Here is a 112,901-nt window from a genome sequence, read left to right as displayed (position 1 = left end):
GAACGCGGACTGTCCGAGCAGACGGGCCAGTTCATGCGGGGTGTGCCGGCCGTCGGCACGGTCGAGCAGCCGTCTTTGCCGGCCCGTGGTGGGGGCCGCGGTGCGCGGGCGGACGGGTATGACGGGGGAGGAGTCGACCGCCGCCCAGGGGTGGAGCTGGTCGAGCAGGGCCCGGCGGTGGGCCGTCGCCTGCTGGAGTGCACTGGCACTGATGGTCCGTACGACACCCAGCCAGTGCGCGGTCCCCGGGGTGAAGGAGGTGGCCTCGGGCGGCAGGGGAAGGGCGAAGAACGCCGCGTCGAGGAGGGCGGCGAGATGGCATATCTCCAGTTCGCTCTGGGTCAACCAGCCCTCGCTGACCAGGAATTGGGCGCCCCGCTGCTCCCGTCCCGCCCGCTCGGCGGCGTACTGCCAGCCCTGCGGCGGCACCTTCCCGGCCGCCATGAGGCGGATGTCGAGACCGGGCGCCGCGCTGCCCTCGACGCAGTAGACCGCGCCGTCGAGAAGGTAGAAACAGCCGTGCGGGCCGTGCAGGGCGCCGGTGACCCGCTCGGCGGCGCACCGGTCGAGCAGCCCGGCCGGGGTGGGCGGGGGAGGGGATATGGGCAGGCCCATGGCTGGTTCCTTTGGCGTTCGTGCGGTGTGGCGGAGCGCGTTCTCAGGACGCGACCAGCTCCGCCGCCAGATCGCGCAGCCGGAGCCGGGCGACGGCGAGATTGGCCTGGGTGCGGTCCAGCCAGAGGTAGAGATAGGTCTGGCTGTCGAAGGCCGTGTGCACAAAACGGATGAGGTGGTAGCTGGCCTCGGCCGTGATGATCAGGTCTTCGAGGGCCGGGCCGCCGGCGCCCGAGGTGTCGAAGGTGGCATTGCGTGCCACGGCCTGGACCACTTCGGCGGTGTCGGCGGCGGCCGCGTCATGATCGCCGTGCGGCGCCCGCCCCGCCGTGCCGAGTGTCAGACCACTGGTCCAGTCGATCAGTCCGGCGCCCAGAACGCCCGGAATCCCCATTGCCTGGGACAACACCTGATCGATACCCGGCACTTCGGATCTCCTTCGCGACGGCTCTGACAGCGCGAAAACGCCGAAGCCCTCCCGTGGCAGTGAGTGGGAGAGCCTTCACGGAAGGTTACTGAAGCTGTGCGGCTGGCACATGCCTGTGGAGCAGGTCTACGGCAATTGACGTATTCTCGCCCCTCCGTGCCCTCTTGGCGGCCATTGCGCCGTGCCGCACTCCACAGGTCGCTCGTGGTCCTGCGCTCCCCACCGAGTGGCCCGGCCTGCTGGTTTGTCGTCTGCCGGCCGTCAACTGCCTTAAGTCCGGACCAAGTTGAGGATGTCACCGATGGGGCCCGGGTGGCGAGGAAGCACGTGTCTTGGGCCGGAGTCCTTGGCCGGAATGGTGGGGTTCCCCTGCGAGGTCCGGCCGTTCGTCCGCAGTTCGGCGGCGCCGGTGCCCGCGCCGCCGACGGAGCGAACTCGTCCGTAAGGCGCCGCCGAGTGGCCGTTTCCGAGCCCCGGCGGGCAACCGGCACGGCAAGAAACCTACAGGTTGGTAAAGAAGTGCGGGTCAAACCTGTTCAAGAGGGGACGGCGCACGACAGGATCCCTCCGTAAGCCTGTGATCAACGCCGCCACCAGTGGCACACCATGCAGGGGGAATTGACCACGTGAGAAAAACAGCAGCGCTCGGCGCCGCCGGAACTCTGGTGTCCGGAGCGCTTCTCGCCGGAGCGATAACTGCCACGCCCGCCCAGGCGGGTGAGCAGCACCAGCGCGGTTCGGCCGAAGCGCGCGGTGTGGCGACCGCCGCCGCACGCGCGGCCAAGAAGGGCATCGACTGGCAGGACTGCCCCGCGGACTGGGGCCTCAAGTCGCCGGTCCAGTGCGGCTATGTCACCGTCCCGGTCGACTACGCCAAGCCGAACGGCCGCACCATCAAGATCGCCGTCGACCGTGCCCTCAGCACCGGCGGCAAGAAGCAGCGACAGGGCTCCCTCCTCTACAACCCCGGTGGTCCCGGCGGCTCGGGCATGAAGTTCCCGACCCGCATCACCACCAAGAACGCGCTCTGGGCCAAGACCGCCAAGGCTTATGACTTCGTGGGCTTCGACCCCCGGGGCGTGGGCCACTCCGCGGCGATCTCCTGCATGGACCCGCAGGAGTTCGTCAAGGCGCCCAAGGCCGACCCGGTGCCGGACAGCGAGGCCGACAAGCGCGCCCAGCGCAAGCTCGCCAAGCAGTACGCCGACGGCTGCGCCGAGCGCAGCGGCAGCCTGCTGCCGCACATGACGACCCCGAACACCGCCCGCGACATCGATGTGATCCGTGCCGCGCTCGGTGAGAAGAAGCTCAACTACCTGGGCGTCTCCTACGGCACCTACCTGGGCGCGGTCTATGCGACGCTCTTCCCCGGGCACGTCCGCAGGATGCTCGTCGACAGCGTCGTCGACCCCTCCCGTGAGAAGGTCTGGTACCAGGCCAACCTCGACCAGGACATCGCCTTCGAGACTCGTTGGGGCGACTGGAAGAAGTGGGTCGCCAAGAACGACGCCACGTACCACATCGGGGACACCCCCAAGAAGGTCCAGGCGGCGTGGGAGAAGCTGCGGGCGACCGCCAAGAAGAAGCCCATCGGGGGCGTTGTCGGCCCCGCCGAGCTGACCGGTTTCTTCCAGAACGCGCCGTACTACGACTCCATGTGGGCCTCGGTCGCCGAGGTCTGGAGCGCGTACCTCGCCGGTGACAGCAAGCCGCTGGTGCAGAACGCCGGTCCGGACCTCAAGGACACCGCGGGCAACATCGCCGCGGAGAACGGCAACGCCGTCTACACGGCCGTCGAGTGCACCGACGCCAAGTGGCCCACCAGCTGGAAGAAGTGGGACCGCGACAACACCCGCATCCACCAGCGGGCACCGTTCATGACCTGGTCCAACGCCTGGATGAACCTGCCCTGTGCCACCTGGCCCGTCAAGCAGCAGCAGCCGGTCGACGTCAAGACCGGCAAGGGTCTGCCGAACGTGCTGATCGTGCAGAGCGTCCGCGACGCGGCCACCCCGTACGGCGGCGCGGTCGAGCTGCACCGTCGCCTCAAGGGCTCCCGCCTGATCACCGAGCGGGACGCCGGATCGCACGGTGTCACCGGCCAGGTCAACCCCTGCATCAACGACCGGGTCGACGCGTACTTCCTGACCGGGAAGACCGACGCCAAGGACGTGACCTGCGCCCCGCACGCCACGCCCAAGCCGTCCACGACGAAGGCCCTCCTGGGCGCCGTGGACCTTCCTGCCGTGCGCTGATGACGGCATGAAAGGTGCCGGCACCGCATGACGGACGGCACGCAGGGGCGGCCGGGACCTCTCCCGGCCGCCCCTGTCGTCGTCTCAGCCGCTCTCGTCGTTCACACCGGAGAACACCGCGGAGAAGGCGGCCCTGGTGGGGGAGTCCTCCCGGCGGTCCAGCACGGCGAACACGATCCGGTCGAACCAGCCGGAGAACGGTCCGCCGGGCAGCAGCGCCGCCGCGAACGCCCCTGCCACCTCGGCCGGTTCATTGCGGAAGACCCCGCAGCCCCAGGCGCCGAGCACCAGCTGCCGGTGCCCGCCGGCCGCCGCGACCTCCAGCACCCGCTCCGCACGCACCGCCAGCGCCGCCGCCACCCGTCCCGTCTCGGCCGGCCGCTGCCGTGCGATCACCCCGGCGTTCGGTGCGGCGGCCGTCAAGAAGCCCGCCTCGTACGGCACTTCGAGCAGCTTGCCGCGGTCGTCGCGGAACACCGGCACACCGGGGGAGAGGAGCACCCGGTCGCTGTAGAACGGGCTGGGATCGGCGCGATGGGCGGCATAGAAGTCCGGGGCCTCGCGCACACAGGTGTAGAGCGCCGACCCACGGCACAGCGCCTCCTCCTGGGCCTGAGCGCCGTTGAGATAGCCGCCGCCGGGATTGCGCGCGGAGGCGAAATTCAGCACGGCGAGCGGCCCCGCACCCGATTCGGCCAGCCGCCGCCCGGCCGTGAGACTGCCTTCCCCCGTCACCTCGAACACCGTGCGCACACCGGGCGACGGCCCTGCCACGGCGACCGGCTCAGGGCCGTACAGCCGGGTTCCGGACCGCGCCCGTCCGACCGCCGCCGCGATCTCCACCAGCCGTCCGCTCGGGGCGCGGTACGCACCCGCCGCGACGATCCGCTCCGTCTCCTGTGCCATCCCACGCAATCGGGCGCTCATCGTCGGCACCCCCGTATCCGCTGCTTCATAGCGATCAAGGTACGGGCCGCCCGCGCACCCCGCGAACGGATATCGCCGCCCGCCGCGGTTCTCAGCGCTTCCCGCCCCGCTCCGCCAGCCACCGGTCCTCGGCCGCGTACCCGAACAGCTTCTCGTCCGGGTAGAAGCCGGCCATCCTCGGGAACAGCTCCCACCAGTCCCGCCCCTTGACCTGGTCGGCCAGCCAGGCCACCGTCGCGGGCAGCGACTCCTCGTACGTCGTCACCGCGCGATAGCCCAGCTCGCGCTCTGCCGCGGTCATGTCGTAGACCAGGGGATGCGGGACCGACCACGGGGTGTCGCCGACGTCGGACGACGGCGGGGCACCGTCCACGCGCACGACCTCGCTCTCCGGCGCGCCCATCGCCGCATCCACCGCCGCCGAGATCTCCGCCACCGTCGGCGCCTGCGGATCGGCCGCGTTGAGCACCCGCGAGCCCGGCCGGCGGGCCGCCAGCCGGACCAGCTCCGCGAGGTTGTCGACATGCACCGGATGGAAACGGCTGCTGCCGCCGTAGGCGAGCACCCGCACCCGGCGCCCGTCCAGCACCCGCTTGACGAAGTACAGCTCACGGGGCAGCGGACTGTACGGGCCGTGCACGGCGCAGGCCCGCAGCAGCGTCACCGGCAGCCGGTCGCCCTGCGCCAGCAGCGCCCGTTCCAGGGCGGCCTTGCGGGTGCCGTAGTCCTCGTCACCGGGCGGCACGGTCGGCTGGGTCTCGGGAACGGGCAGCGGATAGACGGGGGAGCCGTCCGGTTCATCCATCGTCGCGAAGCTGCGCCCGCGGTCGTCCGCGTACACCGCGCACGAGGAGATCACCACGGCCGACCCGATCCGGTCCGCCAGGGCCGTCAGCTGCTTCGCGTGCGCGGCGCCGTACGCCACGCAGTCCAGCAGTACGTCACAGCCCTCGCCGATCAGCCCGGCCAGTGCGCTGTCGTCCTCCCGGTCCACCGCCACCGAGCGGACTTCCTCGGGCCAGGAGGCGTCGCGCGCGCCGTGCCGGGACGCGGCCCGCACCTCCCAGCCGTCCCGCGCCAGGGCCCGCACCGCCGCGCGCCCGATCTGCCCACTCGCCCCGATCACCACTGCAGTGCCTGAAGTCATGGCGGGACCCTACGAGCCGCCGGACGGCAGCCGCCTGACGGTTCGCCCACGGCGCAAGACGCTCCCCCGGAAGCCGGAAGCCGGAAGCCGGAAGCCGGGCCCGGGTCGGCCGCTCAGCGCGCGGGCCCTTTCCCGCTCCCGTGCCCCCGCCGCCCCTGTGCCCGCCCCTGTGCCCGCGCCTGTGCCTGCGCCTCGGCCTTGGCCTCGCCCGCGTACGTATCGACGTACTCCTGCCCGGACAGGGTGAGGATCGCATACATGATCTCGTCGGTGACGGCACGCAGCACGGTGCGTTCGTCCTCCAGCCCCGCATAGCGCGAGAAGTCCAGTGGCGCGCCGAAGCGGATGGTGATCCGCATGGCGCGCGGCAGCCGCCGGCCCGTCGGCTGCGCCTCGAACGTGCCGATCATCGCGCACGGCACCACCGGCACTCCCGCGATGAGGGCCATCGCGGCGACGCCGGTACGACCCTTGTAGAGCCGCCCGTCGTGCGAGCGGGTGCCCTCCGGGTAGATGCCCAGCAACCGGCCCTTGTGCAGGACGGCGAGCCCCGAGGAGAGCGCCGCCTGCGAGGCCCGGCCGCCGGACCGGTCGACCGGAATCTGCCCGACGCCCCGGAAGAACGCCGCGGTCAGCCGCCCCTTCAGACCGGGTCCGGTGAAGTACTCGGCCTTGGCCAGGAACGTCACCCGGCGCGGCACGATCGCCGGCATCACGAAGTGATCGGCGAACGACAGATGGTTGCTCGCGATGATGGCCCCGCCCTCCTCCGGCACATGGCCGAGCCCCTCGATCCGCGGCCGGAACACCAGCCGCAGCAGGGGCCCGAGAAGGAGGTACTTCAGTACCTGATAGAGCACGGCGCAGCTCCCTGTTCCGTCGGCCCGCCTGGGCGGCTACCTCGCACCGGGTCATGAGCGGGCCCGGAGGCGGCCAGTGAGTTTATGGGCAAGTGCCGCCGCGGGTAACCACCTTGGGCCGGATCGATGCTTACCCTTTCCGGTACCCAGCGGCCACGCGGGATCCCCGCTGATCGCCGCACACCGGATGCGCTGGTCGGTCGGCGCGCCGGCTGCTCCGGCGGCGCGAGGCGTAGGACGCCCGGGACACCACACGCACGCACCCGGCATCATCGCGCGGCTTGTTACCTTTCGGTATCCGCTTTGGCATCCGCGGACAACTTTCAACTCGCCCTGAACAGAGGCGGATTGGCGCACCGTACTGTCCGGCAAGCGAGCCTGACCCCACGGGCCGGGCCGAGGACAGGAGCCATAGATGTCCCGAAAGAGAACAGTTGGCCGACGTCAGAAGATCATCATCTGTGTCAGTGCCGCGGCACTGGTCGGCGGCATTGCCATCGCCACCACGGGCACCAGCCAGGCGTCGGCGGCATGCGACGGGCTGGCCACCGCGCTGAGCAACAATCAGAAGTTCATCGCCGACCAGCAGGCCAAGCCGGACGCGCAGTCGGCGGCGCGGATCGCCAACCGGCAAGCCGTGATCAAGGAGATCCAGGCGAAGCAGAAGGCCGCCGGCTGCTCCGCGGACGGGGGTGCGGCCGCGGGCGCTCCGCCGGCGGACGAGCCACCCGCCGACGGCGCAGGGTCCGCGTCTCAGGCGCCGCCCGGATCGGCACAGCCACCCGCGTCGGACGACCCGCCCGCGTCCGACGACTCGTCCGCCTCCGCCGCCCCGCCGGCCGGCGACGGCGATGTGGTGTGCCCCGGCTCGACGGTGACCCTCTCCGGCGAGGGCGGCGCACCCGCGGCGTCCAGTGGCGAGTTCCCCACCGGGACCAAACTGAAGGTGACCAACCTGGACAACAACAAGTCGACGACGGTCTCCGTCACGTCCACATCGGGCAGCTGTGTGCTGCTGAACAACGCGGCCTTCGAGGAGGTACGTGAAGAGGGCAAGAACCTGATCCGGCGCGCCCGCATCGAGCGCGTGGGGTAACTCCGGTCCGGTGGCCGGCAGCGGAGCCGCCTCCTCCGCTGCCGGCCACCCTGTCTCCTGGGCGGCATCCGCAGGCCGTACGGGCGACCTCACGGCGTGGCCGCTTGTCCCGCCGGGTCGCGGCGAGATGCCCTGGGGCCGCCGGGCGCCGCGTGACCCTGTCGGGCTCCGGCATGTGATCCCACCGAGCGTTCCCAGGAGACCACGATGCCCGTGAGCCGTCGACGCCGATCCGTCCGTGCCACCCTGCCCGCCACTGTGCTTGCCACCCTGTCCGCCGCCCTGCTCTGCGCCGGTCCGGCCGGCGCCGATGAGCCGCCGTCCGGCGATCAGGGCCTGCAGCTCACCGTGTCCGGAGCGGCCAACACCTGGGTCCGGGGGGTCCGGCTCAGCTGCCCGGACATCCACCGCAGACATCCGCACGCGGGCGCCGCCTGTGACGCGCTGACCTGGGCCCGCGGGGATCTGGACGCGCTGCCCGGCGAGCCGCACAACTGCACCAGGGAGTTCGACCCGGTCACCGTCACCGCGACCGGCACCTGGCGCGGTGTCCCGGTCAACTGGCGCAAGGAGTACCCCAACGCCTGCACGATGGACTCCGCCACCGGGCCCGTCTTCCGCTTCTGAACGGCGCCCCGCGCCGACGGGATCAGACCGGCCGCGCGGCCACCACCCCGATCGTCACCAGCGCCAGCACCACCCAGGAGAACCAGACCCAGCCATTGGCGCCCAGCGCCACGGTGTAGGCGGTCGCCACCACCAGCCCGCCCACCGTGCACACGGCCATCGTCCTCGCAGATCCGGGCATACCCGCACCCTCCTCACGGCGGCCCGTACGCCGGCGAACGACGCGGGCCGCGGCCATGGGACCATCGTCCCCGGCCGCGGCCCGTACCGCCAGATGTCGACCGCCGTCACTGCCCCCGTGCGTTGAGCGAGGCGAGGTAGGCGTTGTAGTCGGCCAGATCCTTGTCGCCGTTGCGGTCGGCGGCCCGGTCCGCGCGCTGCGACTGACGCTCCTCGGACTTGTACCACTGGAAGACCAGGGCGATCAGCACCACCACGGACGGGATCTCGCTGAAGGCCCAGGCGATGCCGCCGGCGGCCGTCTGGTCGGACAGCGCGTCGATCCCGAGCGAGGCGGGCGGGTTCAGGAAGGTGTGGACCATCGGCTCCGAGGCCATCATCAGCGCGATGCCGAAGAACGCGTGGAACGGCATGCCCGCGAACAGCTCCAGCATCCGCATCACATAGCCCGGCCGGTGCGGGCCCGGGTCGACGCCCATGATCGGCCAGAAGAACACCAGGCCCACCGCGAGGAAGTGCACCATCATCCCGATGTGCCCGGCCCGGGACTCCATCAGGAAGTCGAACAGCGGCGAGAAGTAGAGCGCGTAGAGGCTCGCGATGAACAGCGGGATGGTGAACGCCGGGTGCGTGATGATCCGCATGTAGCGGCTGTGCAGCAGCGCCACCAGCAGTTCGCGCGGTCCCTTACGGCCGCGCCCGGCGGCCGGCAGGGCGCGCAGCGCCAGCGTCACCGGCGCCCCGAGCAGCAGCAGGATCGGCGAGAGCATGCTGATGACCATGTGCTGGACCATGTGCACGCTGAACATCGCCATGCCGTAGTCATTGAGCCGGGTGCACATCACCAGGGCCACCGACAGGAGGCCCAGGGCCCAGGCGACGGTCCGGCCCACCGGCCAGGCGTCTCCCCGGCGCCGCAGCCGGATCACCGCCCAGCCGTACAGCCCGAGCCCCAGCAGACAGCCGACGAGAAAGACCGGATCACCACCGAACTCCAGGCCCCTCCCCAGCGTGAACGGCGGCAGATCCATGTTCATGCCGTCCATGCCGTGCCCGCTGTGATCCATCCGCTCGCTCCTGATTCGTACCGATACTCCGGCGACAAGACTAGAACCGCCCCCGGCCACGGGAGCGGCCGGGGGCGGTTCGTGCAGCGCGGAACTATCGCGCCGGGGCCAGTGAGGTCACAGCACGCACTCGGCCTCGTCGTAGCGCTCCGCGGGCACCGTCTTGAGCGTCTCCACGGCCTCGGCCAGCGGCACCAGCGTGATGTCGGTGCCGCGCAGCGCCGTCATCATCCCGAAGTCGCCCCGGTGCGCGGCCTCGACGGCGTGCCAGCCGAAGCGGGTGGCGAGCACCCGGTCGTACGCGGTCGGGGTGCCGCCGCGCTGGACGTGCCCGAGGATGACCGGACGCGCCTCCTTGCCGAGCCGGTTCTCCAGCTCCACGGACAGCTGCCGGGCGACGCCGGCGAACCGCTCGTGGCCGTACATGTCCTTGCCGCCGATGTCGAAGGTCATGGTGCCCTCGCGCGGCTTGGCGCCCTCGGCGACCACCACGATGGCGAACTTCTTGCCGGCCTCGAAGCGCTCGGAGACCCGCGCGGTGAGCTCGTCGATGTCGAAGGGCCGCTCCGGCACCACGATCGCGTGCGCACCGGCCGCCATCCCCGAGTGCAGCGCGATCCAGCCGGTGTGCCGCCCCATCACCTCGACGATCATCACCCGCTGGTGCGACTCGGCGGTGGTCTTGAGCCGGTCCAGCGCCTCGGTGGCGACCCCCACCGCGGTGTCGAAGCCGAACGTCACATCCGTGACCGCGATGTCGTTGTCGATGGTCTTCGGGACGCCCACGATCGGCAGCCCGGCGTCCGACAGCAGCCGCGCCGCCTTCAGCGTGCCCTCGCCGCCGATCGGGATGATCGCGTCCAGGCCCAGCTCGGCGACATGGCCGCGGGCCCGCTCCACACCGTCCCGCAGATGCGCGGGCTGCACCCGCGACGACCCGAGGATGGTGCCGCCGCGCGCCAGGATGCCGCCGACGGCATCGAGGTCGAGCTTGCGGTAATCGCACTCCAGCAGGCCCTTCCAGCCATCGCGGAAGCCGATCACCTCATCGCCGTGATCAGCGGTGGCGCGGTGGACGACGGACCGGATGACGGCGTTCAGTCCGGGGCAGTCGCCGCCGGAGGTGAGGACACCAATACGCATTGCTCGAAAAACCTCTGCAGCTCAACCGGGGGCCCGGACCCCGTCGTCCGGTTGGATCCCGCTCACCCTACAAGCGCGGGGCCGCCGGGAACACGTACGCCCGCAGTGCGGACTGCGGGCGTACGGAATGCCGGCAATTCGGGCGCAGAGCGAATATCCGCAAACCGCCCGAAAGGCGAATCAACCGGTATCAAGCGGGCTGGGTCGCCGCGGCGATCCGCTCCTGGCGCAGCGCCTCGTACCAGGTGTCGTCCACCGGAGGCAGCGCATTGACATCGAGCGCCAGCTTGATCAGCAGGTCGGCGATGTGCGGATTGCGCGCCATCACCGGGCCGTGCATGTACGTACCGAAGACGGTGTCGTTCCACGCGCCCTCGTAGCCGTCGCCGACACCGTTGCCCTTGCCGAAGCGCACCTTGGCGAACGGCCGGGCGGTCTTGCCCAGGTGTGTCACGCCCTGGTGGTTCTCGAAGCCGGTCAGCGGCGGCAGCCCCAACTGCGGGTCGATATCGGCGAGTACGTCGCCGACGCAGCGCTCGGCCTCGCCGCGGGTGCTCACCACGTCCAGCAGCCCCAGGCCCTGCTGCCGCTCCCCGAGGTCATTGATGAACTCATGGCCCAGGATCTGGTAGCCGGCGCACACCGAGAACACGATCGCGCCGTTGGAGACCGCCCGGCTCAGCCCGCCGTCGCGGATCAGCCGCTCGGAGGCCAGCCGCTGCGGCCGGTCCTCACCGCCGCCGATCAGGTAGATGTCACCGGAGGTGGGGATCTGCTGGTCGGACCGTACGTCCAGACGCTGGACGTCCAGTCCGCGCTGGCGCGCCCGCCGCTCCACCACCAGGGCGTTCCCCTGGTCGCCGTACGTGCTCAGCAGGTCCGGGTAGATCCACACCAGACGCAGGCTGTTGTCACTCATGCTCGCTCGTCCTTGTCCGCGCATCACGTCAGTTGCCCACGCGCCGGCGCAGGTCCTGGAAGGCCGTGTAGTTGGCGATGACTTCGATCCGGCCGGGCGGTGCCAGCTGCACCGCCTCGTCGAGGCTCTCGCAGACCTGGAAGTCCAGACCCGCGACCTCCAGCCGCACCGCAAGGTCCAGCTTGCGGTCGCCGAGCACGAAGATCGGGTGCCCGGCCAGCCGGGTGTAGTCGACGTCCCACAGCCAGGAGGTGTCGGTGCCGTCCGCGCCGCGGGCGTTCACCGACATGATCACCGGGGTGGGCGGCGGGTCGATCAGCGAGAACGTCTCCAGCCAGCCGGCCGGGTTCTTCGCCAGCAGCAGCCGCAGCTCCCGCTCCATGAAGGTGACCACGTCATAGCGTCCGGCCACCGCCTGCACCGAGTACATCCGCTCCAGGGCCACCTGCGGCGGCACCCCGAAGGCGGCGGCGACCGCGGCGGACGTGGTGGCGTTCGCCTTGTTGGCGCGCCCCGGCAGCTGGAGCTTGATCGGCCAGGCGCTGCCGTGCGGGTCGAGGACATGATCGCCGGACAGCGCCCAGCTGGGCGTGGGGCGGCGGAAGCCGCACTCGGCGCAGAACCAGTCCTCGCCCGGCCGCTGCATCACACCACCGCACGAGGGGCAGGACCAGGCGTCGTCCTTCCACTCCTGCCCGGCCGCGACCCACACCACATTCGCGGACGACGAGGCCGCCCATACGATCAGCGGGTCGTCCGCGTTGGCGATGATCAGCGCCTTGGAGCCGGCCAGTCCCTCGCGCCAGTGCTCGGCCAGCATCCGGGTCTCCGCGGCGCGGTCGAGCTGGTCGCGCGAGAGGTTCAGCAGCGCTATGGCCTTCGGCGTCACATCGCGTGCCACACCGGCGAGGTACTTCTCGTCCACCTCGATGACGCCGTAGCGGGCGTCCGATCCACCGGCCAGCGCGGACGTGATGCCCGCCGGCATATTGGCGCCGAGCGCGTTGGAGACCACCGGACCGCTGGCCCGCAGCGCCTCAGCGATCAGCCGCGTCGTGGTCGTCTTGCCGTTGGTCGCCGACACCAGGATGACGTCCAAGTGCCTGGCCAGCCGCGCCAGCAGGTCGGGGTCGAGCTTGAGCGCCACCCGGCCACCGATCACCGATCCGCTGCCGCGGCCCGCCGCGCGCGATACCGCCGCCGCGGCCTTGCCCGCCGTCACGGCCAGCTTGGCCCGCGGCGACAGCGGCTCCGTGTTGCCTGCCATCGTCTTTGATCCTCCTTGCATCCGGCGCCCGCCTGCCGTGGGGCTGAGGGTGGAACGCCTCCTCCGCAGCCGATGACCGGCCGGGGCTTCGGTCGGGGATCAGCCTATCGAGGTCCGGCCGCAGCCCCGAACCCCGCCACCCGTGCGGCGACATCCGTGCTGTGCAGGACCGTACGCTTGTCCCCATGCGTCCCCGCACCATTCCCGGCAGTTCCGGCCATGTCCGCCCGCTGCGATTGCTCGGCGATCCGGCCCTGACCGAGCCCTGTCAGGAGGTCACCGTCTTCGACGACGAGCTGGCCCGGCTGGTCGAGGACATGTACGCGACGATGTATGCCGCGCAGGGGGTGGGCCTCGCCGCCAACCAGATCGGTGTCCCGCTGCGGGTTTTCGTCTACGACTGCCCCGACGACGAGGACCGCCGTCATCTGGGGCATCTGGTCAACCCCCGGCTCGTCGACGTCGACGGACCGGTCATCCGCGGACCGGAGGGCTGCCTCTCGCTCCCCGGCATCGAAGCCGGCACCCCGCGCCACGACCACACCGTCGTGACCGGGGTCAGCGTCACCGGCGAGCCCCGGACGGTGACCGGCACCGGCTTCTTCGCCCGCTGTCTCCAGCACGAGTGCGACCATCTCGACGGTGGTCTCTACGTCGACCGCCTCACCGGGCTGCGCCGCCGCCGGACGCTGCGCGCGGCGGCCAAGGCCCCGTGGGCCGCCCCAGCGGAGGCGTCCGGCCGCTGAGCGACCGGCGCTTCCCGCCGTTTCACGGACCGGCGCTCAGAAGCCGGGGCCGTCCGTGCGGTCCTCGACCGCGGCCAGCTGCCCCCAGAGCAGATCGGCCAGCTGCCTGACCAACTCCTCACGTGTGCAAGGGCGTTCGCGCAGCCACCAGTCACCGGCGCCATGCATCATGCCGACGATGCCATGGCCCCATACGCGCGCCGTCAGCTCGCCGCCCGGCCCCAGGTCGAGCCGGTCGGTGATCACCTTGGCCAGCTCCTCGCCGAGCCGGCGCAGCAGCGGAGCGGAGTGCCGTCCGACGTCGAAGCCGGACTCGGACGCGTTGTCCTCGTCCGACGGGTGCATCAGGAAGCGGTACACCTGCGGCCGGGCCTCGATCGCGAGGAGGTAGGCGTCGAGGGTGGCCTCGACCCGGTCCCGGCGCAGGACGGGGGCGTCCAGTGCGGTCGCCAGGTTGGCGAGTAGGGCATCCGTGTGGCGTACGGCGAGCGCGCGGTACAGCCCGCCCTTGTCGCCGAAGTGCCGGTAGAGGATCGGTTTGGTGATACCTGCCTCGGCGGCGATGGCGTTCATCGAGGCGTCCGGGCCGTCGCGCAGCACAATGCGCTCGGCGGCCTCCAGCAGCTCCCGCCGTCTGCGCTCGGTCGCCGTCTGCCGGCGGCCGCTGTGCTCTGTGCTTTCCATGGTCGTGCTCCCCACCCTTGTGAATCCGTGGCGCTGGCGCAACGTAACACCCGATCTCCACGGCGATTTCGTTCCCAGGGGAGTTGACACCGCTTACTGGCGAGTAACACACTGCGGGTTACCGCTAGTAACACCGTAATGCCTGCAGCAGCTGGAGGGGACATGGCCGAGTTCACCATGGAGCTCAACGACGAGCAGAAGGAAGTCCGTGACTGGATTCACGGCTTCGCCGCGGACGTCATGCGCCCCGCCGCCGCCGAGTGGGACGAGCGCGAGGAGACCCCCTGGCCCGTCATCCAGGAGGCCGCCAAGATCGGCCTGTACTCCCTCGACTTCTACGCCCAGCAGTTCTTCGACCCCACGGGCCTCGGCATCCCCATGGCGATGGAGGAGCTGTTCTGGGGCGACGCCGGTATCGGTCTGTCGATCGTGGGCACCGGCCTGGCTGCCGTCGGTGTGCTCGCGAACGGCACGGAGGAGCAGATCGGCACCTGGGTCCCGCAGATGTACGGCGACGTCCATGACGTCAAGGTCGCCGCCTTCTGCTCGTCGGAACCGGACGCCGGCTCCGACGTCGCCGCCATGCGCACCCGCGCGGTCTACGACGAGGCCAAGGACGAGTGGGTGCTCAACGGCACCAAGACCTGGGCCACCAACGGCGGCATCGCCAACGTCCATGTCGTCGTCGCGGTCGTCGACCCGGACGCCGGCTCCAAGGGCCATGCCTCCTTCATCGTCCCCCCGAACACCCCCGGTCTCACTCAGGGGCAGAAGTTCAAGAAGCACGGCATCCGCGCCTCGCACACCGCCGAGGTCGTCCTGGAGAACGTCCGGATCCCCGGCCACTGCCTGCTCGGCGGCAAGGAGAAGCTCGACGAGCGCCTCGCCCGCGCCCGGGAGAACGCCAAGAAGGACGCCGAGAGGGTGAAGAACGCCGCCATGGCCACCTTCGAGGCCTCCCGGCCCGCCGTCGGCGCGATGGCGGTCGGCACTGCCCGCGCGGCCTACGAGGAGGCGCTGGAGTACGCCAAAACCCGCTCCCAGTTCGGCCGCCCGATCATCGACAACCAGGGCGTGGCCTTCCAGCTCGCCGATATGCGCACCCAGATCGACGCCGCCCGCCTGCTGGTCTGGCGCGCCTCCTGGATGGCGGTGAACGGCAAGCCGTTCACCTCTGCCGAGGGCTCCATGTCGAAGCTCTTCGCCAGCGAGGTCGCCAAGAAGGTCACCGCCCAGGCCGTACAGATCCTCGGCGGTAACGGCTTCACCCGCGAGTACCCGGTCGAGCGGATGCACCGCGACGCCGCCATCTACACGATCTTCGAAGGCACCAGCGAGATCCAGCGCCTGGTCATCGCCCGGACGCTCTCCGGGATGCCGATCCGCTGAGGTCAACTACCGGCAGAGCGCGCTTAGTTCATGCAGAAGGAAGGTAGGGCCCCGCTCTCTTCGAGGTGGGGCCCTTGGATGTCTCCCAGGCGCCTCGAACGACTTGTGGGAGATTTTTTGGGGGGAGCAACGCGTGGATGGCCGCCTTCGTCCGGCCGGACCTTCGCCCTCTAGGGTGCGGGCATGACCTCACCCAGCTATCTCTCCGAACTGTTCTCGCTGGACGGCCGGAACGCCGTGGTGACGGGCGGAAGTTCCGGCATCGGCCGAGCCATCGCCAGGGCTCTCGCGCGAGCGGGGGCGAGCGTGGTGATCGTGGCGCGCAAGGAGTCGGAACTGGCCGCCACGGTCGATGAGCTGGCGGCGGACGGCTGCCGGGCGGCCTGGGTGAGCGCCGACCTGAGCACCCGCGACGGGGTGCGCGCGGCGGCGGAGCAGGCAGCCGAGGCGTTCGGCGAGCCCGACATCCTCGTCAACAGCGCCGGGATCAACCTGCGGCCGCCGATGGGCGAGCTGGGCGAGGAGACGTGGGACGCGACGATGGCGGTGAACCTGGAGGCGCCCTACTTGTTGGGCCAACGGTTCGGGCCCGGCATGGCCGAGCGGGGCTTCGGGCGGATCATCCACATCACCTCCCAGCAGGCGCACCGGGCGTTCGTCCAGAGCGGCGCCTACGGGGTCTCCAAGGGCGCGCTGGAGTCACTGGCCCGTTCTCAGGCCGAGGCGTGGTCGCCACACGGTGTCACCTGCAACACGCTGGTGCCCGGCTTCGTCATGACCCCGCTCAACGCGCGGTTGGCGTCCGACCCGGAGAAGGTGGCGGCGCTGGCCGAGCGCACGCTGGTCGGACGCAACGGCCTGGCCGAGGACTTCGCCGGAGCAGCGGTGTTCCTGGCCGGCCGGGCCTCCGGCTATGTCACCGGGCAGGCGATCTTCGTCGACGGCGGGTTCTCCGTTCACTGAGCCCGACACCGCATCCGGCCCATGTGGCCCCGCAGGCCGGTACGGGCGGACGGCGCACTCCGGCCGCCCGTACCGCCCGTGGTCAGAGCGTGTCGCTCACCCGCTGGTGACCGGTGGGCCGGCGCGGGCCGGGCTGCTCCGGGCGGCTCTCCGGCGTGAACCGGGAGACCCGGTGGCTGACCGGTACCGGGGCGCGCAGGACGGAACGCCGGGTGGGGTCCGGGCTGCCGATGTAGAGCCAGCCGATGAGTCCTTCGTGCGGGGCGAGGCCCAGCAGCGTACGGGTCTCGGCGGAGTCGACGGGCGAGCCGGTGCGCCAGATACTGCCGAAACCCCTGTCGTGCAGGAGCAGCATCAGCGAGTTGACCATCGCGCTGCTCGCGGCGAGCTGCTCCCAGTCCGGCACGCGGTGGTTGCGCCGGGGCACGAAGACCAGCGTCGCCAGGAGCGGGGCGCGCAGTGGTTTCCGCATCTCCCGGCGTACGGTCTCCGCGTCGGTGGCGCCGGACGCGAAGGACTCGCCCAGCGCCGTCCGGCTGTCCCCGCGCACGAGGATCCACCGCCAGGGGCGGAGGTGGCCGTGGTCGGGCGCGGTTGCCGCCCAGCCGAGCAGATCGACGAACTCCTCGTCGCTCGGGGCGGGTTCGATCAGACGGTGCTCACTGCGGCGGGTCCGGATGGCGGCTTCCAACTCCATCAGTGGTCGCTCCTCCTCGCTCCGTGCCCGCTCACCGGCACCGCGGCGGCAGCCAGAACGACCGCACGCCCCGTACGGCCGCCAGACGGTCCCGCGCCATGCTGATCGCGGCGCCGGCGGTGCTGATGTTCAGGTTCTTCGCCCTGGTGAAGATCTCGACGAGCCGTTCCGGGATCAGCTCCGCGTCCTTCCTGACCCGGTTCATGTCATGGCCCGCGGGATGCAGCTCGTCGACCACCTGGATCAGGCCGAGCGCGTTGATCACGAAGTCCGGTGCGTACAGGATGCCGCGTGCCGCGAGCCGGTCCGCGATCACCGGTGCGGCGAGCTGGTTGTTGGCCCCGCCCGCCACGATCCGGCAGCGGAGGTTGTCCACCAGGTCGGCGTCGATGACGTTGCCGACCGCGTTCGGACTGAGGACGTCCACATCGAGCAGGTAGAGCTTCTCCCGGCTCACGACCTCCGCCCCGCATGCCTCGGCCACCCGCTCGGCCTTCTCCTGGTCGATGTCGGCCACGGTCAGCCGTGCGCCGCCGTCCGCCAGGTGGCCCGCAAGCCGGGCTCCCACCTTGCCGACGCCGTCGATGGCGATATGGCGGCCTTCCAGGCGGTCGCTGCCGTCGAGGTATTCCAGGCAGGCCCGGATACCGAGGCTCACGCCGTAGGCGGTCATGGCGCCCGATTCACCGGAGCCACCCTCCTCGGCATCCAGACCGCGTATCCACTGGGATTCCTTGCGCATGACCCGGAGATCGGCGGTGGTGATACCCATGTCGCAGGCAGCGATGAACCGTCCGGAGAGGGACTCGACCGCCTGCCCGAACGCACGGAGAAGCGCCTCCGACTTCTCGACGCCCGCGCCACCGAAAATGACGGCCTTTCCGCCCCCGATATCGAGGCCCGCACAGGCCGCCTTGTATGTCATCGCGCGGGAAAGACGTAATGCGTCGTCGATCGCCTGGTCGTCATCGCGGTACGGAAGATAGCGGACGCCGCCGAGTGCGGGGCCCAGCAGTGTCGAATGAAGGGCGATGACGCACCGGAGCCCGCCGGGGCCGGAGCTGAAAAGAACCTGCTCGTGGCCGTCCATTTCCTTGAACACACTCATAACTCACCCCAGAATTCCGTCCAGTGACAGCCGGGCCGGCGGCCCCGCCTTGAGGCGTGAACCGCCGGCCCGTCCGGCAGAGAATTATTCGGCCGGCTGCAGTCCGGATGCGAGCAGCGCCGCGTCCAGGACGTCCCACAGTGCGCACAGTGATGAGAGGAAGTCCTCCACACCCTGCTCGATCTGCTCGCTGTTCGAAGCGTCCATGACGGACGAGACAGCCTTGATCACATTTGCTTCGTGCTGCTGCTCGGCACCGTCGTCACCCCAGTGCTCCGCCATGTAATGCATCTCCGGCTCGTCGATGTCGGCCTTGTAGTGGCCGGAGTCGACGAGCGCGCGCTTCTCACCCGGGATCAGGGACTGGTTGGAGATGATCTCCAGCGCGAGCGCCGTGCCGAGGTTGCGGACGGTGGTCTCGGCGTCGGAGGAGAACCGGCGCCGGAACACCTCGATGGCGGCCGCCGCCTGAGGCGTCAGACCGGTCTCGCGGTCGTACCCCGGCAGCCCGGCGAGCAGCCGGTCCGACGAGCTCTTGAGCCACGCCTCGACCCGCGTCGTGTCGTACACGTCGTCGAAGACCTGGGAACCGGTGCGGTTCACGATGTGGCCCGCCATCGTCGCGAGCTCGGGGCCGTGCCCGGACTCACTGTCGACGATCTCCTCGATGAGGAGAGCCTGTTCGTTCCAGCCGAGGCTGCGCAGGGCGGTGGGGAACTCGCCGCCGGGGCGGGTAGCGGCACAGAACGACTGCACCTGGTGGAAGAGCGCGCCCGAGACCTCGGCGGACGGGGGCGTTGCGGCCCAGTGCGCGTAGAGCGGGTGGTCGAAGACGCGGTGCGTCTTGATCCGGTCGATCAGCGTGTCGGTCGTCGTCATCGATTCCTACTCCGGTGAGGTGGATGGTTCCGGTGAGGTGGATCGTTTGCGAGGACGCCGGGCCGGCGCCGCTCAGGCGAACTGGAGCTGCGAGGGGTCGACCTTGGGCACGGAGAATCCGATCTTCTCGATGTGCCCCGCGATCGCGGTCTTGTAGAGCTCGCGCAGCTCTCCGTTGTCGTTCTTACGGAGGCCCCACCGGACCGCGAGACGTCCGCGGCGGGAGTCGGGCCGCCCGAACATGTCCAGCGCCATCGGGTAGAACTTGTCCAGCGCCTTCTGGGCCCGGTCACGGGACTGCGCACCGGCGTCGTACGACTCCTGCATCAGGCGCTTGCCGTAACCGAAGTGCCGGGCCTCCTCCTTGAGGATCGCGGCGGCCTCGGCACGCAGCGGCGCGTAGGTGCTCGTGGTCATCTCCTTGATCTGGAAATGGCCTTCGAGCTCGCAGAGGAAGCTGAATGCGGCGCGCTCCTCCCAGACGGTGAATTGCGTGGTCATGCTCTCGGCCGGGAAGTAACGCCGTTCGGCCACGGCCTGATTCACCATGTGCGAGGTGTCGACACCGAGCGGTGTGAGCAGCTTGGCGAAGCGCCGGAAGTGGTCCACTTCTTCCATGCCGAACTTGAGGCACATATAGCGCTCGTCGGCATTGGGCGCCAGCGGATAGAACGAGTCCACGTAGGTGTCGCCCGCGCTCAGCTCGCCTTCGCCATTGGCGAGCATCTGATGCGTCAGCACCTCACGGTATTCCTCCGGGAGTTCACCGACGCTCTCCAGGTCCACAGTCTCCGAAAAGACGGTCCCCATACGAATTCTCCTCCGGGTAGCTGATGAAATTCAGCCTATTCGGGCAGTTCGCGGCGCCGGTAGGCCACGATGGGGCCGTATCTGCCGGGAACGATGGGGGTAGCCCGGTGGCTCTTTCGGGGTACTTCGTGGGTACCTTCCGGGCCCGGAAGCCGCGCCAGAGCCCCGTCGGTGTCCGTCGGCACGCACGTGACCCCCTGCACCACACGCCGCTGTCGCGTGGTGCAGGGGGTCACGGATGACGCGTGTTGACGGATGGGCGGATGGGGCGGGCAGGTTGTCGCCGAGAAGGCCGCGGGCAAGGGGGTTTGGCTGGGAACCGACGGGTTCCTCAGGCCACTTTCCGCTCCGGTGGCCGGATATAGGTCAGGGTGTGGTGGGAGACGAGCTTGCCGGCGGTGTCGGTCGTGTCGGCGGTGCCGTAGACGATCAGGCGGCCGGGCCGGACGATCGTCGACTCGCAGACCAGATCGGTGCGCGCCGGGCCGAGGAAACTCGTCGTCATCTGCTGGGTGACGGACGGATCGTCCTCGCCGAACAGCGACATGATCGCGATCCAGCAGGTCACATCGGCGAGCGTCATCGCGCACCCGCCCTGGAGGACGCCGCCGGGGCGGAAGAGTTCAGGGCGCGAGCGTAAGGAGACCTTGGCCTGCCCCTTCCCGACAGCTTCCACCTTGAATCCCCACCAGGGTCCGAAGGGGCTGTTATCGAGGACGGCTTGAGCTGCGTCAATATCCATCATCGACGTAACATAGCAACGAATCAGGACTGTCGTGTGCCGCTCACCGCTTCGGACCGTGCTGGGAGACGAGCAGCGCCGCTTCCACCCGGTTGGAAGCCGATAACTTGATCATTGCGCGATGCACATGCTTCTTGACGGTATTCTCTGCGATATGGAGAGTGGAACCGATCTGTTTGTTCGTCATACCCGCGGCCAGCAGCAGCAGAACATCGTTCTCTCGCGAGGTGAGACTCGAAATCGCTACCGATGTCGATGACGTCGGATATTCGGTACTGATATCGGAAAGCCGGTCACGCGGGAGGAGATACACCGCACAGCCCCGGCTGACCAGGGTGATCACGCTGGCGAAGTCCTCCTGCAGGATTTCCAGGTCCATGAACCCGGCGACCTTGGCCCGTAAAGCGTCCTGGAGCGTGACGACCGAGTCGTGACAGCACAGGACGATGATCGAGGCATGCGCACCGATCAGCTGGACGAGATGGCGAAAGCTGTCACCCGTCAGTTTGCGGAGATTGAGCAGGACGATGTCGGGGTCCTCGCGGTCAACGGCGGTCAGGACACCTGCCGCGTCCTGTGCCACGCCGGCCACGTCAAGTCCGGGAGCCTCCCTGGTCATCGCCATGAGGCCGGATCGGGTCACGACCTGGTCATCGGCGATCAGCAGTTGTATCTGAGCCATCTACGGCGTCCTACTCCCCGAATGGCCGTCTGCGGACCTCTGCGGAGGGCCGGGTTCAGATACGACCACAAGATCGAATAAGGTCAGAATGCCGAACCGATAATGAGCTGCGTTTCCCCTTGGTCAACGGGAAACGCAGCAACGAGGTCAGGTCTCGGGACCGTCGGCATAGCGCAGTTCTTCAGGGAATGAAAGGGATCCAAGGTGATCCGGCGTGGGTGAGGAACGAGTGCGCAGCAGAACGAAGGCTTAAGTGCGGGTTGCCCGACTTGTCGCCCCCTTCGGGTGCCGAACCTTGTCCGGATATCCCGTTACGCAAGCCGCTCCAGCTTCCCATGGCCGATGGAGAGCGTCAGTCATGTGCGCGAGCATCTGCTTCACACTCAAGGCGTATCCCCCCTCTGTCGACGCTGGACGTACGCCGTAGCGTACATCACGGTATCCATCATGGGGAGATCTGAATGACATATGCCAGATCGGGCTATTGATAGCGACGCAACTCCGAACCGGCCAATTTTTCCGAAAACAATCGGTACCTCGTCCACCAGGAATGGTTCCCCCGTCTCTTGTGCAGAATCGGGCCATGATGCGCTCCGGCGGCCATGATTGGGCAGACGAGATCACGGCCGTACGCAGTGATCGGCGGCGGCCGGGCGTACGCGTACGGCACCCGCACTCCGCCCGTACGACGGCTCAGGGGGAGTGCGGATGGTCCCGCAGGATGCGCCGGGCCGCGCCCTTCCGTCCCCCTCTCCGCCGCTCGCTACCTCTGTCCGCAGACCGTCGCGGGCACTGTCGCCGGGGCCGGCGCCCCGCCGTTCAGCTCTGCCAGTGAGCCGTCCAACGCCTCGATGAGGTAGTCCTCCTGATGGGGCGTCAGTAGTGCGTGGCAGGGGAGGTTGAGGTGCTGTTCGAACCAGCTGCGTTCGGCGACCGGGCACTCGCCGCGCAGATGGCCGCGGTGGCGCCATTGCGGCAGCAGATGCTGGGGGAAGTAGCGCAGCTGGATCTCGACCCCCCTGCGGTCCAGGGCCAGGACGAGCCGGTCGCGCAGCTCCTGGTGATCGGCGAGGCAGGTGTAGAGGTGGTAGGCGTGGGTGCTGTGCGCGGGCGCCGACTGCGGGGTGAAGAACGGGTAGCGGGCGAGGACTTCGTCCAGCCGCCCGGCGAGCGCGCGGCGCTTCGCCGCGGCGGTCTCGACCCCGGCGAGCTGGGCCTGGCCGAGGGCCGCGACCGCCTCCGGCATCGTCGCGTCGCTGCCGGGCCGCCGTACACAGCCGCGCTGGAGAGGCGTGGTGTACGTGGCCGCCGGAAGTACGCACGGCTCCGTCGGCCGGGCCGGCCGGGGGTGCGCGGTCGGGGTGTCCGTGTCGTGGGCGCGTAGCCGGTGCAGCCGCCGCGCCCAGTCGTCCCGGTCGCAGGTGATCAGACCGCCCTCGCCGAGCACGGTGCCGGCCTTGTCGTTGCGGAGACTGAAGGTGGCGATGTCCGCCAGGGATCCGGGGCTGTGGCCGCGGTAGCGGGCGCCCAGGGCATGCACGCAGTCCTCCAGCACCAGGAAGCCGTGGCGCCGGGCCAGTGACATGACCGTGTCCATCTCGGCGGGGCAGCCGCCGTAGTGCACCAGTAGCAGGGCCCGGGTGCGCGGGGTGATCAGCGCCTGCAGTGCGGCCGGGTCGAGGTTGAGGGTGGTCGGGTCGATATCGCAGAACCGGACCCGTACGTCGTGGTCGAGCAGCGGCTGGACGGTGGCCCGGTGGGTCTGGGGGGTGGCGATCACCTCGTCGCCGGGGGCCAGGTCGAGCATCCGGATCGCCATGTGCAGGGCGACCGCCGCGCTGTTGACCGAGATCGCGTGCCGGCTGCCGACCGCTTCGGCGAAGGAGCGCTCGAACCGTTCGCGCCGGGTGCCCGCCGGCAGCGGTGTGCTCTCGTGGACGAGGTCGGCCAGTACGGCCGCCTCGGCGTCGGTCGACATGCTGCCCCGCTTCCCCCAGGGCACGACGTAACTCTTGTCCAGCATCTGTTCCCCCCAGATCGTCTCTGGTGCGCCAAAGAGGTGCGGTCCTATGACAGTCGAGGCGCGGCTGCCGGTGAAGAGTCAGCGGCGGTCAGCAAGGTCAGTTAGGTCAACTTGCGCAGCCCGGCGACGGGGCGGCCGTCCGGTGGTCGGGGCCCATCCCGTTTGCCCTGTACGAACGCCCGGCCGGTATCTGGCCGGGCGTTTGCGTTGCCGTTCCACGAGGCCACCCCGGCCCCCCTCCCGCATCCCCTTGACGGCTGCATCGCTGCGTTCTACTTTCCTTCCATAAAGCAAAACATTAGTTCCACGATACGGAATTAACCCTCTCCGGCGCTGCGCTGGAGCTTGCCCGTGACAGGTCGACGCAGGAGTACTCGATGCCTCGAATGACAGCCGCCCGCGCCGCGGTGGAGATCCTCAAGCGGGAGGGTGTGGCCCACGCCTTCGGAGTGCCGGGTGCCGCGATCAACCCCTTCTACGCGGCGCTCAAGGGCGCGGGCGGGATCGATCACACGCTGGCGCGTCATGTCGAGGGCGCCTCGCACATGGCCGAGGGCTACACCCGGACCCGTCCGGGCAACATCGGCGTCTGCGTCGGTACCTCCGGCCCGGCCGGCACGGACATGATCACCGGCCTCTACTCCGCGATCGGTGACTCGATCCCGATTCTGTGCATCACCGGCCAGGCCCCCACCGCGGTGATCCAGAAGGAGGACTTCCAGGCCGTCGACATCGCCTCGATCGCCAAGCCGGTCACCAAGGCGGCCACCACGGTGATGGAGGCCGCGCAGGTCCCCGGCGTCTTCCAGCAGGCCTTCCACCTGATGCGCTCCGGACGCCCCGGGCCGGTCCTCATCGACCTGCCGATCGACGTCCAGCTGACCGAGATCGACTTCGACCCCGAGACATACGAGCCGCTGCCGGCCTTCAAGCCGGCCGCTACCCGCGCCCAGATCGAGAAGGCCCTCACGCTCCTGAACGCGTCGGAGCGCCCACTGATCGTCGCCGGTGGCGGCATCATCAACGCCGACGCCTCCGACCTGCTGGTGGAGTTCGCCGAGCTGACCGGCACACCGGTCGTTCCCACCCTGATGGGCTGGGGCATCCTCGCCGACGACCACGAGCTGAACGCCGGCATGGTCGGCCTGCAGACCTCGCACCGCTACGGCAACGCGAACTTCCTGGAGTCCGACTTCGTCCTCGGCATCGGCAACCGCTGGGCCAACCGCCACACCGGCAAGCTGGACGTCTACACCCAGGGCCGCACGTTCGTGCATGTCGACATCGAGCCGACCCAGATCGGCAAGATCTTCGCCCCGGACTACGGCATCGCCTCGGACGCCAGGGCCGCGCTGGAGCTGTTCGTCGAGGTGGCCAAGGAGCTCAAGGCCGCCGGCAAGCTGCCCGACCGCGGCGACTGGGCGGCCGCCACCCAGGAGCGCAAGGCCCAGCTGCAGCGCCGTACGCACTTCGACAACGTCCCGATGAAGCCGCAGCGCGTCTACGAGGAGATGAACAAGGCCTTCGGCCCGGAGACCCGCTACGTCACCACCATCGGCCTCTCCCAGATCGCCGGCGCGCAGATGCTGCACGTCTACAAGCCGCGCCACTGGATCAACTGCGGCCAGGCCGGCCCGCTCGGCTGGACCATCCCGGCCGCGCTGGGCGTCGCCACCGCCGACCCGGAGACGCCGGTCGTCGCGCTCTCCGGCGACTACGACTTCCAGTTCATGCTCGAAGAGCTGGCCGTCGGCGCCCAGCACAAGATCCCGTACATCCATGTCCTGGTGAACAACGCCTACTTGGGGCTGATCCGTCAGGCGCAGCGCAACCTCGACATCAACTTCCAGGTCAACCTGGAGTTCGAGAACATCAACTCGCCGGAGCTGGGCGTCTACGGCGTGGACCACGTCAAGGTCGCCGAGGGCCTGGGCTGCAAGGCCGTCCGGGTCACCGACCCGAGTCAGCTGGGCGCCTCCTTCGAGGAGGCCAAGAAGCTGGCCGCCGAGCACCGCGTCCCGGTCGTCGTCGAGGCCATCCTTGAGCGGATCACCAATATCTCGATGAGCGGTTCCGACATCGCCAGTGTCAACGAGTGGGAGGACATCGCGACCGAGCCCGGTCACGCGCCCACCGCGATCAAGCCGCTCAAGGTCTGACGCCGGACCGGCGCCGGACTCGATCCGGACGGAGTGCCGGGCGCGGTGTGCACCCCCGCGCCCGGTGCGCCGCCCCTCCCCTCACCCCCCCGGCGGCGCAGAAGTCCGGCGTCGACCTGCCCGCCGCCCTCGACGTCCTGGGCGGCGGACTGGCCGGCTCCACCGTCCTGGCCCGCAAGAAGGACAACTTCACCACCCGCGACTTCAAGCCCGGCTTCCGCATCGACCTGCACCACAAGGACATGGGCATCGTCACCGACGCCGCCCGCGCCGCCCTGCCCGTCGGCACCGTCGTCGCCCAACTCGTCGCCGCCCTCCGCGCCCAGGGCGACGGCGGCCTCGACCACTCCGCCCTCCTGCGCGGCGTCGAACGCCTCTCCGGACACACCACCGAAAGCTGAGTCCGACATCTGCTCGGGCGAGCGGCGGGCGACGGCGAGGGTGGCCCCGGAGTGATGACCATCACGTCTTGCGTGTGGAACGCCAGCCTGTTGTTCACCGTTCAAATGGGTGTGGGTGTTGATGCACCCCTCCCAAGCCGCCCCGGCCAGCGTCCCCCCGTCTGGCCGGGGCTTCCTCTTGCCGCTGCCGCCGACCGCCCTGTCCGGCAGGCGGCCTCGTACGGCACCGGGATCGGCCCGCTACGCCCCGGGCGCATCCAGCGGATTGGCGGAGATCCGCGCGGCGATGCCCTGGCGGACCGAGGCCGCGGCGGAACTGTCCGGTTTGCGCTCGGCCTGGTTCCGGAAGCACGCCAGGAACTCCTCGCCGAGGCCGAGCCGCGGATAGCGCGCCAGCACCTCGGTGCGCAGGCCGGCCGGCAGGGCGTCGGGACGCTGCCCCGAGATGTCCAATGAGGTGGAGAACACCAGCAGATGTGCCTCCGGATCCAGTGCCACCTCCACGGCGTCCCACATATGCCGGACGATCACTTCGGACGCCCGTACCCGCCGCTCCACCGGCCACCCGGCGCCCGCCCCGAACACCCACGCCACATGGCCACCCGCCTCCTCGAAGGGCACGGTGTGGCTGTCGAACTCCTTCACCAGCCCGATGTCGTGGAACATGGCCGACGCATAGAGGAGTTCCGGATCGAAGGCGATGTCGTGGGCCGAGGCATAGCCGGCCGCCCAGAGGTACGCCCGCACGGAATGGTTCAGCAGCGCGGGCGAGCAGTAGGCACTCGCCACCTCCAGCGCGGCACGGCAGGCACGGGTATCGGGAATCACAAGATCATCCATGGTCATGGCCGCGATTGTCGCGGACGGACCGGTCTCCGGTCGAGGTAACGGGCGGGCTTGCAGGCCGCGCGTCAAGCGCAGGCGCCGCCGATGGGCGGGCGCACCGCGGCGGCGGAGGATTGACGCTCACGGCGGCTGCCGAAATGCGCGAGCGCGGAGCCCAGCGCACGCTGGAGGCATGACCGAGCATCCGCCTGTCATCGTGCACCCGCCGACGCCGTCCGGCGGCCGACGGGTGACCGTGCGTGGGCAGATCGTCGGCCTGGCCCATGGCCGCGGCGATGTTGCCGAGTTCCTCCGCCGCGCGGGCGTCGCCGCCCCGGCCGGGGACATCGAGCTGGACGACCCCCGCCTCGTCGAATGGCGCGGTGGCTCGCTGGACGACTGGCCGATGCCACCGCCTTGAACGGCATTCCCACTCGCCGGTCGTAGCCGTGGCCATGCCGTAGTCGGGCCTGGTCCGCATTCGTAGCCGCCTCTCGGTGCCGCTGAGCAGGGGGATACGCTGACGGCCGACGATGGGCAGGCCGTCGGTGAGCTGACGGCAGGAGAGCGGGAGCACGGCGTGAGTGACGACGGGGACAGCGGGACCAGCGACGACGGCGGGTACTCGCCGCTGAGGGGTGGGTCGGGGAATTCTTCGGACTTGAATGTCCTGCGGAGGGCGATGCGCTGGGAGACCTTCGCGCTGGTCGCGTTCCTGGTGATCCTTGCGATAGTGGCGTCGTAGGGCCGGTTCGACGCGGCAGAATCCCTCAATTCGGGCAAATCGCCTAGGGGTCCACGCCGGACGATTCAGTCGGATGCCCGCACGAGACTTTCTCCCCGGGGCCTGTAAGCCTGAACTCCCGTACTGCTAAAGGCTGTTGTCTGCCGGACCGTCGGTGTGACGCACGCTCGGGCCGTTGGCCACCGCTCTGCTCGGCGGCCGTCGCTCGCGCCGCGTTCCCGAGGCAGATCCGCAGCTACGAGCCGGGGCCGCGAGCCGGTACCCGAGCCCGCACGCCCGTGCCTTGCCAAGACCGGTCGGCCCGCAGGACCGCCCGGCCCCACGGCGCCCCCACACCCCGAACGCTCCGTCCGATTTCCGCCAGCGCCGCCGCCTGACCTGCTGCACAGTGGACTCTGTGATGAACGAGGACAGCAGGTACGAGGCGGTGCGCAGCAGGGACGCCAGATTCGACGGCGCCTTCTTCTTCGCCGTGTCCACGACCGGGATCTACTGCCGGCCGAGCTGTCCCGCCACCACGCCCCGACGCCGGAATGTCGCCTTCTTCCCGACCTCAGCGGCCGCCCAGGGCTCCGGGTTTCGTGCCTGCCGGCGCTGCCGACCCGATGCGGTGCCCGGCTCGGCGGAGTGGAATGCCCGTGCCGATCTCGTCGGACGGGCGATGCGGCTGATCAGCGAGGGTGTGGTCGACCGGGAAGGCGTCTCGGGTCTGGCCGCCCGGCTCGGCTACAGCGCCCGGCAGGTCCAGCGCCAGCTGAACGCCGAGCTGGGCGCCGGCCCGGTCGCCCTGGCGCGGGCACAGCGTGCCCACACCGCCCGGGTCCTGCTGCAGACCACCGGACTGCAGGCGGCCGAGATCGCCTTCGCGGCGGGCTTCGCCAGCGTGCGGCAGTTCAACGACACCATCAAGGAGATCTACGCCCTCACCCCGAGCGAGCTGCGCGCCGCCCGCCCCGGCAAGGGAACGCGATTCGGACCGGTCGCGCCGCCCACCACCCCCGGGGTGCTGCCGCTGCGGCTGGCCTTCCGCGGGCCGTATGCGGCGCGGCAGCTCTTCGACCACCTCCAGCGGCGCGCGATCACCGGTGTCGAGGAGGTCGGCGGTGAGCCCGGCGCCCGTACCTACCGGCGCACCCTGCGGCTGCCGCACGGAACCGGGATCGCCGAGGTCGACGAGGCGGCCGGCGACGGCTGGCTGGACTGCCGGCTGCGCCTGACCGAGCTGCGGGACCTCACCACCGCGAGCCAGCGGGTGCGCCGCCTCTTCGATCTGGACGCCGATCCGTACGCGGTCGCCGAGCGGCTCGGTGCGGACCCTGAACTGGCGCGGCTGGTGGACGGCTGCCCCGGACTGCGCTCGCCGGGCGCTCCCGCCCCGGACGAGCTCGCCGTCCGTGCCGTACTCGGCCAGCAGGTCTCGGTCGCGGCCGGCCGTACGCTCGGCGGCGCCCTGGTCGCCGCCCACGGAGAACCGCTGCCCGAGCCGGCCGGAGCGCTCACCCACCTCTTCCCCCGCATCGACGACCTGGCGCAGGCCACCCTCACCGAGCTCGGGCTGCCCGAGGCACGGCGGGCGACCCTGCGTACCCTGAGCTCCGCACTCGCCGACGGCACGGTCGTCCTGGACGCCGGAGCCGACCGTGACGAGGCCGAACGCGCGCTCCTCGGGCTGCGCGGCATCGGCCCCTGGACCGCCGGATACATCCGGATGCGCGCCCTCGGGGACCCCGATGTCCTGCTGACCGGCGATGTGGCCGTACTGGCCGGCATGCGCCGGGCCGGAGCAGCGACGGCAGGTCTGAAGGAGCGGGCGCCGTCCTGGCGCCCCTGGCGCTCGTACGCGATGCACCACTTCTGGAACGCGCCGGCCACGGAGCCGGCGAGCCCCCGCCCCACCACCACGGAAAGCACCGGACCATGACGCTCTACACCACCCTCGACAGCCCGCTGGGCGAACTCCTGCTGGCGGGCGAGGAATCGGCCACCGCGCCGGGCGGCCTCGCGCTCGCCTCGCTGTCCGTGCCCGGACAGAAGGGCGGGGCGACCGTCCAGGACGGCTGGACATACGCCCCCGCCGCCTTCGCCGGCATCGCTCACCAGCTCCGCGCCTACTTCGACGGGAAGCTGACCCGCTTCGGCATCGCCTATGCCCCCGCCCGGGGCACGGACTTCCAGCGGCGGGTGTGGCAGGCGCTGGAGACCATCCCGTACGGCACCACCACCACGTACGGGAAGATCGCCGCCGACATCGGTGCGGCACGGGGCGCGGTGCGCGCCATCGGAACGGCGATCGGCGCGAACCCGCTGCTCGTCGTCCGGCCCTGCCACCGTGTGATCGCCGCGGACGGTTCCCTTTCGGGTTACGCGGGCGGGCCCGTACGCAAACGGCAGCTCCTCGACATCGAGGGCGCCCTGCCGGATGTCCTCTGAGCTGCCCGGCGTCGCCCGCGATCGCCGGGCGCCGCCCCGACCCACGCCCCATGGGAGCGCTCCATGACCACCACGACCACTACAACCACCACGGCCACTACAACCACCACGGCCACCAAGCGCCACGCCCGCCCCGCCACGCTCGCCCAGCGCGTCGCCGCCGCCGACTGGACGGCGCTGGCCGAGGAACTCAACACTGTGGGCTGCGCAGTGACCCCACGTCTGCTCAGCCCGGCCGACTGCCACGCCCTCAGCGCGCTGTACGACGAGCCGGCCTCGGCCCACGGCGCAGAATCCGGCAGCCGTGCCCGCTTCCGCTCGACCATCGACATGGCACGGCACCGTTTCGGCTCGGGCCAGTACCGCTACTTCGCCGACCCGCTCCCCGAACCGGTCCAGGCCCTGCGCGAGGCGTTCTACCCGCACCTGCTGAAGACCGCCCGCGACTGGGCGGACAAGCTCGGCAGACCGGCCCCCTGGCCGGACACCCTGGAGGAGTGGCTGACCCTGTGCCACGAAGCCGGGCAGACCAAGTCCGCGCAGATTCTGCTGCGTTACGGAGAGGGCGACTGGAACGCGCTGCACCGGGACATCTTCGGGGAGATGGTCTTCCCCCTCCAGGTGGTCATCGGCCTGGACGAGCAGGGCACCGACTACACCGGTGGGGAATTCCTCCTCGTCGAGCAGCGGCCGCGCGCCCAGTCCCGCGGCACCACCACCGTCCTGCCGCAGGGCCACGGACTGATCTTCACCACCCGCGACCGCCCCGTACGCTCCGCACGGGGCTGGTCGGCCGGCCCCGTACGCCACGGTGTGAGCACCGTCCGCTCCGGCCGGCGGCACTCCCTGGGCCTGGTCTTCCACGACGCCTGACGACGCCGTGGCCCGCGCCCGCCCAGGGCGGTGCCCGGCGGCGTCAGAGCATGGAGCCGCCGGTGACGTCGAACCGCTGGCCGGTGATCCAGCGGGAGTCGTCCGAGGCGAGGAAGGCGGCGACGTCGGCGATGTCCTGGGGCTTGCCGATCCGGTTGAACACGGAGAGGGAAGCCAGCGCGGCGTGCGCCTCAGGTGTCGCCCGCATCGCCGCGTTCATATCGGTCTCGATGAAGCCGGGGGCGATGGTGTTCACCGTGATGCCCCGCGCGCCGACATCCTTCGCCAGGGTGAGGGTGAAGGTGTCCACCGCGCCCTTGGAGACCCCGTAGGCGATGGTCGACGGGAACGCCGTACTCGTCACCGCCGACGAGACGTTGATGATGCGTCCGCCGCCCCTCATCCGGCGCAGACCGTGCTGGGCGATGAAGAACGGGGCCTTGGTGTTGACCGCGAGGGTGCGGTCGAAGTCCTCGGGTGTGACCTCGTCGATGTGCCCCGGAATGCTGATCGCCGCGTTGTTGACAAGGATGTCGAGACCGGGCTCGGCGCCGTACGCCCTCAGGCCGTCGTCGAACGCCGCGTAGAGGGCCTCGGCATCGCCGGGAACCCCCAGTTCCGCACCGACTATGAAGGCCCGGCCGCCCGCACTGATGATGCTCTCGGCCGCTTCCTTGGCCGCGGTGTCATTACTGCCGTAGTGGACGGCGACCAGCGCGCCGTCGGCGGCGAGGCGCTGCGCGATGCTCCTGCCGATACCCCGGCTGGATCCCGTCACCAGCGCGGTCTTTCCCTTGAGATCACTCATGTGGTCCGGCCTTTCACGTGCCTGTGGTGGGCATACCGCCCCCGGAGGACTGTCGGTTGGTGTGTGGTGGTGCCGCTGCACCGGGTCGGCTGCCCATGCCGCAAGAGCCGCTCCCGCACGGGCAGGTGGCCGCCCGGGACGGGCGCGGAGGCTCAGAAGAGTGCGCCGGCCAGGGGAGAACTGTGTGCCGTATGAGCGGGACGTCAGTCCCGTGGGTCCAGCGCGGTCAGCGTGGAGACGAAGACCGGATCGCCGTCCTGTAGGCCGGTCACCTGCACCGTGGTGGTGCAGGGCAGTGCTGACGGGACACGGTGGGCTTCGATCACACAGGGGGTGCCGTGCTCGGCGTACCGGCGGAAAACGGTGCCGAAGGCGTACGGGACGAAGGCATCGGGCGAGGTCAGGGCGCGTGCGGCCTGCTGCGCCGCGTCGAGCAGCACCATCCCGGGAATGTGATCGTTCGCCGGGTTCACCACCGCGGGGTGGCCTGGCGCGATGCGCAACAGCCAGCGGTCGGTCCGGCCGGTGGGGGAGAGCAGGACGTCGCTGTCCTTGGCGCTGCCGGTCAGCCGGGGTGGAACGGGGGCGGGAAGCGGGTCGAAAGTGCGCCGCGCGGTCAGCCGTTCGCCGCGGATCCGGCGGTAGACCGCGGGTGAGGTGACGGTGACGTCGGAGTGACCGGTCGCGACGATCCGGCCCCCCTTGCGAATGGTCATGTCGAAGTGGCCGCTGGTCATCATGCCGGACCGCCTGCGCATCCTGCTGCAGACGACGTCGATGGTCAGCGGAGTGGGCCCGCTGCCCACCGCGAGATGCTCGGGGTGTGTGGTGTACACGAGGTCGCCGAGGATGAAGTGGTGGCCGAGTGGTACGCCGAGCTCGGCGTGACAGAGCAGCAACCCGGCCTGGCGGATGGTCTCACCCGTGAGGATGAGATGGTGTCGGCCGCGGTTGGGGGTGAAATACCCGTGATCGTGCGGCCACTGGGCGGTCAGCGAGAAATGCGCGTCATCGAGCCGGCGCCATGAGGTGACCAGAATGTCGTCGGCGAGGGGGCGGTGTACGAACTCCCGAGTGACCTGGATGCTGCGGCGGCTCCGCGGTGTGGCGGCCCGGTCCCCGTCGAGGTGCAGCGGATGTGGAGACCTGGGTTGAAGAGTGCCGCTGACCTGCATCGTGTCGCTCATGACTGCCCCCAGGCGTCGCTACGGGTTGAGGTACATCGCTGATAAGATACGTACCATCCGGTTTTATTTTCAATGCCGGGCCTACGAAAAGGGGAAAGTGGCTGATCCAGCGGCGACTTGAGCTGTAGCTAACTGTTGCGGAACGTGGATACATCGAGAGACAGGAGGCGTCCTGTGGCACAACAGGACCGCGCGATTCGGACCCGGCGAGTGATCTTGGAGGCGGCCGCGTCGGTTTTCGACGAGCAAGGCTACGACCGCGCGACGATCGCCGAAGTCCTCGAGCGCGCCGGCGTGACGAAGGGCGCCTTGTACTTCCACTTCGCCTCCAAGGAGCAGTTGGCGCTCGCGGTGCTCGAGGAGCAGGTGGTCGATATCGCCGTGGAGCCGCAGAAGATCAAGCTGCAGGAATTCGTCGACTCGGGCCAGGTGCTGGCCTTCCGGCTGCGCAGCGATCCGATCCAGCGGGGTGCGGCACGACTGGCGGTCGAGCAGGGTTCCAACCATCTCGACCGCAAGCAGTCGATGCTGTCGTGGACCCGGTTCGTCGAGGGCTTGCTGAACGAGGCCCGGGACCGCGGCGAAATCCTGGAGAGCATCGTCGTGCGGGAGACCGCCGAGCTTTTCGTCGGCGCGTTCGCCGGGCTGCAGATGATGTCGCAGGCCCTGACCAACCAGGCCGACCTCAGTCGCAGGCTGACTGTCTTCTTTGAGCACACCCTTCCCAGCATTGCGGTGCCGGCCATCCTCGCCAAACTCAACCTGGACTCGGAGCGGGGCGCGCAACTCGATGCCGCCCTGCAGGGAAGGGTGTTGGCGAAGGCCGTGGCCGGCGCCGATGCCGGAGTGGCCGCGGGCTGAGCCCCCCCCCGGGCGGTGTGCAGCTCTCGGGCCGCGGGAGGCGGTGACATCTCGGCGCATTCAGGGCGCTCAAAACATACCGCGCGCGCGGTGTTGAACGCGGAAGTGTGTGCACCTCGTGTAAGAGTCGTGCAGGTCAGAGGCGTCGCGGAAGCGCCGCGCGCCGCTCGCCGTTGAGGTGACGGCAATGCGCGGGGTGCCGTGAGAGGTGTGGGCGGGAGCGGGGGGATCGGGTTCGAGCGGGATTGTCAGTGGTGTGCTGTTCACTGGATTCGGCGGGCTCGGAGGATCCGCGTTCAGGTAGAGCAGGGGAGGTCCGGTGCACAGGGCGGGGAAGAGTGCAGGGTGGGGCTGCGTGAGGCAGATCACGGATGTCGGGGCGAGAAGTCGAGCCGTGCGGAGGAATAGGGCGCCGGGGTAGAAGCGTTCGCCATGCACGTATCAGCCGTGCGCGGAGAACGCTCCACTCGTCAGCGGCCTGATCGTGCCGATGCCCGCAGACGCCACCACACTTCGACCGCTCCTTCGACGACGCCTTCACCGCCCTCGTGCTTTGACGCCCTTTGCGGTCCGACGACGCTCACGCCCCCAGGTACCCGTCGCCGGCCGCTCTGCTTCGCCCCCTGACGACCCCCACCCACCTCTGCCGCCCTGGAGGCCGCGCGTATGAACCGGACGACGACGGACCAGCTCCCCGGAAGGGCCGGGGGCACCCCAGTCGTGCCCCCGGTGTCCGACCCGGCTGTGGGTGGGCGGCGCAGATCCTCCGGCGGTATCGTCCCGGTCCTCGCCTTCTCCGGCATTGTCGTCGCGGTGATGCAGACGCTGCTCGTGCCGGTCATCAAGGACCTGCCGGTGCTGCTCAACACGACGCCCGGCAACGCCACTTGGGTCATGACGGCCACCCTCCTCGCCGGCGCCGTCTCGACTCCCATCATGGGGCGCCTCGGTGACCTGTACGGCAAGCGGCGGATGCTGCTGACCAGCCTCGCGGTCATGGTCGTCGGCTCGCTGATCTGCGGCTTCACCAGTGACCTGGTCACCATGATCGTGGGCCGGGCGCTGCAGGGCTTCGCCATGGGCGCGATTCCGCTCGGCATAGGCATCATGCGCGACGAGCTGCCGCGCGAACGGCTCGGCTCGGCCATGGGTCTGATGAGCTCATCGATCGGCGTCGGCGGCGGGCTCGCACTGCCGGCCGCGGCACTGGTCGCCCAACACGCCGACTGGCACACCCTGTTCTTCGGTGCCGCCGGGCTCGGCGTGCTGTCGATGCTGCTCACCCTACTCGTCGTACCGGAGACCGCGGTACGGGCCCAGGGGCGGTTCGATGTGGCGGGGGCCATCGGGCTGTCGGCCGGTCTGGTGGCCCTGCTGCTGCCCCTCACCAAGGGCAGCGACTGGGGCTGGGGTTCGCCGACCACCCTCGTACTCTTCGGTGTTGCGGTGCTGATCCTGGTGCTGTGGGGCGTGATGGAGCTGCGTCTCGCCGATCCGCTGGTCGACCTGCGGACCACCGCACGCCGTGAGGTGCTGCTGACCAACCTCGCATCGATCACGGTCGGTGTGGCGTTCTATGCGATCTCCCTGGTGCTGCCGCAGCTGCTGCAACTGCCCACGTCGACCGGCTACGGGCTGGGTCAGTCGATGGTGGTGGCCGGGCTGTGCATGGCGCCGCTGGGCCTGACGATGATGTTCGTCGCGCCGCTGTACGCGCGGATCGCCGCGCGGCACGGCCCCAAGGTCTCGCTGCTGCTCGGCATGCTGGTCATCGCGATCGGCTACGGTGCGGGCATCGGCCTGATGAATGCCGCCTGGCAGACCGTCATCATCGCGGTGGTCGTGGGCGCCGGCATAGGCCTGGCCTACTCCTCGCTGCCGGCACTGATCATCGGTGCTGTCGACGCCTCGGAGACCGGCGCGGCCAACGGTCTGAACACCCTGATGCGTTCCATCGGCACCTCGGTGTCCAGTGCGGTGATCGGCATGGTGCTGGCCCATATGTCCAAGAGCGTGGGACCGGTCACGGTGCCCACGATGGCCGGCTTCCGGGTCTCCTTCCTCATCGCCACGGCCGCGGTCCTCATCGGCGTCGCCCTGGCATGCTTCCTGCCGTCACAGCGGAAGGTGTCTCGCCCGACCCCGGTCGCGCAGAGCACCGACGGAGCGGCGGCGGACGCAGCCGACACCGACGGTGCGCGGGGTACGGCGCGGCCGGCGGCGGAGCCCGCCGCGCCGATCGCCGCCACCCTGCCCGCACCTGCTGACCCGCCGGCCCTTGCTGCCCCGTCCGCAGCGGCTGCAGCAGCCGAACTGGCTGGACCGTCCCAACTGACTGAATCCGTCGGTCAGTTGGTCCCGCTGGTGAAGCCGGCGCCGTCCTGGGCGCAGCCGGTCGCCGAACGGTACACGGCCCCCTCCCGGCCCGCCCCCGACGGGATGACTGCCGGTGTCGGTGCCGGTGACAGTGCCGATGCCGACGCCGCCGGCTTCCGGGGCCGGGTGGCGGACACCTCCGGCAGCCCGGTACCCGGCGCAAGCATCACCCTGATCGACCGGCAGGGCCGCCAGGCCGGCGTCACCACGGCTGACGCCGATGGCCGCTACGCACTCGACGCCCCCTCGGCCGGCACCTACGTCCTCACGGGCGCCGCGCCCGGCCACGCCCCGTACGCGGCCTCCGCCACGTATCACGGCAAGGGCGGTTCGACCCGGGTCGACCTGATCCTCGCACCCACCGGCCGACTGGGCGGCACCTTGCTCGGCGGCGCCGAAGGCACCCCGCTGGTCGGCGGGAGCATCGTCGTCACCGATGCCGAAGGCGTCGTGGTGACCCGTACGACCTCCGGTGCCGAGGGGAATTGGCACGTCCCCCAACTACCGCCAGGCCACTACACCCTGGTCCTCAGCGCCGTAGGTCATCAGCCGCAAGCCCGGGCCATGGAGCTGTCCGGCGGCACACCGGAACGGCAGGACGCCCGCCTCCAGCCGACGGCTGCTGTCCGCGGCACCGTACGGGGCCCGGGCGGCCGACCACTCGCCGATGCCGCCGTGACCCTCGTCGAGGACGGTACGGTCGCCGGACACACCGTCACCGGACCGGACGGCGCCTTCGCCTTCTCCGACCTGGCGGGCCTGCACTACACCCTCACCGCGGCCGGCTACCCGCCGCACTCCGCCCCGATATCCCTCACCGCCGGCGCCAGTGAAACCCTCGATCTGGAGCTCGCCCAGCAATCGACAGCCGCCGGCTGAGCTGCTCCGGCCCACCAGGCACCACAGTCAGCTGCCCGCTGCCCGCTGCCCGCTGCCCGCTGCTGGTTCCGGTTCGCTGCGTGGTGCTGGAGGGGCCCCATGGCCCGGAGGGGGAAAGTCATGGAACTTCGAGGCGTCGGGCCGCCCCCCCCGGCGCTCAGTGCCCGGCCCCCGGCGCCCAGTGCCCGGTCCCCGGCGCTCGCTCCCAGGTGCCTGCCCCCCCGGCCCCCCTCAGCCCTGATACTCCGTCAGGTCGATGCTGTGCACCGTCAGTGCATGGCCGTACTCCGGATGTGTCGCCTCGCGTTCGAAGGCCATGCCGAGCTTGCGTACGACGTTCTGTGAGGACTCATGGCCGAGCCGGTTGATGGCGATGACGCGGTCCAGGCCGCGGTCCTGGAGGGCGAACTCCAGCACCGCCTGGGCGGCTTCGGAGGCGTAGCCCTGGCCCCAGTACTGCCGGCCGAGGCGCCAGCTGATCGCGATCTCGTGCCGGGCCTCCGGCAGGAACTCGGGGACGGACAGGCCGGCGCATCCGGCCAGTTCGCCCGAGGCGAGCAGTTCGACGGCGAAGAGGCCGAAGCCCTCGTCGTCCCACTCCTCCTCCCACCTTTCGATTTCCTCGGCGGTGCCGTCCAGGCCGAGGGTGGAGCCGTCGCCGATCCAGCGCATGACGAGCGGGTCCGCGTTGATGTCCGCCATGGGGGCGAGGTCGTCGTCGGTCCAGCGGCGGAGGATGAGGCGGGGGGTGCGGATCTCGGTCATGCCTCCCATCCTGTCGAATGCGGGGGCGCGGCGGAAATCGGCGGGCGTCCGTTCGCGGTCCGTGCGGTGCAGGTCAGCGGCTCAGCAGCTGTGCCAGCGTCTCCTCGAGTTCGGTCTGCAGGACGCGGCTCGCCGCCTCCCCGTCGCCGTCCGCCACGGCCTCGACCAGCTCCGCGTGCCGGGCATCGCCGTGCTGCGGTTCCTTGCCCCCGAGCCCCAGCAGTTCCACCAGGTCGATCAGCCCCTGGCGCAGTGCCGGTGCGAACTCCGTGAACAGATCGGTCAGGACGGGGTTGTGTGCGGCATCGACCACGGCCGCGTGCAGTGCGATATCCGCGTCCACGAAAGCCGCGTGGCCGGCTCCGGCGGCCGAACGCCGTCCCTCCAGGGCGGTCCGCATCGCCGCGATATCGGCCTCCGTGCGCCGGGTGGCGGCCAGCCGGGCGGCCTGTACCTCGACCATGGCGCGGACCTCGTAGACATCGGCGACGGCCGCGCGGCGCAGGCGGGTGGGCCAGTCCTCGGTGGGTTCGGTGGCGATCACGAAGACGCCGGCGCCCTGGCGTGGCTGCACCAACCCGGCGCCGGCCAGGGCTCGTACGGCCTCGCGGACCGTGGAGCGGCCGACGCCGAGGGTTTTGGCGAGCGTGGTTTCGCCGGGGAGTTTGGTGCCCACCGGCCAGTGCCCGCCGGTGATCTGGTCGCGCAGCCGCTGGGCGGCCTGTTCGACCAGGGGGCTGGGGCGGAGAGCTTCGAGTGACATCCCGTCATACCTCTCAGGTTGTCTGAGGAGTTGTTTCGTGGTTAGTGTACCGGCCATGAAGCTGCGTGGTCTCCTTCTCGGCCGCCGCGGCGGGGCCTGACGCGACCGGCACCCCGCCGCGGGGTTCGGTGCTGCCGGTCCCCGTCCGGCTTGTGAAGGACCATCATGCCCCGTACCACTTCAGCCGACCGCACCGCCGCGGGCGGCTTCCCCGCGCTCCGTACCCCCGCCGGCCCGGTACCCGCCGACGCGCCGGCGTGGAATCCCCAGCGCGGCAGCGCGATGCCCGCCCACCGTTACCGTCCCGCGCAGGACCGCGTCGAGGTACCGCTGACCGGACGGGCCTGGCCCGCCGCCCGGATCGAGCGGGCCCCGCTGTGGGTGCCGGTCGATCTGCGCGACGGCAATCAGGCGCTCGCCGAGCCGATGGACACTCCCCGGAAGCGCCGGATGTTCGACCTGCTGGTCGCGATGGGCTTCAAGGAGATCGAGGTCGCCTATCCCTCCGCGAGCCGTACCGACTTCGACTTCGTCCGCCACCTGGCGGACAGCGGTGCGGTACCGGACGACGTGACGGTGGTGGTCTTCACCCCGGCCCGCCGGGAACTGATCGATCGGACCTTCGCGGCCATCGAGGGGCTGCCGCGCGCCGTCGTGCACCTCTACACGCCGACCGCACCCACGTGGCGTGAGGTGGTCCTCGGCCGCAGCCGGGCGGAGGTACGCGACCTGGTACACGACGCCGCGACGCATATGGCCCGGCTGGCCGCGGCACGGCCCGGGGCCGACATCCGGTTCCAGTTCTCGCCGGAGGTCTTCAACCTCACCGAGCCCGATCTCGTGCTGGAGATCTGCAACGGTCTGACGGACCTCTGGGACGCCTCGCCGGACCGTCCGGTGACCCACAATCTGCCCGCCACCGTCGAGGTCGCCACACCCAATGTGTACGCCGACCAGATCGAGTACATGCACCGGCATCTGACGCGGCGGGATGGGGTGGTCCTCTCCGTACACCCGCACAACGACCGCGGTACCGGAGTGGCCTGCGCGGAACTCGCCGTGCTGGCCGGGGCGCAGCGGGTGGAGGGCTGTCTGTTCGGCAACGGGGAGCGCACCGGCAACGTCGACCTGGTCACCCTCGCGCTCAATCTGCACACCCAGGGCGTCGACCCGATGATCGACTTCTCGGATCTCTCCGCCGTCCGCCGCACGGTGGAGGACTGCATCCAGCTGCCCGTCCATCCACGCCACCCCTATGCCGGGGAGCTCGTCCACACTGCCTTCTCCGGTACCCACCAGGACGCCATCAGCAAGGGGCTGGCCCACCATGCCCGGCGCGCGGCCCGCCTGGGCGTACCGGAGTCCGAGGCGCCCTGGACGGTGCCGTATCTGCCCGTCGACCCCGCAGACCTCGGCTGCACCTACGAGGCGGTCATCCGGGTCAACAGCCAGTCCGGCAAGGGCGGGATCGCGCACCTCCTGCAGCTGCACCACGGTCTGGACCTGCCGCAGGACCTGCGGCCCGACTTCTCCCGCACGGTGCAGCGCGCCACGGACGACAGCGGGCAGGAGGCCACCCCGAAGGAGCTGTGGGAGCTCTTCCGGAGCACCTATCTGGCGCCGGGGGAGGAGGGCCCGCTGACGCTCGACTCCTGGAGCGCCACCGAGCCCGCGCCGGGTGAGCACCGTGTCGTCTGCAGCTTCGGCGGGGGCAACGCCGCGGACGGCCGGGGGCGTTACGAAGGCTCCGGCAACGGTCCGCTCGCCGCCTTCACCGACGCGCTGGCCGCCGCCGGGCACCCCGTCGGCATCCTCAGCTATGCCGAACACGCCCTCGCCCCGGGCCCGGACAGTGCCGCGGTCGCCTACGTCCAGTGCCGTATCGGCGGCGCCACGTACTGGGGTGCGGGCCGCGACACCTCCGTCCTGATGGCCTCGGTGCGGGCGGTGCTGTCGGCCGTGAACCGGGCGAAGGGGGAGGCCCTGTAGGGGCCGCGGACGGCGGGTGCTCCACGGCGCCCGCCGTCCGCGGCATTGTCCCGGTCCTTCTACGCCTGCGCACCGGTTCCCCGGCCCAGGGCGCGGGCGTACGCGTCCCGGGCGGGGGCGGCCGCGACTCCTACGGCAATCCCGTCCCCGGCCCGCCGAACAACGGTGGCGACCGGGGACACGGGGAGTAGCGGACCCGGCCCTCTGCGGGCCCACCGGTGCCGGTGGGCCCGCAGGGGCCCGTGGGGCCGATGGTCCAGGTCGGCGGAACGGCTGAACTCGGGGGTGCCGCATCCGCACCTCGGGAATTTTCTGCGAGTCTGAGCGGCGCGCCCCGAAACCCGGCTGGTCACACCGGTTGCCGGGGATATCGGCGTGCCGAGCATCCAAGCTCGTTAGTGGTGTGTTAGTGCCTCGTTAGCGGACCGGCAGTGCCCAGGGCCACGCTGGAACGAGCAACGGACGGACCGCACCCCACTACGAGAGCTCGCCCTACCAGACGAGGGGGACACTTATGTCGCTCACCATCAAGATGCTCGGCCGCGGTCGTCGTGTCGCCGCGGGATCGCTGATCGCTGTCGCGGCGCTTGCGCTCACTGCCTGTGAGGGCGGCCCCGACGCCGCATCCCGCCCCTCGTCGGCCGCCGCACCCGCCACGTCCCATGACAAGGCGAGTGGCGGGGACAAGACGTCTCATGGCAGTGCACAGCCGTCCGCTGCGAAGGAGCAGCCCTCCGCGGGCGCTCAGAAGCCGTCGGCGAAAGCGGACGCCTCTCCCGGCGGTAAGCCGACGGGCAAGGCGCCGAGCGCCGCAGAGGCCCATACCTCCACCACGGCGGCCTCGGACCGCTGCACCGCCGCCAACATGTCGCTGCGCCTGGGCGCCTCCGACGCCGGTGCGGGCAACATCCGCTACCCCCTCGTCTTCACGAACAAGGGCAAGAAGGCCTGTTCGCTGCGCGGCTTCCCGGGGGTCTCGCTGATCAACCGTGACGGCTCGGCCGTCGGCAAGCCCGCCACCCGCGAGGGCGGCGCCGGCGGTGTCGTCCGGCTGCAGCCGGGCCAGAGCGCACACGCCCTGCTGCACACCCTCAACGAGGGCGTCTCGGACACCCCGTGCTGGGCCAAGTCGCAGCTCGTCTTCGTCTACCCGCCCGGATCCAAGGAGTCGATGACCACCGGCAGCCGCGGACTGCGGGTGTGCGGAGGGCGGTTCGACGTGACCGCGGTGACGGCCGGCTCCCTGGGCTGACGGCCCGGTCCGCGGGCTCGCGGCAAGGACGGCCGCGGACGGCCTCGTCACGACAAGCACGCCCCCGGTGCACGGTGCGCCGGGGGCGTGCGGCATGCCGGGGCGGACCGACCGCACGCCTCCGCGGAGGACGGTGACCCGCTGTGGAGCTGTGGCCTTTGATTCGGACGCTCGGGTGGTATGTCACCACAACGGCCCCTGGTGACCGCCCCGTGCTTCGGTATCGGTGTTACCAAGGTGGATGGAAGTCTTGAATGAGTGCTTTCGTTGCATATCTGCCTAGGAGACATCCCCATGTCTGCAGCTTCGAGCGTGGCCGACAAGGCCGCAGCGAACGGAAAGCCGTCCGCCGAGGACGAGTCCCCGATCCACATTCTCTGGATCAACGCCGGCCTGAGCTGCGATGGCGACTCCGTGTCGCTCACCGCCGCGACGCAGCCGAGCATTGAGGAGATCGCGCTCAGTGTGCTGCCGGGGCTGCCCAAGATCGCTGTCCACTGGCCACTGATCGATTTCGAATCCGGTCCGGTCGGGGGCGCGGACACCTTCATCGAGTGGTTCTTCAAGGGCGAACGTGGCGAGATCGACCCGTTCGTGCTGGTCGTCGAGGGGTCGATCCCCAACGAGTCCATCAAGCCGGAAGGCTACTGGTGCGGCTTCGGTGACAACCCGGAGACCGGCCAGCCGATCACCACCAGTGAGTGGATCGACCGGCTCGCCCCCAAGGCGCTCGCCGTGGTGGCGATCGGCACCTGTGCCACGTACGGCGGCATCCATGCGATGGCGGGCAACCCGACGGGAGCCATGGGTGTGCCCGACTACCTGGGCTGGGACTGGACGTCCAAGGCCGGGATCCCGATCGTCTGTGTGCCGGGCTGCCCGATCCAGCCGGACAACTTCTCGGAGACGCTGACCTACCTGCTCTACCAGGCGACGGGCGCGGCTCCGATGATCCCGCTGGACGACCAGCTGCGGCCCACCTGGCTCTTCGGGGAGACCGTGCACGAGGGCTGTGACCGGGCCGGTTACTACGAGCAGGGCCAGTTCGCCACCACGTACGACTCGCCCAAGTGTCTGGTGAAGCTCGGATGCTGGGGTCCCGTGGTCAAATGCAACGTGCCCAAGCGGGGCTGGATGGACGGTATCGGCGGCTGTCCGAACGTCGGCGGTATCTGTATCGCCTGCACCATGCCCGGCTTCCCCGACAAGTTCATGCCGTTCATGGACGAGCCGCCCGGCGGCAAGCTCTCCAGCAGCGCCAGCGCCGCGTACGGCAGCGTCGTCCGCCGTCTGCGGAGCATCACGGCCAGGACGGTCGACCACGAGCCCAAGTGGCGCCACCGCGGCGACCAACTGACCACCGGCTACCGGAAACCGTGGTGAGCACACCCCGCCCGTAGCCTCCGGCACCCCGGACCGTCCGTCCGACCTCACCTCCGCGCGCAAAAGAAGGGCACGGCACTCACGATGGCACCGAGAACGAAGGCGGCCGACGGCAGCGGTCTGACGGAGATGTCCTGGGATCCGATCACCCGGATCGTGGGCAGCCTCGGCATCCACACCAAGATCGACTTCAAGCAGAAGCGGGTGGCGGAGTGCTACAGCACCTCGTCCGTCTTCCGCGGCTACAGCGTCTTCATGCGGGGCAAGGACCCGCGTGACGCACACTTCATCACCAGCCGCATCTGCGGCATCTGCGGTGACAACCACGCCACCTGCTCGGTGTACACGCAGAACATGGCCTACGGCGTGAAGCCCCCGCACCTGGGGGAGTGGATCATCAACCTCGGCGAGTCCGCCGAGTACATGTTCGACCACAACATCTTCCAGGAGAACCTGGTCGGGGTCGACTACTGCGAAAAGATGGTCCGCGAGACCAACCCCGGTGTCTGGGAGCTCGCCCAGCGCACCGAAGCCCCCCACGCGGGCGACCACGGCTACCGCACCATCGCCGACATCATGACCTCCCTCAACCCCATCGAGGGCGAGTTCTACCGCGAGGCCCTCCAGGTCAGCCGCTACACCCGGGAGATGTTCTGTCTGATGGAGGGCCGCCATGTGCACCCCTCCACGCTCTACCCGGGCGGCGTCGGCACCATCGCCAGCGTCCAGCTCTTCACCGACTACCTCAGCCGGCTGATGCGCTACGTCGAGTTCATGAAGCGGGTCGTCCCGCTCCATGACGACCTGTTCGACTTCTTCTACGAGGCGCTGCCCGGGTACGAGGAGGTCGGCCGCCGGCGCGTACTGCTGGGCTGCTGGGGCGCGCTCAACGACCCGGACCACTGCGACTTCACCTATCGCAACATGACGGACTGGGGACGGAAGATGTTCGTCACCCCGGGCATCATCGTCGACGGCAAACTGGTCACCAACGACCTCACCGAGATCAACCTGGGCATCCGGATCCTGCTGGGCAGCTCCTACTACCAGGACTGGGAAGGCCAGGAGCAGTTCGTCACCCACGACCCGCTCGGCAACCCCGTCGACCCCCGCCACCCCTGGAACCAGCACACCATCCCCGCCCCGCAGAAGCGGGACTTCGCGGACAAGTACAGCTGGGTGATGTCCCCGCGCTGGTTCGACGGCAAGGAGCATCTGGCCCTGGACACCGGCGGCGGCCCGATCGCCCGGCTGTGGTCCACCGCGCTGTCCGGACTGGTGGACACCCCGTACGTGAAGTCCACCGGCCACAGCGTCACCATCGACCTGCCCCGTTCCATGACCCGGCCCGAGGCCCGCTTCGAGTGGAAGATCCCCAAGTGGAGCAACGCCATTGAGCGCAACCGGGCCCGCACCTACTTCCAGGCGTACACCGCCGCCATGGCGCTGCACTTCGCGGAGCAGGGCCTGGAGGAGGTCCGCGCCGGACGCACCCAGACCTGGGAGAAGTTCGAGGTCCCCGACGAGTCCATCGGCTGCGGCTTCACCGAGGCGGTGCGCGGCGTCCTCTCGCACCACATGGTCATCCGGGACGGGAAGATCGCCAACTATCACCCGTACCCGCCGACCCCGTGGAACGCCAGCACCCGGGACACCTACGGCACCCCCGGCCCGTACGAGGACGCCGTCCAGAACACCCCGATCTTCGAGGAGAACTCCCCGGAGAACTTCAAGGGCATCGACATCATGCGCACGGTGCGCAGCTTCGACCCGTGTCTGCCCTGCGGCGTCCACATGTACGTCGGCAACGGGCAGTCCGTACAGAAGATGCATGTGCCCACCGGCCTGAGCGGGCTCTCCGGATGAGCGCCCGGGCCACCACGGCGCAGGCCGCCGCACCGCAGGCCGCCGCACCGCAGGCCGCCGCACCGCAGGCCGGTGCACCCCGGGGCGCCGCGTCCCGCGGTGCCGCGGCGTCCGCCGCCGTGCCGAACGCCGAGGCCACCGGCCGGCGCGTCGAAGAGGTACTGGACCGCCTCGCGCGGCGCGACGACCGAGAGGCGAGCGCCGCCGCCGAGGAACTCGTCCGCGTCCTGATGGACTTCTACGGTGCGGGACTCGCCCGGATCATGCACCTCCTGGGCGGTGGCACCGACGACGGCGGCCCGCGCTCGGCGCTGCTGGGCGACGATCTGGTGACCAGCCTGCTGGTGCTGCACGATCTGCACCCCGAGGACACCGCGGCCCGCATCGGCCGCGCCCTGGACGGCGTCCGCCGTCAACACCCCGCCGAGGTCGCGGAGTTCGACGCGGACACCGGAACGCTGCGGCTGCGCTCCGGCGACTCCGGCGGCTGCGGCTGCCCGAGCACCAGCCGGCAGGCACAACAGGCCGTCGAGGCCGCCGTGTCCTGCTTCGCGCCCGAGGTGACCTCGATGCAGTGGGAGGCGGCGGGCGAGCGGCCCGAGCCGGCGCTGCTGCAGATCTCCCGTCGCCCGCCTACCGCCGCCACCGCCTCGTGAGCGGCCGGCCAACGGCGTTGCCCCCGCGCCTCGGACCGCCGCCCGCCCACCGTGGCCTTCGCCGCTTCCGGGCACCGGTGCCGGCCGCCCCCGAACGCTGCGAACTGTGCGCCGTGGTGCTCGCCGAGCACAACCACCGCCACCTGGTCGACACCGAACGCCGCGCGCTGGCCTGTGCCTGCACCCCGTGCGCGCTGCTCTTCGACCGGCCCGGCTCCGGCGCCGGACAGTTCCGTACGGTCCCCGACCGCTATCTCGTCGACCCCGGCCACACCCTCGACGACGCGGCCTGGGACCAACTCCAGATCCCCGTCGGCGTCGCCTTCTTCCTGCGCAACGCCGACCAGGACCGGCTGGCCGCCCTCTACCCCAGCCCGGCCGGCGCCACCGAGAGCGAACTCGACCCGTCGACCTGGCAGACCGTGCTCTCCGCCAGCCGGCTGGCCACCCTCCTCCAGCCCGATGTGGAGGCGCTGCTGCTGCGCCGCTCCGAGGGCCGTATCGACTGCTATCTGGTGCCCGTCGACATCTGCTACGAACTCGTCGGCCGGATGCGGCTGTTGTGGCAGGGCTTCGACGGCGGCGCCGAGGCACGCGCCGCGCTCTCCGACTTCTTCACCAAGGTCGCCCGCCGGGCCCGCGAGCCGAAGGGGGACGACCGGCCGTGACCGAGCTGTCCTTCGTCTGCACCGGCGTACGCGCCGACCGCTACGCCGCCGCACCCACCCTCCTCTTCCGGCTGCGTATCACCGCCGCTGAAGCGGCCCGGGTGCACGCCCTCGCGCTGCGCTGCCAGCTCCGCATCGAACCGGCCCGGCGCGGCTACCGGTCCGACGAGGCCGAGGCGCTGACCGACCTCTTCGGCGAGCGGTCCCGCTGGGGCACCACCCTGCACCCCCTGCAGTTCGCCCAGGTCTCCCTCGTCGTCCCCGGCTTCACCGGCGAGACCGAGGTGGATCTCCCCGTCCCCTGCACCTACGACCTGGACGTCGCGGTCGGCCGCTACTTCCATGCGCTGCGCGAGGGCGAGGTCCCGCTGCTGCTGCTGTTCTCCGGCACGGTGTTCGCCGGCCCCGGCGGCTTCCAGGTCCAGCCGGTGCCCTGGAACAAGGAAGCGTCCGTGCGGATGCCGGTGGCCGTCTGGCAGGAGATGACCGAGACGCACTTCCCCGGCTGCGGCTGGCTGCGGCTGCCCCGCGAAACCCTCGACGCGCTCCTCGCCTACCGCTCCCGGCACGCTCTGCCCTCCTGGCAGGCGACCGTCGAGTCCCTGCTGGCCGCCGCCGACGGCACCGCACCGCCCGCACCGCGCGCCCGGCTCTTCCCGGGCGCCGCCGTCCGTTCTGTCAGTGAGAGGACCGCGCCGTGACGACCAGCGTGCTGCCCGAGGAGACGGCGGACCGCTTCGCCGCCGCCCGCCAGGTGGCGGACGCCGTGCTGTTCGAGGGCTATGTGCTCTACCCGTACCGCGCGTCCGCCGCCAAGAACCAACTCCGCTGGCAGTTCGGGGTGCTCGTCCCGCCCCACTGGGGCGCCGGCAGTGCGGAGCACTCCTTCCAGCGCACCGAATGCCTCATGGAGCCCCGCTCCGGCGCCCGGCTCTCGGCCGAGCTGCGGTTCCTGCGCCCACAGCGGCGGACGGTCCAACGCCGTTGTGCGGACGGCGGGTTCGAGACCGTGGCGGAACTCGAACTGCCCGACCGGGTGCTGGTCCCCTGGGACGAGGGCGTCGAGGAACGCGTCACGCTCGTGGCCGATATCTCCAAGCTGACCGGTGAGGGCGTCACCGTCCCCTTCACCCGGCCCGCGCGGGAGGAGACCGAGCAGGTCCACGACGCCGACGGACAGCTCGTCGGCCGGCTGGTGCGCCACAGTGCCGGGACCGACGGCCTGGTCCGGCTCACCGCGAGTGAACTCGACGGCCCCTACGCGGCGTTCCGGCTGACCGCGACCGTCGAGAACACCAGCACCTGGCAACCGGACGGTACCGAGTCCGACCGCGCCGCGGCACTGCCCCGCTCACTGGTCGGGGCTCATCTCCTCCTCGGCCTGAGCGCGGGCGCGTTCGTGTCCATGACCGACCCTCCGGAGTGGGCCAGGGGCGCCGTCGCGGCCTGCCGCAACGAGCACGTCTGGCCCGTGCTGGCCGGTGAGTCCGGCCGCGCCGATGTGGTGCTCTCCGCGCCGATCATCCTGGAGGACCACCCGGCCATCGCCCCGGAAAGCCCCGGTGCGCTCTACGACGCCCTGGAGATCGACGAGATCCTGGCCCTGCGCACCGCGGCCCTCACCGACGAGGAGAAGCGCGAGGCCCGTGGCACCGACCCCCGCGCCGCCGAGGTCATCGAGCTCGCCGACACCATGCCGCCCGAGGTGCTGGAGCGGCTGCACGGTGCCGTCCGGGCGCTGCGCGAGGTCACCGGACCCGGCCCGGCAGCCCCCGACGAGCTCGCCCCGGAGGTACCGGGCGTCCGCCCCGACACCCCCTGGTGGGACCCGGAGAGCGACCGCAGCGTCGACCCCGTACGCGACCGGATCACCGTCGACGGGCGGTCGGTCGGTGCCGGCAGCCGGGTGCTGCTGCGCCCCGGCCTGCGGCGCACCGATGCCCAGGACCTCTTCCTCCAGGGCCGCACGGCGCATGTGGAGGCGGTGCTGCACGACGTCGACGGCGGGGTGCACCTCGCGGTGACCGTGGAGGGCGATCCGGGCGTCGACATCCGGCGCGAGCAGGGCCGCTTCCTGTACTTCCAACCCGACGAAGTCGCTCCCCTGGAGGACGCGTGAGTCCCGAGGCAGCCGGCACCAAGCGGCCCGCGAAGACGCTGATCGCCGGCGTCGGCAACATCTTCCTCGGCGACGACGGCTTCGGCGTCGAGGCCGTCCGCCGGCTCGATGAGCATCAACTCCCCGACGGGGTCGAGGTCGTCGACGTCGGCGTACGGGGCGTACATCTGGCCTACCAGATGCTGGAGGGCTACCACACGGTGCTCCTCGTGGACGCCTCCGCGCGCGGCGGTGAACCCGGCACCGTCTACCTCCTCGACGCCACCACTCCCGCCGACCGCCCGCCGGCCACCACGCTGGACGGGCACCACATGACCCCCGACGCCGTGCTCGCGCTGCTCGACACCCTCAGTGCGGGCACCGGCGGCCGGCGCCCGGAGCGCGTCATGGTCGTCGGCTGCGAACCGGCCGATGTCGCCGAAGGCATCGGGCTCAGTGAACCCGTCGGCGCCGCGGTCGACGAGGCCGTACAGCTCATCCTGCGGCTGGTCGGCGCGGAGGAACCGACACCGTCCGCCGCCGGACCACACACCAGTGAGAGGAACACGACACCATGCTGAAGCTCGCCCTGAGCGGGGCCCTCGCCGCCGCGCTCGCCCTCGTCGTGAAGTCCGTGCTGCCTGACATCAAGCGCTATATGCGCATTCGCTCCATGTGACGGGCGGCGCTGCACCGAACGGCGTACGCCGCCGCGCCGCCCCGGCGAGGCACCCCGGCCGCCCTTCGGACGCGCCGTCTAATGAAACCGAGCGGCACCCGGTCGTCCCCGCACCAGAGAGGGACCGATGCACGAGATGTCCATCGCGCTTGCGGTCGTGGACCAGGTCGAAAGCGCGACCCGGCCCGCCGGGGCCACCAGCGTCAACAGCGTCCGGCTGCAGGTCGGCGAACTGGCCGGGGTGGTCTCCGACGCACTGGCCTTCTCCTTCGAACTCGCCTGTGCCGGAACGGTGCTGGAGGGCGCGGAGCTGGTGACGGAATCCGTCGCGGCCCGCGCCCGCTGCGGCCCCTGCGCGGACACCTGGCCGGTGGGCATGCCGCCGCAGCTCAGCTGTCCGGGCTGCGGCGGCGCCACGGCCGAGCTGCTGTCCGGCCGGGAACTGCAGATCGTCAGTGTGTGCTGGAACGACGCCCCGGTACACGTACCGACTCATGAGGAGCGCTGAACATGTGCCGTGTCGTCGACCTGCAACAGGCGGTCCTTGCCAAGAACGACGCCTGTGCCCACACCCTGCGCGAGGACCTCGCCGCCCGTGGCACCGCGCTGGTCAATCTGCTCTCCAGCCCCGGCAGCGGCAAGACGGCGCTCCTGGAGCGTGAGCTCACCCTCGCCCGCAGCCGGGGCGTTCCGGTCGCGGCGCTCACCGCCGACCTCGCCACCGAGAACGACGCCGTCCGGCTGGCCCGCTCCGGAGTGCCCGTCAAACAGGTGCTCACCGACGGGCTGTGCCACCTGGAGGCCGAGATGCTGGGCGGGCACCTCCACGGCTGGCTCCCGGCCGACACCCGCCTGCTGTTCATCGAGAACGTCGGCAACCTGGTCTGCCCAGCCTCGTACGACCTCGGGGAGACGCTGCGCATCGTGCTGGCGTCGGTGACCGAGGGTGAGGACAAGCCGCTGAAGTACCCCACCGCCTTCGGGCTCGCCCACCTGGTCGTGGTCACCAAGATGGACATCGCCGAGGCGGTCTCCTTCGACGAGAAGGAGTTCCGCGCCAACGTCGAACGCATCAACCCGGGCGTGGAGGTCGTCCTCACCTCGGCGCGCGGTGGTGAGGGAGACGGTCTGCTGCTGGACCGGGCGCTGGCGGCGCGGGACGGTGCGCCGGTGCACATCCCGGTCATGACCCGTAAGTCCCACCACGTCCACGACGCCGAGGACGGCCAGCCGTGCGACGAGGGACACACCCACGAAGCAGGCCACACCCACGAAGCAGGCCACACCCACGAAGCAGCGCACCCGCACAACGAAGAGCACGCCCACGCCGGGGAGCACACACACGCCCATCAGGTACCGGGCGGCCATGCGCACACCGCCGACCCCGACACCGTGGCGTCGAGCCGCTCATGACCACCGGGCAGGCCGAGGGGGCCCTCGTGACGGCCCCTCCCACAGCCGCCGCACGCCGCCGGATCACCGTGCGCGGCGTCGTCCAAGGCGTCGGCTTCCGCCCGTTCGTCCACACCCTCGCCACGGAACTGGGCCTGACGGGACATGTGACCAACACCGGCGAGGGCGTCGTCGCCGAGGTCGAGGGCGCCCCCGCGGCGCTGGCCCGCTTCGGCGAACGCATCAGCGGCGAGGCGCCCCCGCTGGCCGTCGTGGAGACCGTCGACGGCCAGGACATCGCCGTGGCGGGCGAAGCCGGCTTCCGCATCCTCCCCTCCCGCGCCCACGGCCCCTCCCGCACCCTGGTCGCCCCGGACGCCGCCACCTGCGAGGCCTGCCTCGCCGAGCTGACCGACCCGGCCGACCGCCGCTACCGGCACCCCTTCCTCAGCTGCACCCACTGCGGGCCGCGCTTCACCATCGTCACCGCGGTCCCCTACGACCGTGCGCTGACGACCATGGACCGCTTCCCGATGTGCCCCCGCTGCGCGCGGGAGTACGCGGACCCGGGCGACCGGCGGTTCCATGCCCAGCCCATCGCCTGCCATGACTGCGGCCCCCGGCTGCGGCTGCTGACCGCCGACCCCGCCGAGCGCACCCGCCCCCCGCGCCCGGCACCCGGCACCGACCCGGTCGCCGACACCCGGCGGCTGCTCGCCGACGGCGCGATCGTGGCCGTCAAGGGCCTCGGCGGCTACCACCTCGTCTGTGACGCCTCCGATGACACCGCCGTCGCCCTGCTGCGCCACCGCAAGGCCCGCGGCGACAAACCCTTCGCGCTGATGGCCCGTCATGCCGTCGATGTGGAGCACCTGGTGCGGGTAGGGGCGGAGGAACGCGCGCTGCTCACCGGGTCCGTACGCCCGATCGTCCTGCTGCGCCGCACCCCGCATCCGGCACCGGCCCCGGGCGCACCCACGCTGTCCGATGCCGTCGCCCCCGGCAGCCCCGACCTGGGTGTCATGCTGCCGTACACCCCGCTGCACCACCTGCTCCTCGGACTGCCCGGCGACCCTCCGGGGCCCCGGCTGCTCGTGATGACCAGCGGCAATGTCGCGGGCGAACCGATCGTCACCGACGACGACGAGGCCGTACGGCGCCTTGCGCACCTGGCGGACGCCTGGCTCACCCACGACCGGCCGATCCGGATCCCGTGCGACGACTCCGTGGTCCGCATCAGCGACGGGGAGCCGCTGTTCGTACGCCGCTCCCGCGGCTATGCGCCGTTCCCCATCCCTCTTCCGGTGCCGGTCCGGCCCGCGCTCGCGACCGGCGGCGACCTCAAGAACGTGCTCTGCCTCGCCGAAGGGCACCGCGCATGGCTGTCGGCGCACATCGGCGACATGGATGATCTGGCGACCCAGCTCGCCTTCGAGCGGGCCGAGGAGCATCTGGAGACCGTCACCGGCGTACGTCCCCAACTCCTCGCCGCCGACCGGCATCCCGGCTACCGCTCCGGCCGGTGGGCGCAGTCCCACACCGACGGCCGGCCGCTGGTACGCGTCCAGCACCATCACGCCCATATCGCCGCGGCCATGGCCGAACACGGCCTCCGCGACGGCCGCCCCGTCATCGGGGTCGCCTTCGACGGCACCGGCTACGGCGACGACCACACCATCTGGGGCGGCGAGATCCTCCTCGCCGACTACGACGGATACCGCCGCTTCGGACAGCTCGCCTATGTCCCGCTGCCCGGCGGCGACACCACCGTACGGCGCCCCTACCGGATGGCCCTCGCCCACCTGCGCGCCGCCGGCATCGACTGGGCCGAGGACCTGCCCCCGGTGGCGGCCTGCCCCCCGGACGAGCGGCCGCTGCTGGCCCGGCAGCTCGAACGCCACCTCAACTGCGTGCCCACCTCCAGCATGGGCCGGCTCTTCGATGCCGTCTCCTCGCTGGCCGGGGTCTGCCACCATGCCGGATACGAGGCCCAGGCCGCCATCGCCCTCGAAGCGGCGGCCCTGGCCGCGGGCGAGGACCACGGACCCGGCTATGCGTTCGCGCTGCGCGCCGGGCCGGCCGGACCGGGGGCCGCCGACCTCGTCGCCGACCCGGCGCCGGTGCTCACCGCCGTCGTCGAGGACGTCCGTGCGGGCACCGCCGTACCGCTGATCGCGGCCCGCTTCCACACCGCGGTCGCCGATCTCGTCCGGCGCGGCTGCGCGCGGGCCCGGGAGCGCGCCGGTCTGACGACCGTGGCACTGACCGGCGGGGTCTTCGCCAACACCCTGCTGGCCGAGGCCACCGCCCGCCTCCTGCGGGAGGACGGCTTCACCGTCCTGCGCCACCGCCGCGTCCCGCCCAATGACGGGGGACTGGCGCTCGGTCAGATCGTCGTGGCGGCGCGCACGGCAGGAGCCGCCGTGCGCTGAGCGGCACCGCGGCACGGCGGACGCAACGTACCCACGACGAGGAGAGGCCCCATGTGTCTGGCGGTACCCGGCAAGGTATTGGACATCGAGGAACGGGACGGCACCCGCATGGCGACCGTCGACTTCGGCGGAGTGGTCAAGGAGGTGTGCCTGGAGTACGTCCCCGACCTGAAGGTCGGTGAGTACGCCATCGTCCATGTCGGCTTCGCGCTGCAGCGCCTGGACGAGGAGTCCGCCCGGCACACCCTCGCCCTGTTCGAGGAACTGGGCCTGCTGCAGGAGGAGTTCGGTGATCCCTGGGAAGCGGCTGCCGCCTCCCAGGGGTGGGACGGGGCGGGCGGCACACCCCCGGCCGCCCTCAACGACGGAGCGCGGGAGACGAGCCGGTGAAGTACCTCGAGGAATTCCAGAACCCCGAGCTGGCCCGGCGGCTGCTCGACGAGATCCGGGCCACGGTGACCCGGCCCTGGGCCCTGATGGAGGTCTGCGGCGGACAGACCCACACCATCATCCGTCACGGTATCGACCAACTCCTGCCCGATGAGGTCGAGTTGATCCACGGTCCGGGCTGTCCGGTCTGTGTGACGCCGCTGGAGGTCATCGACAAGGCCCTGGAGATCGCCTCGCGCCCCGACGTGATCTTCTGTTCCTTCGGCGACATGCTCCGGGTGCCCGGCAGCGACCGCGATCTGTTCCAGGTGCGCAGCCGGGGCGGCGACGTCCGGGTCGTCTACTCCCCGCTCGACGCCCTGAAGATCGCCCAGCAGAACCCGCACCGCGAGGTGGTGTTCTTCGGCATCGGCTTCGAAACCACCGCACCGCCCAACGCCATGACGGTCCATCAGGCGCGCAAGCTCGGCATCCCCAACTTCAGCCTGCTGGTCTCGCACGTCCGGGTACCGCCCGCCATCGAGGCGATCATGACGTCGCCCAGCTGCCGGGTCCAGGCGTTCCTCGCCGCCGGTCACGTCTGCAGCGTGATGGGCATGGGGGAGTACCCCGAACTGGCCGACCGCTTCCAGGTGCCGATCGTGGTCACCGGCTTCGAACCCCTGGACATCCTGGAGGGCGTCCGCCGCACCGTCCGCCAGCTGGAGCGCGGCGAACACACCGTGGACAACGCCTATCCGCGCGCCGTTCGCAGCGAGGGCAACCCGGCCGCCCAGGCCATGCTCGCCGATGTCTTCGAGGTCACCGACCGTTCCTGGCGCGGCATCGGCACCATCCCCGCCAGCGGCTGGCGGCTGTCGGAGCGCTACCGCGACTACGACGCCGAGCACCGCTTCTCCGTCGAGGGCATCACCACCCGCGAACCCGCCGCCTGCCGCAGCGGGGAGGTCCTCCAAGGGCTCCTCAAGCCGCATGAGTGCGAAGCCTTCGGCACCACCTGCACCCCGCGCTCCCCGCTCGGCGCCACCATGGTCTCCAGCGAGGGCGCCTGCGCCGCCTACTACCTCTACCGCCGACTCGGCACCACGCCCACCCCGCAGGAGGCGAGCCCCGTTGCCTGACACCAAGCACCCCACCCCCGGCGGCCCCACCCCGGCCGACCGCGGTCTGCCCACCGTCGACATCTCCGGCTGGACCTGCCCCACCCCGCTCCGTGACCAGCCCCGCGTCGTCATGGGGCACGGCGGTGGCGGTGCGCTGTCCGCCGAACTCGTCCAGCAGATCTTCGCCCCCGCCTTCGGTGGCGAGATCCTCGCCCAGCTCGGTGACTCCGCGGCGGTGTCCCTCGGCGGCGTCCGGCTGGCGTTCTCCACCGACTCCTATGTCGTGCGGCCGCTCTTCTTCCCCGGTGGCTGCATCGGCGACCTCGCCGTCAACGGCACCGTCAACGACCTTGCCATGAGCGGCGCCAGAGCCGCCTACCTCTCCTGCGGCTACATCCTGGAGGAGGGGGTCGAGATGCCGGTGGTCGCCGGGGTCGCCGACGCCATGGGCGCGGCGGCGCGGGCCGCCGGGGTCGAGGTGGCGACCGGCGACACCAAGGTCGTCGAGGCGGGCCACGGTGACGGCGTCTACCTCAACACCGCCGGCATCGGTCTGATCCCGGCGGGCGTCGATCTGCGGCCGCAGCGGGTGGTCCCCGGCGATGTAGTGATCGTCAGCGGGGACATCGGCCTCCACGGCGTGGCCATCATGAGCGTCCGTGAGGGCCTGGAATTCGGCGTCGAGATCGAGAGCGACTGCGCGGCCCTCGGCGGCCTCGTCGAGTCGATGCTCGCCGTCACCCCCGATCTGCATGTGCTGCGCGATCCCACCCGCGGCGGGCTGGCCGCGGCCCTGTGCGAGATCGCCACCGCCTCCTGCACCGGCATCGTCATCCAGGAGCGCGCCATCCCCGTACCGTCGGCCGTCGCCAATGCCTGCGCCATCCTCGGCCTGGACCCGATGTACGTCGCCAACGAGGGAAAGCTGGTGGCGTTCGTCCCCCGTGAGCACGCCGACGCCGTGCTGGACGCGATGCGCGCGCACCCCCTGGGCGCCGGCGCGCAGATCATCGGGGAGACCGTCGAGACCCACCCCGGCATGGTCGTGGCCCGCACCCCGCTGGGCGGCACCCGGGTCGTCGATCTGCCGCTGGGCGAGCAGCTGCCGCGGATCTGCTGAGCCGCGTGCCCCGGAGCTCCCGCGCCGCTGACGGTCGGCAGGTCCGGGGTACGGCAGAGGGCGGCGCCGGGTTTCGGCGCCGCCCTCTGTCCATGGGCCGGACCTGCTCAGGTCTTCGTCAGCAGCCGGGAACCGAACCAGTCGTCGGCGCCCCGTACCCCGGGCAGCACGAAGAAGTAGCCGCCGCCGATGGGGGTGATGAACTCGGACAGCGGCTCGTGCCGGAGGCGTCGCTGTACGGTGGCGAACTGCCGCTCCGGGTCCTGCTGGTAGCCGCAGAAGACCAGCCCGAGGTCCATCCGCCCCTTGCTGTCGTAACCGGCGTCGTAGTTGTAACTCCGGCGCAGGAAGCGGGACTTGTCGGTCTTCTCGGTGCGGGGGTTGGCCAGTCGGATGTGTGAGGTGAGCGGGATCTTTCTGCCGTGCGGGTCCTCGCGGTACCTCGGCACATCAGACTCGTGCCGGCCGTCCAGGGGCGCACCGCTCGCCTTGCGCCGGCCGAAGATCTTCTCCTGGCGGGACACCGGCACCTTGTCCCACTTCTCGACATGGAAGCGGATCAGGCGCAGCACCTGATAGCTGCCGCCCAGTGCCCAGTCCGGCTCCCCGCAGGGCGGGGTCACCCACAGCAGCCGGTCCATCTCCCGGGCCGAGCCGACTTCCGGATTGACGATCCCGTCCTTGAAGCCGACGAAGGTGCGCGGCGACCCCGACGGCCGCGACGGGTTGAGGAAGGTGTCCGCACGCCAACGGGGCCGCAGCAGACCGTCCGTCTCCCGCGCCAGATCGCGCAGCACATGGACGACGGCGTCCGGGTGCTGGGCGCAGACCTGCAACGACAGATCACCGTGGCAGCGGGCCGGCTCAAGACGGTCGTCGGGGAAGGCCGGCATCGCCTTGAGATGCCGGGGCTTGTGCCCGGAGAGGCCGAAGCGGTCGTCGAACAGCGAGGCGCCCACACCGAGGGTGATGGTGAGGGAGTCGGAGGTCGGCTCCTCCGAGGCGACCCGCTCGTCCTGCGGTTTCACCCCGGCCGCCAGCACCCGCGACCGCGTGGTGAGCTTCTGGAACAGGGCGGTGAGGCCGTCGCGGTCCTGGGCCAGCACATCGAAGCCGACAAAGCCGGCGAAGAGCTGCTGCGGGGTCACGATGCCGGCCTGATGACGCCCGTGGAAGGGCACCTTGTCGGGCAGCAGCCCGCCGTCGCGCAACCCGCCCACCGGCCGGTCCGCCGGCGCGGCGGCCGCCTGCCCGCCGAGTCCCGCGGCGGCCACCCCCGCGACCCCCGCCGCACACTTCAAGAACCCCCGGCGTCCGTCGTGCCGCGGAAGGGCACACCCGTCGTCGGCCTGATCACGTCTCATCGTCCCGCCATCCTGACTGCGTCATCCGGCAGCCGCGTGCCTGCACATCCCTGTGCGCGATGCTCGCCGCCGACCCCGTGAGGGCCGGGAGCAACACGGCCCCGGCCCCGGATATCACGCCTGGGACCCCGGCGGGTCGTCCGAATGGCGCAGCCGGCGGGCCCACCGCGCGACAGCGCCCCGGCGCGCTTCTAGCGTCGGCCCTGTGACCTGCCCGAACACCCACCGTGGACCGCCGGGCGGCACGTCACGGACCGTGTACCACCACCGAGCCCATGGACCCCCACACATGAGCACATCCACCGACGCGAGCACCGTCCTCAGCGAGGCCGCCCCCCTCGCTGAGGACACCACCCTGGAGGAGCGCGCAGTCAACGGCGCCGCCGCACCCGTCAGCGAGGGCACATCCGTCGACGGGGCCCCCTCTGTCAATGGCGCTCCCTCCGCCAACGGGGACGCCTCCGCCGGCGTGGGTACGGCCCCCGACGAGCGCACCGCCGGCGGTGCAGGCACACCCTCCGGTGGGGACACGGCGGCCGGGGAGGGGGCCACCGTCGGCCACACCACGCCCCTCGACGGGAGCGCGCCCGTCGACGATCCGCCCGCCTCCTGGCTGCGTATCGAGAAGGGCCATGCCGAGCCGGAGGAGATCGCGGCGATCAGCGTGGTGCTGTGCGCCCAACTCGCCGGTCTGCGCGCCCTCGCCGAAGACGGCCGGCCCGAGGATCAGCCTCCGGGCCGACGGCACCCGCCGCACCGCTCCGCATGCTGGTCGGGCTGCTGGACCTGCGGCTGAGATCCTCTCGCGCCCGCCGGGAGGGCCTGGCGACGGCCTCCGGCATCCCGGTCGACCAGGTCTCCTGACCTCACCCGGCGAAGCACCCGCCGTCCGTGCCGACGGGGGCCGTGCGGGTCAAAGCCGTTGTCAGTGGTGCCACTTACCCTTCTGATCATGGGTGAGCGGCTGTGTACCGATCCGCACTCTCCAGCACCTCGACGCTGCGCTGCGTGCAGGAAGTGTCCGCTGGTGGAACGGCAAATTCCTCCTCCGTGATCGTCGAGTAGGGTCCGGCGAGCTGGAACAGTGAATCAAGGAGGCCGTTCTCGTGGCGGAGCGTCAGGTATCGGGTGAGGGCGACGGGGCCGATGTCCCGGAAGTGCAGGCGCAGGAGCGCCGATTGCGCCGTGACCTGGGCTTCTGGGGGCTGACGGGCATCGGCTTCTCCAATATTGTCGGCTCCGGCTGGCTGTTCGCCGCCATGTACGCGGCCCAGACGGCCGGCCCCGCGGCGCTGCTCTCCTGGGTCGGGGCGGGTCTGCTGTGCGGGCTGGTCGCCCTGGTCATGATCGAGCTCGGCGCGTCCCGGCCGGAGGGCGGCGGCACGGTCCGCTGGCCCCTGTTCGCCAGCGGCCGGCTCGTCGGCACCCTCATCGGCTGGTCGACGCTGCTGTCGGTGGGCGGTACCGCGGCCGAGATCAGCGCGATCATGCAGTACGCCGCGCACTACCTGCCGGGCATCTACAACGGCCACACCCTCACGCTCTCCGGGCTGGCCCTGGCCGCCGGCCTGAGCACCGTGCTGACGGCGCTGAACTGGTTCGCGGTGCGGATGTTCGCCCAACTCAACAACCTGGTCTCGGTGTTCAAGATCGTGATCCCGGTGGTCACCGTGATCGCGCTGATAGCCTCCGGCTGGCACTCCGGCCGCCTGACGGATCACGGCGGCTTCGCCCCGTACGGCTATGTCGCCTGCCTGACCGCGCTGGCCGGCGGCGGCATCGTCTACTCCGTCAACGGATTCCAGGCTCCGCTGGACTTCTCGGGCGAGACCCGCAACCCCCGCCGGACCATTCCCGCCGCGGTGCTCACCGGCATCGGCCTCGCCGTCATCATGTACCTGGCCCTGCAACTGGCGTTCCTCTTCACCGTCCCCGAGCATCTGCTCGGCAACGGCTGGCAGGGCGTCTCCTTCGAGTCACCGTTCGGCCAGCTCGCCCTGATCCTCAATCTGCACTGGCTGGCCAGCCTGCTGTACGCGGACGCGGTGCTCTCGCCCGGCGGTTCGGCGTACGTCGGCGTGGCGATCAACGCGCGGCACACCTACGCGCTCGCCAAGAACGGCACCATCCCCCGGTACTTCATGAAGGTCAACGAGCGGTTCGGCATCCCGCGCCGGGCCCTGGCGATCAACCTCGTCGTCATCATGATCTTTCTGCTGCCGTTCGGCGGCTGGCAGGACATCGTCAGCGTCATGGGCACCATGTATCTGCTGATCTACGCCGCCTCCGCGGTCGCGGTCGCCGTGTTCCGTGCCGAACCGGGCGGCCGTACCGCCGGCTGGATCCCGGGGCTGGGCTGGATCGCGCCGCTCAGCTTCGTGGTGGCCAGCGAGTTCGTCTACTGGTCGGGCTGGCACGACCTGCGCCTCGCCCTGCCCCTCGTGCTCGGCGGCCTGCTGATCTTCCTGGCCATGCGCCGCCCCGGCGCCCGTGACAAGGCCGCCCTGGAAAGCGACGGTGCCGGCCCGAGCCGCTCACTCGGCGCCGAACTCCGTACCGGCGCCTGGCTGGTGGTCTATCTGATCGCCCTGATGGTGCTCTCCTGGCTGGGCACCTTCGAGGGCTCCGGCCGGCTCCCGGCCCCGTACGACTCGGTCACCGTGGCCGCCCTCGCGCTCGCGGTCTTCTTCTGGGCCGTGCGGTCCGGTGTCCGGCATCTGGAGGTGGCCCGTCCCGCGGCCGTCTGAACGCTGCCGCGCAAGCGGCTACAGAGGGTGACGGCCCGTGGCGGGCGGAGTCGTCAAGCGGAAGTCACACCGCAGAAATAAGATGAATCGGGAGAGGCGGGCTCCCCGAGAGCCCCATGAGGCCAGGTCAGGCGGCCACTGCGGAGACGCACGCACGCGCCGCGGTGGCCCGGGCACCGACGCACCTGGGAGCGGCCCATGCTTCGGCGTCGTCCCCCGCGGTCGGCGAGCGCGGACGATCTGCTGACCACGCTCGGGCGGCTGACCGCCCAGGCGCGGGAAGGCGCCGAGAAACAGCGGGCCCGGGTCGAGCTCGCCGAGGCACTTCAGCGGGAGATGCTGCCTGCCGTGTTGCCGGGGACACCGGGGCTGCGCGCCGCCGCCACCTACGCACCCGCCCGGCACGGCCTGGACATCGGGGGCGACTGGTACGACGGCTTCCCGCTGCCCGACGGATCGCTCGCCTTCTGCGTCGGCGATGTGCAGGGCCATGACGTCGAGGCGGCCGCCTTCATGGGTCAGATCCGCTTCGGGCTGCGGGCCGTCGCCGGCCACGCCGCCGATCCGGGAGAGGTGCTGAGCCGGGCCAACGACCTGCTGCTCTCGGTCGACTGCGGGCTCTTCGCGACCTGCACCTTCGTCCGCTTCGACCCGGTCGCCTGGGAGCTGACCAGCGCCCGCGCCGGCCATGTACCCGGAATCTGGGCCACCACCGACGGCCGGTCCGGCCTCGCCGATGACCCCGGGGGCCTGCCACTCGGCATCGTGCCGGGGGAGAGGTACCCGGTCACCCGCCACCGGTTCGCCACCGCGGGAGCGTTCGTGATGCTCACCGACGGGGTCGTCGAAGGGCCGTCGTTCCCGATAGAGGCCGGGCTGACCCAGGTGACCCGGCTGGTCAGCGCCAACGCCGACGGCGATCCGGCCACCGTGGCGGATGTGGCGATGAGCGTCGCCGAGTTCACCGGGCACACCGACGACTCCGCGGTGCTCGTACTGCGCTTCGACGCGGCGCCGCCCAGAGCCGGGTGAAGCGCGGCCCGGGCGCGCGTGTCGCGGACGGCGCCCGGCGGTCCGCGTTGTCTGATGGCTGATGTGGTGCGCACCGAGGAACTCCGCCGTCTCGCACCGGCAGCCCTGACGATCCTCGTGCTCGCCGGCGTCTACTACGGGACCGCACAGATCGGGCTGCTGGAGCAGGTGGTGATCGCGGGTGCCCGGGTCACACCGTTATGGCCGCCCACCGGCATCTCCCTGAGCTGTCTGCTGCTCCTGGGCCTGTGGACCTGGCCCGGCATCGCCCTCGGCACACTTCTGGTCGTCGCCTCCCTCAGCCCGCTCGATGTCTCGGTCCTCGGCATCATGGCGGGCAACACCCTGGCCCCGGTGTGCGCCTACCTGATGCTCCGTCGGGTGGGCTTCCATACCGGGCTCGACCGGCTGCGCGACGGGGTGGCGCTGGTCGCCCTCGGCGCCTTCGCCGGGATGCTGATCAGCGCGACGGTGGGCAGCGGAACGCTTCTCCTCAGCGGTGCGCTGCCGGCCGGCGGCTTCTGGCGGACCTGGGCGGCGTGGTGGGTGGGCGACGCCATGGGCATCCTCGTCGTCACCCCGCTCGTCCTCGCCTGCCGTAAGGTCCGGTGGCCGCAGGGCGTCCCCGCCTATCGGTGGGCCGAGGCCGCAGCCCTGCTGGTCGCTTCGGTCGCGGTCTCGCTGGTGGCGGTCACCAGCGAGCTCTCGCTGCTGTTCCTGGTTTTTCCGCTGATCGTGTGGGCGGCGCTGCGCTTCCAGCTCGCGGGGGCGGCGCCCTGCGTGCTGCTGGTGTCCGTCCTGGCCATCATGGCGGCGACGCGCCGCACCGGACCGTTCGAGGGCCAGAGCCTGCTGGAGGCGATGGTCAACCTGCAGGCGCTCAACACGTCCGCGGCGCTCACCGCGCTGCTGCTGTCGGCCATCGTCACCGAGCAGAACAGCATCCGTCGCAAGATCGAGCAGGCCTGCCGCGAACTGGCCGAAGTGGTGGACCGGCTCGCCCCCGGGGAGAGCCGGCGCCGATGGCCGCCGGAGGGGGAGGACGGCTGACCCGCCGCCCGCGTCCTCCCCGCGGTCAGCCCCGCAGCAGTTCCTCCAGGTCGTAGCCCACCGGCTCCTCCAACTGCGCGTAGGTGCAGCTCTCCGGCGTACGGTCGGGACGCCAGTGGCGGAACTGGGCGGTGTGCCGGAAGCGGCTGCCCTCCATGTGGTCGTAGGCGACCTCGCACACCCACTCCGGGCGCAGCGGCACCCACGACAGATCCTTGCCGCCGCTCCAGCGGCTGGGCCCGCCCGGCATCCGCCGCGACGCATGCGCCGCCTCGTCGGTCCACTCGCCCCACGGATGGCCCGAGACATCGTCCATCCGCAGCGGCGCCAGCTCGTCGACCAGCTTGCGCCGCTTGGCCATGGGGAACGAGGCGCACACCCCGACATGCTGCAGCTGCCCGGCGCTGTCGTGCAGCCCCAGCAGCAGGGACCCGACCACCGGCCCGCTCTTGTGCAGCCGGTACCCCGCGACGACGCAGTCGGCGGTGCGGGCATGCTTGATCTTGAACATGGCCCGGTCGCCCGGCCGGTACGGCAGATCCAGCGGCTTGGCGACCACCCCGTCCAGCCCCGCCCCTTCGAACTGCGTGAACCAGCTGCGCGCCAGCTCCTGGTCCGTTGTCGCGGGCGCGGTGTACACCGGTGCACGGGCCGGCCGCAGCGCCTCGACCAGGGCTTCCCGGCGCGCCGACTGCGGCTCGTGCACCAGCGCGGCGGAGTCGAGGGCCAGCAGATCGAAGGCGACGAGCGAGGCGGGCGTCCGCTCGGCGAGCGTACGGACCCGGGAGTCCGCCGGGTGGATGCGCTCCAGCAGCTCCTCGAAGTGCAGCCGGCCGTCATGGGCGATCACGATCTCGCCGTCGACGACGCAGCGCCGGGGCAGCTCGGCCCGGACCGCCCGGACCACCTCGGGGAAGTAGCGGGTGAGCGATTTCGTGGTACGGCTGGCGATCTCGATGTCCTCGCCGTCCCGGAAGACGATGACGCGGAAGCCGTCCCACTTGGCCTCGTACTGCATGCCGGCGGGAATGTCGGCCACCAGCTTCGCGAGCATGGGGGAGACCGGGGGCATGACGGGCAGGTCCATGTCCCGATCCTGCGGGCTGCGGACGGTTCCCGCGCGCCGGGCGGCCGGGCCCGCCGCCCTTCCGGCGCGCGGCGGCGCCGCACGGTACTTAACGTGGAGTCATGGCCGGAGCCGGAGCTGTCGAACTGGACGTCGCGGGGCGAAAGGTGCGCCTGTCGCACCCCGACAAGACGTATTACCCGGAGCGCGGCTTCACCAAGATGGACGTCGCGCAGTACTACCTCGCCGTCGCCGAGGGGGTGCTGCGGGGCCTGCGCGACCGGCCCACCACCATGCAGCGCTTTCCCGACGGCGTCGAGGGCGAGTTCTTCTACCAGAAGCGGGCGCCCAAGGGGATGCCGGACTGGCTGCCCACGGCCCGTATCGCCTTCCCGAGCGGACGGTTCGCCGACGAGATGTGCCCCACCGAACCGGCGGCCGTGCTCTGGGCGGCCAACCTGGGGTGTCTGACGTTCCATCCCTGGCCGGTCCGCCGCGGGGACACCGAGCACCCCGACGAGCTGCGGATCGACCTCGACCCGCAGCCCGGCACCGACTTCGCGGACGCCGTCAAGGTGGCCTTCGTCCTGCGCGAGCTGCTGGCGGAGCACGGGCTGCGCGGCTGGCCGAAGACCTCCGGCGGCCGCGGACTGCATGTCTATGTGCCGATCCAGCCGCGCTGGACCTTCACCGAGGTCAGACGTGCCGCGATCACCGTGGCGCGGGCGCTGGAGCGCCGGATGCCGGATCTGGTGACCTCGGCGTGGTGGAAGGAGGAACGCGGCGAGAAGGTCTTCGTCGACTACAACCAGATGGCCCGGGACCGGACCATCGCCTCCGCCTACTCCCTGCGCGCCCGCCCCCGCGCGACCGTCTCCACCCCGCTGCACTGGGACGAGCTGTCCGACGCCGCCCCCGAGGACTTCGATCTGCGGACGGTACCGCCGAGGTTCGCCGAACTCGGCGATCTGCACGCGGACATGGCGGAGCACGCCTTCGGCCTGGAGTCCGTCCTGGAGCTCGCGGACCGGCAGGCGGCGGACGAGGGGCTCGGCGATCTGCCCTATCCGCCCGACCATCCGAAGATGCCGGGGGAGCCGTCCCGGGTGCAGCCGAGCCGGGCCCGTAAGCGCTGAGGGCGCGCGCAGGCCGGCGCGTGGCGGTCAGTGCCGCAGCCCCCGTGACGACGTCCTGCCCGGGGCGCTCGACCGCCGTGGCGGCCGCCTCCCGCATCGCCTCCGAGTGGTCCGGCGTCCCCCGCTGCCGGTCGCGATGGCGATGTTGCTCGCCTGGACGGCACCGTTCGTCGTCTGGTGGCTGCTCGGTGTCGGGCGCCCCGGTGCGCTGACCCAAACGGCGGTACCCGCCCCGGCCGCCGCCGGACGGGACCGGCCTCGCCGTTCGCCTGCCGACGGGGCGGGCCCGCCCCGTCCCCGGCATGCGACCGGCCCGCCGGGGCGGGAACATTCCGCACGTGGCGCACGACAGGAACGCACCGGAGGCCCGGCGGGACGCCGGGGCAGGGGCGGCGCGGCGTCCCGAGAGCACCTCCGGCATCGACTACGCGGCGGTCTTCCAGGCGCTGCCGGGCGCCGTACTGCTGATCACCCCGGAGTTGGTGATCGCCGATGCCAACGAGGCGCTGCTGCTGCGGGCCGGGCGCGAACGCCACCAGCTGATCGGCCACTTCCTCTTCGAGGTCTTCCCCGACAACCCCGACGACCCCGACGCGTCCGGTATGCGCAATCTCCGGGCGTCCCTGGAGCGGGTGGTGGCCTCCGGGGTGCCCGACACCATGGCGCTGCAACGCTATGACGTCGAGGCGCCCGGCCGGCCGGGCGTGTTCGAGGAGCGGTACTGGAGCCCGGTCAATGCGCCGGTGCTCGACGCCGCCGGGCGGGTGCAATTGATCGTGCACCGGGTCGAGGAGGTCACCGAGATCGTCCGGGCCCGTGCCGGGGAACGCGGCGGCGGCCGGGAGCGGATGGCGGCCGAGCTCTCCACTCGCGCCCAGGACCTCCAAGAGGTCAACGAGCGGCTGCGGCAGGCCAACGCCCGGGAGCGGGAGGTGGTGCTGGCCCTCCAGGAGGCGATGCTGCCCGCGCCGCAGCACGTGGGGCATCACCGTGCCGCGGTGCGCTACCGCCCCGCGGTCGGTGCGCTCAACGTCTGCGGCGACTGGTACGACCTGGCCGAGCTGTCGGGGGACCGGATGGCGGTGGCCGTCGGCGACGTCGTGGGCAACGGGCTGGCTGCCGCCTGCGTCATGGGCCAGCTCCGCAGTGCGCTGAGCGCCGCCGCCCGGGTCGTCGGCGGGCCCGCCCGGGCGCTGGAAGTGCTGGGCATCTATGCGCGCTCGGTGGACGGCGCGGAATCCACCACCGTGGTGCAGGCATTCATCGACTGGACCACGCACACCATCGCCTACAGCAGCGCCGGCCATCCACCGCCGGCCCTGCTGCACCCGGACGGCACCGTGGAACTGCTGGACCGGGCGACCGACCCGCCGTTGGGCGCGCGGCCCGAGCATGTGGAGCGCCCCGAGGCGCGCGTGACCTTCGCCGACGACGCCGTGCTGGTCCTGTACACGGACGGGCTGATCGAGCGCCGCCGCGAGGACATCGACGTCGGTCTGGGGCGGCTGGCCGATGCGCTGACCCGGCACCGGGGCGCCGATGCCGAGGCGCTCGCCGACGCGCTGCTGGTGGAGCTGCTGCCGTCCGGCGGGGCGACCGATGACACGGCCCTGGTCATCATCCGGCTCTGACCAGGCCTTTCAGTGGTTCGCTTTACTGAATCATTGCCGCGACTGGAGCAATTCTTGGGGCCGTTGGAGTGGCTCTCCGTCGTGTCTGCAGGGTTTCCGGTGAGGCGCGGTACTCATCGAATGTCAGATTTCCTGCCACACAGGAGAAACGCAATGCGCAAGTTCATAGGCCGCTCCGTGGCCACCGCGGCCCTTGCCGCCGCTACCGTCCTCCCGCTCGCCGGCATGGCTTCGGCCACCCCGCAGGCGCCGGCCGCATCGTCAAACGGCGACCACCATGGTCGTCACGACCATGGTCGTCACCATCACCACCACTGGCACCACTGCTACAACAACGGCGGCTACAACGGCTTCAACGGCTTCGGCGGCTTCGGCGGCTTCAACGGCTTCGGCGGCTACAACGGCCACAACGGCCACCACGACTGCGGCAACTACGGCTACGGCTTCGGGGGCTTCCCCTTCGGCCTGCTGGGCATCCTCTGACCGGCAGTAGCACTGACAGGCCGCCGCAGCCCTTGGCTGCGGCGGCTCGTCGCTGTCATGTCAGGGTGCCGGCCTCCTGCTCGGCCCGCCGGCGCAGCTCCTTCTTGTCCGGCTTGCCGGCGTCGGTGAGCGGCAGCGCCTCGACGAAGGTGACCCGGTGCGGTTCGTACATCGCACCGCGCTCCGCGCACACCATCTCGCGCAGCTGCTGCCCATCGACGTCGCTGCCGGGCACCCGTACCACCGCGGCGTGCACCCGCTCCATCCGGTCGGCGTCACGGACACCGAACACCGCGCTCTGCAGTACCTGCGGGTGCGAGTTCAGCAGGTCCTCCAGCTCGGTGGTGTACACATGGCCGCCGACCACGACGATCATGTCCTTGAGCCGGTCGACGATGGTCAAGTACCCCTCGTCGTCGAGGAATCCGATGTCCCCCGTGTGCAGCCAGCCGTCCCGCAGCACCTCGGCGGTCAGCTCGGGCTGCTTCCAGTACCCCTTCATGATCATGGCGGAGCGCACACAGACCTCACCGTGCTCGCCGGCCGGCAGATCGCGGCCCGCCTTGTCGCGGACCGCCACCTCGACGTCGGGCAGCACCTTCCCCGCCGAGCGCAGCCGGTCCGGGCGCTGCGGGTCGTGGTCCTCCTGGGTGAGCACGCTGATGCCGCCGGCCTCGTTCTGCCCGTAGAACTGTGTCAGCACCGGGCCGAACATCCGTACCGCGTCGGCTATCCGGGCCGGGGATGCCTGGCAGCCGCCGTACGTCAGCATCCGCAGGGTGGAGGTGTCGGTGTGCGGTGCGTCCGGGTGGTCCATCAGCTGATAGAGCAGCGGCGGCAGCAGGAGCATATCGGTGATGCGCTCCTGGGCGAGGGCGGCGAGCACCGTGCCGGGGTCGAAGTCGTCGAGCAGTACGACGGCGCCGCCCGCGCGCAGGGTCCTGTCGGCCATATGGCCCGCGCCGTGCGCGAGGGTGGTGCAGACCAGCTGCCGGCGCTCGTACCCGGGCTGCTGCGCCGATGCTCCGTGGCCCCAGCGCGTCTGCTCGAAGGTGGTGCAGATGCCCTTCGGGTGGCCGGTGGTGCCGCCGGTGTGGCGGATGGTGCACACATCGTCGGGCCGGGCCCGGCTCGCGAACGGCTCGTCGGACTGTCCGGCCGCCAGCTCCAGCAGATCCGCGTCCAGCTTCGCGGGGCCGAGTACGAGGACGTCCGGCACCGGCGCCAACTTGGTGACCTCGGCGGCCCGTTCGGCATACCGCGGGTCGACGATCAGGGCCCGGGTCTCGACATCGCGGACGATATCGGCCTGGGACTCGGCGGACAGCTTGTTGTAGAGGTGGTTGACCCGGGCGCCGATCAGATTGGCGGCGTAGCGGGCGGCGATGGTCTCCGGGAGGTTGCCGCTGAGCAGGGTGACGGTCGCTCCGCGGTCGACACCCCGGGCGCGCAGGGCGCGTGCCAGGCGGTGGACCAGTGAGCGGAACTCGCCTGCGGTGACGCGGCGGCCCTGGTGGACCAGGGCCTCGCGCGCCGGGTCGGCGCTAAGTGCATCGAGGTTCTCCTCCACGTAGGTACGGAATGTCCGGGCGGCGATGGGCATGATGTAGGGCTTCCTCCTGACGCCGGCGGGTGCGTGCGGGCACCTGCACCGGATGCTCGTTTAGTTGCTAGAGGCAACTAAAGCCAGGGTAGTCGCTGGAGATCAACATCTCCAAGCCGGAATTCCGGGTCCGGAGGGCGGGGTGGGGCATGATGGCCCGCCGGCCTTGGGGCGTATGGCCACTGCCTCGGCTACCCGCCCCGGAACCCCGGCCGGAATCATCGCCCCCAATATCGTCAACACGGTCGCCCACCTGGGAATCACGGCGGATAATGCTCCCTCGCGCACGGGACGCAGACGCCCTGCGGAACTCGCTCTCCCTGCGGGTCCGTCCCGTGTCGAGAGATGATGGGGAGCAACGGAAGCACAGCGAGAACCGGCCGATGTACGGAGAGCGCCACGGCTGTCGGTCTGCGATGACCGGCGGAAGGAGTGCCTGGATGGGTGCGACCGACGCGTTCCCCGAAGGTGCTGCCCCGGTGGGGGCCACACCGGGGCAGCCCGGCGGCCTGCTGGACGTGCTGGGCGTGGCCGCGGTGATGCTGGACGCGGACGGACGGATCACCCTGTGGAGCCCGCAGGCCGAGGCGCTGTTCGGCTGGACCGCGGAGGAGGCGCTGGGCCGGCCCGCCGCGCAGCTGCTGGTCGGACCGGAGCACTTCGATCTGGTGCTGGGACTGTTCTCCCAGGTCATGGCGGGCGGCGAGAGCTGGGCCGGGGTCTTTCCGGTCCAGCACAAGGACGGCAGCACACGGCTCGTCGAGTTCCGCAACATGCGGCTGCTGGACGAGCGCGGCGAGTCCTACGCCCTGGGCATCGCCACCGACCAGGCCGTACTGCGCCGGGTGGAGCGCGATCTGGCGCTGTCCGTCCGCCTGGTGGCCCAGTCGCCGATCGGCCTGGCGGTCCTGGACACCTCGCTGCGCTTCGTGATGGTCAACCCGGCGCTGGAGCGCATCAACGATCTGCCCGCCGACCAGCACATCGGCCGCGATGTCCGGGAGGCGCTGTCCTTCCTGGACACCGACACCATAGTGACCAGCATGCGCGAGGTCCTCGACACCGGTACGCCACTGCTCGACCAGTACACCGTGGGCCGCACCGCTGCCGACCCCAACGCCGACCGGGCCTGGTCGGTGTCGTACTACCGGCTGGAGGACCCCCACGGCCGGGTGCTGGGGCTGGCCACCTCCGTCGTCGACGTCACCGAGCAGCATCGCTCCGCCACCGAGGCCGCCCGCGCCCGCCGGCGGCTGGCCGTCATCGCCGACGCCTCCGCCACCGTCGGCACCACCCTTGACGTCGACCAGACCGCCCACGAACTGGCCGATGTGATCGTGCCCGAGCTGGCGGACATGGCCGCGGTCGACGTCCTCGACGCCGTACTGGACGGCCGGCGCCCGACCTCGCTGTCCCGCGGCGGCCCGGCCCGCTTCCGGGCGCTCGCCGTGTCCGCGGCCTACTCCACCGAAGCCGTCCGGGCCGCCGACCCCACCGGCCAGATCGCCTCCTACGAGGCCGACCGGCTGATCACCCGGTGTGTGACCGAGGCCCGTCCGGTGCTGGTCCCGCGGGTGAGCGCGGACGATCTGCCGCATATCGCCGCCGACCCGCAGGGTGCCGCGCTCCTCGGCAAGGCCGGACTGCACTCCTACCTCGCCGTGCCGCTGATCGCCCGCGGTGAGGTCCTCGGCGCGCTGTCGCTGTACCGCGTCCGCAATCCGCTGCCGTTCGACGAGGACGATGCGGTGCTCGCCGTCGAACTGGCCGCGCGGGCGGCGGTGTGCATCGACAACGCCCGGTCGTACCAGAGCGAACGCCGTACCGCGCTCACCCTCCAGCGCCATCTGATGAACCACCGGCCGCCGCAGCCCACGGCCATGGAGATCGCCTACCGTTACCAGCCCGCCCAGGCCGCCAGCGAGGTCGGCGGCGACTGGTTCGACGCCATCCCGGTGGCCGGCGACAAGACCGCGCTGGTGGTCGGCGACGTGATGGGCAGCGGTATCAACGCCGCCGCCACCATGGGCCAGCTGCGCACCACCGCCCGCGCCCTGGCCGACCTCGACCTCGACCCCGCCGAAGTGCTCCGCCACCTCGACCACATCGCCGTCGGCCTCGACCCGGCCTTCGCCACCTGCCTGTACGCCGTGTACGACCCGCACCGCATGGAGTGCCGGATAGCCGTCGCCGGGCATCTGCCGCCCATCGTCGTACGGCCGGACCGGGCGCCCGAGTTGCTCGAGCTGCCCACCGGCGCGCCGCTCGGGGTCGGTGGCGTCCCCTTCGAGCAGACCACGGTGCCGCTCCGCGAAGACGACCAACTGGTGCTCTACACCGATGGGTTGATCGAAACCCGGGACCAGCCCATCGACGCCCGCCTGGACACCCTCCTGGGACTGCTGGCCGCGCCCCAGCACGATCTGGAGGGGCTGTGCGACCGCCTCCTGGGTGCCCTGCGCGATGAGCACGACCACGATGACGTCGCGCTGCTCATCGCCCGTGTGCACGCGCACAAGGACTGACGGCACGGGCAGCGGTTCCGGCGGGATCGGCCATGGATCCGGCGGTTCCCCACGGGGAATCCGCACCACTCGCCCGGACGCGGATTCCGCTTAATTTCCACGATGGATCATGAATAAGCGTTTAGAGAGGCCTCTAAGGCTGCGGATTTCGTTGCCCGAGGGCCTTAACGAGACCTTGACGTGAGTCGTCGGCAGGGGTTTTATTCGGTCACCGAAGCGGGGCCTTTTGGATGCCGGGTCCGCACCGCTTCGCGGCGCTCTTCCCCCAAGCGCCACCCCTCCTGCCGCCCAGCACCGATGGGATACGGATACCGATATGCCCTACACGCCTGTTGCCTCCGCAGCACCTGAGCGGGACACCCGAAGCGCGACGGAGGGGGACGCCTCCACCACTCCCCAACTCACCCGGTCGATCGGTGTGGTCGGCGGCACGCTGCTCACGCTGTCCTGTCTGACCCCGGCGTCCTCGCTCTTCGTGATCGTGCCGGACTCCTTCGCCGGCCTGGGCACGGGCACCGCACTGACCATCGCCGTCGCGGCCCTGCTGTGCATCGGGGTGGCCTTCACCTACTCCGAGCTCGGCACCCTGATCCCCAGCTCCGGCGGCGAGTACGCCATGGTCGGCACGCTCATGGGCCGCCTCGCCGGGTGGCTGGTTTTCATGCTCTCGCTGATCGTCGTCATGATCGTGCCGCCCATCATCGCCCTGGGCACCGCCGAGTATCTGGCGCCGGTCGTGCAACTGGATCCGCAGTTCACCGCCGCCGGCGTGATGCTGCTGGCCACCGCGATGGGCCTGCTCGACCTGCGCGCCAACGCCTGGATCACCGGCATCTTCCTGGTGCTGGAAGTGGTGGCCTGCGCGGTCGTCGCCTTCCTGGGCTTCACCCACACCCAGCGCTCCGCGTCCGTGCTGGTGCACCCCGTGATCGACGCCGGAAACGGCACCAGCACCGCAGTCACCGCGGGGCTCATCGTGACCGGACTGGCCACCGCGCTCTTCATCCTGCAGGGCTTCTCCACCGCCGTGTACCTCGCCGAGGAGATGGACAACCCCCGCCGCAACGTCTCCCGCACCGTGCTGTGGACCCTCGCCATCGGCGTGGCCGTCGTCCTGATCCCCGTGGTCGCGATCACCCTCGGCGCCCCCGACCTGAAGACGCTCGGCGCCGGTGACGTCGCCGGCATGGTGCAGGACTGGAGCAACTCGGGCATCGGCACCTTCGTCAGCCTCTGTATCGCCCTGGCGATCATCAACGCGGCGATCGTGATGGTGATCCAGAACTCCCGCGTGGTCTTCTCCTCGGCGCGCGACGCGGCCTGGCCGACCGCCGTCAACCGCGTCTTCTCGCACGTCGGCCGGCGCTTCGGCTCCCCCTGGGCGGCCACCCTCGCGGTGGGTGTCCCCGGCGCGGCGCTGTGCTTCGTCAACCTCGACACCCTGAGCGAGGTCACCGGCGTGGCCGTCGCCGCGATGTATGTCTTCGTCGCCCTGGGGGCCCTGGTCTCGCGCCGTGGTGAGCACAAGCACCGGCCGGCCTGGCGGATGCCGCTGTGGCCGGCGGTCCCGGCGCTGCTGATCGTGGTGCTGGCGTGGGTGCTCTACCAGCAGAGCACCAAGAGCCTGGTCATCACCGGCGTCATCGTGGCCGTCGCCGCCCTGTACTGGGCGTGCTACCTGCGCCCGCGCCAGGAGACGCACTGGGTGATCTCGGTTCCCGAGGACGAGCAGGCCCCCGCCGAGAAGTCCGCCGGCTCGCTGCCCGTATAGCGCCGTAGAAGGCCGTAGAAGGCCGTAGAAGGCCGCAGAACCGCCCGCCCGGAGCTTGTGCCCGGGCGGGCCTTCTTCGTTACCGGTCGGAGAGCCGGGAGAGCGCGAGCGCGTCCAGGAGGAGGCATACGTGGTCGACGGCGTCCCGCCCGGCGGGGCCCTCGGCCACCGGTGCGTCGTCGAGCAGCCCGGCGGTTCCCCGCAGCAGGTTCAGCAGTCGCTCGGTCATCTCGGCAGCCGGTTCCGTGTGCGCAAGGACGGACCGGATCTGCTCGCCCGTGAGCGGCAGGCCGGTTTCGAGGAAGCGGAACAGCGCGACGGCGGCACGCCGGTCGGCGTCGTTCGGCTTCCACAGTCCGAGCGCGTGGTGGTCGATGAGCGCGGCCGCCTCGGCTCGGATCTCCTCGGGAACATGCATGCCCACGAACGTCTCATACCGTCCCGACGGCCCGGATGACGGCCAAGGCACCCCCAAGGGCGCCCGCGGGCCCCTTCCGGGGTCCCGCTGAACCGGGCTGACCAGGCACGTTGCGCCGGCGCTGAGCTCACCCGACCGGCAGCGCTTGATCAGGCAAGCGGCCGGGCCTGTGGGAAGAGTTACATGAACCATGCACGCCTTGGGCGATTTGTTCCCGATGGGGTGGCGGCCGGCGGCTGCCGGGTATGTCCTCTTCGTTGGAGAGGTTCCCATATGCGTAGCAGTGAAGCCTACTCGGGGGTCTTCCCGCCCTCTGGCGCCCGGCCGCGGATCACGGGATCATCCTCGGACAGCCCGTGAGGCCGCCCGGCCGGGCGGGTCATCGCGGACATGCCCTGGTGGCTGCTGCGCTCCGCATCGCGCAGGTCGCCCACCGTATGCGGGAGGTGTAGAAAGAGGACATGGCCGGACGCTACGGCCGCCCGCGTTCGGTTCTCAGGATGCGAACTGTCGCAGGCCAGGTCTTTCTCCTGCAGGTGGCGATCGTGGTGTTGCTCGTCGCCGCCGCCATTGCGGCACTTGTGCTGCAATCCCGGGCCGACGGAGACCGCGAAGCCCGCAACAGGTCCGTCGCCGTCGCTGAAGCCTTCGCGAACGCGCCGGGCATCGAGGCAGCGCTGAAGAGCGCCCACCCGACCGTCGTACTGCAGCCGCGGGCAGAGGCCGCCCGCAAGCGCTCCGAGGTCGACTTCATCGTCGTGATGAACACCCAGGGCATCCGCTACACCCACCCCATCGCCAACCGGATCGGCAAGAAGTTCGTCGGCACCCTGCAGCCGGCGCTGGCCGGCCGCGTGGTCACCGAGAAGATCACCGGCACCATCGGGCCGCTCGTCCAGGCCGTGGTGCCGGTCTTCAGCCACAGCGGCCCGGACAAGGGAAAGGTCATCGGGCTGGTCTCGGCCGGGATCACCGTCAACCGCGTGAGCGGTGTCGTCGACGACCAGTTCCCGCTGCTGTTCGGCGCCGCGGCCGGCGTCCTGCTGCTCACCACCGGGGGCACCGCACTGGTCAGCCGGCGGCTGCGGCGGCAGACCCACGGCCTCGGCCCGGCCGAGATGACCCGGATGTACGAGCACCACGACGCGGTGCTGCACGCCGTCCGCGAAGGCGTGATCATCGTGGCCGGCGACGGCTGTCTGCTGCTCGCCAACGACGAGGCACGCCGCCTGCTCGGCCTGCCGCCGGACGTCGAGGGACGCCAGATCGCCGACCTCGGGCTCGACCCCGCCACCGCCCATCTGCTGGCCTCCGGCCGGGTCGTCACCGACGAGGTCCACCCGGTCGGTGACCGTCTGCTGGCCGTCAACCAGCGCTCGACGGACCAGGCGGGCGGACCGCCCGGCAGCGTCACGACGCTACGGGACACCACCGAGCTCCGGGCGCTGACCGGCCGGGCCGATGTGGCCCGCGGCCGTCTGAAGCTCCTCTACGACGCCGGTACCGAGATCGGCACCACCCTCGACGTGGTGCACACCTGCGAGGAACTCGCGCAGTTCGGCGCCACCCGCTTCGCCGATATCGTCACGGTCGATCTGGCCGAGGACGTGCTGATCGGTGAGGAGCCGACGTCCCCCGGCGGCGCGGCCCTCGGGATGCGGCGGATCGCCTCCCGGGGCGCCCCGCCGGACAGCGGCCTCTACCCCGTCGGCAAGCTGATCCGCTTCGAGCCGGCCACCGCCCTCGGCGCGGGCCTCGCCAGCGGCAAAGCGGCGCTGGACGCGGATCTGACGGCGTTCGCCGGCTGGCATCTGCAGAGTCCCGAACGGGCCAGGAGGATCGTCCAGCACGGTATCCACTCGCGGATCGCGGTGCCGCTGCGCGCCCGCGGCGTCATCCTGGGCGTGGCCATCTTCTGGCGCTCGAACGAACCCGAGGCCTTCGAGGAGGAGGACCTCTCCGTCGCCGAGGAGCTGGTCGCCCGCGCCGCGGTGAGCATCGACAACGCCCGCCGCTACACCCGCGAACACACCATGGCGGTCACCCTGCAGCGCAGCCTGCTGCCCCGCGCCCTGCCGGAGCAGAACGCCGTCGAGGCCGCCTATCGCTATCTGCCCGCCCAGGCCGGACGTGGCGGGCTCGGCGGCGTCGGCGGCGACTGGTTCGACATCATCCCGCTGCCCGGCGCCCGGGTGGCGCTCGTCGTCGGCGACGTCGTGGGGCACGGGCTGCATGCCGCCGCCACCATGGGCCGGCTGCGCACCGCCGTCCACAACTTCGCCAATCTGGACCTGCCGCCCGACGAGATCCTCTGGCACCTCGACGAGCTGGTCACCCGCATCGACCAGGACGAGGGCGCGGAGGAGGCCGAGGGCTCGGTCACCGGAGCCACCTGCCTCTACGCCATCTACGACCCGGCCTCCGGGCACTGCACCATGGCGCGCGCCGGGCACGTCCAGCCCATGCTGCTGCGGCCGGACGGCACCGCCGAGATCGCCGATGTGCCCGGCGGCCCGCCCCTCGGGCTCGGCGGCCTGCCCTTCGAGACCTGGCAGGGGCAACTGCCCGAGGAGAGCCGTCTGGTGCTCTTCACCGACGGCCTGGTCGAGGACCGGAACCGGGACCTCGACGAGGGCATGGCGCTGCTGAGCCGCACACTGGCCGATCACCCCGGCCGGACACCGGACGAGACCTGCGAGGCGGCGCTCAGCGCGCTGCTCACGGAGCGGCCCAGCGATGACATCGCGCTGCTGGTCGCCCGCACCCGGGTGCTGGACACCGCGCATGTCGCCGACTGGGACGTGCCGCCCGATCCCTCGGCGGTGGGCCAGATAAGGGCCGCGGCGGTCCGCAAGCTGGTCGAGTGGGGCCTGGCGGAGGAGGCGTTCACCGCCGAGCTGATCCTCAGCGAGCTGGTCACCAACTCCATCCGGTACGCCGCCGGTCCCATCCGCGTACGGCTGATCCGCGACACCTCACTGATCTGCGAGGTCTCCGACCGCAGCAGCACCTCACCGCACCTGCGGCAGGCCGCCACCACCGACGAGGGCGGCCGTGGGCTCTTCCTGGTCGCCCAATTGGCCGAACGGTGGGGGACCCGGTACACGACCAGCGGCAAGGTCATCTGGACGGAACAGGCCCTCACCGACCTGGATGTGGTCGCGGGGGAGGCCGACGGCGGGGATCCTTGAGCTGACGGATGGATGAGCTCGGGGGCTCCCAGCGCCATAGGAGGCCGTGATGGACTACCCGCTGCTCAACGCATTCTGGACCATGTGCCTGATCTTTCTGTGGGTCATGTGGCTGATCCTGCTGTTCCGCATCATCGGTGACATCTTCCGCAGCCATGACCTCAAGGGGTGGGGCAAGACCGGATGGCTGGTCCTGGTGATCCTGCTGCCCTTCCTGGGCGTCTTCATCTACGTGGTCGCGCGTGGCCACGGGATGAGCGAACGGGAGATCGCCCAGGCCGAACGGCAGCAGAAACAGCTGCAGGCCTATCTGCGGGAGACCGTGGCGACCGGTGACGAGACGGGCCGGCACGCGGATTCCCTGGCGAAGCTCGCCGAGCTGAAGAACCACGGCGACATCACGGAGGAGGAGTACCAGAAGGCCAAGGCGAAGGTTCTCGCCTGACCGGGCCTCACCCTGCGGAGGCGCCCGCCGCTGCCTGCTCGACTGCTAATCTCGAATTGCGTGAAACACGCAACTTGGGAATCGTCCCTCAAGGACGGCCGGCAGACGACAGCAGGCAGAGGCGGGCAGTGAAGTGACCAGTGGGGAGCGCTCGGCCACCCGGCGCCGGCGCGAGCGGATGGTGGAGCTGCTCGGCGCCGGCGACATCAGCGTGCACGATCTCGCGGCGGAGTTCGATGTCTCGCTGTCCACCGTCCGCCGCGACCTGGCCACCCTGGCCGCCCTGGGCCGGATCACGCGCACTTACGGCGGCGCGGTCGACCACCGGGCGGTGGAGCGGTCCTGGCACGACAAGGAGCACGAGCAGCGCGGCGAGAAGGACGCCATCGCCCGTGCCGCGGCGGGGCTGGTCCGCAGCGGCGATGTCGTCCTCCTCGACGCGGGCACCACGGCCGCCCGGCTGGCACACGAGCTGCGGGACCGCGGCGATCTCACCGTCGTCACCAACGGCCTGTCCACCCTCGTCGAGCTGGCGGACGCGGAGGTGGAGGTCGTGGTGCTCGGCGGCCGGCTGCGGCGCCCCAACGAGTCGCTGCTGGGCACCCGGACCGATCAGGCGCTGCGCCGGCTGACCCCGGACATCGCCTTCCTCGGCGTCGACGGTCTCGACCCCCGACGGGGCATCAACTGCCCGGACCCGGAGCAGGCCGCGCTGAAGGAGACGATGGCCGAGTGTGCTCGGGCCGCCTGGGTGCTCGCCGACCACTCCAAACTGGGCGGGGGAGCGGGCTTCCCCTACTGGGCGGCGATGCCGGCGGGTACGGGCCTGATCTCCGGGGGAGGGGACCGGGAGCTGGCCGCGTTCGCGGACGCGGGGTGGTCGGTGCATCCGGCCGCGGAGGCCCCCGAGGACGTCGTCGAGGGCGCCCCGCCGCACACCTCTTGACAGCCCGTTCGGCGAGTGGCCACCCTGAATTGCATGAATCGCGCAATAAAAAATGCGCGGTTCGGTCACTTCGGGGTCGGAGACGGCACCGAAGCCGACGGGAGGAGACCGTGTGGCCCAGGCGCTCGTCATCGGAGACGACCTCACCGGCAGCAATGCGACCGGCGCGCTCTATGCGCGACTGGGCCTGCGGGCCGTCACCGTCGGCGACCTCGCCCAAGTGGCGCGGTACGCGGACCGGGTGGACGTCCTCGTCGTCAACACCGCCTCGCGGCACTGGAACCCCGCCCGCGCCTACGCGGCCGTCCGGGCCGCCGCCGAGACCGCGGGAGAGGTGCCCCTGGTCGTCAAGCGCGTCGACACCACCCTGCGCGGCAACCCCGGCAGTGAACTCGACGCGGTGGCGGATGTCCTCGCCGCCCGCGAGCCCGCGGCCCGGATCCGGACCCTGGCCGTCCCCGCCTTCCCCGACGCCGGCCGGAGCACGGTGGGCGGTCTGCATCTCGTCGACGGCGTACCACTGACCCGGACGGCCGTGGCCAACGATCCGTTCGACCCCGTCCGGCATTCGCGGGTCGCGGCCGTGCTGGGCGCACAGAGCGGACGCTCCACGGGCGAACTGGCCCTGGACGTGGTGGAGCGGGGCCCCGGCGCGGTGGCCGCGGCATTGCGGGAGAGCCCGGCCGACATCGTGGTCTGCGACGCCACCGAGAACGCCCATCTGGGCACGGTCGCGGCGGCCGCGGCCCGCCTCGCCGCCGAGGACCGGATCCGCTGGATCGCGCTGGACTCCGGACCGTTCGGTGCTGCCCTCGCCGCCGAACTGGGCCTGCGGCCCGAAGGCGGCGCACCCGCCACCGTCCTGGCGGTCGTCGGAAGCGTCACCGACCGCACCCGCACCCAGCTCGTCCGCACGGAAACCGCGCTCGGCGCCCGCTGGGCGGACCTCGACCCCGCCGCCCCGGAGCCCGACCGGGTACTGGCGGCACTGCGCGCGGCGGCGGGCGAGGGAGCCACGGTGCTCGGCGTCCGGGTCGCCCCCGAGCCGCCGGGCGCGGCCGCCGGAGCCGCTTCCGTCCCCGATCCCGCCACCGCGGCCCGAATCCTGCGCGCGCTCGCCGAGATCGCCCGCCGGGCGGTCGCCGAGCTGTGCCCCGGCGGGCTGTACGCCTCCGGCGGCGACGTCGCAGCGGCGGTCACCTCCGCCCTGGGCGCCGACGGCTTCGCCATCGAGACCGAGGTGCTCCCGCTCGCCATCGCCGGACACCTGGTGGGCGGCCCCCATGACGGACTGCTCTTCGCCACGAAGGGCGGCTTGATAGGCGGCCCCGACGCCGCCCGCGACTGCTTGGAACACCTGCGCGCGGCCTGTACCCGCCAGACCCTCGGCCCCACCTCGATCGCGACATGAACACCGCACCCCGAAAGGCGGTCCCCATGACCGACCCTCAGCACGCGACCGGCCCTCGGACGGACCGGCACCGGCCGGATGCCGACGCCCCGCTGCCGCTCCTGGCCGTCACCCTCGGCGATCCCGTCGGGATCGGTCCCGAGATCACCGCCCGCACCCTCGCCGACCCTGCGATCACCGCACTCGGCCGCGGACTCGCCGTCGGCGACGCCGCCGTACTGCGCCGCGCCGTCGCCATCTGCGGCCTGGACGTCGAGGTCAACGCCGTCGCCGCGCCCGGCGAGGCACGGTTCGAGCCGGGCACCATCGATGTGCTCGACCTCGGGATCGCCCCCGCCGACCTGCCCTGGGGCACGGTCGATGCGGTGGCGGGCCGCTCCGCCGTGGCCGCGATCGAGGCCGCGACCCGCGCCGCGCTGGCCGGTGAGGTGGACGGCATCGTCACCTCGCCGATCAACAAGGAGGCCATCTGGGCGGCCGGTTCGCAGCACCTCGGCCACACGGAGATGCTCGGCGAACTCACCGGCGCTGCCCACTTCGACACCATGTTCGTGGTCCGCGGCCTCAAGATCTTCTTCACCACCCGCCATCTCGCGCTGCGCAAGGCGCTCGACCAGATCACCGAGGAGCGGGTCGCTTCCAGCATCCGTCACGCCGCCACCGCACTGCGCGTCTTCGGCCATGACGAGCCCCGGCTCGCCGTCGCCGCGATCAATCCGCACGGCGGCGAGGGCGGCCACTTCGGCGACGAGGAGATCACCGTCCTGCGTCCGGCGGTCGAGAAGGCGGCCGCCGAGGGCCTCGGCGTCGTGGGGCCGATCCCCGCCGACTCGGTCTTCCACCAGGGCCTCGAAGGCCGCTTCGACGGAGTGCTGTCGCACTTCCACGACCAGGGCCATATCCCCGCCAAAACCGTCGACTTCGACGGCACCGTGTCCGTCACCGTCGGCCTGCCGATCCTGCGGACCTCCGTCGACCACGGCACCGCCTTCGACATCGCGGGCAGCGGCCGCGCCTCGCACGGCACGATGGCCGCGGCCTTCCGCGCCGCCGCCGGCTTCAGCCGCTTCACCGACCGGATCCGGGCCGCGTACGGAACGGCGGCCGGCCGGTGACGGAGACCGGACCGCAGCCGATCCCGCAGTCGCCCCCGTCCGAGATCCCCGCCAGGCGCTGGGCGTATGTCATTCCGGTCGCCGCGATCATGTACATGCTGGCGTATCTCGACCGGAACAACGTCTCCGTCATCCTCCCCTACATGCACGGCGATCTGGAGCTGTCCAACGCCGACAAGGGACTGATCGGCGGCATCTTCTTCGTCGGCTATGTCTTCCTGCAGATCCCGGCCGCGATCCTGGCCCAGCGCTGGAGCGCCCGGAAGACCGTCCTCCTCCTCATGGTGGCGTGGGGGCTGGCCGCGTCGCTGACCGGTCTCGTCCAGAACAAGTCACAGTTCTATGTGGCCCGGTTCGTGCTCGGCTTCTTCGAGGGCGGTGTCTGGCCGGCCGTCCTCATCCTGCTCGCCTCGTGGTTCCCGCTGCGCGAACGGGCCCGTGCCAACGCGCTGTGGATGGCCTGTCTGCCGCTGTCCTCGGTGCTCATGGCCCCGCTGTCGGGATGGATGCTCGACCATGCGAGCTGGCGCTGGGTGCTGGTGCTCCAGGGGGTGCCGCCCCTGGTGTGGGCGGTGGTCTGGTGGTTCGCCGTCGCCGACCGGCCCGACCGGGCCCGGTGGATCTCCCGTGCCGAGGCCGACCATGTGGAGCGCTCGATCGCCGCCGACGAGGCCGCGAAACCGTCGGCGGGCAGCGGCTCGTACCTGGATGCGGTCAAGCAGAAGTCGGTCCTCGTCCTCATCGGCGTCTACTTCTTCTGGATCACCGGCTTCTACGGCTTCAATCTGTGGCTGCCCTCGGTCATCAAGGAGCTGACCCATGACGGATCGCCGACCGAGGTCGGGCTGCTCACCGCGATCCCGTTCACGGTCGCCCTGGCCGTGATGATCGCCAACGCCGTCTGGTCCGACCGCACCGGCAGACGGCGGCAGGCGGTGGCCGTCCCGCTCGTCGTGGGCATCGCGGCACTGCTGCTGGGACAGGCCGTGGACGGCGCGCTGCCCCGGATGCTGCTGCTGTGTGTGACGGCCGCCGCGGTCTATGCGCCGTACGGCCCGTTCTGGGCGATCCCCGGTCAGTTGCTGCGCTTCGAGGTGGTGGCCGTCGCCATGGGCCTGATCAACGCCCTGGGAAATCTCGGCGGGTTCGCCGGCCCCTACCTGGTCGGCTGGCTGACCGACGTCACCGGCTCCAGCGTGACCGGTTTCGCGGTGCTCTCCGGCTTCCTCGCGGTGGCTGTGGCGCTGGTGACGCTGGGCCTGCGCCCGAGCGCCCGTCCCGTGCGCCCGTTGTCCGGGCAAGCGGCGGAAGGGGCCTGGCGAAGCGGCGTTTGATGCCCCATCAGTTCCGTACGAACCCGGGTGTGTCAGGAAAGGCACCCCCGCCGGCGCCATCCGGCGGGGGCGCAGCCGTTTTCCTCAACGAGCGGTATCCGTACGCCGAGAGGGAGGGTCTGCGGTGTGATCAGTTACGCCAACTCGCTCAATTCATGATGTGTCAGGTTTTGGGAGGTTACACAGATGTGCATCCTGAAAAGGTCGATATACCCCTTTGATCCTCTCGAGGAGCAGACATGCGCATCCGCGCCGCGATCGCAGCCAGCGCCCTGGCCACCACCATCGTCATGGGCGGTGCGAGCGCCGCCCTGGCCTGCAACATGGACCACAAGGGCCACAAGGACCGCCATCACCACCACCACTACAAGCACCACCACGGCCACGGCCACCACGCGTCCTGCTGGCTCTCCGCGGGTGTGCTCGACCACGTCGGTCCGGTCTTCAGCGAGGGCTGCGAGAAGGGTGGCTGGGGCTGGGGCGGCGACGACAACGGCCGCCGGAAGTAATCAAAGAGCTTTGCCGGCCGGTGCCGGCCGATGCGACCCACGGGTCCGTCGGCCGGCACCGGCGTCATGTGCGGGCCGCGCTCCGCGGTCTGCCCGGCGGGTCAGGCCCGGGATGATCCCCGGCCGGGCTTGCGCGCGGTGAGCTCCGGCAGTCCGGACAGGGTGTGCAGCGACCTCAGGAAGCCGGCGCGATCGGCGGCCGGAAGCCGGTCGAGCAGCCGTTCCTCGCCTTCCTGGATCGCGGCCTGTGCCGCGTCCCGAAGCCGACGGCCCTCCGTGGTGAGGGACAGCAGGCGCACCCGGCGGTCCTCGGGATCCGGCTGACGGCTAATCAGTTCCCGTGCCTCCAGGTCGTCCAGGACGGCGATGATGCGGGTCTTGTCCGCCCGGATCGCCTCGGCCAGCGCCGCCTGTGTACGTACCGGCGTTTCGTCCAGATACAGCAGGACCGTGTAGGCCCACATCGTCAGTCCGTGTGCGTCGAGGACCGGCTGCTCGGCCGCCATCAGCGCACGGCCCAAGGGCACGATCATCGCCGCCAGATCGGGACGGGCCGGCCGCCCTGCGGATGTGGTGCCCCTGTCGGCTGCGTTCTCGGCCATGGTCAAGAAAATACCCGTTGACAATTCATGTGCTTGAGCAGATCGTAAGCACATGCATACGAATACTGCGGACGCGTCGTCCGCCTCTCATCCGGACTTCGCGCACCTCCGGCGGCTCCATGCCCAGGCGGTCCGGGACAGCGTGGCCCTGATCCGCCGGGTCACCCCTGATGACCTGTCCCGGCCGACACCCTGCTCGGCCTGGACACTGGCCGAGCTGCTCGCCCATATGACGGCCCAGCACCACGGCTTCGCGGCGGCGGCGCTGGGAGAGGGACAGGATCCGGCGCACTGGTCGGTCCGGCCGCTCGGCACGGACCCCGTCGGGCTGTACACCGCTGCGGCCGAGCACGTCATCGCCGCCTTCGCGACCGTGGAGGGCCCGGATCGCGCCTTCGCCCTTCCCGAATTCAGCACCACCCGGACCTTCCGCGCGGCCCGCGCGATCGGCTTCCACCTCATCGACTACGTGGTGCACAGCTGGGACGTCGCCCGCACCTTGGGCCTCGCCTACACCCCGGATGCCGAACTCCTGTGGGCCGCCCTGCCGATAGCCCGTGCCGTCCCGGACGACGACTCCCGGCTCGCCCCGGGCAGCGCCTTCCGGCCGGGGCTGGCCACGGACGAGGACGCGGACACCCTGGAGCAGTTGCTGGCGGCGCTCGGCCGCTCGCCGCACTGGCGCAGCCCGGAGCACGGTACGGACGCCCGCGGCACCCTCTGCTGAGCGGCGCGGACGCGGCGGTCCGAGGCGCTCAGCTCTTGAGGAAGGCCAGCAGGTCGGCGTGGAAGTCGTCCTTGTACGAGCCGATCGCCGAGAGGCCGTGCGGTGCACCCGGGTAGATCTTGAGCGTGGCGTCCGGCACCAGCTTCGCCGACTTCTGGCCGGCGGCCACGAGGGGCACGATCTGGTCGTCATCACCGTGGATGATGAGGGTGGGGACATCGAACCGCTTGAGGTCCTCGGTGAAATCGGTCTCCGAGAACTCCTTGATGCAGTCGAAGGCCCCCTTCAGCCCGACCTGCATGCTCCACATCCAGAACGCGTCGCGGATGCCCTGGGAGACGGCGGCCCCGGACCGGTTGGCACCGTAGAAGGTCTCGCTGAGGTCCTTGTAGAACTGTGAGCGGTCGCCTGCGACACCGGCACGGATCCCGTCGAAGACCTCGCGCGGCAGTCCCTCGGGGTTCGCCTCCGTCTTGAGCATCAGCGGCGGGACCGCGCCGAGCAGCAGCGCCTTGGCCACCCGGCCGGTGCCGTGACGGCCGATGTAGCGGGTCACCTCACCGCCGCCGGTGGAGTGCCCGACCAGCACCGCGTCCCGCAGGTCCAGGGCCTCCATCAGCTGCGCCAGGTCGTCCGCGTAGGTGTCCATGTCGTTGCCCTGCCACGGCTGGCCGGAGCGGCCGTGTCCACGGCGGTCGTGGGCGACCGCACGGTAGCCGTGGGCGGCGACCAGGTGCATCTGGTCGTCCCAGGCGTCGGCGTTGAGCGGCCAGCCGTGGCTGAACACGACGGGGCGGCCGGTTCCCCAGTCCTTGTAGAAGATCTCCGTGCCGTCGGTCGTGGTGAGGGTGCCCATGAGGTGGTCGGTCCTTTGCTGTCGTTCACCGGTGTACGGAAGGCGGGGGTGGGGCCGGGGAGGGGATGGTGGGGACGGCGTGCCGGTCTCAGCGTTCCCGGCCGTCGCCCGAAGAGCGTGCCCGGAGAGGCAGGGGAGTGAAGGCGGCCGACCATCGGGGTGGCGCCCGGCCGTGCCGTGCATCCGAGCGGTACGGGCGCGGCCGGCGGCCGGGGCGCTCTGGACGGGCCCGAGGCCGTGCCCTAGCGTCACCAGCCGGCCGTGCACCACCGTCCGAGCCCGATCTCCGCTCAGGAAGCCGAGGACGTGTTGTGACCACCCTCCCGCAGCCGCCCGACATCCTGTCACCGGAGTTCGCGGCGGACCCCTATCCCGCGTACCGCATCCTGCGTGAGCACTACCCGCTGTTCCACGACCCGGGCACCGGCAGTTTTCTGATCTCGCGGTACGAGGACGTGGCACGGGCCTTCCGCGATCCGGTCTTCACCAGCGACAACTACGAGTGGCAGCTCGAACCGGCGCACGGCGGCCGGACCCTGCCCCAGATGAGCGGCCGCGAGCATGCCGTACGCCGGGCTCTGGTGGCCCCCGCCTTCCGGGGCCGGGAGCTGCGGGAGAAGTTCCTGCCCGTCATCGAGCGCAATGCACGGGAGCTGATCGACACCTTCCGTGACGCGGCGGAGACCGATCTCGTGGCGCGGTTCGCGACCCGCTTCCCGGTCAACGTGATCGTCGACATGCTCGGACTGGACCGGGCCGACCACGACCGCTTCCACGGCTGGTACGCATCCGTCGTCGGCTTCCTGTCCAATCTGGCCCAGGACCCCGAGATCGCGGACGCCGGTCTGCGGGCCGGCCGGGAGCTCGCCGCCTACCTGCTTCCCCTCATCAAGGAACGGCGGGCCGCCCCCGGCGACGACCTGCTCTCCACGCTCTGCACCGCCGAGGTCGAAGGCACCCGGATGAACGATCAGGACATCACGTCGTTCGTCAGCCTGCTGCTCGCTGCCGGCGGTGAAACCACGGACAAGGCCCTCGCCGCCCTCTTCCGTCATCTGCTGGCCCACCCGGACCAGTTGGCCGCCGTACGCGCCGACCGGTCGCTGATCCCCGCGGCCTTCGCCGAAACCCTGCGCTACACCCCGCCGGTCCAGATGATCATGCGTCAGCCCGCCGCCGAGGTGGCCCTCAGCGGCGGCACCGTCCCCGCGGGGGCCACGGTCACCTGCCTGATCGGCTCCGCGAACCGCGATGAGCGCCACTACGCCCGGCCCGACACCTTCGATGTCCTCCGTGGCGATCTGACGCCCGCCACGGCCTTCAGCGCCGCCGCCGATCACGTCGCCTTCGCTCTCGGCCGGCACTTCTGCGTGGGTGCGCTCCTCGCGAAGACCGAGGTGGAGGTCGCCGTCAACCAGCTGCTCGACGCGTTTCCCGCCATGGACTTCGCGGAGGGTACGGTGCCCGCCGACGCGGGGGTGTTCACCCGCGGGCCGGAGCGGCTGCGGGTGCGGCTGGTGCCGGGGAACGACGGAGTGCGGGCGCACGAGGCTTGACGTCCCGTCACGTTCTCCGCCGCTGAGGGGCGGGCCCGGCCGACGCCTTTCGCCGCCCGGACACGGCGAGCTCGACGAGATAGCCGACGAACCTGAGAGCGTCACGGTCGGGCGTCCAGCCGTCCGCGGACGAAAGAGCGGTGAGCGTTCCGGTACCCGGCACCGCATACCGCGTCCCCTCCGGGTCGCCGGGACGTGGTGCGTACCGGCAGTGCACCGCGCTGATGGCGGTGACGGTGGCGACCGTGGGGGCGGCCCCCTCCGGGGCCCCGCCGTGATGTTCCTCGGCGGCGTCCACCGTCTCGGCGGTCTCGGCGCCGAGGACGTCCGTCAGCCACTCCTTCTCCGCGTCGGTCAGTGTCCACGACACCTGTGACCCGATGCGGAACGGGTCGCCGCAGCACTGCATTTGCCAATCGTCCAGCCAGACCGTGAGGTTCATCCTGCGATTGTGCTCAAGGGCGGGGGCCGAGCGCATGCGGGGCCCGGGACCGGTCAGTCCTCGTCGGCCGGCGGGTGCAGCTGTACGTAGAGGCCGACGGCGACGGCGAGCACGATGACACAGCCCGAGAAGGCCAGGCCCGCACCGCGCAGGCCGAGCACCAGCGTGAGCGCACCGACCCCGACGACCGGCAGCGAAATGCCGAGATAGGCGACGAGGAAGAAGGCCGAGATGGTGCCGCCGCGGTGCTCGGGCGGTGCCGCGCGGCCCACGGCGGTCAGTCCGGCCCGGAACGCCAGGCCCTGGCCGACGCCGCCGCACACCGCGCCGATGACCAGTAGCGGCAGGGAGGTCACGGCCAGCGAGGTGGCCACGAGTAAGAGGCCCACCACCAGCACCAGACAGCCGCCAGGCAGCGCTCTGCGGACGCCGATCCGTTCCGTCAGGGACTGCCCGGCGGTGGAGCCCAGGAACACCGTGAAGACGATCAATCCGGCAACGGCCAGATTGTGCACCCCGAGAGTCTCGCCGACGAAGCTCGGCGCCACCGCGGTGAACAGCCCCAGGAGGGAGAAACCGGCGAACGCGGCGACGGCCGAGGGGGTGAAGACGCCGCGCACTTCGGGCGGGAGCCGAAGGCCCTGCGGCCGCAGCTTCCGGGGGCGGTGCGGATGCCCGACGGTCTCCGGCAGGAACCAGGTCACCCCGGCCGCCCCGGCGACCAGGAGGAGATGCACCAGGAACGGCAGGACCAGCGGCCATGGCGCGTACTGCGCCAGCAGCCCGGACAGCAGGGGGCCGCAGCCGAGGCCGCCCATGTTCGCTGCGGTGGCGGCGAACCCCGCATGCGCTTCCTGGCCGGGTCCGGCGAGCTCCAGCACGGCCGCCGTGGCGGCGCCGCTGAACAGCCCGGCGGCGAAACCGGACAGCACCCGGCCCAGCAGCAGCATCGGCAGCCTGCCCTCGAACACGAAGCACAGCGCGCTCGCCGCCGACAGACCCAGCGCGCACAGCAACACCGGCCGCCGGCCCACCTCGTCGGAGACATTGCCGGCGAGGAGCAGCACCGTGATCACTCCGAGCGCGTACACGGCGAAGACCACGGTCACCATCAGCTCGGAGAACCCGAGCTGTGCACGGTAGAGCCCGTACAGCGGGGTGGGGAGTGTCGTCCCGGCCATGCCGACGGCGAACACGCCTGCCGCTGCCGGATAGCCGAGCCGCCGGGTCCCGCTCGTGCGATCGATGATCATGGCCTCAAACGTAGGCTTCCGCCGCCACCCCGTCGAGGACCACTGGAGGGACCCCGGACCGGGAAAACGGACGAGCGTGGTGCCCCCCGCCGACCGAGGAGGCACCACGCTGCGCCTTCCGGGGCGGATCAGTGCTTGGCGGAGGGCGTGTTGGACGCCTTCACATTCACGGCCGCCCAGGCCTTGTTCACCGTCTTGTACTCGGTGCTCTTGGCGCCGTACAGGTCCTTGGCCGCATGCAGGGTCGCGGTCCGGGCGTCGTGGAAGTCGGTCGTGGAGACCATGTACCGGGTGAGCGCCCGGTAGAAGATCGCCGTCGCCTTGTTCCGGCCGATGCCGGTCACCTTGGAGCCGTCATGGGTGGGGGAGTTGTAGGCGACTCCGCCGATGGTCTTCTTCCCGCTGCCCTCGGCGAGCAGGTAGTAGGCGTGCGAGGAGACACCGGAGCCGGCGTGCACCTCGGTGTCATAGGACGCCTTGGACCAGTAGTCGACCGCGCCTTCGAGCTTGTCGAGGGACGGCTTGTCCAGACGGCGCAGGAACTTCTGGTCGAGGCCGAGCTTCTCGCCCAGCAGGTAGTTCGGCGGGTTCTTCGGGTTGTTGGTCGAGAACTCGACCGCGCTGCCGAAGATGTCCGCCAGCGACTCGTTGAGCGAGCCGGGCTCGCCGAACTGGTTGCCCTCGACGTCCACACGGGTGGGCTGGAGGTTGGCGGTCGCGTCGACGACACCGTGGGAGAGCTCATGGCCGGTGACGTCCAGGACGACCAGCGGCTTGGTGAACGTCCTGCCGTCACCGTCGCCGTAGAGCATGCAGCCGCAGTCGGGGGACCAGAAGGCGTTGCCGACCTTCTTGCCGAAGTGCACCAGGGCACGGGCCCCGCGGCCGTCGTTCTTGATGCCCTTGCGGCCGAAGGTCTTCTTGTAGAAGTCCAGGGTGCTGGCGATGCCGTACTGGGCGTCGACGGCGGCGCTGGCCCGGTTGCTCGTGGTGCCGTTGCCCCAGCGGTTGGTGGTGCTGGTGAACGCCTTGCCGCTGCTGAACTTCTCCAGTTCCTTGTCGCCGGCGTCCCGGGTCTCGGTGTTGCCGCGGGTGGAGTCCTTGAGGGTGAAGGACTTCTTCGCGGTCTGGGTGGTGGACAGCGGGACACTGCCGACGAAGAAGGACGCGCCGGTGCCCTTGGCCGCGGCCAGGAAGCCGGCGGCCTTCGCCGCCTTGCCCGTGGCGGGCGCGGCGGGAGCGAACAGTCCGGTCGCGGGGTTGAGCCGCTCGCCCCGCGCGCGCAGCTTGCGCTGGAGAGCGGGCGACAGGAACGAGTCGTCGGCCTGGACATTGCTGAGCACCGTGCCGGACGCCGCGTCGACGACGACCGTACGGGTGCCACCGGACTCGGCGGTGCCGCTGTCGGCCACCTGCACCTGATAGGCCAGCGTCGTGCGGCCCTTGCGGGCGTCCACGACCAGTTCGGCGTCGCCGGCCCGGCCCTTGGCGACGGCGGCGGCCTTCGTACGGGCCTCTCCGGCCGACAGCTTCGCGTCCGTGCCGTTCACGTCGACCTGATGACGGAAGGCCCGGGTCACCCCCTCGTAGGCCGACTTGGCGGTCAGGTGGACGACGAGGTCGCCGCCGAGCACCGGCATTCCGCGGTGGGTCCGAACGAAGCGGACATGCTGCCGGCCGTCCGGGTCGATGAGCGTGTCGGTGGCTTCGAGGGTGTCCTTCTTGCTGACTCCGGTGGCCGAGGCGTGCGCGTATGCGGCTTCGCGGGCCGCGTCCACGGCCTTCTGGAGGGCGGGAGTTGCGGAGGAGGCAGCGACCGGCGAGGCCGGAGGGGTCGCGGAGGCACTGCCCGCCACACCCGCCGTCAGGGTGGCGGCCGTCGTCACGGCGACCGCGATGGCCAGGCGGTGTCTGCGTATGTGGGGTCTACGCACTGATGTGGGTCCTTAGCGCTGCGGGGGCGGTCGGCTGGCCAACCGCCCGTACGCGCGGTGCTGTTGTGCACCACGGGGGCCGCGGGGCCCCGCGCAAACCCTGGTATGCCTGGCATGGGCATGTAAAGAGAAAAGATCAGTAATCGAGATTCATGGGCGAAATTTAACAATTGGTCAGCTTTAAGTAGCCAACAGGTGACCAACTGTGGTCCACCTCAGGAGACATGGGGTGGCGCGAAATGGTTGCCCGCAAAGTGAGCGGAATTGCTGACTGCTACAGGGGCCGGCCCGATCCGCCCCGAACGGTCCTCACCGCGGGCCCGTTGGCCCGCGGTGAGGGGTACTGCCGGTGAGGCGGGGCGAATTGGCGGATGTCACGCTCGTGCGCGGCGGCGCGGCGGCGCGGCAGCGCGACGGCCGTCCATGCGGCTCAGATGTGGGGGAGGGCCCTTGCGTGAGGGGAGATCATGGCGGTCCGCGCCGCCGCGGCCGGGCCTCCGGGGGTGCGGTCCGGGGCGCTCTTCAGTGGCCGGACCGGCCCCGGGTCGCGCCGGGCTGCGTTCGCCGGGCCGCGCTTGCCGGGCCGGGGGAGGCGACCGCTTGCCGGGCTGAGCCGGAGCAGGCATCGGTCGTGCCGGGCCGGGTCAGGGCGATGCCCTAGTGATGGAAGAGTTCCTCGAGGGAGGCGTCGGCTCGCTCTCCGCCGCGTACGGCTTCGACGACGGCCTGGTGGAAGGTGCGGCTGGCCTCTTCGGAATCGCACGGGACGGGGCTGCCGGCCATGGTGTACCAGTCCGATGACCCGGTGTATTGCACAGCTACATGGGCCAGGTTCTCCGACCAGGTCGTGTGAATGGTCAGGTCTCCGTTGATCACGCCGATCTCCGCGGTGCGAACCGCGCCAGGTAGGGCGTGGATCCCCACAGTGGTCCAAGATGCCCAGGTCATGATCACCCCTCGGCGGCAAGGGCCCCGGCTGGCGGCCGGGCGCGGTGTCTCAAGTTTGGCACCTGAGGTGCGGCGGCGCACCGCATGCGGTGCCGCGGATTCCGTATGAGGCGGCAGAGACTGGGCCGGGCCCCGCAGCCGGGCCGGTCCCGCGCTCAGGAACCGTGGGCCGTCGGACCACTGCGCGGCGCTCAGCCCGCCTCCGCCGGTCCGTCCCCGGTGAGGTAGGCGTGGAGGGCGGCGGACCCTTCGAGCATCGCGGTGGCGCGCCGGGTGAGCTCGGCCTGCCGTGGTCCGAGCGCGGTGCGCAGGGCGTCGCTGCTGCCCGAGTGATGGAGATCGTCGAGTACCGGCCGAATCCGCTCCAGGGGACAGTGGCTCTGCCGGAGCATGGTGATCAGCCGCGCGTCCCGGACGTCGGTGGCGCGGTAGCTGCGGTACCGGGTGCCCGGGTCACGCCGTGGTGCCAGGAGGCCGGCGGACTCCCACACCCGCAGGGCAGAGGTACGCACCCCCAGGTGGGCGGCGACCTCCCCGATCCGCAGGCCCGACCGTGGCACCGCCGGGTCATCCGGAGCCTGTCCCGCGAGCGCTTCGAGCGCCTCGCTCGCCGCCTGCAGAGAGAGCCGCTGTTCATGCAGTGCCGCATGCCTGGCGTCCACCAGCGCCAGCGCCTGGCTGATGTCCTCCGCATGCACGGCCTGCATGATCGCTTGAGCGGTACCCGGCCCGTATCCCCGCGTGAGCACCCCGTACGTGCGCAGCGCGCGACGGTGGCGGGAGCCGAACGTGCGGTAGCCGGCCGGGGTGCGCGGGGCCGGCGGCAGGATGCCGGCGTCCGCATAGTTGCGGATCAGCTGGGTGGAGACCCCGGCCATACGCGCCAGATCGACCGGGCGGAGCCCCGCTTCCGCACTGCCCATCGGCCCGCCTCCCCCCGGAAGGTCCTCCAGGAATTTGAAGGTTACCCGTTCCGGGCTGTGCGGGAGCGGCTGATTTCCCAGCTCACACCTGTATCCAGGGACCGGCATCCCTGAAGCCCCTCAAGCGAGAGCAGGGAGAAACTTGAAGGTGCGGATGCCGGCGCCGAGTGCTGTGCCGGCGCCGGGACTTGGGCGAAGCTCAGTCGATGACCGTATGGAAGAAGGTCACGGCGGCACCGAAGGCGGCGCCGCCGACGAGGGTGGAGGAAGCCGGGGTGCCGCCATTGAAGAAGGTGAGCACGCCGGCGCCGATTGCGGTGAGGGCGCCAAGGAGGAAAATAACGGCGGCGCGCTGACTCAGCAGGGTTGATCTGTTGTCGGACACATCAACTCCGATCTGCGCGGGAGCGTTGGATCGCTCGGTGCGGATGCTGATGCTCTGACTGATCATCTCATCTCCCACCCCGGATTTTCTGCAGCACACGAAGAAAATCCCAAAGGGCCGGGGAAAAGACGCAATGTGGCGGCGGGCGCGGAGCGGTGACGGACATTTATGGCAGTCGTCGCACACACCGAGGCAGGGCTTGCCGGTTGCGTCCGCGAACGGTCTCCGGCCATGCCCCAGGGCGACCGGGCGGACGAACAGCCGGTATTCGTCGACCAGTCCGGTGGTGATGAGGGCATGCGCGAGCGTGATGTTCTCGGTGACGATCGGGTCCCGCATGCTGACCTTCACCTCAGCCCTCAGTGGTCGGGGCTGCTCCCACTACGGGGGACCCGCAGTCGGCCCTCCCTCTGCCGGGTGAGGGCGAGGACCGCCATATCGTCGTCGCGCGGCCCACCGGTCCAGCGCTCGACGTCCCGCACCAAGCGGTCGATCACGTCCTGTGGCCCCCGGAACGGGCCCTGGCTCGCCAGCTGTGCCGCGGGATCGTAGAACCGTCCGGTACGGTCCCGGGCCTCCGTCACCCCGTCGGTGACGAGCAGCAGCGTGCTGCCCACCGGGAACGGCCGGTCGGCCGGGCTGGTCCGTTCCACTCCCAGAGTGCCCATCCCCAGGGGAAGCCCCGGATCGCCGGCCTCCAGGGCGCGGACCTCGTCGTCGTGGCAGAGGTAGGGCGCGGGGTGGCCGCAGTTCAGCAGCCGCAGGCCCGCGGCCCCCGGGAGGACTTCGCAGAGCAGGGCCGTGATGAAGCCCTCCAGCCGGTCTTCCTCGGAGGTGTGCTCGCTCTCCCGCAGCAGGGCCCGCTCCATCCGGTCGGCCAGCGTCGCGAGGTCCGGCTCCTCCTCGGCGGCCTCACGGAACGCACCCAGCAGCACTGATACCGCGCTCACCGCGCCCAGTCCCTTGCCGCGCACATCGGCGATCAGCAGCCGGACACCGAACGGGGTCCGCTGGACGGCATAGGCGTCGCCGCCGATCCGGGCCTCGCTCTGGGCGGCCTGGTAGCGGGCGGCGATCGAGAGCGGTCCGATGCGTTCCGGCGGTGCGGGCAGCACGGCGCGCTGGGCGGCCTCCGCCACCGAGCGCACCACGTCCAGACGGCGTCCGTGACGGGCGATCACCCGGTTGACGCCGACCCCCATGAGCGCGGCGAAGAGGGTGTTGATGAGCTCCAGGTAGCCGACGATGTCGCCGGCCGTGCCGTCCTTCACGGTCAGCGCGAAGACACCGCCGACGATGGCGGCGCCGATCACCAGGGTGTGCCGCAGGGAGAGCAGCGCACCGGCCGTCACGCTGGCCGCCGTCAGCATCGGGTCGCCCCAGTAGTCGGCCGGCGAGAACGCGTCCCAGACGAGCCCTCCGGCGACCAGGACGCTCGGAGCGAACTCGACGTATCGGGGCCATCGGGGGGAGAGGGAGGGCATAGGCATTCCTGACCAGCTGTCCATGTCGGCTAGCAGGAATATGCCTGTTTTGGGCTGTTTTATACCGCGGGAGTCGTGGGCGTCGCGGTCGTCGCCATGGCGCCCGGTCAGGGGGCCGCACGCCATGCGCCGGGGTGTGGTGCACCGGGATGCCGCCCGACGGCCCGGACGCCCCGCGGCCGTGTCACCCCTTCGTCGCGAGCCGGGCGTAGGCGCGGACATGCCGGTCGACCGCATGCGGGTACTTCTGGCACACCACCACCGTGCCCACCCCCGGCTGACGCTCCACGAGCTGTTCGGCGCGCAGCAGATCGAGGGCCTGGCGGACGGTGTTGCGGGACGCGCCGTAGTCCGCGCCGATCACTTCCTCGTGCGGCAGTACGCCGCCGGGGAAGCCGCCCCCGAGGACCTGGTGGCGCAGCAGGTCGGCGAGCTGCCGGGCGCGGTCAGCGCGGAGCCGGCGACGGCGTGCGGCCGCTACCGGGGTCGTGTGCTGGCGGGTGCGTTCGGCTGGCATGCGGTGGACCATACCGACGAGATCCGGCCAGTGGTGTTGCCGCAGTGTTGCGCCACCTACCGCCGGGTGCGACGAGGCTGTGACCTGGTGGTTCGCGGCTGAGGCGACAAGATCTGCCACCCCGGGGACAGCCGCCCGGAGCCCGGGAGACGCTCGCCCGGCACCCTGGATCAGTCACCCCGGCAGGCGGGAAGCATCCGTCCGGCCCAGCGAATGCGGCCCTCCGGCGCCCGTGTCGCCGGGCGGTCCGGGCCGGCCGCCGGATAGCGTCGAAGACCGGTACAGCGCCGCCCCGCCGCCGCCCGACACCGTGGCGCGGGCCCCGCCCGGGTGCCCGGGTGGCCGACGAGGAGGTGGGCCGTGGCCACGTGGCCGGCCGTGCTGTTCGCACTGCTCGCGGCGGCCAGCAATGCGCTGGCCACGGTCCTCCAGCGGCGCGCCGCCCGTACGGTGCCGCTGTCCGCCGGGCTGCGCCTCGGTCTGCTCATCGATCTGCTGCACCGTGCCGTCTGGCTCGGCGGGATGCTCGCCGTCGTCGCCGCGGCCTGCTTCCAGGCGCTGGCCCTGTCGCAGGGCGCGCTGTCGGTGGTGCAGCCCCTCTTCGTCCTCGAACTGCCCCTCGCCCTGCTCATCGGACGGGTCCTGCTCGGCGGCCACATCTCCCGCTCCGGCTGGATCGGTGTGGGGCTGCTCGTCGTCGGACTCGGATCCGCCCTCGCCGCCGCCGCGCCCACCATCGGCACCACCCACGCCCCCTTCGACCGCTGGGTGCCCGCCCTGGTGGTCTGCGCCGCGGTGATGGTCACGGCGGTCGGTGCCGCGCTCCGCCGCGGAGCGGGCGGCGTGCGGGCCGCCTGCTTCGCCGGGGCGACAGCGGTCGGGTACGCCCTGACCGCGGCCATGCTGAAGGACGCCACCCACGCCTGGCAGACCGGCGGCCCCGCCGCGTTCTTCAGCACCTGGCAGACCTACGGCTTCGCCGCCACCGGCGTACTGGCCATCTTCCTCCTGGAGAACGCCATGCAGTCGGGCCCGCTGACCGCCTCGCAGCCCGTTCTCACCCTCGGCGACGCGCTGGTGAGCCTGTCGCTGGGCGTCACCCTGTACGACGAACGGGTCCGTACCGGCTGGTGGCTGCTGCCCGAATGCGTGGGCATCGCGCTGGTCCTGTGGGGCGCCGTGCTGCTCTCACGCGTCACACTGGCCCAGGATCTGACAGGAGCTCAGGAAAAGGCACCGGCCGCCGCCCGCGACAGCGGCCCGGAGCCAGGCCCGGTGGACACCTGAGCGCCGCGCGAGGCCCACAGCCTTCGGGCACGGCCGCGCCCGGAAGCCGCCGCCTCACAGCATGACGTGCTTGACCTGGGTGTAGTCCAACAGGCCCGCGAGGGACAGATCGCTGCCGTAGCCGGAGTGCTTGACCCCGCCGTGCGGCATCTCCGAGACCGTGGTGCCATGGGTGTTCACCCAGACGATCCCGGTGTGCAGGGCGCGGGTGGCCCGCATCGCCCGCGCATGGTCGCCGGTCCACACGCTCGCCGCCAGCCCGAAGCGGACCCCGTTCGCCAGCCGGAGGGCCTCGGCCTCGTCGGTGAAGGGCTGCACCGTGACGACCGGGCCGAAGATCTCCTCCTGCACGATCTCGTCGCTCTGGCGCACTCCGGCAACGACCGTGGGGGAGTGGAACCAGCCCGGTCGCTCCGGTGCCGTACCTCCCGTCACCACCTCGGCATGCGCCGGCAGACGACCCAACAAGGCCTGTACGGAGCCCAGTTGGGCCGCGTTGTTCCGGAGTAGACGGTCTCCCGGACCACCCCGTTCACCAGCGCCATGCCCGGTTCGAAGTCGGAGAGCCAGATCTTCTCGGGCCGTATCGACAGGCTGACGCGGCCGCCGTCGGCGACGGATTCGGTATCCGGCTGATGCTGGGCGACCCACGGGTCGACCTCCCCGCCGCTCAAGCGGCCATCTGGCGGGCCGTCGCGGGAACGCTCGGCGTTCCCGACGCCTTCCCCGAGATCTGACCTCCTCCTCGGGCAGGCCGCCGTGGGGCCGGACGGTCGTACGGCCCCACGGCGGCCCGTGGCAGCGGTCCCGCCGGGAGACCCGGCCCCGGACGCGGGGCGGCTCAGGCGGGTGACCGCGTCCCCGGTGCCCTGGCCCGGCCGGCGTCCGCCCCGCCGTGCTCACTCGTGGATCGGAAGGACCGTGAGCGCTTCCTGGCACCGGGCGACGGCGTCGCGGTGGCCGAACAGACCGGGCAGCCCGCCGGAGTGCAGCAGGACGGTGCGTTGCCCAGGAGCCACGCTTCCGTCCCGCACCGCCGCCCGCAGTCCGGCCAGCGCACGCCCGGTGTAGACCGGGTCGAGGGCGATGCCCTCCGTACGGCCCGCCAGCGTCAGCGCGTCCATCGACTCCTCGGTCAATGTGCTGTAACCGGCGCCGACTTGCTCCCGTCGCAGACGCAGGGTCTCCGGTGCGTGGACGGTGCCGGACAGCGCGGTGACCAGACCGGTGACCGTGCCCGCCGGGTCGCGCACCGCGCCGCAGTCGACGCCGAGCACCTTCCCGGGGCCGAGGGTGTCGACCAGGCCGGCCATCGTGCCACCGGATCCCAGGGCGACGACGACGGTGTCCAGGTCAGGGGCCTGGCCGAGGAGTTCGCGCCCGCACTCGGTATAGCCGTACGCACCCAGCGGGCTGGAACCACCCAGCGGAATCAGCGCCGGGACGGCTCCCCGCTGCCGGAGCCGCTGGGCCACCTCCTCCGCCGCGGCAGCGAGTTGTGTGCCCCCTACCTCCCCGGCCCAGACGACGGTGGCCCCGAAGAGGCCGTCGAGGACGAGGTTCCCGGAGGTCGAGGAGCCGGCCGCACCGGCCAGCACCAGGACCACATCGAGCCCGAGCCGCGCGCCGGCGGCCGCGGTCAGCCGGGCGTGGTTGCTCTGTGCGGCGCCGGTCGTCACCAGGGTCGTGGCGCCCTCGGCGAGCGCCGCACCGCAGATCCACTCCAACTTCCGGACCTTGTTCCCGCCGCCACCGAGACCGGTGAGGTCCTCGCGCTTGACCCAGAGGTCCTCCGCGCCGAGCCCCAGCGCGCGGGCCAGCCGCAGCGCCGGCTCCAGCGGGGTCGGCCAGGTCGCGAGCGCTGCCCGCCGGGGGGTGCCGCTGTCCGAACTCATCGTCATGTCCTTCCGTCTGCCCTGCGGTGCCGGTCCGCCGGCCAGCGTGCCATGCCGTAGCCGGCTCCGGGCCCCGATCAGCGGGCGGCCCCCTCCCGTAGCCCCGCCGTCACCTGGAGCAAGCCCGGCGGACGGCACCACGGCACCGCCGCCGGATGCTGTGTGACCATCTTGGGATGCGAACGAGTGGCGGGGCGACAGTGCCCGGATGCAGGGCCGAAGCGGCCGGGAGGCCTGCTTTCGTGGGGGAGTTCGAGGTGCATCTCACCGTCCGGGACGACGGGGACCACGAGGCGGCGGGGCAACTGGCCGCCTACGCGGCGGCACATCACATGAAGTGCGTCCACATCCTGCTGGAACAGGGCGATGTGCCCTCGCAGCCGATGCTGACACTGCACGGGGCCGGGACGTACGAGGAGGTCCGGGCCGAGGCCGTCGCGAAGGCGGACGGGCTGCGGGCCGCGGGGTTCGACGTGGTGCGGACGAAGATCGAGGCCACACCGTGGAGCGACGGTGTACCCGGTACGGACGAGGAGGCCGCGGAGCTCGGCCCCGACTACTACTTCGAGCATCACCTCAAGCTGGTACTGGCGCCCTCCGCTCCCGTCGGCTCCCTGCTCGCCCTCGCCGTCGCGCACGGCGCGCACCTCTCGCGCAACGCACGGCGGGCGCGGTCCGACGGCCGGGTGGAGCGCTTTGTGACCCAGCGGTGCCGGAGGGTGGGCCTGGCGACCGCGGGGCAGCGGCTGGATGCCCTGTCGGGCCGGCTGCGTGCCGCGGGACACCGGATAGCCTCCGTGGAGCGGGAGTTCGTGGTCCACGACGGAAATCTGGCGCTGGACGCGGGCTGGCTGGACGAGGATTACGCAGTGGCGGGGGAGAGGAACGGCTCATGACGGGGACCGACGAGACGGGCGCGGCGGCGAAGTGGCGGGAGTTCCAGTTCGGACCGTGGGCGGACACGGCGGTCGTGCCCCGGGCCCGGCCGGACGAGGCGACACGGGCGCAGATGGATCTGCCGGCCACGCTGCTTCCCGTACCGGACGACGGTGTGGTGCAGCGCCCGGTGTTCGACCCCGCGGCGGCCCACCATGTCTTCGGGATGCGCCTGGGCGAGCCGAGCTTCGCGGACGCGTCGGTCGGCGCGCGCTGGTACGCGGCGCGGCGGCATGCGCTGCATCATGTGCTGGCCGCGATCGCGCAGTCCCCGTGGGCCGGCCACCTGGTCCTCCGCGGCAGCATGCTGCTCGCGTCGTGGTTCGGGGACGCGGCGCGCGAGCCGGGGGATCTCGACTTCGTCGTGGTGCCGGAGACCTGGCAGCTCGCGGACGACCGTACGGACCGGATGCTCGACGGCATCGCCGCCGCGGCCGAGGAACTGTCCCACCGCGGCGGTCCGGTACGTCTGGACGCGCGGGCCGCGGTCGGCGACGAGATCTGGTCGTACGACCGGGTGCCGGGCCGGCGGCTCGTCATCCCGTGGACGGCCGTGGCCGACGGTGTACCGGCGGGAAGCGTGCAGCTCGACTTCGTCTTCAACGAGCATCTGCCCGCGCCCGCGGAGCCGACCGGGATCCGCGGACCACAGGGCACGGCACCGGTGGTGGTCCGCGCGGCGACCCGTGCGCTGTCGCTCGCCTGGAAGGTGCTCTGGCTGGTGAGCGACATGCACCCCGAGGGCAAGGACCTCTACGACGCCGTGCTGCTCGCGGAGAGCACCGAGCTGCCGTTTCCCCTGCTGCGTGAGGTGTTCCGGGGCGTGGACGGCGGCGTCTTCGACCGGAATCCGGTGCTGCCGGAGACCCTTTACGGGATCGAACGCGACTGGTCCGAGCTCCGCAAGGAGTACCCGGACCGTACCGGGTTCACGGCACAGGGCCCGTCCGTGGAGCACGAGTACGTCCAGCGCCTTGTGACGGCTCTGGAGCCCACCTTCGCGACGGATGACGGCAGTGGCGCCACCGCCGCATACCAGCAACGGGCAGCCTGGTTCGAGTCGTTCACCGCGGAATGCGCGGGCGTCCTTGCCGAGCGGGGCATGGACGCGGTGCAGGACCTGCTGCTGGAGTGGGGCGCGTCGTTCGACAACGCGGTCGTCGTCACACGGGAGGTGTCCGGTCGTGACCGATGTGCCCTGCCGGCCGCGGCCGCCGTGGTGGCCGCGTTCCGCACGGACCATCCGACGGTCGCCCGGCGGCCGTGGCTGCTCGGCGACCCGGATGAGGTGGTGCGGCAGCTGAGCGGGGACGGGACCGGCGCACCGGGCTGAGCGGGGACGGGACCGGCGCACCGGGCTGAGCGGGGACGGTCCGGCGCACCGGGCTGATCGGGCATTCGTCGCCGGGGGCCCGCGGAAACCGACGCTCCACTCCGGCACCGCGGTCCCGGTCCGCCCCGGGCGACGCGTCCTACCCCGTGCCGCTGATGCTGTCCGCCTCGATGACGAAGAGCACACGGGGGGCGTGGCGGAGCATATACGGGCAGGCCCCGTGCCTCCGCACCCCCCATCCCCGCGCCCGTGAACCGGCGTTGGGCGGTGCGGAGCAGCGGATTCCGGCCGCTATGCTTGCTGGATACAAGCAATGTATGCAACGGGCCGACAACATCACCGCGAAGGATCACGACGATGAGCAAGGGCACGGTCCATGCCTGTGACGAGGCGGCCCCGCAGGTCACCGCCTCATCAGGGCTGGACGAGGCGGCCGCCGGGCTGGGGACGGAGATCGTCCGCTTCTCGCGGCTGATCGCGGCCTGGAAGCAGCGTGCCAAGAGCGACGGCGGCGCTGCCGACCGGGTGCTGCTGGCAAGGCTGGTGGTCGGCGGGGACCAGCGGGCGACCGATCTGGCCGCCGATGCGTTCCTCGATCTGTCGACCGTCAGCCGTCAGGTGCGCTCACTGGTGGAGCGGGGCCTGGTGACCCGTCGGCCCGATCCGGAGGACCGCCGCGGGTCGTTGCTGGCCGCGACCGAGGCGGGGCGCGCCGCGTTCGCGCACTACCGCGGGCAGCGTGACGCGGAACTGGCCGCGCTTCTCGAACCGTGGTCTCCCCAGGACCGGGCCGACCTGATCCGGTTGCTGGGCCGTCTCAACGAGGACATGGCAGAACGACAACACTCACGGCTGGGTCCCGGGGGAGACCAGGGTGCCGCCGTGGAGCAGGGAGAGCTACGTACATGAGCACCGCCACCTCCCCGCCCGGGGCGGGAACCGAGGAGATATCCGGACCAGGAGTCCTGAGTCACCGTCAGATCCTCACCATCCTCAGCGGTTTGATGCTGGGGATGTTTCTTGCCGCGCTCGACCAGACCATCGTCAGCACCTCCATCCGGACCATCTCCGACGATCTGCACGGCCTCAGCCAGCAGGCCTGGGCGACCACCGCGTATCTGATCACCTCGACGATCGCCACGCCGCTCTACGGCAAGCTGTCCGACCTGTACGGCCGCAAGCCGTACTACCTGGCGGCGATCACCATCTTCGTCGTGGGGTCGGTGCTGTGCACCTTCTCCACCTCGATGACCGGACTCGCCGCGTTCCGGGCGGTGCAGGGCCTGGGCGCCGGCGGTCTGATGTCGCTGGCACTGGCGATCATCGGTGACATCGTCCCGCCCCGGGAACGCGCCCGCTACCAGGGCTACATGCTGGGCACCTTCGCCACGTCCAGCGTCGCCGGGCCGCTGATCGGCGGTGCCCTCGCCGGGCAGGACCAGCTGCTGGGCATCACCGGCTGGCGCTGGGTCTTCCTGGTCAACGTACCGATCGGGATCATCGCGCTGTTCGTGGTCGCCAAGGTCCTCAACATTCCGCACACCCGGCGCGATCACCGCATCGACTGGTGGGGAGCGCTCACCCTCTCCGTCGGTGTGGTGCCGCTGCTGCTCGTCGCGGAGCAGGGCCGGGAGTGGGGCTGGGACTCCTCCCGGTCGATTGCCTGCTATGCGACCGGTGTCGTCGGCATCATCGCCTGGATCTTCGTCGAGCGGTGGATCGGCGACGACGCGCTGATCCCGATGCGGCTGTTCCGCAACGGCACCTTCAGCAAGACCAGTGTGCTGTCCGTGCTGATCGGTATGGGCATGTTCGGCGGGATGCTGATGATCCCGCAGTACCTCCAGATCGTGAAGGGCGCCAGCCCCACCAGCTCGGGTCTGCAAATGCTGCCGCTGATGGCGGGCATGTTCATCGCCTCGATCGCGTCGGGCCAGATCACCGCCAAGACCGGCCGCTACAAGATCTTCCCGATCATCGGGACCGCGCTGATGATCGCGGCGATGCTGCTCTTCCACTTCCGGGTCCAGTGGGACACCCCGCTGTGGGAGACCATGATCTACATGCTGGTCTTCGGCCTCGGCCTGGGCGGCTGTATGCAGACGCTGGTGCTCGCGGTGCAGAACGCGGTGCCGCCGAGGGACATGGGCGTGGCGACCGCCTCGTCCACGTTCTTCCGGCAGATGGGCGCCACCGCCGGTACCGCGGTCTTCCTGTCGGTGCTGTTCAGCACGGTCGGTGACAAGATCTCCGCGGCGTTCGAGGACGCGGTGTCCACCGAGCGCTTCCAGGCCGCGCTGCACGACCCCGCGGTGCTGCACGACCCCGCCAACAAGCCCGTGCTGGACATGCTCAAGCACCCCGGCAACGCGGACTCCTCGGGCGTGCTCAGCGATTCGTCGTTCATCCAGCACCTGGACCCGAGGCTGGCCGAGCCGTTCAAGCGCGGCTTCGCGGAATCGATGCACACGGTCTTCCTCATGGGCGCGATCGTCGTCGCGCTGGCCTTCGTGCTGATGTGGTTCATCAAGGAGGTCCCACTGCGGCAGATCTCCGGTCTGCAGGCCCGTGCGCAGGCCGACGCCGAGGCCGAGGCCGATGCCGCGGCGAAGTCCGCGAAGTCTGCCGGTGGTGCGACGGACGCCGTCGACGGGGTGGCGGATGGTGCGGATGCGGCGGCGGCCGGTGCCGGCGATGCGGCAGTCACACCGACGCCGAGCGAGCCGACCGGGCCATCCGGGTCATCCGGGTCATCCGGGTCGTCAGGGGCGTCCGACCCAGCCGGCGCCCCGGGCGCCGCCCCCGTCCCCGCCCTTTCCGGCGCCTCCGCGCACCCCGCGGACCGGGGAATCGGCACGACCGGGCCGGAGATCCGGGGAACCGTACGGGACGGCGACGGCCGGCCGGTGGCGCGGGCCGCGGTCACTCTGATCAGCGTCGACGGCCGGCAGCTCGGCCGTACCTCGACCGCGGCCGACGGCGGCTACGTCCTGCCCACGACGGGCGCCGGCACCTATGTGCTGATCGGCTCCGCCGGGGCCCGGCAGCCGCAGGCCGTGACCGTCGTGGTGAGCGGTGAGCCGGTGTCGTTCGACCTGGCCCTCGGCGGCGCGGCCGGCCTCTCGGGCGAGGTCCGCGCGGAGAAGGGCGACGCCCCGGTGCCCGGCGCGCTCGTCGTGGCCACCGATGTCACCGGCGAGGTCGTGGCGTCCGGCGTGGCCGGCCAGGACGGGGGCTTCGCCTTCGGTGAACTGGCCCCCGGCAGCTACACCCTGGCGGTCAGCGCCGAGCGCCACCGCCCGTCCGCCCTCCCGGTCGAGGTCACCTCCGGCAACCGCAACTGGTACGAGGTCCGGCTGACGCCCGGCGCCCAGGTCCGCGGCACCGTACGCACGGCGCACGGCAGCCCGGTGGACGACGCCCGGGTGACCCTGCTGGACCCGGCAGGCAACGTGGTGGGCACCGCCACCAGCGGTCAGGACGGTGAGTATGTCTTCACCGACCTCGACAGCGGCGAGTACACCCTGATCGCCAGCGGCTACCCGCCGGTGGCCACCCCGCTGCGCCTGGAGGCCGCCGGACACGGTGAGTTCGACATCGAGCTGGGCCACGACCCGGTGCGGTGACGGCCGGCGGTATGCGGCATGACGAGGGCCCGGCGCGCCCTGAGCGCCGGGCCCTCGTCATGACCGGGGTGGCGCCGGATGCCGCGTCGGCGCGCCGGCCGATGCCGCCGGTCCGGGCTCCGGCCGGGCTCCGGCCGGGCTCCGGCCGGGCTCCCGTGACGGCCCGCTTCCGAGATCCCGACGGGCGCTGCGGCCGCTCCGCTCCCGGGGCCGGCACGGCGCGGCACCCCGCTGGCCGGCCCGAGCGCTCCCACCGGGTTTGGCGCAGCAGCCCCCGCCTACGTACAGTTCCGCCGAAGCTTGAATAGAACACACGATCCCAGGGAAGCGGCAGCGGCGATGACGGTGACCGAAACAGGCCGGGCCGATGGCACGGGTATCGACTCGGAGCGGATGGCGGTCTGCCTGAGCGTGCTGGAGGAGCTCGACACGCTGCCCGTCGACCACCCGGACGCGATCACCATACGGCGCGCCACCGCCGGCATCTACCGCACGGTGAAGCAGCGGCGCCGGCAGGAACGCCGGGCAGCCAAGACCGCCAACGACAGGGCGGTGACCGCGGCCACGGCGACCGGCGCGCCCGACCGGATCGATGACGAGACCCAGGGTCTGGCCCTCACCAGCTCCGTGGCCACGGAGATCGCTGGCATCCTGCAGCGGCCCCGGTCCTGCTACACCTGCAAGTCCCGCTATGTCGAGGTCGACGCCTTCTACCACCAGCTCTGCCCGGTCTGCGCCAAGGAGAACCGGGCCCGCCGCGACGCCCGCACGGATCTCGCCGGCCGGCGCGCCCTGCTCACCGGCGGCCGGGCCAAGATCGGCATGTATATCGCGCTCCGCCTGCTGCGCGACGGTGCCCACACCACCATCACCACCCGCTTCCCGAGCGATGCCATCCGTCGCTTCAAGGCGATGCCGGACAGCGCGGAGTGGCTGCACCGGCTGAAGATCGTCGGCATCGATCTGCGGGACCCGGCCCAGGTCATCGCGCTCGCCGACGCGGTGAGCGCCGAAGGCCCGCTGGACATTCTGATCAACAACGCCGCCCAGACCGTGCGCCGGTCGCCCGAGGCGTACGGACAGCTGATCGCCGCCGAGTCCGCCCCGCTGCCCCCCGGAGAACTGCCCGCCTCCCTCGTCCTCGGGCACTTCGGCAGTGGCGCCCCCGCGGCCCTCTCCGCCGCGGGCACCTCCGGCGCGCTGACCGCGGCCGACCTCACCGCCCTCGCCCTGACCACCGGCTCCGCCACACCCGCCCGGATCGAGGCGGGCACCGCGATCGACGCCGGCGGGCTCGTACCGGATCTGCACGCCACCAACAGCTGGATCCAGAAGGTCGACGAGGTCGACCCGGTCGAGCTGCTGGAGGTCCAGCTGTGCAATATGACCGCGCCCTTCCTGCTGGTGAGCAAGCTGCGCCCGGCGATGGCGGCGGCCCCGGCGCGCCGCAAGTACGTGGTGAACGTCTCGGCGATGGAAGGCCAGTTCAGCCGCGGCTACAAGGGCGCCGGCCACCCGCACACCAATATGGCCAAGGCGGCGCTGAACATGCTCACCCGCACCAGCGCACGGGAGATGCTGGAGACCGACGGCATCCTCATGACCGCCGTGGACACCGGCTGGATCACCGACGAGCGTCCGCACCCCGACAAGATGCGGCTGGCCGACGAGGGCTTCCACGCCCCGCTCGACCTGGTCGACGGAGCGGCCCGGGTGTACGACCCGATCGTCCGCGGTGAGCTCGGCGAGGATCTGTTCGGCTGCTTCCTGAAGGACTACGCGCCCACGGCCTGGTGATCCGGCGCGGCGCCCGTCGCCTGGCGGGCGCCCCCGGTACGTCCGGTGACCGCCCCGTCGTCACCCGTTCCCACCACGGGGAGCGCGGTGCGCAACCGTCCCAGGAGGGCCCTGGCGGCCGGGCCGGCTGGCCCTTCCGTCCGCCAGGCCAGGGCGACCCGGCCGCGCGGCCGCGGTGCGGTGATCTCCAGCGTCCGCAGCCCGGCGGCGGCCGCCTCGTCCGCCGGCAGCGCCGGGACGACGGCCACCCCGAGGCCACGCGCCGCGAGCCGCGCCAGCACCTGCGGGGCGGCTGCCTCGAAGGCGATCCGGGGCCGGAACCCCGCCTCCGCGCAGGCGCGTTCGAGCACTCCGCGCAGACCGGTACCGCGCGGCAGGCTGATCAGGGCGCGGTCGCGGAGCGCGGCCAGCGGGATGCCCGTCCGCTCCGCGTCCGGTGTCAGGAGTGCGTCGTCCGGCGCGACGGCGGCGACGAGCGGCTCGTCCACCACGACCTGGCAGGACGTACCCGGCGGCGGTTCCTCGTCCATGAGGCCGATCACGGCGATATCGAGCGTGCCGCGCTGCAGTGCGGTGAGCATCCGATCCGAGGTGTCCTCCGTGAGGGAGATCTCGACCTGCGGATGAGCGTCGTGGAAATCGGCGAGGAGGGAGGCCATGTCGAAACGGTGGCTGCCGCTGCCCGAGAGCAGGGCGATTCTGACCCGGCCGCGGAGCAGCCCGCTGAACTGGTCCACGGTCTGCCGTATTCCCTCGACGGCGGCGAGTGCGGCCCGCGCATAGGTCAGGACGGCCCCGCCCACCTCCGTCACGGTCACCGAACGGCCGGAGCGGTCGAGCAGCGGCTGCCCCAACTCCCGTTCCAGCTGCCGGATCTGGGCGCTCACCCCCGGCTGCGCCAGATGCAGCCGGGCGGCGGCCCGGGTGAAGTTGGCCTCTTCCACCACAGTGACGAAGTACTGCAGCTGCCGAAGTTCCATAACCCGTGATTCTAGAGAGCAGAACGGCAAGCTCTTGGACTTATCAGGACGCGAGCAAGATCCTTGGAACCAGAGACAGTTTCGAGAGGAGAACCCCGATGGACATCAAGGCGGCGATCGCGGCCGAACGCCGGGAACTGGCGGCCCTGCTGGACGGTCTGCCGGCCGGGCAGTGGGACGCGCCGACGCTGTGCGAGGGCTGGCGGGTGCGGGATGTCGTGGCACATATGTCGATGGGGTTCCGCTACTCGCTCCCCAAGATGGCCGCCGAACTCCTCCGGGCCGGAGGCAACCTGCATCGGATGACCGACCGCTGTGCCCGCAGGGACGCGGCCGCCGCTTCGACGCGTGAACTCGCCGGCTTCCTCCGGGAGCATGCGCACCATCCCTGGAAGCCGCCGGTCGGCGGCATTGCGGCGGCGCTGGGGCACGACGTGGTGCACGGCCTGGACATCACGGTCGCCCTCGGCCTCGACCGGCGCGTCCCCGAGGACCGGGTGCGCCTCCTCCTGGACAAGATCACCCCCGGGACGGCCAGGTTCTTCGGCGCCGATCTCCGCGGTATCCAGCTCCGCGCCGATGACCTCGACTGGTCCTTCGGCAGCGGCACACCGCTGTCCGGCGCCGCCCAGGACCTGCTGCTGGTCGCCTACGGCCGAAAGCTCCCGCCCGGCCGCCTCCACGGGGAGCTGTACCAGCACTTCATCGCCGGCTGAGCGGCGCGCCGGCCCGGCGGCCGCACCGCCACCACGGAGCGGCCGCGGCCCCCGGAGCTGCGGCGCGCGCCCGCGGCCTCCGGTGAATCAGCCCGTCAGCCCCTCAGCCGTCAGCCCCTCAGCCCCTCAGCCGTCAGCCCGTGGCGGGCCAGCAGCGGCTCGATTTCCGCGTCGCGTCCGACCACCGCGCGAAACGCCGCGAGCGGGTCCACGCTGCCGCCCTTGCCGAGGAGTTCCCGGCGGAAGATCTCACCGCTCTCACGGATCGACCGCCCGTTCTCCCGGAACCAGCGCACGGTGTCGGCGTCCAGCACCTCGGCCCAGCGGTAGCCGTAGTACCCCGCCGCATAGCCGTGGTTGAAGATATGGGCGAAGTAGCCGGTGCGGTAGCGCGGCGGGATCGCGGCCATCGCCAGCCCGTACCGCTCCAGCGCCGCCGCCTCGAACGCCTCCACCTCGTCTTCCCCCGGTACGTCGCCGTCCGCGGAGAGGGTGTGCCAGGCCCAGTCCAGCACCGCGGCGGCCTGGTGCTCCACCATCCGGAAGCCCGCGCCGAAATTCTCCGCCTCCCGTAGCCGGGCGGGGAGTTCGGCCGGCATCGGCTCACCCGTGAGGTGGTGCCGGGCGTAATGTGCCAGCACCTCGGGCCAGTCCGCCCACACCTCGTTCACCTGCGAGGGGAACTCGACGAAGTCGCGGGGCACTTGGGTGCCGGACAGCAGCGGATAGCGGACATCGGAGAACAGCCCGTGCAGCGCATGCCCGAACTCGTGGAACAGCGTGTTGACCTCGCTCCAGGTCAGCAGCACCGGCTCGCCCGCCGGAGGCTTGGCGACATTCATGTTGTTGACCACCACCGGCCGCTGCCCGAGCAGATGCGACTGCACGACCAGCGAGTCCATCCAGGCACCGCCCCGCTTGGACTCGCGGGCGTGGAAGTCGCCGATGTACAGGCCGAGCGGACTGCCGTCGGTGTCGTGCACCTCGTAGACATGGGCGTCCGGGTGGTACGACACCAGATCGGGGCGCCGGGTGAAGGTGATGCCGTAGACCAGCCCGGCGGCGTGGAAGACCCCGTCGTGCAGCACGGTTTCCAGCTCCAGGTAGGGCCGCAGCGCCGCCGCGTCGAGGTCGTACCGCTCCTTGCGCACCCGTTCCGAGTAGTACTGCCAGTCCGCCGCGCGGATCTCCGTCACCCCGGCCGCCTCGGCCAGCGCCGCGCCCTCGCGCTCGGCGTTGGCGACGGCGGGCGCGACCAGCCGGCCGAGCAGTTCCTCGACGGCATCCGTGGTGCCCGCGGTACGGTCCGCGACCTCCCAGGCGGCGTGGCTGGGGTAGCCGAGCAGCGCGGCGCGCTCGGCGCGCAGCCCGGCCAGGGTGACGGCGATCGGGCCGTTGCTGTCGATGCCGCGCCCGAGGGAGGCGGCAAGCAGCCGCTCGCGCAGCGCGGGATCCTCCAGCGCGGCGAGTTCGGTCTGGCAGGAGAAGTTCTTCAGGCTGAGCACGAACTTGCCGGGGTGCCCGAGCGCCCGGGCGTTCTCGGCGGCGGCCGCGATCTGGTCCGCGGGCAGACCGGCGAGCTCCTCGGCACGGTCCAGCACCAGCGCGGCGTCCGCGGTGGCCACCCGCAGGTTCTGGGCGAACTCGGTGCACAGCGCGGCGATATGGGCATTGAGCTCGCGCAGCCGACGCTGCTGCTCGGGGGCGAGCCGCGCACCGGCCCGTACCCGGAGGGTGTGGTGGCGCTCCAGCAGCCGTAGTTGCTCCCCGTCCAGCCCGAGCTGCTCGCGCTGCTCATGGAGCGCGTCCAGCCGGCCGAACAGGGCGGAGTCGAGCAGCAGCATGTCGTCATGGGCGGTCAGCCGGGGGGTGATCTCGACCTCGAGCGCCTGGATCTCCTCGTCGGTGTCCGACGCCACTTTGTTGAAGAACACCCGGCACACCCGGCCCAGCACCGCACCGCTGCGCTCCAGCGCCTCCACGGTGTTCTCGAAGGTCGGCGGCTCGGCGCAGGTGCCGATCGCCGCCACCTCGGCCAGCTGGTCGGCCATACCGCGGGTGAACGCGGGCAGAAAGTGATCGTTCCGGATCCGCGCGAAAGGCGGCAGCTCGTACGGCAGATCACTCGGCTCGAAGAAGGGGTTCGACGTCGTCACGGAGCGACACTACGCCCGCAGGCGGCGCCGGGTCCGGCAGTCGTCCCAGGAGACGGTCCCGCCTCGCCACGGCAGTGCGTTCCGGGCCATCCCGGTGAGCGTCGTCGGGGCATCCGTGGTGTGATCGAAGGCGAGGCAAGCAAGCACACTCCTGAGACAGGAGGAATCATGGCCACCAAGCTGCGAGCCCGAGACATCATGTCCGGCGGAGCGCACTGTGTGGGTGCACACGAGTCGTTGTACGACGCGGCGAAGATGATGCGGGATCTGGACGTCGGCTGCCTGCCCATCTGCGGTGACAACAACCGGCTCATGGGCCTTATCACCGATCGTGACATCGTCGTCGCCTGCTGTGCCGAAGGGGTCGATCCGTCGACGGTGCAGGCCGGTTCCATGGGCGGGACACTGCACTGGATCGACGCGGACGCGGACGCCAGTGAGGTCCTGCAGACGATGGAGGAGCACCACATCAAGCGTCTGCCGGTGATCGACGTCAAGGGCGGCCACCGTCTGGTGGGAATGATCACCGAGGCCAACCTCGCCAAAAACCTCAGCGACGCGGAGATCGCGGAGTTCGCGAGCAAGGTGTACGCGACCGCATAGCGGGGGGAAGCGGAGCCGTCCGCCCGGGCCGACGCCACCGCCGGCCGGGCCCACAACCGCGCCTCCCCACGCATCCCTTCATCACCGCTCACCCTGCCGTCCTCACCCTTGCCCGCGGTGGCCCGTCCCCTCCGGCGAGCCACCGCGCGGTGCAGGTGCGGAGTTTTCAGCGGAATTCCCGGAGAGCCGTGCCACGGCGTACCCGGGAATTCCAGAAGGCGCTCAGTGGGCGCCGGAGTGCGGCACGGCCAGTCGTGTGCCGGGGAAAATGAGATGCGGATTCGCGCCGATCACGCGCCGGTTCAGCCGGTAGAATTCCTGCCAGCCAAAGCCGTGTGCGTACGCGATACTGCTCACCGTGTCCCCGGCGTTGACGACGACCGAGCCGCCGGTACTCCTATGGCGCCCCACTTTGTAGCGCTTCTCATGGGACTGCGGATGCCGGACCCGGCCCCGGGATGAGGGTGCGGTGTGCCGCTGCGGTGCGGGGCGGGCCGCGGTGCTCCGCGGAGTGCGGTGCGCGGTGGCCGAGTTGAGCCCCAGCGAGGCCGAGCAGGCCGGCCACGCGCCCCAGCCCTGACGGGCCAGCACCCGTTCCGCCACCTGGATCTGCTGGGCCCGGGTCGCCCGCGCCGCCCGTGACGCATAGGCGCCACCGCCGAACGAGTGCCAGGTGGAGTGCGCGAGCTGCAGCCCGCCGGAGAACCCGTTCCCCGTGTCGATACGCCAGTTCCCGCCGCTCTCGCAGCCGGCCAGGCGGTCCCAGGCCCCGCCTCCCCGGGCCTCGGCGGGCCGCTCGGCGGCCAGGTTCAGCGCACCGGCCGCCAGCAGGACGGCTGCTGCCGTGATGCCCCGGGCCCCATAGCCCCGGAATTCACTCCGGGCCGTCGATTCCGATACCTGAGGAAATTGCATGCCTTTACTCCCGTCGCTCGCCGCGCAGTTGCCTGGCAGTCATTCAGGAAACCTGGTGCCTACGCGGCGTATCGCGTTCGAATGGTGCTCGAACTGCGATTTCCGCGCGGCGCCATGAATTCGACGGGGAAGAGACAACCATGCCCCGAGTTGTTATCGGCAGAGCGCGCGGTAGCGCCGCCGCGGTCCGGCCTGCCCCCTTGCCGTCGGAGCGTGACCGTGCCTGCGGGCGGCGCACCTGTTCAGACGCGCAGGGGCGCACCCCTCAGGCCGCAGGCGCATGGCCTTCAGAAGCCCGGCGATCACCTGCTCGGCCGGGGGGCGTCCGCCGAGCGCAACCGGCGCACTTGGTGCACGCGCTGTGCAGGTACGCATGCACCGCGCACGGGTCCTTGGTGGTGTCAGGGCCCGTTCGTCGGCACGAGGGGCAGGAAGCCGTGAAAGCCGCCCGGCTCGCACCGGCTTCTCTGCCCTGCACGACGCACCCTCATGTGGCTCGTGTCGCAAGTGGGTCGGATGGTGCGGCAGTTCAAGAATGGCCGCTGCCCACGCCACCGCTCACACCGCAGGGGGCCGGCCCTCCCTGACCATGGACAGCATCCTGGCCCGGCGACGGGCCGCCGGGCCAGGATGCGGAAAGCAGCCTTCCTCAGCCGGACCCCGCCCCCCCCGCGAAACGGGGCTCTCCTGCCGTATGCGCGGGTCAGGCTGTCGTGAGTGGGCGGCCGGGGAAGGCCGGGCCCGGCGCCGCGCACTGCCGCACCGCCATGAGGGCGCGGACGGAGTTCCGCGTCAGCCCCGGCCGAGGACGCAGAACTCGTTGCCCGCCGGGTCGGCCAGGACGACCCAGGAGACGTCACCCTGACCCACGTCGGCCCGTATCGCGCCGAGGCCTTCGAGCCGGGCGACCTCCCTCGCCTGATCCTCGACGGGGTCGGACATCACGTCGAGATGGATGCGGTTGCATACGACCTCGTCGTCGGGCGTGCGGCGGAACTCCAGGTATGGTCCGACGCCCTTGACGGAGCGCAGCAGGGCGCGGTCGTCGGTCAGCTCGTGGACGGTCCAGTCGATCGCCTCGCCCCAGAACCGGACCATGGCCCGTGGGTCGGCGCAGTTGACGACCACGGCGGCTATCGGCCCGGTGTCCCGGTAGAGCTCCCGGGGCTCCAGGACGCTGAACACGTTGCCTTCCGGGTCGGTCATCACCGTCCACGGCGTGTCGCCCTGGCCCACATCGGCGGGCTTCGCCCCGAGCTCCTTCAGACGTGCGACCAGCTCCGCCTGATGGGCGTCGGAGGTGGTGGCGAGCTCGATGTGCACGCGGTACTTCACCGTCTCCGGGGCCGGGACGCGGACGAGATCGATGCAGACGGCGGACGGGTCCGGCCAGTCGAAGCCCACGGGTTCCAGGTTGGTGACGCCGGGCCCTTCGCTGGAAACACCCCAGCCGAGCACCTCCGCCCAGAACTGGCCGAGCGCCGAGTCGTCCCGGGCCTTGAAGTTCACCTGAACAAGTTGCAGCGTCATGCCGCACACCTTAGGTGACCCTCCGTCGGGCAAGCATGCGAATTCAGGCTCTCCTGCTGCAGGTATGGCTCGGCGATTGCGGACCCCTTCGACCACGGTGTTTCGACCATCAGGGTCCGCTTCAAAATGGACAGGCCCACCGCGCTGTGGTGCATTGGGAAGGAGCGTGATTCCGCCCGGGAGGCAGCCATGGCCGATGTGGATGTCCTGGTCGTCGGGGCGGGCCCGGTCGGGTTGACGGCGGCCTGCGAGCTGCGGCGTCGCGGTGTGCGGTGCCGCATCATCGACAGGCTGCCCGCGCCGCAGTCGTTCGCGAAGGCGGTGGGCATCCAGCCCAGGACGCTGGAGATCTGGGACCGCATGGGAGTGGCGCGGGAGGCCCTGGCAGCCGCGGCCCCGCTCCGGGGGCAACTGCTCTACGTCAATGGCGCGGAGCAGGCGCGGATCGAGCTGACCCTGCCGCCGGAGGTGCCCTACCGCTTCGCCGCCCTCCCGCAGTACGCCACCGAACGCCTCCTTGCGGAACTGCTCGCGCGAGGGGAAACCCATGTCGAACGCGGCACGGAGCTGGTGGACTTCGAGCAGGACGCCGACGGGGTCCGGGCCTGCCTTGTGCTGTCGTCCGGGGTACAGGAGTGGATCCGCACCGGGTTCCTCCTCGGCTGCGACGGCGCCCACAGCATCGTCCGCAAGACTCTCGGGCTGCGCTTCGAGGGCGGCGCCTTCCCCGAGGAGTACATGCTGGGGGATGTCGAGGTCGACTGGGAGCTGCCGTCCGGCTATGCGGTCCGGGCCATGCACCAGAGCGACGGACGCGTCGACGATCTGCTGGTGTGCATCCCGCTGCCCGGCCGCAACCGCTACCGGATGTCCATGCTCGTCCCGCCCGAACTCTCGCTTCCCCAACAGCCTTCTGAGGAAGACGTGTTGCACGGCCTGGAGGCCGGCCTCACCCCCGGCCTCCCGCACATCCAGGCCGTCCTCGACCGGCTCTCACCGCAGCCCACCCGCGCCTCGGCGCTCCGCTGGTCCTCGGTCTTCCGCATCAGCCACCGCTTGGTGGACCGCTACGGAGCGGACCGGGTGTTCGTTGCGGGAGACGCCGCCCATATCCATCCGCCCACCGGGGCCCAGGGAATGAACACCGGCATCCAGGACGCCTACAACCTGGCCTGGAAAGTGGCCCTGGCGGTGCGGTCGACCGCGAGCGAGGGACTGCTGCGCAGTTACCACGCGGAACGCCACCCCGTGGGCGAGGAAGTGGTGCAACGGACGGTCCGGCACGCCGGCAGCGGCGTCCAGGTGGACCCCGACGACCCGTCAACGGTGATGCGGCGCGAGGCCCAACTACTCGTCGGCTACCGCGGCAGCCCGATCGTCGGACCGGACCGGCAGCCGGACCAGGGCCCCGCCGCCGGCGACCGCGCACCGGACTGCGGCGGGCTCCGCCACGACCTCACCACCTTCCCGTCCCGGCTGTTCGACCTGCTGCGCGGTCAGGAACACACCCTGCTGCTCTACGCGGACGACGAGGCCCAACTGGCGCCGTACGACGAGGTGGTGGCGTCGGCGCGGCGCGGAGCGCAGGGGCAGCTGAGCGTCTGGGTGATCGCGGCCCCGCACCTCCGGACGGACGGCCTGGTGCTGCCCGTCGTCCACGACAGCCTCGACGCGTTCCGGCAGATGTACGGCGCACGCGGCGGCGAAGGATTCCTCATCCGCCCCGACGGCTACCTGGGGCTGCGCGACGCCCCGGTGAGCGGCCCGGGGCTGGTGGCGCACCTCGCGTTGACCTTCCGCGGGTGAGGGCCGGGGGCCTACTCGGCGCCCGGCCAGGCCTCGACCAGCAGCCGCCCGTCACCGTCCCGGTCCAGCGCGGCGAAGGCCTCTTCCGCCTGCGCGGCCGAGTACCCGGCGGCGCGGTGCACCACCGCGAAGTCCTCCCGGCTGACCACACCGTCCCCGTCGGCGTCGGCGAGTGCGACGGTCGCGGCGATCGACGGTCCCACGACCCTGCCGAGGGACCCCAACTCGCTCGCACGCGTGAAGGCTTCGACGAACTGCTCCCGGTTCAGCCGGCCCGTGGCGTCGATCTGCGCCAGAGCGGCGAGCTGCTCGAAGGTGTGGCGCATCCCCGCGCCCAGCGCCCGCGCCTTGGCGGAGTCCGCCGGTTCACCCACCGCGTCCGTCAGCACCCGTGCCCGGTCGGTGAAGTCCTGTGCGGTCAGGTAGCCGTCGCCGTCGGTGTCGTACGTGGAGAAGCGGTGCTCGTACTCCGCGCGCAGCGCATCGGTGATCATGCGTCATCCCTTCTGGGAGGGTGTGACTCCTGTGGGAGCCCGGGAAGGCGGCCGGTCGCGTGCGCCGCGA

Annotated in this window: 99 protein-coding genes and 3 pseudogenes (1 of these 102 only partly in view); 57 read left to right on the top strand and 45 right to left on the bottom strand. The window is 71.1% G+C overall.

Going from position 1 to position 112,901, the window contains the following annotated elements; translation table 11 throughout:
• A protein-coding gene (locus SLV14N_RS03420) for a hypothetical protein (RefSeq protein ID WP_263267960.1) crosses the window boundary here: on the bottom strand, positions 1–615 show its 5' portion. The gene continues 234 nt to the left of window position 1, outside the view; the window shows 615 of its 849 coding nt (coding positions 1–615); the start codon lies at positions 613–615; its stop codon lies beyond the left edge, outside the window.
• Positions 616–658: 43 nt separating this feature from the next.
• Positions 659–1,042, bottom strand: coding sequence for a hypothetical protein (locus SLV14N_RS03415; protein WP_208679666.1), 384 nt, complete (start codon positions 1,040–1,042; stop codon positions 659–661).
• A 626-nt stretch (positions 1,043–1,668) separates the two neighbouring features.
• Here SLV14N_RS03415 and SLV14N_RS03410 point away from each other — a divergent pair.
• Positions 1,669–3,297, top strand: coding sequence for an alpha/beta hydrolase (locus SLV14N_RS03410; RefSeq protein ID WP_263267958.1), 1,629 nt, complete (start codon positions 1,669–1,671; stop codon positions 3,295–3,297).
• An 84-nt stretch (positions 3,298–3,381) separates the two neighbouring features.
• Here the strand turns inward: SLV14N_RS03410 and SLV14N_RS03405 are convergent, their stop codons facing one another.
• The 3 genes from SLV14N_RS03405 to SLV14N_RS03395 all read right to left on the bottom strand — a co-directional run bounded on the left by SLV14N_RS03405 (position 3,382) and on the right by SLV14N_RS03395 (position 6,231).
• On the bottom strand, positions 3,382–4,224 hold the full coding sequence (locus SLV14N_RS03405) for a TIGR02452 family protein (RefSeq protein WP_263267957.1): 843 nt from the start codon (positions 4,222–4,224) through the stop codon (positions 3,382–3,384).
• Positions 4,225–4,315: 91 nt separating this feature from the next.
• Entirely contained in the window at positions 4,316–5,371 is a 1,056-nt protein-coding gene (locus SLV14N_RS03400; protein WP_263267956.1) for an NAD(P)-dependent oxidoreductase, read from the bottom strand.
• Between the two features lie 113 nt (positions 5,372–5,484).
• The gene (locus SLV14N_RS03395; protein WP_263267954.1) at positions 5,485–6,231 is read right to left on the bottom strand and encodes a 1-acyl-sn-glycerol-3-phosphate acyltransferase; all 747 of its coding nucleotides are present in this window, start codon (positions 6,229–6,231) and stop codon (positions 5,485–5,487) included.
• A 415-nt stretch (positions 6,232–6,646) separates the two neighbouring features.
• On the opposite strand from SLV14N_RS03395, the gene SLV14N_RS03390 reads away from it, so the two are divergent.
• Positions 6,647–7,327 (top strand): hypothetical protein, encoded by a 681-nt coding sequence (locus tag SLV14N_RS03390; RefSeq protein WP_208679662.1) that lies wholly within the window; start codon positions 6,647–6,649, stop codon positions 7,325–7,327.
• 207 nt (positions 7,328–7,534) lie between these two features.
• Complete coding sequence (locus SLV14N_RS03385) at positions 7,535–7,954, top strand: SSI family serine proteinase inhibitor (RefSeq protein ID WP_208679661.1); 420 nt, start codon at positions 7,535–7,537, stop codon at positions 7,952–7,954.
• A 22-nt stretch (positions 7,955–7,976) separates the two neighbouring features.
• Here SLV14N_RS03385 and SLV14N_RS03380 read toward each other — a convergent pair whose 3' ends face one another.
• From SLV14N_RS03380 to SLV14N_RS03360, 5 genes are all read right to left on the bottom strand, one after another.
• Complete coding sequence (locus tag SLV14N_RS03380; protein WP_026170157.1) at positions 7,977–8,135, bottom strand: hypothetical protein; 159 nt, start codon at positions 8,133–8,135, stop codon at positions 7,977–7,979.
• A 106-nt stretch (positions 8,136–8,241) separates the two neighbouring features.
• Positions 8,242–9,201: a cytochrome c oxidase assembly protein gene (locus SLV14N_RS03375; protein ID WP_208679660.1), complete on the bottom strand. Its 960-nt coding sequence runs from the start codon at positions 9,199–9,201 to the stop codon at positions 8,242–8,244.
• A gap of 117 nt (positions 9,202–9,318) precedes the next feature.
• Positions 9,319–10,344 (bottom strand): 6-phosphofructokinase, encoded by a 1,026-nt coding sequence (locus SLV14N_RS03370; protein WP_208679659.1) that lies wholly within the window; start codon positions 10,342–10,344, stop codon positions 9,319–9,321.
• Between the two features lie 190 nt (positions 10,345–10,534).
• Entirely contained in the window at positions 10,535–11,263 is a 729-nt protein-coding gene (locus SLV14N_RS03365; RefSeq protein ID WP_208679658.1) for a type 1 glutamine amidotransferase, read from the bottom strand.
• 28 nt (positions 11,264–11,291) lie between these two features.
• A complete protein-coding gene (locus tag SLV14N_RS03360) occupies positions 11,292–12,530 on the bottom strand; it encodes a MurT ligase domain-containing protein (protein ID WP_262042200.1) in 1,239 nt (412 codons plus the stop codon).
• A gap of 185 nt (positions 12,531–12,715) precedes the next feature.
• Here SLV14N_RS03360 and def point away from each other — a divergent pair, with 185 nt between their 5' ends.
• The gene (gene def, locus SLV14N_RS03355; RefSeq protein ID WP_208679656.1) at positions 12,716–13,276 is read left to right on the top strand and encodes a peptide deformylase; all 561 of its coding nucleotides are present in this window, start codon (positions 12,716–12,718) and stop codon (positions 13,274–13,276) included.
• 36 nt (positions 13,277–13,312) lie between these two features.
• Here the strand turns inward: def and SLV14N_RS03350 are convergent, their stop codons facing one another.
• Complete coding sequence (locus SLV14N_RS03350) at positions 13,313–13,960, bottom strand: TetR family transcriptional regulator (protein WP_208679655.1); 648 nt, start codon at positions 13,958–13,960, stop codon at positions 13,313–13,315.
• Between the two features lie 162 nt (positions 13,961–14,122).
• Between SLV14N_RS03350 and SLV14N_RS03345 the strand changes: the two genes are divergently transcribed.
• Entirely contained in the window at positions 14,123–15,349 is a 1,227-nt protein-coding gene (locus SLV14N_RS03345) for an acyl-CoA dehydrogenase family protein (RefSeq protein WP_208679654.1), read from the top strand.
• A 183-nt stretch (positions 15,350–15,532) separates the two neighbouring features.
• Positions 15,533–16,312: an SDR family NAD(P)-dependent oxidoreductase gene (locus SLV14N_RS03340; RefSeq protein ID WP_208679653.1), complete on the top strand. Its 780-nt coding sequence runs from the start codon at positions 15,533–15,535 to the stop codon at positions 16,310–16,312.
• Positions 16,313–16,394: 82 nt separating this feature from the next.
• Here SLV14N_RS03340 and SLV14N_RS03335 read toward each other — a convergent pair whose 3' ends face one another.
• The 7 genes from SLV14N_RS03335 to SLV14N_RS03305 all read right to left on the bottom strand — a co-directional run bounded on the left by SLV14N_RS03335 (position 16,395) and on the right by SLV14N_RS03305 (position 23,253).
• Positions 16,395–17,009: a nitroreductase gene (locus tag SLV14N_RS03335; protein WP_208679652.1), complete on the bottom strand. Its 615-nt coding sequence runs from the start codon at positions 17,007–17,009 to the stop codon at positions 16,395–16,397.
• A gap of 31 nt (positions 17,010–17,040) precedes the next feature.
• The gene (locus SLV14N_RS03330) at positions 17,041–18,117 is read right to left on the bottom strand and encodes a Glu/Leu/Phe/Val dehydrogenase dimerization domain-containing protein (RefSeq protein WP_208679651.1); all 1,077 of its coding nucleotides are present in this window, start codon (positions 18,115–18,117) and stop codon (positions 17,041–17,043) included.
• An 84-nt stretch (positions 18,118–18,201) separates the two neighbouring features.
• Positions 18,202–18,996 (bottom strand): hypothetical protein, encoded by a 795-nt coding sequence (locus tag SLV14N_RS03325; protein ID WP_208679650.1) that lies wholly within the window; start codon positions 18,994–18,996, stop codon positions 18,202–18,204.
• 72 nt (positions 18,997–19,068) lie between these two features.
• The gene (locus SLV14N_RS03320; protein ID WP_018092612.1) at positions 19,069–19,806 is read right to left on the bottom strand and encodes a Phenylacetic acid catabolic protein; all 738 of its coding nucleotides are present in this window, start codon (positions 19,804–19,806) and stop codon (positions 19,069–19,071) included.
• A 331-nt stretch (positions 19,807–20,137) separates the two neighbouring features.
• Positions 20,138–20,548 carry a PaaI family thioesterase gene (locus tag SLV14N_RS03315; RefSeq protein ID WP_259670718.1) on the bottom strand — a complete coding sequence of 137 codons (411 nt, stop codon included), beginning with the start codon at positions 20,546–20,548 and terminating at the stop codon, positions 20,138–20,140.
• 43 nt (positions 20,549–20,591) lie between these two features.
• Positions 20,592–21,230 (bottom strand): response regulator transcription factor, encoded by a 639-nt coding sequence (locus tag SLV14N_RS03310; protein ID WP_208679648.1) that lies wholly within the window; start codon positions 21,228–21,230, stop codon positions 20,592–20,594.
• Between the two features lie 763 nt (positions 21,231–21,993).
• Positions 21,994–23,253 carry a DegT/DnrJ/EryC1/StrS aminotransferase family protein gene (locus tag SLV14N_RS03305; RefSeq protein ID WP_263267950.1) on the bottom strand — a complete coding sequence of 420 codons (1,260 nt, stop codon included), beginning with the start codon at positions 23,251–23,253 and terminating at the stop codon, positions 21,994–21,996.
• Between the two features lie 377 nt (positions 23,254–23,630).
• On the opposite strand from SLV14N_RS03305, the gene gcl reads away from it, so the two are divergent.
• Both gcl and SLV14N_RS03295 read left to right on the top strand, forming a co-directional pair.
• Positions 23,631–25,412, top strand: a complete 1,782-nt coding sequence (gene gcl, locus SLV14N_RS03300) for a glyoxylate carboligase (protein WP_263267949.1) — start codon at positions 23,631–23,633, stop codon at positions 25,410–25,412.
• Positions 25,413–25,510: 98 nt separating this feature from the next.
• Positions 25,511–25,813 (top strand): annotated as a pseudogene (locus SLV14N_RS03295) (NAD-binding protein); the annotation flags it as partial.
• Positions 25,814–26,053: 240 nt separating this feature from the next.
• Here SLV14N_RS03295 and SLV14N_RS03290 read toward each other — a convergent pair.
• On the bottom strand, positions 26,054–26,659 hold the full coding sequence (locus SLV14N_RS03290; protein ID WP_263267947.1) for an HD domain-containing protein: 606 nt from the start codon (positions 26,657–26,659) through the stop codon (positions 26,054–26,056).
• Positions 26,660–26,831: 172 nt separating this feature from the next.
• Here SLV14N_RS03290 and SLV14N_RS03285 point away from each other — a divergent pair, with 172 nt between their 5' ends.
• From SLV14N_RS03285 to SLV14N_RS03265, 5 genes are all read left to right on the top strand, one after another.
• On the top strand, positions 26,832–27,059 hold the full coding sequence (locus SLV14N_RS03285) for a hypothetical protein (protein ID WP_208679644.1): 228 nt from the start codon (positions 26,832–26,834) through the stop codon (positions 27,057–27,059).
• 159 nt (positions 27,060–27,218) lie between these two features.
• The gene (locus tag SLV14N_RS03280) at positions 27,219–27,383 is read left to right on the top strand and encodes a hypothetical protein (protein WP_208679643.1); all 165 of its coding nucleotides are present in this window, start codon (positions 27,219–27,221) and stop codon (positions 27,381–27,383) included.
• 400 nt (positions 27,384–27,783) lie between these two features.
• The gene (locus tag SLV14N_RS03275) at positions 27,784–29,304 is read left to right on the top strand and encodes an AlkA N-terminal domain-containing protein (protein WP_208679642.1); all 1,521 of its coding nucleotides are present in this window, start codon (positions 27,784–27,786) and stop codon (positions 29,302–29,304) included.
• A complete protein-coding gene (locus SLV14N_RS03270; RefSeq protein WP_263267944.1) occupies positions 29,301–29,813 on the top strand; it encodes a methylated-DNA--[protein]-cysteine S-methyltransferase in 513 nt (170 codons plus the stop codon). Before SLV14N_RS03275 ends, SLV14N_RS03270 begins: the two co-directional genes overlap by 4 nt.
• A gap of 63 nt (positions 29,814–29,876) precedes the next feature.
• Positions 29,877–30,686, top strand: a complete 810-nt coding sequence (locus SLV14N_RS03265; protein ID WP_263267943.1) for a 2OG-Fe(II) oxygenase — start codon at positions 29,877–29,879, stop codon at positions 30,684–30,686.
• A gap of 43 nt (positions 30,687–30,729) precedes the next feature.
• Here SLV14N_RS03265 and SLV14N_RS03260 read toward each other — a convergent pair whose 3' ends face one another.
• Both SLV14N_RS03260 and SLV14N_RS03255 read right to left on the bottom strand, forming a co-directional pair.
• Positions 30,730–31,494, bottom strand: coding sequence for an SDR family oxidoreductase (locus SLV14N_RS03260; protein ID WP_208679639.1), 765 nt, complete (start codon positions 31,492–31,494; stop codon positions 30,730–30,732).
• Between the two features lie 203 nt (positions 31,495–31,697).
• The gene (locus tag SLV14N_RS03255; RefSeq protein WP_263267942.1) at positions 31,698–32,681 is read right to left on the bottom strand and encodes a ScbA/BarX family gamma-butyrolactone biosynthesis protein; all 984 of its coding nucleotides are present in this window, start codon (positions 32,679–32,681) and stop codon (positions 31,698–31,700) included.
• A 174-nt stretch (positions 32,682–32,855) separates the two neighbouring features.
• Between SLV14N_RS03255 and SLV14N_RS03250 the strand changes: the two genes are divergently transcribed.
• Both SLV14N_RS03250 and SLV14N_RS38750 read left to right on the top strand, forming a co-directional pair.
• Positions 32,856–33,542 carry a ScbR family autoregulator-binding transcription factor gene (locus tag SLV14N_RS03250; protein ID WP_208679637.1) on the top strand — a complete coding sequence of 229 codons (687 nt, stop codon included), beginning with the start codon at positions 32,856–32,858 and terminating at the stop codon, positions 33,540–33,542.
• Between the two features lie 666 nt (positions 33,543–34,208).
• Complete coding sequence (locus SLV14N_RS38750) at positions 34,209–36,797, top strand: MFS transporter (RefSeq protein WP_263267940.1); 2,589 nt, start codon at positions 34,209–34,211, stop codon at positions 36,795–36,797.
• Between the two features lie 231 nt (positions 36,798–37,028).
• On the opposite strand, the gene SLV14N_RS03240 is transcribed toward SLV14N_RS38750, so the two are convergent.
• Together SLV14N_RS03240 and SLV14N_RS03235 are read right to left on the bottom strand one after the other, a co-directional pair.
• A complete protein-coding gene (locus SLV14N_RS03240) occupies positions 37,029–37,562 on the bottom strand; it encodes a GNAT family N-acetyltransferase (protein ID WP_263267939.1) in 534 nt (177 codons plus the stop codon).
• 73 nt (positions 37,563–37,635) lie between these two features.
• Complete coding sequence (locus tag SLV14N_RS03235; RefSeq protein ID WP_263267937.1) at positions 37,636–38,325, bottom strand: FadR/GntR family transcriptional regulator; 690 nt, start codon at positions 38,323–38,325, stop codon at positions 37,636–37,638.
• Positions 38,326–38,490: 165 nt separating this feature from the next.
• On the opposite strand from SLV14N_RS03235, the gene SLV14N_RS03230 reads away from it, so the two are divergent.
• From SLV14N_RS03230 to hypE, 15 genes are all read left to right on the top strand, one after another.
• Complete coding sequence (locus SLV14N_RS03230) at positions 38,491–40,314, top strand: 2-isopropylmalate synthase (RefSeq protein WP_263267935.1); 1,824 nt, start codon at positions 38,491–38,493, stop codon at positions 40,312–40,314.
• 514 nt (positions 40,315–40,828) lie between these two features.
• Positions 40,829–41,566 carry a DUF4232 domain-containing protein gene (locus SLV14N_RS03225; protein WP_263267933.1) on the top strand — a complete coding sequence of 246 codons (738 nt, stop codon included), beginning with the start codon at positions 40,829–40,831 and terminating at the stop codon, positions 41,564–41,566.
• A gap of 294 nt (positions 41,567–41,860) precedes the next feature.
• Positions 41,861–42,949 (top strand): hydrogenase expression protein HypE, encoded by a 1,089-nt coding sequence (locus SLV14N_RS03220; protein WP_208679631.1) that lies wholly within the window; start codon positions 41,861–41,863, stop codon positions 42,947–42,949.
• Between the two features lie 84 nt (positions 42,950–43,033).
• Entirely contained in the window at positions 43,034–44,815 is a 1,782-nt protein-coding gene (locus tag SLV14N_RS03215) for a nickel-dependent hydrogenase large subunit (RefSeq protein WP_208679630.1), read from the top strand.
• Positions 44,812–45,471 (top strand): hypothetical protein, encoded by a 660-nt coding sequence (locus SLV14N_RS03210; RefSeq protein WP_263267931.1) that lies wholly within the window; start codon positions 44,812–44,814, stop codon positions 45,469–45,471. Before SLV14N_RS03215 ends, SLV14N_RS03210 begins: the two co-directional genes overlap by 4 nt.
• Positions 45,472–45,548: 77 nt before the next feature.
• Complete coding sequence (locus tag SLV14N_RS03205) at positions 45,549–46,139, top strand: DUF5947 family protein (RefSeq protein WP_263267929.1); 591 nt, start codon at positions 45,549–45,551, stop codon at positions 46,137–46,139.
• Positions 46,136–46,840 carry a DUF6084 family protein gene (locus SLV14N_RS03200; RefSeq protein WP_263267928.1) on the top strand — a complete coding sequence of 235 codons (705 nt, stop codon included), beginning with the start codon at positions 46,136–46,138 and terminating at the stop codon, positions 46,838–46,840. The genes SLV14N_RS03205 and SLV14N_RS03200 overlap by 4 nt, the downstream gene beginning before the upstream one ends.
• On the top strand, positions 46,837–48,258 hold the full coding sequence (locus tag SLV14N_RS03195) for a hypothetical protein (RefSeq protein ID WP_263267927.1): 1,422 nt from the start codon (positions 46,837–46,839) through the stop codon (positions 48,256–48,258). Before SLV14N_RS03200 ends, SLV14N_RS03195 begins: the two co-directional genes overlap by 4 nt.
• The gene (locus tag SLV14N_RS03190) at positions 48,255–48,818 is read left to right on the top strand and encodes a hydrogenase maturation protease (RefSeq protein ID WP_208679626.1); all 564 of its coding nucleotides are present in this window, start codon (positions 48,255–48,257) and stop codon (positions 48,816–48,818) included. The genes SLV14N_RS03195 and SLV14N_RS03190 overlap by 4 nt, the downstream gene beginning before the upstream one ends.
• 225 nt (positions 48,819–49,043) lie before the next feature.
• Positions 49,044–49,424, top strand: a complete 381-nt coding sequence (locus SLV14N_RS03185; RefSeq protein WP_263267925.1) for a hydrogenase maturation nickel metallochaperone HypA — start codon at positions 49,044–49,046, stop codon at positions 49,422–49,424.
• Positions 49,425–49,426: 2 nt separating this feature from the next.
• A complete protein-coding gene (hypB, locus tag SLV14N_RS03180) occupies positions 49,427–50,329 on the top strand; it encodes a hydrogenase nickel incorporation protein HypB (protein ID WP_263267924.1) in 903 nt (300 codons plus the stop codon).
• Positions 50,326–52,740, top strand: a complete 2,415-nt coding sequence (hypF, locus tag SLV14N_RS03175) for a carbamoyltransferase HypF (RefSeq protein WP_263267922.1) — start codon at positions 50,326–50,328, stop codon at positions 52,738–52,740. Before hypB ends, hypF begins: the two co-directional genes overlap by 4 nt.
• A 51-nt stretch (positions 52,741–52,791) precedes the next feature.
• Positions 52,792–53,130, top strand: coding sequence for a HypC/HybG/HupF family hydrogenase formation chaperone (locus tag SLV14N_RS03170; protein ID WP_127154539.1), 339 nt, complete (start codon positions 52,792–52,794; stop codon positions 53,128–53,130).
• Positions 53,127–54,251: a hydrogenase formation protein HypD gene (gene hypD, locus SLV14N_RS03165; protein ID WP_263267920.1), complete on the top strand. Its 1,125-nt coding sequence runs from the start codon at positions 53,127–53,129 to the stop codon at positions 54,249–54,251. Before SLV14N_RS03170 ends, hypD begins: the two co-directional genes overlap by 4 nt.
• A gap of 46 nt (positions 54,252–54,297) precedes the next feature.
• Positions 54,298–55,353: a hydrogenase expression/formation protein HypE gene (gene hypE / locus SLV14N_RS03160; RefSeq protein WP_208687671.1), complete on the top strand. Its 1,056-nt coding sequence runs from the start codon at positions 54,298–54,300 to the stop codon at positions 55,351–55,353.
• Positions 55,354–55,460: 107 nt separating this feature from the next.
• Here hypE and SLV14N_RS03155 read toward each other — a convergent pair whose 3' ends face one another.
• Positions 55,461–56,717, bottom strand: coding sequence for a Dyp-type peroxidase (locus tag SLV14N_RS03155; RefSeq protein ID WP_263267919.1), 1,257 nt, complete (start codon positions 56,715–56,717; stop codon positions 55,461–55,463).
• 289 nt (positions 56,718–57,006) lie between these two features.
• Between SLV14N_RS03155 and SLV14N_RS03150 the strand changes: the two genes are divergently transcribed.
• The 4 genes from SLV14N_RS03150 (at position 57,007) to SLV14N_RS03135 (ending at position 61,546) form a co-directional block, all read left to right on the top strand.
• Entirely contained in the window at positions 57,007–57,513 is a 507-nt protein-coding gene (locus SLV14N_RS03150; protein ID WP_208679621.1) for an acyl-CoA carboxylase epsilon subunit, read from the top strand.
• A gap of 310 nt (positions 57,514–57,823) precedes the next feature.
• A complete protein-coding gene (locus SLV14N_RS03145; protein ID WP_263267918.1) occupies positions 57,824–59,464 on the top strand; it encodes an APC family permease in 1,641 nt (546 codons plus the stop codon).
• A gap of 198 nt (positions 59,465–59,662) precedes the next feature.
• The gene (locus SLV14N_RS03140; protein WP_208679620.1) at positions 59,663–60,496 is read left to right on the top strand and encodes a PP2C family protein-serine/threonine phosphatase; all 834 of its coding nucleotides are present in this window, start codon (positions 59,663–59,665) and stop codon (positions 60,494–60,496) included.
• A 63-nt stretch (positions 60,497–60,559) separates the two neighbouring features.
• Positions 60,560–61,546 carry an MASE1 domain-containing protein gene (locus SLV14N_RS03135; protein ID WP_208687668.1) on the top strand — a complete coding sequence of 329 codons (987 nt, stop codon included), beginning with the start codon at positions 60,560–60,562 and terminating at the stop codon, positions 61,544–61,546.
• A gap of 25 nt (positions 61,547–61,571) precedes the next feature.
• Here SLV14N_RS03135 and SLV14N_RS03130 read toward each other — a convergent pair whose 3' ends face one another.
• Entirely contained in the window at positions 61,572–62,633 is a 1,062-nt protein-coding gene (locus tag SLV14N_RS03130) for an ATP-dependent DNA ligase (RefSeq protein ID WP_208679619.1), read from the bottom strand.
• A gap of 101 nt (positions 62,634–62,734) precedes the next feature.
• Here SLV14N_RS03130 and ligD point away from each other — a divergent pair, with 101 nt between their 5' ends.
• The 3 genes from ligD (at position 62,735) to SLV14N_RS03115 (ending at position 65,862) form a co-directional block, all read left to right on the top strand.
• A complete protein-coding gene (ligD, locus tag SLV14N_RS03125) occupies positions 62,735–63,748 on the top strand; it encodes a non-homologous end-joining DNA ligase (protein WP_093635384.1) in 1,014 nt (337 codons plus the stop codon).
• 419 nt (positions 63,749–64,167) lie between these two features.
• Positions 64,168–65,379, top strand: coding sequence for a PP2C family protein-serine/threonine phosphatase (locus SLV14N_RS03120; RefSeq protein ID WP_263273009.1), 1,212 nt, complete (start codon positions 64,168–64,170; stop codon positions 65,377–65,379).
• Between the two features lie 153 nt (positions 65,380–65,532).
• Positions 65,533–65,862, top strand: a complete 330-nt coding sequence (locus SLV14N_RS03115; RefSeq protein ID WP_263267917.1) for a hypothetical protein — start codon at positions 65,533–65,535, stop codon at positions 65,860–65,862.
• Positions 65,863–65,917: 55 nt separating this feature from the next.
• On the opposite strand, the gene SLV14N_RS03110 is transcribed toward SLV14N_RS03115, so the two are convergent.
• Complete coding sequence (locus SLV14N_RS03110) at positions 65,918–67,465, bottom strand: AMP-binding protein (protein WP_263267916.1); 1,548 nt, start codon at positions 67,463–67,465, stop codon at positions 65,918–65,920.
• A 440-nt stretch (positions 67,466–67,905) separates the two neighbouring features.
• Here SLV14N_RS03110 and SLV14N_RS03105 point away from each other — a divergent pair, with 440 nt between their 5' ends.
• Together SLV14N_RS03105 and SLV14N_RS03100 are read left to right on the top strand one after the other, a co-directional pair.
• Positions 67,906–69,990: a SpoIIE family protein phosphatase gene (locus SLV14N_RS03105; protein WP_208679615.1), complete on the top strand. Its 2,085-nt coding sequence runs from the start codon at positions 67,906–67,908 to the stop codon at positions 69,988–69,990.
• Positions 69,991–70,306: 316 nt separating this feature from the next.
• Positions 70,307–71,761: an APC family permease gene (locus SLV14N_RS03100; RefSeq protein WP_259670087.1), complete on the top strand. Its 1,455-nt coding sequence runs from the start codon at positions 70,307–70,309 to the stop codon at positions 71,759–71,761.
• A 79-nt stretch (positions 71,762–71,840) separates the two neighbouring features.
• On the opposite strand, the gene SLV14N_RS03095 is transcribed toward SLV14N_RS03100, so the two are convergent.
• On the bottom strand, positions 71,841–72,179 hold the full coding sequence (locus SLV14N_RS03095) for a hypothetical protein (RefSeq protein WP_208679614.1): 339 nt from the start codon (positions 72,177–72,179) through the stop codon (positions 71,841–71,843).
• A gap of 461 nt (positions 72,180–72,640) precedes the next feature.
• Here SLV14N_RS03095 and SLV14N_RS03090 point away from each other — a divergent pair, with 461 nt between their 5' ends.
• The 7 genes from SLV14N_RS03090 to SLV14N_RS03060 all read left to right on the top strand — a co-directional run bounded on the left by SLV14N_RS03090 (position 72,641) and on the right by SLV14N_RS03060 (position 81,130).
• A complete protein-coding gene (locus tag SLV14N_RS03090) occupies positions 72,641–75,370 on the top strand; it encodes a SpoIIE family protein phosphatase (RefSeq protein WP_263267914.1) in 2,730 nt (909 codons plus the stop codon).
• Between the two features lie 49 nt (positions 75,371–75,419).
• Positions 75,420–75,815 (top strand): SHOCT domain-containing protein, encoded by a 396-nt coding sequence (locus SLV14N_RS03085; RefSeq protein WP_208679612.1) that lies wholly within the window; start codon positions 75,420–75,422, stop codon positions 75,813–75,815.
• Between the two features lie 133 nt (positions 75,816–75,948).
• A complete protein-coding gene (locus SLV14N_RS03080; protein WP_263267913.1) occupies positions 75,949–76,761 on the top strand; it encodes a DeoR/GlpR family DNA-binding transcription regulator in 813 nt (270 codons plus the stop codon).
• 112 nt (positions 76,762–76,873) lie between these two features.
• Positions 76,874–78,172, top strand: a complete 1,299-nt coding sequence (locus tag SLV14N_RS03075) for a four-carbon acid sugar kinase family protein (protein WP_263267912.1) — start codon at positions 76,874–76,876, stop codon at positions 78,170–78,172.
• Between the two features lie 26 nt (positions 78,173–78,198).
• A complete protein-coding gene (gene pdxA / locus SLV14N_RS03070) occupies positions 78,199–79,287 on the top strand; it encodes a 4-hydroxythreonine-4-phosphate dehydrogenase PdxA (protein WP_263267911.1) in 1,089 nt (362 codons plus the stop codon).
• Positions 79,284–80,621 (top strand): MFS transporter, encoded by a 1,338-nt coding sequence (locus SLV14N_RS03065; RefSeq protein WP_263267909.1) that lies wholly within the window; start codon positions 79,284–79,286, stop codon positions 80,619–80,621. The genes pdxA and SLV14N_RS03065 overlap by 4 nt, the downstream gene beginning before the upstream one ends.
• Positions 80,622–80,860: 239 nt before the next feature.
• The gene (locus tag SLV14N_RS03060) at positions 80,861–81,130 is read left to right on the top strand and encodes a hypothetical protein (RefSeq protein ID WP_208679607.1); all 270 of its coding nucleotides are present in this window, start codon (positions 80,861–80,863) and stop codon (positions 81,128–81,130) included.
• Positions 81,131–81,231: 101 nt separating this feature from the next.
• On the opposite strand, the gene SLV14N_RS03055 is transcribed toward SLV14N_RS03060, so the two are convergent.
• Entirely contained in the window at positions 81,232–81,732 is a 501-nt protein-coding gene (locus SLV14N_RS03055) for a MarR family winged helix-turn-helix transcriptional regulator (RefSeq protein ID WP_263267908.1), read from the bottom strand.
• A 52-nt stretch (positions 81,733–81,784) separates the two neighbouring features.
• On the opposite strand from SLV14N_RS03055, the gene SLV14N_RS03050 reads away from it, so the two are divergent.
• Complete coding sequence (locus tag SLV14N_RS03050; RefSeq protein ID WP_263267906.1) at positions 81,785–82,459, top strand: TIGR03086 family metal-binding protein; 675 nt, start codon at positions 81,785–81,787, stop codon at positions 82,457–82,459.
• A 28-nt stretch (positions 82,460–82,487) separates the two neighbouring features.
• On the opposite strand, the gene SLV14N_RS03045 is transcribed toward SLV14N_RS03050, so the two are convergent.
• Complete coding sequence (locus SLV14N_RS03045) at positions 82,488–83,315, bottom strand: alpha/beta fold hydrolase (protein ID WP_263267905.1); 828 nt, start codon at positions 83,313–83,315, stop codon at positions 82,488–82,490.
• Between the two features lie 311 nt (positions 83,316–83,626).
• Between SLV14N_RS03045 and SLV14N_RS03040 the strand changes: the two genes are divergently transcribed.
• Positions 83,627–84,871, top strand: coding sequence for a cytochrome P450 (locus SLV14N_RS03040; RefSeq protein ID WP_263267904.1), 1,245 nt, complete (start codon positions 83,627–83,629; stop codon positions 84,869–84,871).
• A 7-nt stretch (positions 84,872–84,878) separates the two neighbouring features.
• Here SLV14N_RS03040 and SLV14N_RS03035 read toward each other — a convergent pair whose 3' ends face one another.
• From SLV14N_RS03035 to SLV14N_RS03000, 8 genes and pseudogenes are all read right to left on the bottom strand, one after another.
• The gene (locus tag SLV14N_RS03035) at positions 84,879–85,313 is read right to left on the bottom strand and encodes a DUF6578 domain-containing protein (protein ID WP_208679602.1); all 435 of its coding nucleotides are present in this window, start codon (positions 85,311–85,313) and stop codon (positions 84,879–84,881) included.
• A 53-nt stretch (positions 85,314–85,366) separates the two neighbouring features.
• Positions 85,367–86,566: an MFS transporter gene (locus tag SLV14N_RS03030; RefSeq protein ID WP_263267903.1), complete on the bottom strand. Its 1,200-nt coding sequence runs from the start codon at positions 86,564–86,566 to the stop codon at positions 85,367–85,369.
• Between the two features lie 128 nt (positions 86,567–86,694).
• The gene (locus SLV14N_RS03025) at positions 86,695–88,500 is read right to left on the bottom strand and encodes a M4 family metallopeptidase (protein WP_263267902.1); all 1,806 of its coding nucleotides are present in this window, start codon (positions 88,498–88,500) and stop codon (positions 86,695–86,697) included.
• A gap of 657 nt (positions 88,501–89,157) precedes the next feature.
• Positions 89,158–89,448: a hypothetical protein gene (locus tag SLV14N_RS03020; protein WP_026170038.1), complete on the bottom strand. Its 291-nt coding sequence runs from the start codon at positions 89,446–89,448 to the stop codon at positions 89,158–89,160.
• Positions 89,449–89,639: 191 nt separating this feature from the next.
• Complete coding sequence (locus SLV14N_RS03015) at positions 89,640–90,371, bottom strand: MerR family transcriptional regulator (RefSeq protein ID WP_263267900.1); 732 nt, start codon at positions 90,369–90,371, stop codon at positions 89,640–89,642.
• Between the two features lie 199 nt (positions 90,372–90,570).
• Positions 90,571–91,095 (bottom strand): dihydrofolate reductase family protein, encoded by a 525-nt coding sequence (locus SLV14N_RS03010; RefSeq protein ID WP_263267898.1) that lies wholly within the window; start codon positions 91,093–91,095, stop codon positions 90,571–90,573.
• A 20-nt stretch (positions 91,096–91,115) separates the two neighbouring features.
• On the bottom strand, positions 91,116–92,240 hold the full coding sequence (locus SLV14N_RS03005) for a PP2C family protein-serine/threonine phosphatase (RefSeq protein WP_208679598.1): 1,125 nt from the start codon (positions 92,238–92,240) through the stop codon (positions 91,116–91,118).
• 223 nt (positions 92,241–92,463) lie between these two features.
• A pseudogene (locus SLV14N_RS03000) lies at positions 92,464–92,769 on the bottom strand (GntR family transcriptional regulator); the annotation flags it as partial.
• Between the two features lie 348 nt (positions 92,770–93,117).
• On the opposite strand from SLV14N_RS03000, the gene SLV14N_RS02995 reads away from it, so the two are divergent.
• Positions 93,118–94,044: a DMT family transporter gene (locus SLV14N_RS02995; RefSeq protein ID WP_263267897.1), complete on the top strand. Its 927-nt coding sequence runs from the start codon at positions 93,118–93,120 to the stop codon at positions 94,042–94,044.
• Between the two features lie 54 nt (positions 94,045–94,098).
• Here SLV14N_RS02995 and SLV14N_RS02990 read toward each other — a convergent pair.
• From SLV14N_RS02990 to SLV14N_RS02980, 3 genes and pseudogenes are all read right to left on the bottom strand, one after another.
• A pseudogene (locus tag SLV14N_RS02990) lies at positions 94,099–94,545 on the bottom strand (aldehyde dehydrogenase family protein); the annotation flags it as partial.
• Positions 94,476–94,718 (bottom strand): hypothetical protein, encoded by a 243-nt coding sequence (locus SLV14N_RS02985; protein ID WP_263273426.1) that lies wholly within the window; start codon positions 94,716–94,718, stop codon positions 94,476–94,478. The pseudogene SLV14N_RS02990 and the gene SLV14N_RS02985, both read right to left, overlap by 70 nt.
• Positions 94,719–94,943: 225 nt before the next feature.
• Positions 94,944–95,939, bottom strand: coding sequence for a D-cysteine desulfhydrase family protein (locus SLV14N_RS02980; RefSeq protein WP_263267896.1), 996 nt, complete (start codon positions 95,937–95,939; stop codon positions 94,944–94,946).
• A gap of 242 nt (positions 95,940–96,181) precedes the next feature.
• Between SLV14N_RS02980 and SLV14N_RS02975 the strand changes: the two genes are divergently transcribed.
• The 5 genes from SLV14N_RS02975 (at position 96,182) to SLV14N_RS02955 (ending at position 103,631) form a co-directional block, all read left to right on the top strand.
• Positions 96,182–96,835, top strand: coding sequence for a hypothetical protein (locus SLV14N_RS02975; protein ID WP_263267895.1), 654 nt, complete (start codon positions 96,182–96,184; stop codon positions 96,833–96,835).
• Positions 96,832–98,208 (top strand): nucleotidyl transferase AbiEii/AbiGii toxin family protein, encoded by a 1,377-nt coding sequence (locus tag SLV14N_RS02970; protein ID WP_263267894.1) that lies wholly within the window; start codon positions 96,832–96,834, stop codon positions 98,206–98,208. The genes SLV14N_RS02975 and SLV14N_RS02970 overlap by 4 nt, the downstream gene beginning before the upstream one ends.
• A gap of 357 nt (positions 98,209–98,565) precedes the next feature.
• Positions 98,566–99,117, top strand: a complete 552-nt coding sequence (locus tag SLV14N_RS02965; RefSeq protein WP_263267892.1) for a MarR family winged helix-turn-helix transcriptional regulator — start codon at positions 98,566–98,568, stop codon at positions 99,115–99,117.
• Positions 99,114–101,834, top strand: coding sequence for an MFS transporter (locus tag SLV14N_RS02960; protein ID WP_263267891.1), 2,721 nt, complete (start codon positions 99,114–99,116; stop codon positions 101,832–101,834). Before SLV14N_RS02965 ends, SLV14N_RS02960 begins: the two co-directional genes overlap by 4 nt.
• 339 nt (positions 101,835–102,173) lie before the next feature.
• Entirely contained in the window at positions 102,174–103,631 is a 1,458-nt protein-coding gene (locus SLV14N_RS02955) for an SDR family NAD(P)-dependent oxidoreductase (RefSeq protein ID WP_208679590.1), read from the top strand.
• On the opposite strand, the gene SLV14N_RS02950 is transcribed toward SLV14N_RS02955, so the two are convergent.
• Positions 103,610–104,611 (bottom strand): LysR family transcriptional regulator, encoded by a 1,002-nt coding sequence (locus SLV14N_RS02950; RefSeq protein ID WP_208679589.1) that lies wholly within the window; start codon positions 104,609–104,611, stop codon positions 103,610–103,612. The two genes, SLV14N_RS02955 and SLV14N_RS02950, sit on opposite strands and share 22 nt — an antisense overlap.
• Positions 104,612–104,709: 98 nt before the next feature.
• Between SLV14N_RS02950 and SLV14N_RS02945 the strand changes: the two genes are divergently transcribed.
• A complete protein-coding gene (locus tag SLV14N_RS02945; RefSeq protein WP_208679588.1) occupies positions 104,710–105,327 on the top strand; it encodes a maleylpyruvate isomerase family mycothiol-dependent enzyme in 618 nt (205 codons plus the stop codon).
• A gap of 110 nt (positions 105,328–105,437) precedes the next feature.
• On the opposite strand, the gene SLV14N_RS02940 is transcribed toward SLV14N_RS02945, so the two are convergent.
• The gene (locus SLV14N_RS02940; RefSeq protein WP_263267889.1) at positions 105,438–107,483 is read right to left on the bottom strand and encodes a M3 family metallopeptidase; all 2,046 of its coding nucleotides are present in this window, start codon (positions 107,481–107,483) and stop codon (positions 105,438–105,440) included.
• A gap of 168 nt (positions 107,484–107,651) precedes the next feature.
• Between SLV14N_RS02940 and SLV14N_RS02935 the strand changes: the two genes are divergently transcribed.
• Positions 107,652–108,086, top strand: coding sequence for a CBS domain-containing protein (locus SLV14N_RS02935; protein WP_263267887.1), 435 nt, complete (start codon positions 107,652–107,654; stop codon positions 108,084–108,086).
• 222 nt (positions 108,087–108,308) lie between these two features.
• Here SLV14N_RS02935 and SLV14N_RS02930 read toward each other — a convergent pair whose 3' ends face one another.
• Both SLV14N_RS02930 and SLV14N_RS02925 read right to left on the bottom strand, forming a co-directional pair.
• On the bottom strand, positions 108,309–109,001 hold the full coding sequence (locus tag SLV14N_RS02930) for a LysM peptidoglycan-binding domain-containing protein (protein ID WP_263267885.1): 693 nt from the start codon (positions 108,999–109,001) through the stop codon (positions 108,309–108,311).
• Positions 109,002–109,793: 792 nt separating this feature from the next.
• Positions 109,794–110,531 carry a VOC family protein gene (locus SLV14N_RS02925; protein ID WP_263267883.1) on the bottom strand — a complete coding sequence of 246 codons (738 nt, stop codon included), beginning with the start codon at positions 110,529–110,531 and terminating at the stop codon, positions 109,794–109,796.
• 189 nt (positions 110,532–110,720) lie between these two features.
• On the opposite strand from SLV14N_RS02925, the gene SLV14N_RS02920 reads away from it, so the two are divergent.
• Positions 110,721–112,337, top strand: coding sequence for an FAD-dependent monooxygenase (locus SLV14N_RS02920; RefSeq protein ID WP_263267882.1), 1,617 nt, complete (start codon positions 110,721–110,723; stop codon positions 112,335–112,337).
• Positions 112,338–112,348: 11 nt separating this feature from the next.
• Here SLV14N_RS02920 and SLV14N_RS02915 read toward each other — a convergent pair whose 3' ends face one another.
• Entirely contained in the window at positions 112,349–112,831 is a 483-nt protein-coding gene (locus SLV14N_RS02915) for an EF-hand domain-containing protein (protein WP_263267881.1), read from the bottom strand.
• Positions 112,832–112,901 lie beyond the last annotated feature (70 nt).

Source organism: Streptomyces sp. Je 1-4 4N24 (assembly GCF_026239515.1).
In the GTDB taxonomy this organism is placed as follows: domain Bacteria; phylum Actinomycetota; class Actinomycetes; order Streptomycetales; family Streptomycetaceae; genus Streptomyces; species Streptomyces nigrescens.
This window is presented reverse-complemented; position numbering and strand designations above follow the sequence as displayed.

What these genes read in the sequence shown, in the direction of transcription:
- SLV14N_RS03405 (WP_263267957.1), bottom strand. Translation starts at nt 4,224, where the DNA reads ATGAGCGCCCGATTGCGTGGGATGGCACAGGAGACGGAGCGGATCGTC.
- SLV14N_RS03400 (WP_263267956.1), bottom strand. Translation starts at nt 5,371, where the DNA reads ATGACTTCAGGCACTGCAGTGGTGATCGGGGCGAGTGGGCAGATCGGG.
- SLV14N_RS03390 (WP_208679662.1), top strand. Translation starts at nt 6,647, where the DNA reads ATGTCCCGAAAGAGAACAGTTGGCCGACGTCAGAAGATCATCATCTGT.
- SLV14N_RS03385 (WP_208679661.1), top strand. Translation starts at nt 7,535, where the DNA reads ATGCCCGTGAGCCGTCGACGCCGATCCGTCCGTGCCACCCTGCCCGCC.
- SLV14N_RS03380 (WP_026170157.1), bottom strand. Translation starts at nt 8,135, where the DNA reads ATGCCCGGATCTGCGAGGACGATGGCCGTGTGCACGGTGGGCGGGCTG.
- SLV14N_RS03375 (WP_208679660.1), bottom strand. Translation starts at nt 9,201, where the DNA reads ATGGATCACAGCGGGCACGGCATGGACGGCATGAACATGGATCTGCCG.
- SLV14N_RS03370 (WP_208679659.1), bottom strand. Translation starts at nt 10,344, where the DNA reads ATGCGTATTGGTGTCCTCACCTCCGGCGGCGACTGCCCCGGACTGAAC.
- SLV14N_RS03365 (WP_208679658.1), bottom strand. Translation starts at nt 11,263, where the DNA reads ATGAGTGACAACAGCCTGCGTCTGGTGTGGATCTACCCGGACCTGCTG.
- SLV14N_RS03360 (WP_262042200.1), bottom strand. Translation starts at nt 12,530, where the DNA reads ATGGCAGGCAACACGGAGCCGCTGTCGCCGCGGGCCAAGCTGGCCGTG.
- def (WP_208679656.1), top strand. Translation starts at nt 12,716, where the DNA reads ATGCGTCCCCGCACCATTCCCGGCAGTTCCGGCCATGTCCGCCCGCTG.
- SLV14N_RS03350 (WP_208679655.1), bottom strand. Translation starts at nt 13,960, where the DNA reads ATGGAAAGCACAGAGCACAGCGGCCGCCGGCAGACGGCGACCGAGCGC.
- SLV14N_RS03345 (WP_208679654.1), top strand. Translation starts at nt 14,123, where the DNA reads ATGGCCGAGTTCACCATGGAGCTCAACGACGAGCAGAAGGAAGTCCGT.
- SLV14N_RS03340 (WP_208679653.1), top strand. Translation starts at nt 15,533, where the DNA reads ATGACCTCACCCAGCTATCTCTCCGAACTGTTCTCGCTGGACGGCCGG.
- SLV14N_RS03335 (WP_208679652.1), bottom strand. Translation starts at nt 17,009, where the DNA reads ATGGAGTTGGAAGCCGCCATCCGGACCCGCCGCAGTGAGCACCGTCTG.
- SLV14N_RS03330 (WP_208679651.1), bottom strand. Translation starts at nt 18,117, where the DNA reads ATGAGTGTGTTCAAGGAAATGGACGGCCACGAGCAGGTTCTTTTCAGC.
- SLV14N_RS03325 (WP_208679650.1), bottom strand. Translation starts at nt 18,996, where the DNA reads ATGACGACGACCGACACGCTGATCGACCGGATCAAGACGCACCGCGTC.
- SLV14N_RS03320 (WP_018092612.1), bottom strand. Translation starts at nt 19,806, where the DNA reads ATGGGGACCGTCTTTTCGGAGACTGTGGACCTGGAGAGCGTCGGTGAA.
- SLV14N_RS03315 (WP_259670718.1), bottom strand. Translation starts at nt 20,548, where the DNA reads ATGGATATTGACGCAGCTCAAGCCGTCCTCGATAACAGCCCCTTCGGA.
- SLV14N_RS03310 (WP_208679648.1), bottom strand. Translation starts at nt 21,230, where the DNA reads ATGGCTCAGATACAACTGCTGATCGCCGATGACCAGGTCGTGACCCGA.
- SLV14N_RS03305 (WP_263267950.1), bottom strand. Translation starts at nt 23,253, where the DNA reads ATGCTGGACAAGAGTTACGTCGTGCCCTGGGGGAAGCGGGGCAGCATG.
- gcl (WP_263267949.1), top strand. Translation starts at nt 23,631, where the DNA reads ATGCCTCGAATGACAGCCGCCCGCGCCGCGGTGGAGATCCTCAAGCGG.
- SLV14N_RS03290 (WP_263267947.1), bottom strand. Translation starts at nt 26,659, where the DNA reads ATGACCATGGATGATCTTGTGATTCCCGATACCCGTGCCTGCCGTGCC.
- SLV14N_RS03285 (WP_208679644.1), top strand. Translation starts at nt 26,832, where the DNA reads ATGACCGAGCATCCGCCTGTCATCGTGCACCCGCCGACGCCGTCCGGC.
- SLV14N_RS03275 (WP_208679642.1), top strand. Translation starts at nt 27,784, where the DNA reads ATGAACGAGGACAGCAGGTACGAGGCGGTGCGCAGCAGGGACGCCAGA.
- SLV14N_RS03270 (WP_263267944.1), top strand. Translation starts at nt 29,301, where the DNA reads ATGACGCTCTACACCACCCTCGACAGCCCGCTGGGCGAACTCCTGCTG.
- SLV14N_RS03265 (WP_263267943.1), top strand. Translation starts at nt 29,877, where the DNA reads ATGACCACCACGACCACTACAACCACCACGGCCACTACAACCACCACG.
- SLV14N_RS03260 (WP_208679639.1), bottom strand. Translation starts at nt 31,494, where the DNA reads ATGAGTGATCTCAAGGGAAAGACCGCGCTGGTGACGGGATCCAGCCGG.
- SLV14N_RS03255 (WP_263267942.1), bottom strand. Translation starts at nt 32,681, where the DNA reads ATGAGCGACACGATGCAGGTCAGCGGCACTCTTCAACCCAGGTCTCCA.
- SLV14N_RS38750 (WP_263267940.1), top strand. Translation starts at nt 34,209, where the DNA reads ATGAACCGGACGACGACGGACCAGCTCCCCGGAAGGGCCGGGGGCACC.
- SLV14N_RS03240 (WP_263267939.1), bottom strand. Translation starts at nt 37,562, where the DNA reads ATGACCGAGATCCGCACCCCCCGCCTCATCCTCCGCCGCTGGACCGAC.
- SLV14N_RS03235 (WP_263267937.1), bottom strand. Translation starts at nt 38,325, where the DNA reads ATGTCACTCGAAGCTCTCCGCCCCAGCCCCCTGGTCGAACAGGCCGCC.
- SLV14N_RS03230 (WP_263267935.1), top strand. Translation starts at nt 38,491, where the DNA reads ATGCCCCGTACCACTTCAGCCGACCGCACCGCCGCGGGCGGCTTCCCC.
- SLV14N_RS03225 (WP_263267933.1), top strand. Translation starts at nt 40,829, where the DNA reads ATGTCGCTCACCATCAAGATGCTCGGCCGCGGTCGTCGTGTCGCCGCG.
- SLV14N_RS03220 (WP_208679631.1), top strand. Translation starts at nt 41,861, where the DNA reads ATGTCTGCAGCTTCGAGCGTGGCCGACAAGGCCGCAGCGAACGGAAAG.
- SLV14N_RS03215 (WP_208679630.1), top strand. Translation starts at nt 43,034, where the DNA reads ATGGCACCGAGAACGAAGGCGGCCGACGGCAGCGGTCTGACGGAGATG.
- SLV14N_RS03210 (WP_263267931.1), top strand. Translation starts at nt 44,812, where the DNA reads ATGAGCGCCCGGGCCACCACGGCGCAGGCCGCCGCACCGCAGGCCGCC.
- SLV14N_RS03185 (WP_263267925.1), top strand. Translation starts at nt 49,044, where the DNA reads ATGCACGAGATGTCCATCGCGCTTGCGGTCGTGGACCAGGTCGAAAGC.
- hypB (WP_263267924.1), top strand. Translation starts at nt 49,427, where the DNA reads ATGTGCCGTGTCGTCGACCTGCAACAGGCGGTCCTTGCCAAGAACGAC.
- hypF (WP_263267922.1), top strand. Translation starts at nt 50,326, where the DNA reads ATGACCACCGGGCAGGCCGAGGGGGCCCTCGTGACGGCCCCTCCCACA.
- SLV14N_RS03170 (WP_127154539.1), top strand. Translation starts at nt 52,792, where the DNA reads ATGTGTCTGGCGGTACCCGGCAAGGTATTGGACATCGAGGAACGGGAC.
- SLV14N_RS03155 (WP_263267919.1), bottom strand. Translation starts at nt 56,717, where the DNA reads ATGAGACGTGATCAGGCCGACGACGGGTGTGCCCTTCCGCGGCACGAC.
- SLV14N_RS03150 (WP_208679621.1), top strand. Translation starts at nt 57,007, where the DNA reads ATGAGCACATCCACCGACGCGAGCACCGTCCTCAGCGAGGCCGCCCCC.
- SLV14N_RS03140 (WP_208679620.1), top strand. Translation starts at nt 59,663, where the DNA reads ATGCTTCGGCGTCGTCCCCCGCGGTCGGCGAGCGCGGACGATCTGCTG.
- SLV14N_RS03130 (WP_208679619.1), bottom strand. Translation starts at nt 62,633, where the DNA reads ATGGACCTGCCCGTCATGCCCCCGGTCTCCCCCATGCTCGCGAAGCTG.
- ligD (WP_093635384.1), top strand. Translation starts at nt 62,735, where the DNA reads ATGGCCGGAGCCGGAGCTGTCGAACTGGACGTCGCGGGGCGAAAGGTG.
- SLV14N_RS03115 (WP_263267917.1), top strand. Translation starts at nt 65,533, where the DNA reads ATGCGCAAGTTCATAGGCCGCTCCGTGGCCACCGCGGCCCTTGCCGCC.
- SLV14N_RS03110 (WP_263267916.1), bottom strand. Translation starts at nt 67,465, where the DNA reads ATGCCCATCGCCGCCCGGACATTCCGTACCTACGTGGAGGAGAACCTC.
- SLV14N_RS03105 (WP_208679615.1), top strand. Translation starts at nt 67,906, where the DNA reads ATGGGTGCGACCGACGCGTTCCCCGAAGGTGCTGCCCCGGTGGGGGCC.
- SLV14N_RS03100 (WP_259670087.1), top strand. Translation starts at nt 70,307, where the DNA reads ATGCCCTACACGCCTGTTGCCTCCGCAGCACCTGAGCGGGACACCCGA.
- SLV14N_RS03095 (WP_208679614.1), bottom strand. Translation starts at nt 72,179, where the DNA reads ATGCATGTTCCCGAGGAGATCCGAGCCGAGGCGGCCGCGCTCATCGAC.
- SLV14N_RS03090 (WP_263267914.1), top strand. Translation starts at nt 72,641, where the DNA reads ATGGCCGGACGCTACGGCCGCCCGCGTTCGGTTCTCAGGATGCGAACT.
- SLV14N_RS03085 (WP_208679612.1), top strand. Translation starts at nt 75,420, where the DNA reads ATGGACTACCCGCTGCTCAACGCATTCTGGACCATGTGCCTGATCTTT.
- pdxA (WP_263267911.1), top strand. Translation starts at nt 78,199, where the DNA reads ATGACCGACCCTCAGCACGCGACCGGCCCTCGGACGGACCGGCACCGG.
- SLV14N_RS03060 (WP_208679607.1), top strand. Translation starts at nt 80,861, where the DNA reads ATGCGCATCCGCGCCGCGATCGCAGCCAGCGCCCTGGCCACCACCATC.
- SLV14N_RS03055 (WP_263267908.1), bottom strand. Translation starts at nt 81,732, where the DNA reads ATGGCCGAGAACGCAGCCGACAGGGGCACCACATCCGCAGGGCGGCCG.
- SLV14N_RS03050 (WP_263267906.1), top strand. Translation starts at nt 81,785, where the DNA reads ATGCATACGAATACTGCGGACGCGTCGTCCGCCTCTCATCCGGACTTC.
- SLV14N_RS03045 (WP_263267905.1), bottom strand. Translation starts at nt 83,315, where the DNA reads ATGGGCACCCTCACCACGACCGACGGCACGGAGATCTTCTACAAGGAC.
- SLV14N_RS03035 (WP_208679602.1), bottom strand. Translation starts at nt 85,313, where the DNA reads ATGAACCTCACGGTCTGGCTGGACGATTGGCAAATGCAGTGCTGCGGC.
- SLV14N_RS03030 (WP_263267903.1), bottom strand. Translation starts at nt 86,566, where the DNA reads ATGATCATCGATCGCACGAGCGGGACCCGGCGGCTCGGCTATCCGGCA.
- SLV14N_RS03020 (WP_026170038.1), bottom strand. Translation starts at nt 89,448, where the DNA reads ATGACCTGGGCATCTTGGACCACTGTGGGGATCCACGCCCTACCTGGC.
- SLV14N_RS03015 (WP_263267900.1), bottom strand. Translation starts at nt 90,371, where the DNA reads ATGGGCAGTGCGGAAGCGGGGCTCCGCCCGGTCGATCTGGCGCGTATG.
- SLV14N_RS03010 (WP_263267898.1), bottom strand. Translation starts at nt 91,095, where the DNA reads ATGCGGGACCCGATCGTCACCGAGAACATCACGCTCGCGCATGCCCTC.
- SLV14N_RS03005 (WP_208679598.1), bottom strand. Translation starts at nt 92,240, where the DNA reads ATGCCCTCCCTCTCCCCCCGATGGCCCCGATACGTCGAGTTCGCTCCG.
- SLV14N_RS02980 (WP_263267896.1), bottom strand. Translation starts at nt 95,939, where the DNA reads ATGAGTTCGGACAGCGGCACCCCCCGGCGGGCAGCGCTCGCGACCTGG.
- SLV14N_RS02970 (WP_263267894.1), top strand. Translation starts at nt 96,832, where the DNA reads ATGACGGGGACCGACGAGACGGGCGCGGCGGCGAAGTGGCGGGAGTTC.
- SLV14N_RS02965 (WP_263267892.1), top strand. Translation starts at nt 98,566, where the DNA reads ATGAGCAAGGGCACGGTCCATGCCTGTGACGAGGCGGCCCCGCAGGTC.
- SLV14N_RS02960 (WP_263267891.1), top strand. Translation starts at nt 99,114, where the DNA reads ATGAGCACCGCCACCTCCCCGCCCGGGGCGGGAACCGAGGAGATATCC.
- SLV14N_RS02955 (WP_208679590.1), top strand. Translation starts at nt 102,174, where the DNA reads ATGACGGTGACCGAAACAGGCCGGGCCGATGGCACGGGTATCGACTCG.
- SLV14N_RS02950 (WP_208679589.1), bottom strand. Translation starts at nt 104,611, where the DNA reads ATGGAACTTCGGCAGCTGCAGTACTTCGTCACTGTGGTGGAAGAGGCC.
- SLV14N_RS02945 (WP_208679588.1), top strand. Translation starts at nt 104,710, where the DNA reads ATGGACATCAAGGCGGCGATCGCGGCCGAACGCCGGGAACTGGCGGCC.
- SLV14N_RS02935 (WP_263267887.1), top strand. Translation starts at nt 107,652, where the DNA reads ATGGCCACCAAGCTGCGAGCCCGAGACATCATGTCCGGCGGAGCGCAC.
- SLV14N_RS02930 (WP_263267885.1), bottom strand. Translation starts at nt 109,001, where the DNA reads ATGCAATTTCCTCAGGTATCGGAATCGACGGCCCGGAGTGAATTCCGG.
- SLV14N_RS02925 (WP_263267883.1), bottom strand. Translation starts at nt 110,531, where the DNA reads ATGACGCTGCAACTTGTTCAGGTGAACTTCAAGGCCCGGGACGACTCG.
- SLV14N_RS02920 (WP_263267882.1), top strand. Translation starts at nt 110,721, where the DNA reads ATGGCCGATGTGGATGTCCTGGTCGTCGGGGCGGGCCCGGTCGGGTTG.
- SLV14N_RS02915 (WP_263267881.1), bottom strand. Translation starts at nt 112,831, where the DNA reads ATGATCACCGATGCGCTGCGCGCGGAGTACGAGCACCGCTTCTCCACG.